Genomic DNA, 114,095 nt, shown 5'->3' with positions numbered 1-114,095 from the left:
TCGACGGCGGGCAGGGGCAGGAGGCCCAGGCCGACGGCGAGCGCCCAGTGTTCCGGGTGCATGGCGGAGACCCGGAACACCTCCCGCGTCCAGGGCACCGTCAGGATCAGCACCTGCAGCAGCAGGGAGCCGCTCACCGCCCACAGGAGGGCGGGGTTCGTCCCGACCCCGATCGCGAAGAGCGAGCGGCGGCCGCTCCGGCAGTTGAAGGCGTGGACGAGCTGGGCCAGCACCAGCACGGTGAAGGCCATGGACCGGGCCTGGGCGAGGTCCTGCTCCAGGCCGTACAGGCAGGAGGCGAAGGCGGCGAGCGCCAGGGCGGCCAGGAACAGGCCCTGGCCGAACATGACGAGGATGCGCGCGCGGCTCAGAATCCGCGCGCCGGGCTTGCGCGGCGGCCGGCGCATCAGGTCCGAGGCCGGTGGGTCCGCGGCCAGCGCGAGGGCCGGAAACCCGTCGGTCACGAGGTTGATCCAGAGGATCTGCACCGGCAGCAGCGGGAGCGGCAGGCCGAGCAGCGCCGCCAACAGCATCAGCAGCACCTCGCTGATGTTGCACGACAGGAGATAGTGCACGGCCTTGAGGATGTTGTCGTAGAGCCCCCGCCCCGTCTCCACGGCCGCGGCGATGGAGGCGAAGTTGTCGTCCGTGACGACCATGGCCGAGGCCTCCTTCGTCACGTCCGTGCCGGTGAGCCCCATCGCGATCCCGATGTCGGCCTCCCGGACCGCCGGCGCGTCGTTCACCCCGTCGCCCGTCATGGCCACGACGGCCCCTCGCGCCTTCCAGGCGCGGACGATCCGCAGCTTGTGCTCGGCGGAGACGCGCGCGTAGACGGCCGTCCGCTCCACCCGCTCGGCCAGCGCCGCGGCGTCGAGCCTGTCCAGCTCCGGGCCGGACAGCGCGCCCCGCCCCTCCTCCAGCAGCCCCAGCTCCCGCGCGATCGCCGCCGCCGTCTCCTTGTGGTCCCCCGTGATCATCACGGTGCGGATGCCGGCCTCCCGGCAGGCCCGGACGGCGGCCAGGGCCTCCGGCCGCAGGGGGTCCTTCATCGCGGCCAGGCCGAGGAACAGGAGGTCCCGCTCCAGCTCCTCCGCCCGCGCCACCGCCGGCGCCCGGTCGAGGACGCGCGACGCGAGCCCGAGCACGCGCAGCCCCTCCCGCGCGAGCGCCGCGTTCGCCGCGAGCGCCCGCGCGCGCCCCTCCGCGTCCAGCGGCTCGACCCGCCCGTCGTCCGCGAGCCGGTGCGTGCAGCGCGCCAGCAGCAGGTCCGGCGCGCCCTTGACGTAGGCCAGGACGCAGTCGCCGGCGCGCCGCACCACCGTCATCATCTTGCGCTCGGGGTCGAAGGGGACCTCGTCCAGGAAGGGCTGCTCCGCCTCCAGGGCGTCCTTCCACAGGCCGGCCTTGGCCGCGGCCACGAGCAGGGCGCCCTCGGTCGGGTCGCCCAGGACCAGCCAGGTCCCACCGTCCCGCCGCAGGTGCGCCCCGTTGCAGAGCACCGCCGCCGTGAGCAGCTCGCGCAGCGCAAGCTCCGCGCGTGAGGCGCCGGGGGCGAGGGATACGGGGTGTCGCGCGGGAGCATCCGCCTCGCCCCTCACGTCAAAGGCGGCACGAATCGCCCCCTCCGGCCCGTAGCCCTCCCCCGTCACCTCGTAGAGCCGGTCCCCGCAGAACAGCCGCGTCACGGTCATCTCGTTCTTCGTCAGCGTGCCGGTCTTGTCCGTGCAGATCACCGTCGTCGAGCCCAGCGTCTCGACGGCCGGGAGGCGCCGGACCAGGGCGTGCCGCCGGACCATGCGGTGGACGCCCAGCGCGAGCGTGATCGTCACGATCGCGGGCAGCCCCTCCGGGATCGCCGCGACGGCCAGGCTCACGGCCGTGAGAAACATCGAGACGAGCGGCTCGCCGCGCAGGAGCCCCAGCAGGAACACCACCGCCACGATGCCCAGCGAGAGGAGCAGCAGGACGTGGCCGAGCTGCTCCAGCCGCCGCTGCAGCGGCGTGGTCTCCGGCTTGGCCCGCTGCATCAGGGTCGCGATGCGGCCCAGCTCCGTCCGGAGGCCGGTCGCCGTCACCAGCGCCCGCCCGCGGCCCGCCGTCGCGACCGTCCCGAAGTAGAGCAGGTTCACGCGGTCGCCGATCGGCAGGTCGCCCGGCGGCAGCGCCGCGGCCTGCTTGTCCACCGGCGTGGACTCGCCGGTCAGGGCCGCCTCCTGCGTGCGGAGCGCCGTGGCATAGACCAGCCGCGCGTCCGCCGGCACCTGGTCGCCCGCCTCCACCTGGATCAGGTCGCCCGGCACCAGCTCGCGGGCCGGGATCGTGCGCCAGGTCCCGTCGCGGCACACTCGGGCCGTCGCGACCGACAGCGTCTTGAGCGCCGCCAGCGACCGTTCCGCCTTGTATTCCTGGACGAACCCCAGCAGCGCGTTCAGCAGGACGATGGCGAGGATGGCCCCGACGTCCACCCAGTCGCCGAGCAGGCCGGACAGGGCGGCGGCCCCGATCAGCACCCAGACGATGAGGCTCCGAAACTGGGCGAGCCACAACAGGAGGGGGGAGGCCGGCGGCGCCTCCGGCAATTCGTTGGGTCCCAGCGCGGCGAGCCGCCGCGCGGCCTCGGCCTCGGAGAGGCCCGCCTCCAGGCTCGCGCCCAGCTCGCCGGCCAGCGCCTCCGGCGCGAGGGCGTGCCACTGCGCCCTGTCGGTCGCCTGCGTCATGCGCCGGCCAGCCTGAACAGCACCCACACCGCCACGCCGTAGCCCGCGATCATCAGCAGGCTGTCCGGCTCGATGAAGCGGTAGCGTTGCTCCGCCCGATAGATGATCCCCATCAGCCCCACGCTCATCAGGAGCATCCCGAAGAGGGCCGTGACCGCGTGCGTGCCGCTCACGGAGCCGAGCAGCGGGCCCGGGCGGTAGGCCAGGTCCGCGAAGAAGAACGCGCCCATGTTGAAGGCGTTGCTGCCGAAGAGGTTGCCCACGGCCAAGTCGAAGGCGCCCAGGCGGACGGCGGCCAGCGAGGTCACCAGCTCCGGGAGCGACGTGGTCACGGCCACCAGCGTCGTGCCGACGAACGTCGTGCCGATGCCGGTCAGCTCCGCGATCTCTCTGGCGGAGGCGGCGAGCAAGGGCGAGGCGGCCAGCAGGACCAGGGCGCAGGCGGCGAAGCCGGCCGAGGCCCGTCGCAACTCGGCCCGGCGCCGCTCGCCCCTCCGGCCCTCGGCCCGCGCGTCCGCCTCCTCCGATGCCTCGACGACCCGCTCCTGCTCGCGGCGCCGGCGCTCCACGTCCTCCTGCCGGAACACGACCCGCATCCCGAGCGCATAGACGAGGAACAGGAGCGCGCTGTCGAGCCCCACGCCCCAGAACGCCAGATCGAGCTTCAGCAGGACGAACAGGGCGGCGAGGCCGACCAGGGCCATGGCGAGGGCGGCGACCAGCGTGTGGCCGAAGGCCGCCTGCCGCCAGACGCGCTTCTTCCGGTGGACCAGGTCGAGGATCCCCAGCGTCAGCATGTTGGTCATGCCCGCGCCGAAGAGGTCGCCGGCGGCGAGGTCCGGCGCCTCGAGCCAGCCGGCGCTCATCGTCGTGAGCACCTCCGGCAGGGAGGTGGCCGCGGCCATCAGGACGACGCCGATCCACAGCCCGCCGAGCCCGGTGTGCTCCGCGATCTCGTCGCCGTACGCCGACAGCTTCGTGCCGGCCAGGACGATGGCGAAGGCGCTCAGGACGAAGATCAGCCAGGGCATGGCGGCATTATCCAGGAGGAACGGTCGGGATGGAAGCGAAACCGCAGCCGGACGATGGGTCCGGTCCGGATTCGCAGGCCGCCGGGCCGCCGCGAATCCGCCTGCCTGTCTCGCCGCCTGCCGGGTCGGCAGACAGGCCTGCCCGGGTCGCCGGCGTCGCGTGCAGATACTCCTCAAGGCCCGTCACCGGAAGCACCGCGCCGATCGGCTGTCCCTCCGCGCCGCCTTGAACCGCCCATCGATCCGCCTCCAAGACACGCTCCAGAGGCCGAAGGACCCGCCGCCCGAGAAACACCCACAGCGGCCCCAGCAGCAATCCCACCAGCAGGACGAGCGACGCCCCATCGGTCAGCCACGACCGTCCCCACACCGGTTCGATCACCCACACCCGTGCGGCTGCCACCACCGCCAGCGCCGTCAGAAGGGCCACCGCTCCCCACAGGACGAATGTCACGCGGAGTTGCGCCATACCGAGCCAGCGCGCCATCCTCACCGTAGCCTCCGCGTAGAGTGAGTGCACGCCGTGCCACTTGGGCCGGCTTTCAGGGGTTCGTCATCGCGGCCGCCCGCTTCATCCGTCGGCGCCCGCCGTCGTCATTCCGAACGCGCCGCCACCTGCGCCGGAGGTCCGTCGGCCCGGCATCGGCGGCGACAGTCTCGGACGACGGCTTCCGGGACGAGCGCGAGGGCCAAGAGCGCGAGCCCCGGAACGATGAGGAGGTCGTCCAGGTGCCCGAGGACGGGGAGGAAATCGGGAATGAGATCGAACGGCAGGAGCGCGTACCCGACCGCCAGCCCCAGGAGCGCCTTCGCCACGATGGGAGTCCTGGGGTCGCGCAGCAGCAGGCGATAGACCGACAGCTCGTCCTTGAACGTCCGGCCCATCGCGCGCAGCGAGCTTCGCACCGACTCCGCCCCGGATGCCGCCTCCCGCTGCTGCCGGCGCCGGCGCCAGATCACGTACACCGGCGGGATGACGATCAGGGTCAAGAGCATGGCCGTGAGCACGCCGCCGACCTGCGGGGCGGCCACGCGCTTCATCACGTCGGCGCCCGTGCCGGTGGCCCACATCACCGGGAGGAGCCCGATCACGTCCACCAGCCCGATCATGGCCATCGGCCGGATGCGCTCCACCGCGCCCGCGTGCACGGTCGCCAGCAGGTCCTCCAGCGTCGTGAGCCCGCCCGCCGCCTTGCGGCGCGCGCAGGCCTCGTCCAGGTAGGCCAGCATGACCGCGCTGGTCTCGGCGGCCGTGCCGACGACCGTGATGATTCCGACCCAGACCGCGATGCTCATGTGGTACTCCAGCTCGGCCAGGTACCAGACGGCCCCCACCAGCGCCAGCGGCACGCCCAGCATGACCATCAGCGTCTCGGCCACGGACCCGAACGTGAGGTAGAACAGGACGAAGATGAGCACGAGCGTGAGCGGGACCACGAGCCGGAGCCGCTCCCAGGCGCGCTCCATGTACTCGTACTGACCGGACCAGGCGATGGTGTAGCCGGGGGGGAGGTGCACCCGCTCGCGCACGACCCGCTTGAGCTCGTCCACGTAGCCGCCCACGTCCCGCCCCGCCATGTCCACGAAGACGTACCCCGCCAGCATCCCGTTCTCATCCCGGATCATCGGCGGGCCGTTCAGCAGCCGCAGGGCGGCGAGCTGCGCGAGCGGCACCTGCGCGCCCGCGGGCGTGTCCACGAGCACGCGCTGGAGCTTCTCCGGATCGTCGCGCAGCTCGCGCAGGTAGCGGACGTTGACCGGGTACCGCTCCCGGCCCTCGATGGCCGTCGTGATGTTCTCGCCCCCGATGGCGGACTCGATCACCCGCCCGACGTCCATCACGGTCAGGCCGTAGCGGGCGATCTCGTCGCGGTTGATCTCGAAGTCGAGGAAGTAGCCGCCCGTGACCCGCTCCGCGTACACGCTGCGGGTGCCGGGGACCGACCGGGCCGCCCTTTCGATGTGCTTGCCGATCTCCTCGATCCGCGCGAGGTCGGGCCCGAAGACCTTGATCCCGACCGGGGTCCGGATGCCCGTCGTCAGCATGTCGATGCGGTTGCGGATCGGCATGGTCCAGGCGTTGGTCACGCCGGGAAACCGGAGCGCCCGGTCCATCTCGTCCACGAGGCCCTCGTGGGTCAGACCCGGCCGCCACTGCGCCTTCGGCTTGAGCGTGACGATCACCTCCATCATGCTGAAGGGCGCCGGGTCGGTGGAGGTTTCCGCCCGCCCCGCCTTCCCGAAGACCCGCTCCACCTCGGGAAACGACCGCAGCTTCCGGTCCATCATCTGCAAGAGCCGTGAGGCCTCGGTGACCGAGAGGCCCGGCAGCGTCGTCGGCATGTAGAGGATCGTGCCCTCGTAGAGCGGCGGCATGAACTCCGCGCCCAGACGCTGGTACGCGGGCACGGCGCTGGCCATCAGCGCGGCCGCCAGGAGCGCGACGCCCCACCGCCAGCGGAGCGCCAGCCGTAGGACGGGCGAATACAGCGCCGCCAGGAGCCGGCTGACGGGATGCCGCCGCTCGGGCAGGATGCGGCCCCGCATGACTGCGGGCAGCGCGGCGGGCACCAGCGTGATCGCCAGCACCGCGCAGGCGGCGATGCCGAGGAAGTTGGTGAAGGCGAGCGGCTTGAACATCCGGCCCTCCTGCGCCTCCAGGACGAAGACGGGCAGGAAGGACACGGCGATGACCAGCAGCGAGCTGAACATGGCCGGCCCGACCTCCTTGGCCGAGGCGATCAGCGCCTCCGTCCGGTCGCCCGGCCGCCCCTCGCGCTCCCAGTCCTCCAGACGCTTGTGCGCGTTGTCCACCATGACGATGGCGGCGTCCACCATGTCGCCGATGGCGACGATGATGCCGCCGAGCGACATGATGTGGAGGCCGATGTCGAGGTAATAGATCACGATGAACGAGATCAGGATCGCCAGGGGCAGCGTGAGGATGGGCAGCAGGGCCGAGCGGACGTGCAGCAGAAAGGCCACGATCAGCACCCCGGTGACGAGCAGCTCCTCGAGGAGGCTCTCGCTTGCCGTCGCGAGGGATTCCCGGATCAGGTCGCTGCGGTCGTAGGTCGTCACCACCTTGACGCCCTTGGGCAGGGAGGGCTCGATCTCCTTGAGCTTGGCCTTGACCCGCTCGATCACCTTGAGGGCGTTCTCGCCGAAGCGCATCACGACGATGCCGCCCGCGACCTCCCCCTCCCCGTCCAGCTCCACGAGGCCGCGGCGCATGTCGGGTCCCAGGCGGACGGTCGCCACGTCGCGCAGGAGGATCGGCGTGCCGTTCTCGTTCACGCCCACCGCGATCTTCTCGATGTCCTCGACCTTCTTGATGTAGCCCCGCCCCCGCACCATGTACTCGACGCCGGAGAACTCCACGACGCGGCCGCCCACGTCGTCGTTGCTCTGCCGGACCTTCTCGACGACGCCGGCGATCGAGAGGCGGTAGGCCTGCACCTTCGTCGGGTCGAGGTTCACCTGGTACTGGCGGACAAAGCCCCCGACGCTCGCGACTTCGGCCACGCCCTCGACGCTCCGGAGCCAGTACCGGAGGTACCAATCCTGGAAGCTGCGGAGCGCGGCGAGGTCGTACCGGCCCGTCTCGTCCACGAGCGCATACTGGAAGACCCAGCCCACACCCGTGGCGTCGGGGCCGAGCTGCGGTGTCACGCCCTCCGGCAGCCGGCCGGCGAGCTGGTTGAGCCGCTCCAGCACGCGCGTGCGCGCCCAGTAGATGTCCGTCCCGTCCTTGAACAGGACGTAGATGTAGGAGTAGCCGAAGTCGGAGAGGCCGCGGACGACGGTGACCTTCGGCGCGGAGAGCAGGGCCGTGACGATCGGGTAGGTGATCTGGTCCTCGACCAGGTCCGGGGAGCGGCCCGGCCAGGTCGTGTAGACGATCACCTGCGTGTCGGAGATGTCGGGCAGCGCGTCCACGGGCGTCCGCTCGAGCGCCCAGAGCCCCGCCGCGGCGAGGGTGAACACCAGCAGGACGACGAGGAAGCGGTTCCTCGCGCTGTACTCGATGATGGCGTTGATCATGGCTCAGCCGACCTCCCCCTCCTGTCCCCCCTCTCCGTCCCCCCTCTCCGTCCCTCCTCTCCGTCACCCTCTCCGTCACCCCGGCGAAAGCCGGGGCCCAGTCCCGTCACCCCGGCGAAAGCCGGGGCCCAGTCCGAACTCCCTGGATTCCGGCTTGCGCCGGAATGACGGAGGGCGGGCGCGTCCCCCCGGTCCAGTCCGTCACCCCGGCGAAGGGTTCCCCCTCTGCGTCACCCCGGCGAAAGCCGGGGCCCAGTCCCGTCACCCCGGCGAAAGCCGGGGCCCAGTCCGAACTCCCTGGATTCCGGCTTGCGCCGGAATGACGGAGGGCGGGGGGCCAGTCGGAACCCTGGATTCCGGCCCCGGATTCACAATGTCCGGGGTGACGACCTTGCGCCGGAATGACGGATCGCGAGAACACCCGGTCCAGCCGCTGTCCCGCTCACTTCATCCCCATCCCGCCCATGCTGTCCACGGCCGCCTTCAGACGACTCTCGCTGTCGATGAGGAAATTGGCGCTGGTGACGACATGCTCGCCCTCCTTGAGACCCGCGACGACCTCGTAGTAGCGCTCGGCCTTGACCCCGATCGCGATCGGGCGGGGCTCCAGGCGCCCACCCCCGTGGTGGATGAAGACGAGCGGCGTCCGGCCGGACTCGATCACCGCCTCCTGCGGCACGGCCAGCCTCGTGCCGAGGCCCGCGCGCAGCTCCACGTTGGCGTACATGTCCGGCTTGAGCTTCTCGCCCGGGTTGTCCAGCTCGAACCGCACCTTGGCCGTCCGGGTCTTGGGGTCGAGCGTGGGATAGATGAACCCGACGCGCGCGTGCAGCTTCGCGGCCGGGTCGTACGACAGGGTGACGGTCGCACCCTGCCCGACCTTGACGACGGGCAGCTCGTATTCGTAGATGTCCGCGAAGAGCCAGACGTGGGAGAGGTCCGCGATCGTGTACAGCTCCTGGCCCGGCTCGACGTGCTCGCCCTGCAGGATCCCCTTCTTGACCACCGTGCCCGTGATCGGGGAATGGATCGGCAGCGTCCGCACCACGGCGCCGGTGCGCTCGAGATCCCGGATGTGCGCCTCGTCGATGTCCCAGAGATGAAAGCGGTGGCGCGCGGCCTCCAGCAAGTCCTTGGAGCTGCTCGCGACCTCCGGGAACCGGCTCTCGCCGAGCCGCCTGCTGCCCTCCAGCGCCAGCAGGTACTCCTCCTGGGTGGCGACCAAGTCCGGGCTGTAGATCGTGAAGAGGACCTGGCCCTTGACGACATGGTCACCCGTCGCGCTCACGAAGAGCCGCTCGATCCAGCCGTGGAACTTGATCGTCACCTTGGCGAGGCGGCGCTCGTCCATCGCCACCCGGCCGACCGTGCGGATGGTCTTCTCCAGCGGCCGGCGCGCGACCGCCTCGTACTTCACGCCGATCGTCTGCAGCCGCTCCGGCGCGACCGTGATGAGGCCCGCCTCGGGCGCGGGGGCTTCCGTTTCACGTTTCACGTCTGCCGCGTCACGCTTCATATCCATGCCCGGCATGCCCGGCATCGAGCCGGACGGCGAGGACGCCGGCACCCGCGTCATGAGCCAATAGCCGCCGGCCGCGCCCGCCGCGAGCAGCAGCAGGAGCCCGGCCGCCAGGGGCCGTCTGGTCATGGCGCGGGCCTCCCCTCCGCCGGTCGAGGCGACAGCGGCCCGCCCGTGAGCGCCTCCAGGCGCGCCACCGCGCGCTCGTGCGCGACCATTTCGCCGTGCAGCTCCAGCTCGCTTTCCTGGAGCGTGAGCAGGCTGTTCAGGAGGGTGAGAAAGTCCACCTTGCCGACCGCGTACCCCGCCTGCGCCGCGCGGAGCGCGAGGGTGGACTGCGGGATGATGGCGTCCCGCAGGATCGCGATCAGCCGCTCGGCGCGCTGCGTCTGCACGTAGGCGTCCTTCAACTGAAAGAGCGTCTCCTGCCGCGCCGCGGCCCGATCCTCCCGCGCGCCCGCGAGCCCGGCCAGCGCCTCCTTCACGCCCTGACGCTGCTTGGTCTCGTAGAACAGGGGAATCCGGACCCCCAGCATCACCTGGTAGCCGTTCTGGCTGATGAGGTCGTTGCGCAGGCCCAGCGCGTTCACGTCGAAGTCGGGATAGTACTGGCGCCGCGCGAGCGACACGGCTTGCTCGCTCCGCTCGATGCCCTTGGCCGTGGCCAGGAGCACGGGCGAGTACGCCTCGGCCCGCTTGGTCAGCTCGGGCAGGGAGATCGTCAGGATCGGAATCTGGATCTCCTCCGGCGTGCCCAGCGGGTCCATCGGCGGCCGGTTCAGCAGCTTGTTGATCGCCGCGTGGAGGCTCTCCTTCTGCTGCTCCAGCACCGCCAGCCGGTCGAGCACCCGCGAGATTTCGACCTGGGCGCGGAAGACGTCCTGCTGCGCCGCCTGCCCGACGCTGTAGCGCGCCTTGGCCGTCTTCTCGAACTGGACGAGCAGGCCCTTGTTCCGCCCGACGATCTCGATGCTCTTGTGGACGAAGTGGAGCGAGTAGTAGGCCTCCTTGAGCGCGGCGATCAGCCGGAGCCGGACGGCCTGGTATTCCTGCTCCAGCCGCTCCGCCTCCTTCGCCGCCACCTCGCCCTTGAGCGCGAGCTTGCCGGGGAAGGGGATCTCCTGCCCGATCCCGTACAGGGCCCCCTTTAGCGGCTCGACCATCGGCATCCGCTGGTAGCCGAACTGGAGCCTGGGATCGGGCAGCGTCTGCACCTGCGGCACGACGGCCTTGGCCGCCTCCCACCGCTCACGGGCGGCCTTGATCTCGGGGTTGCGGTCGGTCATCTCGTCGACCAGGGCGGACAGCGGGAGCCTCGGCTCCTCCGCGGCCAGGACGGGCTGAACCGGCAGGAGCAGGCCCAGGCCGACGACGGCCTGAAGAACGATGAAACGTCGGTGATGGAATCTCATGGCGCACCTCTTCACGGATCAAGAGAGAAAGCTCTCAGCGATGCCCTCATTCCGGCCTCCGTCATTCCCCCTCCGTCATTGCGGCGCAAGGTCGTCACCCCGGACATTGTGAATCCGGGGCCGGAATCCAGGTCCGACTGGCCCCCCACCCCCCGTCATTCCGGCGCAAGCCGGAATCCAGGGTTCCGGACTGGGCCCCGGCTTTCGCCGGGGTGACGGGACTGGACCCCGGCGTCCGCCGGGGTGACGGACTGGACCGGGGTGACGACCCCACCTTCCGTCATTCCGGCGAACGCCGGAATCCAGGATTGGGACCGGCCCCCTGTCCCGGACGTGTCCAATCCGGGGCCGGGACGACGGCGGGGTGCCATCGGCTGACCGCTGACCGCGACCGACTCTGTCGGCGACTCAGATGCGGAAGGTGGAGAGGCGCGCGTAGAGCGGCGGGCCGCTCTCGCCGGGGTACAGCGAAGGAGAGGAGAAGGCGGCACGGAGGAGCGGCCCCTGGGCCATGACCGTGGCGGCGAGGCTTGCGGCGGCGAAGAAAGCGCCCTCGGCCTTGCCGCCGCCCTTCGGCGAGGCGGGCAGCGAAGCCTGGCAGGCGCCGGTCTCGCCCATCGCCATCGGCCCGTGATCGCCCATGAGCCTGTCGGCCATGGCGACGGGGGGGAGCATCGTGCAGAGGGCGGCCAGGACCTGGCAGAGGAAGATCACGGCGATCAGGAGGATCGCCAGCGCCGGTCGGCCTTGCCGAACTGCGACGAGCATGCCCCTAGTCTACTCCCCCGCCCGGGCCGTGGCAATCGCCGACGTTACCGGACCACGAGCACCGAGCCGGCGCTGTGCTGCACCAGCTTCGTGGACACGCTACCGAGCAGGAAGCGCGCGACCGCGCCGAGCCCCTTCGCGCCGGCGACGATCAGGTCCGGCTTCTTGCGCCCCGCGACCGCGAGGATCTCGTCCGCCGGGTGGCCGAGCTTGAGCTGCGTCTCGACGCGGTAGCCGGCCTTCGCGAGCCGCTCCGCCTGCCGGTCCACCAGCGCCCGCCCCGCCTCCTTGAGCTCCGGATAGCGCAGGAAGGGCAGGACGTGCAGGACGGTCACCGCGACGTCCACGGCCACGTCGTTCGGCAGCACGAGTCGCGGCCTCAGGCGCTTCGCCAGGAACTCGCCGGCCTTGGCCGAGGGCCTGGAGCCGTCCACCGCCAGCAGCACCGAGCGGACCGGCCGCGCCGGCTCCTTGACCACGAGCACCGAGCCGCGCGCATGCTGCGCGACCCGTCCGGAGACGCTCCCGAGCAGGAACCGGTCGAGCGCGTCGAGGCCGCGCTGGCCGATCAGGGTCAGCGAGCCGGGACCCGCATGACGCAGCAGCGACTCGGCGACCGGCCCCCGCTCGAGGACGACGCGGCCGGCCAGCCCGAGGGCCGCGAGCCGCGCCCGCGCGTCCGCCGCCACCCGCTTGCCGCCCGCCTCGGCCTTCCGAATCTCCGCCTGGATGTAGCGCTCGGTCGAGGCCATGACCGGCTGGATCAACGCCGGCGTCCGGAGCGCGGCTAGGTCCAGCACGTGCACCGCCGTCACCAGAGCGCGTTCGGCCAGCGGCAGCCGCGCCGCCCATTCCATCGCCCACCCACCGTACTTCGAGCCGTCCACCGCGACCGTTATCTTCATCAACGCCCCTCCGTCTATCGGCGAGCCATCGGCGTGAGTTGCGAGTCTTGAGTGCTCCGTCGAGCGCCGAATTCGCCGGAGTGACGACGCTCCGCCTCGACTCCACGCTCACGACTCAGCACTCAACACTCCATCTCCGCCACTCGTACCCTGGGCGCGAGCCGCTGCACGTCGGCGAGCCGGCAGAGCTGGTTGCCCGGCGCCAGCGTCGCCGCGGTACCCGCGGCGGTCGCGTACCGCACCGCCTCCTCCAGCGTCTTGCCGCCCGCCAGCTTGATGACGAAGCCGGCCACGGTCGAGTCGCCCGCGCCGACCGTGCTCCGGACCGTGACCGCCGGCGGCACAGCGCGCAGCACGACCGTCGGGCCGCCCCTCCCGTCCTCCCCGACGACGAGGAGCCCCCGCCGGCCGCGCGACACGATGACCACCGCCACGCCGCGGCGGTGCAGGGAAGCGGCCGCCGCCAGGACCTCCGCCGTCGTCCGCAGCGGCCGCCCCACCGCGCGGCGCAGCTCGTTCACGTTCGGCTTGACCGCGAAGGGCCGGGCCCGCAGCCCCGCCCGGAGCGCGGCCCCGTCCGCGTCGAGGACCGCCCGCGCCCCGCGCCCCTGGACCAGGCGGATGAGCCGCTCGTAGGTGTCCGCGGGCAGGCCGCGCGGCAGGCTCCCGCCCATGACGACGTAGGCGTCGCGCAGGTCCAGGAGGCGCAGGTGGGCGAGGAAGGCCCGCCACTCGCCCGCCGTCACCGACGGCCCGGCCGCGTTGAGGATGGTCTGCGTCCCCTCGCCGGTCGCGCTGATGATGACGTTCCGGCGGGTTTCCCGCGCGATCGGCGTGAAGTAGGAGGTGACCCCCTCCCGCTTGAGCAGGTCCGTGATGATCCGCCCGTTGTGCCCGCCGATGAAGCCCAGGGCCATGCTGTCGCCGCCCAGGTGCCGGATCGCGCGCGAGACGTCGATGCCCTTGCCGCCGGCGAAGAGACACTCGGAGCGCAGGCGGTTGGCGTCGTCCAGGCGCAGCCGCTCCACCTCCATGTACTGATCGAGCGCCGGGTTGAGCGTGATGGTGTAGATCATGATGAGCCAAGCACCGTCGCCCCGGCGCCGGTTCCCCCCCAGTCCGTCACCCCGGCGAAAGCCGGGGCCCAGTCCGTCACCCCGGCGAAAGCCGGGGCCCAGTCCGGAACCCTGGATTCCGGCCTTCGCCGCAATGACGGCAACGACGGCCGACAGCTTGCTTCATCAACAAATCCTCGGCAACTGCTCGCCTGAGAGGAGATCGAGCACCCGCCTGGTCCCCAGAACCGTCCGCAGCGTCACGAGCGGTCCCTCCGCGCCGACCGTCCCAATCTCCCGTGCGTCACGCGAGACCTCGCACGCCCGCAGGGCCGCGAGCGCCGCCTCGACCCGATCGGGCTGCACGAAGGCGACGAACCGTCCCTCGTTGGCCACGTACAGGGGATCGAGCCCCAGCACCTCGCAGGCGCCGCGCACCGCGTCGCGCACGGGAATCGCCCGCTCCTCGATCGTCATCCCGACGCCGGCCGCCGCGGCGATCTCGTTCAGCGCGCTCGCCAGCCCGCCGCGCGTCAGGTCGCGCAGGCAGTGGACCTCCGCGCCACAGGCCAGGAGCCCGGCGACGGCCTCGTGCAGCGGCGCCGCGTCGCTCGCGAGGTCGCCCCCGAAGGCCAGGCCCTCGCGGACGCTCATCACGGCCACCCCGTGCGCGCCGACGTCGCCGCTCAGGATGATCCGATCCCCGGCCCTGACTTGCCCGGGGCCGATCGTCATCCCCGGCGGCACCAGGCCGACGCCCGCCGTGTTGACGAAGAGCCCGTCGCCCTTCCCACGATCCACCACCTTCGTGTCGCCCGTCACGATCTGGACGCCGGCCGCCCGCGCGGCCCGCGCCATGGAGGCCGCCACGCGGTCGAGCGTCGCGAGGTCGAGTCCCTCCTCCAGGATGAAGCCGGCGCTCAGGTAGAGCGGCGTCGCCCCGCACATGGCGAGGTCGTTCACCGTTCCGTACACGGCCAGGCTCCCGATGTCCCCGCCGGGGAAGAACAGCGGGCGGACCACGTAGGAGTCGGTCGTGAAGGCCAGCGTCCCGCCCGCGAACGGCACCGCCGCCCCGTCGTGCAGCGGCCGCAGGTGCGGGTTGTCGAAGGCGCAGAGAAAGACCTCGCGGATCAGCTCCTGCATGAGCCGCCCGCCCCCGCCGTGGGCGAGCTTCACCCGGCCGCCGTCCCCCGCCGGCCTCGGGCAATGCAGCGCGAACGACTCGCCCTCTTGCTCGTCGTCTCTCACCTCCTACCCCTCACCTTTCACGCCTCATGTTTTACCCATCCGTTGATACAGATAGTACGCCGCGCAGGCCCCCTCGGACGACACCATCGGCGCGCCGAGCGGCCGCTCCGGCGTGCAGCGGGTCCCGAAGGCGGGACAGTCCGGCGGCTTGAGCCGCCCCTGGAGCACCAGCCCGGACCGGCAGTCCGGGTCCTCGACGCCCGGCGCGCCCGCGCGCGCGAGCGCCTCGGCGAACCGCCTGGCCGCATCGAAGGCCGCGTAGGGCCCGCGCAGCGCGAGCCCGCTCCTCGGGATCTCCCCGATCCCCCGCCAGGCACGGGTATCGGGCTCGAACACCTCGGCCACCGCCGCCTGGGCCTCGCGGTTCCCCTCCCGCCGCACCGAGCGCCGGTATTGGTTCGCCACCTCGGCCCGCCCCTCCTCGAGCCGCTCCACGAGCATCCAGAGGCCCTCCAGGATGTCCAGCGGCTCGAAGCCGGTCACGACGATCGGCACCCGAAAGCGCGCGGCGAGCGGCTCGTACTCCTCGTAGCCGACCACCGTGCAGACGTGGCCGGCGGCCAGGAAGCCCTGGACGCGGTTGCCCGGCGCGGTCAGGATCGCCTCGATCGCCGGCGGCACGAGGACGTGGGCGACCAGGAGGCTGAAGTTCCCGACGCCGAGGCGGGCCGCCTGGAGGACCGCCATGGCCCAGGCCGGTGCGGTCGTCTCGAATCCCACGGCGAAGCCCACGACCTCGCGGTCGGGATTGGCCCGCGCCAGCGCCAGCGCGTCGAGCGGCGAATAGACGATTCGCACGTCGCCGCCGGCGGCCTTCACGCCGGCCAGGTCGCCGCGGGAGCCGGGCACGCGGAGCATGTCCCCGAAGGTGCAGAGGATGACGCCGGGCTGCGCGGCGAGGCCGAGGGCCTGGTCGATCAGCCCGACCGGCGTCACGCAGACCGGGCAGCCGGGCCCGTGCACCAGCTCAAGCGACGGCGGCAGGAGCGCCTCCAACCCGAAACGCACGATCGCGTGGGTCTGCCCGCCGCAGACCTCCATCACGGTCCAGGGGCGGGTGACCCTCTTCCTGATCGCGTCGGCCAGCGCCGCCGCAGCGCGGCCGTCTCGGAATTCGTCGAGGTACTTCATGGGAAATCAGTCGGCCTTCAACATTGCCATTCCGGCCAAGGGGTCGTCACCCCGGCCCAGTCCGTCACCCCGGCGAAGGGTTCCCCCTCTGCGTCACCCCGGCGCACGCCGGGGTCCAGTCCCGTCGCCCCGCCCGTCACCCCGGCGAACGCCGGGGTCCAGTTCCGAGTCTGTGCAAGTCGGACCTGGATTCCGGCCTCCGCCGGAATGACGGAGGGTGGGGTCGTCACCCCGGTCCAGTCCGTCACCCCGGCGCCGGTTCACCCCCAGTCCGTCACCCCGGCGAAAGCCGGGGTCCAGTCCGAACTCCCTGGATTCCGGCTTCCGCCGGAATGACGGAAGGGATGGCCAATGATCCGAGACATGCCACCAGTCCGTCACCCCGGCGAAGGGTTCCCCCTCTGCGTCACCCCGGCGCACGCCGGGGTCCAGGATTCGGACCTGGATCCCGGCCCCGGATGAAAAATGTCCGGGGTGACGACCTTGCGCCGGAATGACGAGCCGTAGGAGCTGACTGCCTATCGCCGAGGGCGGACAGCGTGTCCAACGTCTGTTTCGCCGCAGCCTCGTCGAGCCGGCCGATCGCGAAACCCGCGTGGACGATCACGTAGTCGCCGACCGCGGCCTCCGGCACGAGCGCAAGCGACACAGCCTTCCTCGCCCCGCCGAAGGACACCGTCGCCGTGCGCAGCTCATCCGCGCCGATCTCGACCACCCGTCCCGGAATCGCCAGACACATCCCGTCCCCTCTCCCTTCCTCTTATCCCTTACTCCTGACCTCTTCCCTCTCCCCTCTTCCCTTTCACCCCTCACCCCTTCCCTCTTCCCGCCACCACCGCCTGTCCCAGCGAGAGGCCCCCGTCGTTGGGCGGCACCTCCCGGTGGGTCAGGACCAGGAACCCGGCGGCCTCCAGCTTGCCGCAGACCAACCGCGTCAGCAGCTCGTTCTGGAAACAGCCACCCGTGAGCGCGACGCGGGACAGGCCGGCCTCCTGCGCAAGCCGGACCGCCGCGTCCGCGAGCGCCAGGTGAAATCGCCGGGCGATCCGTTCCGCCGGCACGCCCCGGCGGGCGTCGGCGACGACCTCCGCGATCAGCGGCCGCCAGTCCAGCGCCAGGCTCCCCCTCCCGCCCTCCGGCCACAGGAGCGGCAGGTCGTAGCCCTGCCCACCCTTGCCCTCGGCCTCGCCCCGGCGGGCCGCCGCCTCCAACGCCATCGCCGCCTGGCCCTCGTAGGTCGCAACCTGGCAGAGGCCGGCGAGCGAGGCCACCGCGTCGAACAGCCGGCCCATGCTCGTCGTAACCGGCGAGGCGACGCCGCGCTCCAGCATCGCGACGAGGCTGTCCCGCTGGTCGCCCAGGCTCCGGTCGTGCGGCAGGTCCCGCGCCGGCCGCCCCCCCTCCGGCAGGCCCAGGGTCAGGGCCAGGGCCGCGCGCCGCGGCTCCCGCTCCGCCTGCTCCCCGCCCGGCAGGCGGAAGGGCAGGAGGTGGGCGAACCGGCTGAAGCGGTCGTCGGCGACGACGAGCGCCTCGCCGCCCCAGATCGTGCCGTCCGGCCCGTAGCCGGCGCCGTCCCACGCGAGCCCCAACACCTCGCCCGTCGCGCCCTGCTCGGCCAGGCAGGAGGCGACGTGGGCCCGGTGGTGCTGCACCGGCACGAGCGGCAGCCCCCAGGCCCGCGCCAGCTCCCGCGCACGGCCGGTCGAGGCATAATCCGGGTGCAGGTCGCAGGCGATCGCGGCCGGCCGCCGGTCGAAGAACCGGAGCAGGTCCTCGACGGCCCGCTCGAACGCGGCGCGGGCCTCGACGGTGGATAGGTCGCCGAGGTGCTGGCTCAGGACCGCCTGGTCGCCGAAGGCCAGCGCGACGGTGTTCTTGAGATGGCCCCCGAGCGCGAGGACCGGCGCGGCGACCGGCTCGGGCAGCGGGATCGCACGCGGCGCGTAGCCCCGCGCCCGCCGCAGAACCGAGGGGCCGCGGTCCGTCACGCGCGCGACGGAATCGTCCAGCGGCCGCGCGATCGGCCGGTCGTGGACCAGCCAGAGGTCGGCGATGTCCGCGAGCCGGTCCAGCGCCTCGCGCTCGTCCGTCACGATCGGCTCTTCCGAGCGGTTGCCGCTCGTCGCGACCACCGGCCGGCCGAGCCCCTCCAGCAGGAGCTGCTGCAGCGGCGCGCAGGCGAGCATCGCGCCGACCCGGTCGAGCCCTGGCGCGACCGCTTCCGCGAGCGGCGCGGCCGGCTTCCGGTCGAGCAGGACGATGGGCGCAGCCGGGGAGGCCAGCAGCGCCGCCTCCTGCGGCGACACCTCGGCGCAGGCGTGCACCGATGCCAGCGACGGGAACAGCAGCGCGAAGGGCTTGTCCGGCCGCCGCTTGCGCTCGCGCAGCCGCCGCACCGCCGCCTCGGAGCCCGCGTCCACCCACAACTGGAAGCCCCCTAGCGCCTTGACGGCAAGGATGCGGCCCTCGGCCAGGAGCCCCGCGCTCCACCGGACCGCCCGATCGCCCCGCGCCAGGACCGCGCCGCGCCAGTCCCAGAGCGCCGCCTGCGGCCCGCAGGCCGGACAGGCCGTGGCCTCCGCGTGGAAGCGCCGGTCGGCCGGGTTCTCGTATTCCGCGCGGCAGGCCGGGCAGAGCGGAAAGGCGGCCATCGTCGTCGCCGCCCGCTCGTAGGGAAGCTCCCGGATGACGCTGAACCGCGGCCCGCACCGGGTGCAGGCGATGAAGGGATAGCGGTGCCGCCGGCCGGCCGGGTCCCGCCGCTCCGCCTCGCACTCCGGGCAGGCGGCCAGGTCCGGCGGGACGACGGGCGCCTTCGCCCCCCGCCCGTTCCCGACGCGGATACCGAAGGCCCGCTCGCCGAGCGGGGGCACCGGCTCCGCAGTCACGCGCGCGACCGAGGCGGCCGGCGGCGCCTCCGCGCGCAGCCGCGCGAGAAAGGCCTCCAGCAACTCGGCCGGCCCCTCCACCTCGACCAGCGCGCCGCCCGGGCCGTTGGCGACCCAGCCGCCGAGGCCGAGCGCGCCCGCGAGGCGATGGCAGAAGGGGCGGAAACCTACGCCCTGCACCGTCCCCTCCACGGTCACGCGCAGCCGTTGTCGCGGCCGATTTCTCATTCTTCCACGTCCTCCAGCACCAGCTCGTGCAGCAGGGCCTCCGGCGCCTCCTCCACCGCCAGGGGGCCCGCGCCGCAGGCCCGGCAGTCCAGCGTCAGGCCGTCCCACTCCCCGCGCGCGCCGCAGGCCCGGCAGCTCGCGCCGACCGGGACGGGGATCAGCTCGATCCCGGCCCCGTCGAGCGGCGTGCCGCACGTCGCGCGCGCGAAGGCCGCCCGCGCCGCCTCGCCCCCGTCGGCCAGGAGGTGGGAGCGGGCGCTGACCTTGAGCCGGACGAAGACCAGGCGCGCGCCGGGCCGCACCCGTTCCGCCGCCAGGGCGGCCACGCGGGCCATCAGGTGGGCTTCGTGCACGCCAGCGCCTCCACGTCCCGGCAGACCAGCTCGACCAGCTCGTCCACCGCCTTGAGCACGGCCGCGCCCGGCGGCCGGCCGAGCGTGAGGTCCTCGACCTCGACGCCGTAGACGATCAGGTCCCGCGGCAGGGCGCCGATGGCCCGCGCGAGCGCGAGGCCGTCCTGCAGGCTCCAGCCGTGGCTCGACGCGCGCGACCCGCGCAGGCCCTCCCGGAACAGCGGCGGGGCTTCGTCCCCCTCCTCCAGCCGGCCCTCGCGGAACCGGCAGCGCGTCAGGGAGCCGGGCGGCCGGTCGCTGAAGGTCGCGTCGATCAGGAGCACGGCGTCCGCCCCGGCCATCCAGTCGAGCAGCGCGTGGCCGGCCAGCTCGGCGGCGACGACCTCGGCGCGTCCGCCGAGCCGCGCGCGCAGCCGCTCGGCGGCCAGCGGCCCGGCCGCGTCGTCTCCCGCCAGGGGGTTGCCGAACCCGAGGATACGGACCGTCCGCTTCGCGCGCGCGGCGGTCATGGGTGCCGCTCCACGGTCAGGCGCAGAAAGTGCGTCGCGCAGGAGATGCAGGGGTCGTAGCAGCGGATGACGCGCTCGCAGCCCTGCGCCGCCTCCTTGTCCGGCCGGTCCAGGAGGCGGGGAGCGAAGGCCCGCAGGTCCTCCTCGATCCGCCGCTGGTTCTGGGAGGTCGGCGGGACGATCTTCGCCTCCTTGATGAGCCCGTCCGCGCCCACCTCGTAGCGGTGGTAGAGGAGCCCGCGCGGCGCCTCCGTCGCGGCCGCGCCGACGCCGGCGCAGGGCGCGACGGGGACGGCCGGCTCCGCCGGCGGCTCGTAGTGGTCGATCAATCGGACGGCCTCGTCGAGCGCGTAGAGGATCTCCACGGCGCGGGCCACGATGCCGTGAAAGGGGTTGCGCAGCGGGAGCGCGAGGCCCGTCGCCGTCAGCGCCTGCTTGGCGACCGGCGAGAGCCGCTCCGCGTTCAGGTTGATCCGCGCGAGCGGCCCGGCCAGGTACGGCCCGCCGTCGAGCAGGCAATGGAGCGCGTTCGAGTAGGACACCTGCCGCTCGACGAAGCGCATCTCGAACTCGCCGGCGGGGATCGAGAGCCCCCGGCTGGAAGCCACCGGCCCCTCGTTGAAGGGATACTCGCCCGCGGGCGCGAGCGCGACAAAGGTGTAGTCCTGCACGAAGTCCGGGAAGTCCAGCCCGGCCGTCCAGCGCACCGTCTCGGCCGCCTCGTCGCGCGCGCGGGCCAGCTCGTCGCGCAGCGGCGCGAGCTCGCGGCGGCCCGGCACGCGAGAGAACCCGCCGACCCGCACGGAGACGGGATGGACCGCCCGCCCGCCCAGGAGCGCGATCAGCGCGTTGCCCGCCTTCTTGGTCCGCAGGCCGCGGGCCACCAGCTCGGGATGGTCCTTCGCCATGGCGAGGCCGCTCTCGTAGCCGAGGAAGTCCGGCGCCTGGAGCAGATAGAGGTGGAGGGCGTGGCTTTCGATCCACTCGCCGCAGTAGAGCAGCCGGCGGAGGGCGCGCAGTTGTCCCTCGACGCGGACGCCGAAGGCCTGCTCCAGCGCGTGCACCGCGCTCATCTGGTAGGCGACCGGGCAGATGCCGCAGATGCGGGCGACGAGGTCGGGCACCTCGTCGTAGCGCCGGCCGACGAGGAAGGCCTCGAAGAAGCGCGGCGGCTCGAAGATGCGGAGTTCGACGTCCTCCACCCGACCGCCGCGGACCGTGAGGCGCAACGCCCCCTCGCCCTCGACGCGCGCGATCAGCCCGACCGCGATCGTCCGCGTCGTCCCGCCCTTCTTGCCTTCTCCCCCTTCCCTGCCTCTCACGTCTTACCCCTTACTCCTCACGTTTCACGTCTCACCTTTTACCTTTCACCTTTCATGCCTTCCCACGCTTCGCTCTCCTTCCGGAAGCCCGGCGCATGGCCGTTGATGCCGCGGAACCGCCGCAGGACCTCGACCGGAATCAGCCGCAGCCCCCCCTGGAACTCGCGGGCGAGCGAGGCCGTGTTCGGCGGATGGCCCGGTCCCCTGGGCCCGCCCTCCGCCGGACCGAAACAGCCGTAGCAGTCGCGGCCCATGCCCGGACAGATCGCCCCGCAGCCCGTCCTCGTCACGGGCCCCAGGCAAGGCATCCCCTTCGCGACCATCACGCAGACATGGCCGAGCCGCTTGCACTCCAGGCACACGCTGTGGGAGGGGAGCCGCGGCTGGACGCCGGCGAGCAGGTCGGCGAGCACATGCAGGAGCTGCCGCCGGTCGATCGGGCAGCCCCACAGCTCGAAGTCCACCCGGACGTGCTCGGCGATCGGCGTGGAGGTGGCGAGGCTCGCGACGTGCTCCGGCGTCGGATACACCGCCCGCTTGAATGCCTCCGCGTCCGCCGCGTTGCGCAGGGCCTGGATACCGCCCGCCGTGGCGCAGGCGCCGATCGTGACGAGCGTCTTGGCCCGCTCGCGGACCGCCAGGATCTCCCGGGCCGCGGCCGGCGTAGCGATCGAGCCCTCGACGAGCGCGATGTCGTAGGGGCCCTCCGCCATCCGGCTGGAGGCCTCGGGAAAGTACGCGACGTCCAGCGCCCGGCCCAGCGCGAGCAGCTCGTCCTCCAGGTTGAGGATGCTGAGCTGGCAGCCGTCGCAGGAGGCGAACTTGAACACCGCCAGCTTCGGCCGCTTGCTCACCGCTGGACGTTGCGATCGAGTCGGTGCGCTCATGGCTCCCTGAACCAGTCGTCACCCCGGCGGACGATCGCCCCCCTCCGTCACCCCGGTCCAGTCCGTCGCCCCGCCCGTCACCCCGGTCCAGTCCGTCGCCCCGTCCGTCACCCCGGCGCACGCCGGGGTCCAGTTCCGAGTCTGTGCAAGTCGGACCTGGATTCCGGCTTCCGCCGGAATGACGGAGGGTGGGGTCGTCACCCCGGTCCAGTCCGTCGCCCCGCCCGTCACCCCGGCGCACGCCGGGGTCCAGTTCCGAGTCTGTGCAAGTCGGACCTGGATTCCGGCTTCCGCCGGAATGACGGATGGCGGAATGACGGAGAGGTGCAATGGCGGATGGCCGGAATGAGCCTCCGGCCGATGGTGTCTCCGCTTCTCCCTACACCCCCTCCAGCCCCAGCAGGTGCGCGACGCGGTCGTAGCGCATGACCGGGCCGTCCTTGCAGATGAAGTAGGGCCCGAGCTGGCAATGGCCGCAGAGCCCGATGCCGCATTCCATGTGGCGCTCCAGCGAGACGTGGATGGCCGTGGCCGACACCCCGCGGCGGATCAGGATCGCGCAGCCGAGGCGCATCATGATCTCCGGCCCGCACATGAGCACGATCGTCCGCGCCGGCTCCAGGGCCAGCCCCTCGAACAATTCGGTGACGACGCCGACATGGTCGCGCCAGCGCCGGCCGCCCCGGTCGCTCGACAGGAACACCTCCGTGTCGGGATGGCGCCGCCAGGCCTCGAACCGCCGGCGGTACAGGAGATCCTCCGGCGTCTTGACCCCGTGGAGGATCTTGACCGCCCCGTAGGCGGAGCGGCGCCGGAAAATGTACTCGATCGCACCGGCGACGGGCGCGCAGCCGAGGCCGCCCGTGACGACGACCACGTCCCGGCCCCGCGCCTCCTCCAACGGCCAACCCCGCCCGAAGGGCCCGCGGACGCCGAGGGCGTCGCCACGGCCGAGCCGCCCGATCGCCCCCGTGACCCGGCCGACGAGGCGGATCGTGTGCTCCAGCAGCTCCGGCTCGTCCGGGTCCGAGACGATCGAGATGGCCGCCTCCCCGACGCCGTAACAGGCGAGCATGTTGAACTGGCCCCCGGCGAAACGGTAGGCGCGGCGCCGCTCGGGGTCGTCCAGCCGGAGGCGGTAGGTGTAGACGCCCTCCGCCTCCTTCCGCTTGGCGACGATCGTCGCGGGCATGATGTCGTAGGGGTTCATCGCTCGTCATCCCGGGGATGCGTCCGTCCGGCCATCCGTCAGTCCCCCCTCTCCGTCATTCCGCCATCCGTCATTCCGGCGAACGCCGGAATCCAGGGTTCCGGACTGGGCCCCGGCGTCCGCCGGGGTGACGGACGGGGTGATGGGACTGGGCCCCGGCTTTCGCCGGGGTGACGGAAAGGGTGAACCGGCGCCGGGGTGACGGACTGCGGTCCTCCGTCCGCCGGGGTGACGGACTGCGGTTCCCCGTCCGCCCGGGGGACACGTCCGCCGGTGCGAGGGGCGGGGGTTAACCGCGCCCTCCCGTCAGCGCCCGGACTTCCTCGGTCAGGTCGATCCCCACCGGGCACCAGGTGATGCAGCGGCCGCAGCCGACGCAGCCGGACATGCCGAACTGCTCGATCCACGTGCCGAGCTTGTGCGTGAGCCACATGCGATACCGACTCTTGATCGTCGGCCTCAGGTTCTTCCCGTGGATGTAGCCGTGCTCCTCGGTGAAGCAGGAGTCCCACAGGCGTGCGCGCTCCACCCGCGCCCCGCCGAGGTCCGGCACCTCCTCCACCCGGTGGCAGAAGCAGGTGGGACAGACCATCGTGCAGTTCGTGCAGGCCAGGCAGCGGGCGGCGACCTCGTCCCAGCGCGGATGCTCGTGCGCGCCGGTCAGGGCTCCGGGCAGGCGCGTCCCGTCGATCCCCCGGCTCTGGCTCGCCGCGCAGGCGGCGATCGCCGCGCCGGCCTCCGCCGTCCGCGCCGGACCGGCCGCGGCGACCGGCAGCGCGGCCACGACTGCCCGGCCGGCGTCGCTCCCCGCCTCGATCAGAAACCCGTCGTCCGCCTCGGTCAGGGCCAGGTCGAAGCCGGCCGTCGCCCGCGGCCCCGTTCCCATCGAGGCGCAGAAACAGGTTTCGAGCGCGCGCGTGCAATGCACCGCCACGAGGAAGAGCCGCGCGCGACGGGCGCGGTAATAGGGGTCGGCGACGGCGTCGTGGAGGAAGATGCGGTCCTGGATGCCGAGCCCGGCGAGGTCGCAGGCGCGGACGCCCAGGAGCGCCGTCGGCTCCGGCTCCGGGAGAGAGGCCCGGACCGCGACGGCCTTGCCCGGCCGCTCGATCGTCAGCAGCCGCTCGCGCGGCGCGAAGGCGAACCGCTTGAGCGACTCGGGCCCGTGGACCACGTCGAAGTAGCGGCCGCTCCCGCTCCGCTCCAGCCGGTAGCGGCCCGGCTCCTGCCGGTCGCGCCAGCCGCGCGGCAGCTCGTCGGCGCGGCGCACTTCGTCCCAGAGGACCGAGCCGTCCCGGGGCACAGGTCCCAGAACACGGTAGCCCCGCCCCCGGAGGACTTCGATCAGCGTCTGGAGCGCGTCGGCCGATAGGACTCCGGGCTCGGGCGGCGACGGGGGGGAAGCCATGGCGCATTCTAACCACGTTCGTTCACGACGGCGCAACGGGATTTCCGCCGCGGGCGGGCCGGTGCGTTACAACCCCAGGTGCGCGCGCAGCCGTCCGTAGTCGTACGCGGGCGCGCCGCACCAGCGCGGGGACGGGTCGTCCCGCTCCATCCGAACGAGCAGCTCGGCCGCCCGCGGCCTGGTCTTGGGATCGAGGGCCGCGTGGCGGGGCGTCTGCCCCTTGAGCGCGGGCGAAGGCCGGTCGGCCCAGTCCAGGTAGCAGGCCTCCAGGAAAGCGGCGGCGAGCCGGCGCGATTCTTCCGCCGACACGGTGGCAAGGAGGGGCGGCTCCTCGTCGGTCGAGAGGTCCAGGGGGATCGGCGGCGGCGCGGGCGGCTCGACGGTCTCGCCGCGGAAATGGAGCCGGTAGCCGAAGGCGCCGGCGAGCTGGTGCTTGACCGCGTCGAGCCGCTCCCGCCCGTCGCACTCCACCCAGACCTGCGTCGGCGTGAGCGTCACCCGGCCGGCCACGACCGGCGCCGCGCCCTCGGTCAGGACCCAGGTCGCCGTCGTCGGGTCGCCCCCCGCGGACGACTCGAGCTTCCAGCCCTCCCACCGGGCCATCCCCGCGGCCAGGCCCCCGGGGTCGTCGTGCTCGTACAGCGCCCTGGCGTAGAGAAACGGCTCGCCGCGCTCCGTCCGGTACCGGATACGGCCGATCGCCCGCCGCAACGCCTCCACCCGCGCCTGCGCGAGCTGCCAGAGAAGGATGTAGCCGTACCGCTTCGCGAACTCCTGCCACTCGCCCAGGGCGAAGTCGCCGAGATCGCTCTCCAGCTCGCGCCGCCACTCGTCGGCGCCCCGCTTGATCGTCCTCGCCCGGGCGGCCGACAGGACCACGGCCCCGCCCACCAGGATCGTCCGCGTCGACCCCCGGACCGGACGCCCGAGCAGGACCTGTCCGGGCCGGGCGCGGCCCGCCGCCGCGCCGGCGGCCGCGCGGTCCGTCCGTCCGTCCCCGAGGGAGCGCAGCAGAAACGTCCCCCCGCCGTTCCCCGTCTCGACGACGTCCAACAGGTCCAGGTAGGAGTGGCGCAGCGGGTCGAGCCAGGCCCGCTCCTCGGCCGGCACGTGGACCTCGATCAGGTCCCGGAGCTGCTCGATCAGCGAGAGCTGGCCGTCCTCGGGAAAGTAGTCCGCATAGAGATAGAGCTGCGCCTGGGCCACTTCCTCCTCCGTGGGACCGAGGGGAATGGGCCGGGCGGAGTCGAGGTAGAGGCGGAGCGCGCGACTCAGCGCGACCTGCCGCTGGACGGCGAACCCGGGCGCCTCCGCCAGGGTCTCCAGCCGGGCCAGCAGGGCCGCCAGCGCGGGCTCGACGCCCGCCTCCGCTCCCCGCCCAGCCTCATTCTCGGGCTTCATGCAGCTCCTGCATGACGGTCGCCTCGGCCTCCAGCCAGTCCTCGAGCGCACGCCCCTCCCGGCGGCCGCCCCGCTCGTACAGCTCGTAGGCCTTGCGGGCGATCCGCTCCCACAGGTCGTCCGGCGGGGCGACGGGCCGGACCGGTCCCGTCCGCGAGGCGGGGGCCGACGAGGCCCGGACCTCTCCCCGCCCGCCCGGCGGCGCGCTCTTGCCCGCGGCGTCGGCCGGCCCAACCTGCTTCGTTCGCGCTGTCCGTGCCATGCCCTCCTCCCTGTTTCTCCGGTCGGGAGCCGCCGGCCGCGGCCCTCCGGATGCGCCTCAGTCGCCGCTCCTCGCCGCCTCCGCGGGCGGCCGCCGGAACTTCGGGCTCTTCACCGTGAGCACGGGACAGTCGGCTCGGCGCAGGACGGCTGCCGCCACGCTCCCGCTCACCAGGTGCGAGACGCCGCGCCGCCCGTGCGTGCCCATCACGATCAGGTCGCAACCGCGGTCGCGGGCGGTCGAGACGATCGTCTCGGCGGGCAGGCCGCCCGAGAGGATCGGCTCGGCGGACAACCCGCGGCGCCCGATCGCGTCGGTCAGCTCCGTGAGGCGCGCCTCCCACTTCGCGCGCAGCGCCCGCCCCTGCGCGACGTCACCGAGCGTGAAGTCCAGCCCGTAGACGACCGGCTCCACGACGTGCAGGACCAGGAGCGAGGCCCCGAACCAGCCGGCCGCCGCCGCGGCGTATTCCAGCGCGTCGAGCGAGCAATCCGAGAAATCCACGGCCGCCAGGATGCGGCGGAGGCCCGGGACGGGACGGCCCGCGCTCCGGACGGTCAGCACCGGGCAGGGCGCCGTCGCGGCGACCCGCTCCGCCGTGCTGCCCAGCAGGATGCGCTCGATTCCGCTGCGCCCGTGCGTCCCGAGCACGATCAGGTCGGCCCCGACCTCCCGGGCCTTGGCGACGATCCGCTCGGCCGGCTCGCCGACCAGCTCGTGGCGGGCCGCCTGGCCGGCGCTCTTCGCGCGGGCGAGCAGCTCGTCGAGGCGCGGCGCGGCCTGCTTCTGCAGCTCCTCCAGGTACAGCCGGTTGACCGGAAACTCCGGGTCCATCCCCGGCGCGAATTCCAGCACGTGGAGGATGTCGAGCGGCGCGCCGCAGGCGGAGGCGAGCCGCAGGGCTTCCTCCTCCGCCGGCCGCGCACCAGCGGAGCCGTCCGTCGCGAGCAGGATGCGCGTCACCAGGTCCTTCATGGCCCTCCGCCCATGGTCCTCCGCCGTCAGACCGCGTTGACGCTCAGGATCAGGATCTCGCCCTTCATCTCCGGGTGGATCGAGCACTTGAACTGATACTTGCCCGGCTTCTCGATCGTGAACCGGACGGCCACCTGCCGCTCCGGGTCGAGGTAGACGCCCCCGATGCCCGTCCCGTAGGACGTGGTCCCGTCGCTCTCCACCCGGGTCATGCTCCCCTGGAAGAGCGTGGAGCCGAAATCGTGGCGCACCGCGTCCTCGTTGCGGACGAAGATCACGGTCGGGGTGCTGAGCTGCAGGGGCGCCTGCTTGGTGACGAAGGTGTAATCTTTGATCGTCACCTGGACGATCTGCTCGTGCTGGGCGTCCGCCCGCGGCAGCGCCGTCAACGCCAGCCCCAGCGCGAGGGCCAGGCCCCCGCTCCAGCGGCCCATCCTCCTCAGTCCTGTCCGTGTCATGCGCCCTCCCTTCCCGGCGTGTCCGGCCCGCCCGCCGCTCAACGCGACGAGCGGGGCCTTCCCTTCACTTTTTCCCCGCGCGCCCGGCCGGCTGCGGTCTGGGCCGCAGGGGCACGCAGAGCACCGGACAGCCCGCCGTCCGCACCACCTTCTCGGCGGTGCTGCCGAAAAAGATCTTCTCCACGTTACCCGTCTGACCGCCGTAGCTCCCCATCACGACGAGCTGTGCGCCCTCCGCGCGCGCCGCCCGCACGATCTCGACGAAGGGCGCGCCCTCGGCGAGCAGCCGCCGGACCTTGACCCCGCCCGCCTCGGCATCCAGCAGGAGCCGGCGCGCGTTCAGCCGCGCCTGGTGCCGGAGCCGGCGGCGCTGCTCCGTCTCCTCCGACGGCCGGGCCAGACCCAGCGCGTTGAGCGCATCCAGGGCCTTCGTGTCCACGACGTGCAGGAGCAGGATCTCCGAGCCGAACTGGCGCGCAAGCGCCAGCGCGACCCGGAACGCCTCCTCCGAGCAGGGGGAGAAGTCGATCGGAACCAGAATCCTGCCGAAGCTCACCTCGGTCATCGCGCCTCCTTATCCGACCGCCGTCCGTCGTCCGGCGAGCAGCGCGGCCCGCGTGAATTCCAGGCCGTGCAGGGCGAGCCCGCCGGGCGGGCCGGACTTGCGCCGACCGGTCCCTCGCCGGGCGCAGATGACGCAGAACGTTCGCGCGGCGCTCCTCATCGCTCAGCCTCTCGCGGTGTCGGAAGAGGGGAAAGACTGCTCGGGGAGGGAGCAAGAGGGGTGCCATGGGGGACCGGGGCTCCGAGGGGTTCGCCGGCGCGGAAAAGCACGGACTTCGAGCGGTTCGGCGCGGCGGCGACCGTGAGGCGGGGGAGTCCTGCTACAGTGCCCCGCCGGAAGCCTGTAGCGTTAGGCGACAGCGGCGGGAGCCGACGGATTCGGAACGACCATCAGCGCGCGAGCCGCTTGGCCGTGCGGGCGCGAGGGGGCGGGCGCGGGAGAGGGCCAGGACGGCAGCCACGCGCCGGCCGCGTCGGTCAAAAGCGGTACTCCCCGCCGACGTAGGCGTTGACGTCGATGAACGCGGACGGCTCGAAGCTCGCCTTGCGCTCCGACCGCTGGACGCCAGCCGTGAGGACGAAGCGGTCCGTCATCGCCCGCCGGACATCCACCTCGACCTGGTAGACGTCCTCGTACCCGCCGCGCCGGTCGTCGCCCGCGAGCGAGGTCGTGTAGATGTTCCGCTCGTAGTGCAGGCCCAGCCCCACGGAGGTCCGATCCAGCACCCGGACCGTCGTCTCCATGGAGAGGTAGTGGTTGACGTAGGACACGTCGTCCTGGAGCTGCGGCTGGAACCGTCCGTCGGCCAGCCCCCGCTCGTAGTGATAGCCGACGAGCAGGTCCCAGCGCGGCGTGATCTGCCACTCGACGTGGGGGCCGAGCGTCCAGAAGGTCGTGTCGCGGTGAGCGAAGGCGTCGTTGTATTCCCGAACGCCGTACCGGCCGAGCAGCCGGAGGTTCACGGCCCGCCCGACCTGCTGCTCGAGGTGGACGCTCCCGAACTGGGTGGTCACGCGCTCCGCCGCGGGCGGCAGCCCCGCGCCGCGCCGGTCGCGGTTGGTGCCGAGGAAGAGGTCCGGCGCCAGATAATAGAACAACTGCACCGTCGTCCTGGTCGCGAAGGTATGGGCCAGCCCGAGCCGACCCGTCCCGTGGTTGAAGGCCGGGTTCCGGGCGTAGACGAACCCCTGCATCTCCAGCGAGAGCTCGGTCTGCCCCCAGGAGGAGCGGGCGGTCCGGCGGACGTCCAGCGCCGGCTCGTACACCATGTCGTCCCCCAGGCCTTTGCTCTCGATGACCGGCTGGGTCGGGTCCTCGCGGAGCGCCAGGCGGCGGGCGGCCGAGAACAACGCCACGTCGTCGGTGTAGTAGAGGGCGCCGGAAGCCTCGACGGACACCTGGGCCGCCGGAGCGTCCCCCAGCCAGGGCGCGGCCAGCAGGCTCACCCCGGCCCATCCCAGGCTCCTGGCGAGGCTCCGGAGCCCGCGCCCCTCCCGCCTCGGCCGCGTCACGGCCGCCCGAAGGCACGGACGTAGAGCAGCACTTGCCAGGCCTCCTCTTCTGTCAGGACCAGGGGAATGAAGGAGGCCATGTCGGTGCCGGGGCTGCCGTTCTGCAGGATCCAGAACAGCTCGCCGTCCGTCCTCGCCGCCTGCCAGGCCCGGTCGGTAAAGTTCCTGGGCAGCCGGCCGACGAGACCGGGCACGTCGCCCAGGCCGCGGCCGTCGCGGCCGTGACAGGTGGCGCAGAAGCCCTTGCCGAAAAAGATCGCTTGGCCCCGCGCCAGGTTCTCCGGCGTGGCCGGGAGCGGGTTGACGATCGCCCGCGCCGCGCCAAGCTGGTCGACCGGCACCCGCGGCTTGAGGACTTCCGCGTCCGCCGCGAGCCCCCCGCCCCGCGCGACAAGCCCGAACACGAGGGCGAGGGCCGGCGTGAGACGTTTTCCTCTGCTCCCGTTCATGCCGCTCGATTCATGCCCGCGCGGGGGCGGACCGGTACCGGCCTCCGCCCCACGGCGCAGGCCGGCGCGGCCCCCTGCCTCCGCGCGATCGGCCTACCGGTCCCCGTGGCCGGGAAAGCTGTGTCCGACCGACTGCGGGAAGGTCACCGTCCCGTCCGGAAACTCCTGGCCCTTCTGCCAGAGGTGGTAGATGACGCCGTCGGTGCCGGACGCGGCCTCGGCGATCTCCTTGGCCTGGTCCGCCGGCTCCAGCACCTGGACCCGGCCGGTCGCGATCTCGACCTTATGGTCGTGGAAGTGGCGGTGCCATTTAATGGCGGGCAGCTTCCGGCTGAGGTCCTTCGCGACGAAGTACTCGACCGCGACGAGCGGCGCCTTGGGGTCGGTGGATTCGAAGATCAGACATTGGAGGATCTTGTCCGAGATGCCCTTGCAGTAGTGGTGGTAGGGCCCGCCGAGCGTGCCGTCCTGGTGCACGTGGGGCGCCTGGACGTGGATGTCGTACCCCGTCGCGGGGGAAGGGGACCCGGCCCCGGCCGGCGTCGGCCAGCCCATCGCGGCGACGCTCGCCACGGCGAGCGTCAGCGGAACGGACCACAGGACTCGCATCGCAACCTCCTTGGATGAAATGAAGTGGATGGCGTCCGGCTCCGCCCCCGTCGGGGCGGAGGGTATGGACAGGGCATTAGAGACTGACCCCGAGCGGAGGATTCAACTGTTTCGAGGGCGCGGGAGGCACTCAGGAATTGTCGCCGGCGGGCGCCTTCTTCAGGCTGAGCATGTAGCTGGTCAGGTCCCGGACCTGCGCGTCGGTCAGGGGGAACTTCGGCATGAAGGAGCCGGGCACGACCGCCTGCGGGTCGCGGAAATGCCGCTCGTGCCAGGCGCGGTCGGGGCGGGCGTCCCCGACGTAGGAGAGGTCCGGCGCGATCGCCGCGCCCGTCCCGTGGATGCGGTGGCAGCCGGTGCAGCCGAACTGGGCGACGAGCGCCTTGCCCCGCGCGACGGAGGGGTCTTCGCGCGGCACCGCGTACAGGTCGCGGAGGGATACACCCAGCAGCGCGAAGACGACGGCCAGGAACAGCCCGCCGGCCGTGAGTGCGACGGGCCGAGCCGTCGGATGCCGCGCGGGGTTCCGGTCGATGAAGGGCCAGCCCAGGAGGAGCAGAACGACCAGGGCCGGCAGAACCCAGGTCGCCAGCGGCTCCAGCGGGCCATGCACGTACTTGAGCAATTGGTAGTAGAAGAGAAAATACCATTCCGGCACGGGGACGAAGGTCGTGTCCGAGGGGTTGGCCTTGTCCGCCAGCGGGAAGCGGACGGTCGCGGCCAGCACGGCGACGACGGCGAAGATCGCGAGCATCACGACCGCGTCCATGTAGACCTGGCGCGGGTAGAAGGTCTCGCTGCCGAGCGAAGCCTGGTCGTCCCGCCACGGCCCGGCGGGCCCGACGCGGCGAAGGATGACCAGGTGCAGCAGGATCCCCGAGGCGAGCAGCGCCGGCAGGAACAGCACGTGGACCGCGAAGAACCGGGAGAGCGTGAGCGCCCCCAGCGTCTCCCCCCCGCGGAGCACGCGGGCCAGCAGGTCGCCGACGACGGGCACGGTGCCGACCATGTTGATGCCCACCTGCGTGGCCCAGTAGGCGTTCTGGTCCCAGGGCAGCAGGTAGCCGGTGAAGGCGAAGCCCATCGTGATCAGGAACAGCACGACTCCGACCATCCACATCAGCTCGCGGGGCGGCTTGTAGGCGCCGTAGAGGAAGACCTGGAGCATGTGCAGGCCGATCGCCACGACCATCGCGGAGGCGCCCCAGTGGTGGAGGCCGCGGATGAAGGCCCCGAAGGTGACTTCCTGCTCGATGAACTGGATGCTGTCGTAGGCGTGGTCGGGCGTCGGGGCGTAATAGACCGCCAGGAACATGCCGGTGATCGCCTGGAGCACGAACAGAAAGAGCGTGGCGGAGCCGAAGACGTAGATCCAGCTCGCGCCGCCGGGGATCGGCTCGTCGAGCAGGGTCCGCTCGAGCCGCCGCAGCTTGATCCGGCCGTCGAGCCAGTCGTAGAGACGAGACGCCATGGGCGATTGTCGGATGGGCGGATTGACGATTGCAGGATTGGTGATCGGGGAATCGGCCGGTGCGGGCCCCTGAACAGTCCAATCACTCACTCATCAATCACCCAATCTCCTCACAGCTCGACTTGGGTCGGCAACCCCGACTTGAACTCCTTGTACATGACGAGCAGGCGGCCCTGCTCCACCTTGACGGGCAGCCGGTCGAGCGGCCGCGGGGCGGGTCCGGCCAGGACCTTGCCCGCCACGTCGTACACGCTCCCGTGGCAGGGGCACTTGAATCGGCGGTCGCCGTCGTCCCAGCGGTAGCCGCAGCCCAGGTGCGTGCAGATCGGGGAGAAGACCGTGACGCTGCCATCCTCCTGCTTGACCGCCCAGACCGCCTTGTGCGCCGTGGCCGAGAGCCAGCCGTCCTTGATCTCCAGGACGTGGTCGAGCTGGGTCGGCGTGCCGACCGGGAGCGTGTCCACGTCCCCGACCTCCACCCAGGGCCGCTCCCGGCGGCGCAGGGCTGGGGAGATCACGTAGCCGATCAGCGGGACGGCCAGGCCCAGGCCGATCAGGGCGGCGGCGGCCGCGGTCACCCAGCGAAAGAGCTGGCGCCGCGAGCCCACGGGGGTGTGGAAGCCCGGCGCGCCGGGGTCCGGGGGCGTCGAGGGCGTCATCACGACCCTCCCAGCAGCTTGAAACCGTTGACCAGGATCAGCCAGAGCGCAAGGCTCACCGTCACGCCCGCGGTGACGCGGCCGACCGCGGCGGGCGGGGCGACGCGGCCGAGCCGCGCGGCGGCGAGGAGGCCGACCAGCCCCCCGAGCGCGACCAGGGCCGTGACGCGCGGATCGAGCTGGCCGAGCCGCAGGTGAGCGGCCACGCCGCCCAGGGCGATCACCGCGATCACGCTGAGCGAAGTCCCGATCGCCACCCGCTGGGGGAACTTCAGGATGAGGATCAGCGCCGGGACGATCATGAACCCGCCTCCCACGCCGAAGAAGCCGCTGAGGACGCCCACCACCAGGCCGATGGCCGCGATCGTGAGCCAGCATGTCCGGGGAAAGGCGACCGCGCAACGCCCCTCGTCCCCCGCGACGACCCGCCGGCCCTGCGTCATCATCAGGGCCCGCGCCGCGAGCAAGAGGAACCCGAAGAGGACGAGCAGGACCTCCCCCCGCACCAGGCGGTGCCCATAGGCCCCCACCCAGGAGCCCAGGAGCCCCGTCGGGGCGAAGGCCAGGACCGCCCGTCCCCGGACCTCGCCGGCCCGCCCGTATTCCCAGACCCCCGCCAGCGCGGAGGCGGCCACGATGACGAGCGACATCGCCACGGCCTGCTGCACCGGCACGCCCGCCACGTACACGAGCAGCGGCACGGCGACGATCGCCCCGCCGGCGCCCGTCAACCCGAGCTGCATCCCGACCGGCAGGCCGGCGAGCAGGGCCAGGATCAGGTGTGCCACGGCCACCGCCCGCCCGGTCTGGGCCTCAGCCGCGTCGCAGACGCGCCCCCGTCAGCGCCGGCAGCCTTCGAAGATTTCGTCGCAATGATCCTCGGCATAGACACCCTTGGGCTCGGAGTCGTAGCGGACCTCGACGATACGATCGTCCCGGACTTTCAGGAGGGCCAGGCAGGCATGGGGCGGGCGCGGCAGGCTGGCTTTGGAGACAGCGAAGGAATCCTCCAGGGCGCCGCCCGCGCGGATGTAGACCAGCGCCATGCCTCCCTCGATGGGCGTTTCCCGGTCCGGCCGGCCGGCGCAGAGGAGCAGCTCCTGCTTGGCCATCCCGACGAGCGCCTCGCGGATCGTCGGGCCCTCGGCCGCGGGCGTCGCGCAGCCGGCGAGCCAGAGACAGGCGCAACCGATCACCGCCGGGCCGCCCCGCCACGACCACGGTCCCTGCGGCCGGACCGGCCCCTCCGGCATCGGGGCGGAATATCCGTCGATTCCGTAGTCTATCGGCATATCCCGGCCAAACCCGAGGGGTCGGCAGCCGTTTCCCGACGGCCGCGACGGTCATGCCCGCTGTTGCAGCTTGGCGATGCCCAAGGCCTTGAGGATGGCCTTCTCGTAGTAGGGCTCGCTCACGCCACGCTTCATCTTGTAGAGGAAATACTTCTCCAGGCCCACCTTGGCCAGGTGGACCCACTTGCCCTTCTTGGCCCAGGTCACGTCACGCGGCGCCATCTGCGGCAGAGCCACGAAGGCCACGCCCGTGTCGCCCATGTCCGCCAGGCAGATCGCATTCCAGGTGGCCGTCTCGCGCTTGGGGTCGTTCTCGATGTCCGCCTTGATGTTGTGGACCGCCGCCGACACCATGGACTCGATCATGTACCCGGTCTTGGGCGCGCCGGTCGGCACCGGCGTCTGCTCCACCGGCGGAATCGCCACGCAGACGCCGACCGCGTAGATGTTCTTATACTTGGGATTGGCCTGGTAGGCGTCGATGTTCACGAACCCCTTCGGGTTGCAGAGCCCGGGCGTGCCCGCCACCGCGTCCACGCCGGCGAAGGGCGGGATGATCATCGAGTAGCGGAAGGGAATCTCCTGGCCGTCCTCCAGGACCATATTGCCCGGCTGCACTTCCTTGATCACGGCGTTGACGATCGGCTTGATCGAGTGGTCCGCGAACTCGTCCTCCATCAGGCGCCGCGACTTGCCGACGCCGCCCAAGCCCATGTGGCCGACGTAGGGCTCCGCCGTGACGAAGTGGATCGGCACCTTGCGCCGCAGCTTCTTGGCCCGCAGGTCCGCGTCGAGGATGAAGGCCATCTCGTAGGCCGGGCCGAAGCAGGAGGCGCCCTGCGCGGCGCCCACGACGATCGGGCCGGGATTCTTGAGGAAGGCCTGGTAGAAGCCCCAGGCCTGCTCGGCGTGGTCCACCGTGCAGACGGACTGGGTATGGCCGCTGGGCCCGAGGCCCGGCACGGCGGGGAAGTTGAGCTTGGGCCCCGTGGCGATGATCAGGTAGTCGTAGGGGACCTCGCCCTTCGCGGTGATCACCCGGTTCTGTTGCGGCTCGATCCGCTCCGCCGGCGCGCGGATAAGCTCGATCCCCCGCTTCTCCAACACCGGCCCGAGCGGGAAACTGATGTCCTTGCGCGTTCTCCACCCGACCGCGACCCAGGGGTTGGAGGGGACGAAGTGGAAGGAGTCCACGTTCGAGATCACCGTCACCCTGTGCTTCTTCGGCAACAGGGCCCGCGCTTCGTAGGCCGCCGGCAGCCCGCCGATGGATGCGCCGATGATCACCACCCTCGCCATGGCCGCTCCTTTCCCCGGACAGGATGTTGAAAAGGCCCCTCGCGGCGACGAATCCTTCCCCCGTCCCCGCGTCTCCCCCTCGCCCCTTCCCCGAGTCGGCTCAGGCCTTCCCGGTCGTCTTCGGCGCGCAGGTGTTCAGCCCCAGCAGGGTCCAGAGCGGGCAGTAGCCGATCGCCCCGGTGACCAGCGCGATCCCGCCCACCACGTAGGCCGCGAGGCTCAGCCCCTCCGGCAGCCCGCCGAAGGCGCCCAGGCTCACCAGCAGAATGCCCGCCACGATCCGAATCGGCCGCTCCACTCCGCCCACGTTGCAGGTCATGGCTGTTCCTCCTTGTGAAGACGCCTGTTGCTCTCAGCCGTCTGCCTCGTCATGCCGGCGCTCCGCCATCCCACCCCTCCGTCATTCCGGCGGAAGGTCGTCACCCCGGACATTTTTCATCCGGGGCCTGAATCCAGAATCCCAGAGCCGGCCCCCGGCTCCTGATTCCACACCTGTTCCTTTCGCCTGAGAGCCGGGCCCTCGCCGAAGGATTCAGAACCCGCCGTACGCCGCGAACAGTTTTTTGCTGATCAGGTGCTCCAGGAGGTCCGAGCGCGAAATGAGGCCGACCAGCTTGCCGCCCCGCACGACGGGGAGGCGGAGCACCTTGGCCTTGAGGATATGCCGGATGACGTCCTTGACCGGCGTGTGCTCCTCCACCGTGAGCGCCGGCTTGGACATCACGTCATCCGCCGTGAGCGCCGCCAGGTCCTTATCCTGCTCGATGGCCTTGAGCAGGTCCGACTCGCTCACGACCCCCACCAGCGTCAGGTCGCGCTCGACCACCGGCAGGCCGCTGAAGACGCCCGTGAGGAAGTGCACGGCCAGGTCCCGCGCGCTGGCCTTCCGGCTCGCCACCATCACCCGCGTCTTCATGATGTCCTTGGCCTTGAGGTGAGAATGCTCCACCGTCGTCATCGCTCGCCTCCTCCATCATTCATTCCTCGCTCGCCCGGGCCGCCGCGCTCGCAGTCGGACGCGGCGGAGCCGAACCCTCGCGGGCTTGAGGTTCGAACAGTCCACCCTGCCGGAGTCGCCGCCTCCCTCGCGGGGTCGCGCCCGCTCAGTCGTCCCGGCCCTTGCGCTCCTTCTTCTTGTCTTTCTTTTCCTTCTTGGGCTCCGCCGCCTTGTCCTCGACGTCGATGACCGCGCCGGTCGCCGCGTCCACGTGGACCTCCATCACCTTCCCGTCCGCCGTGACGACCTCGACCTCCCAGACCGTCTTGTCGTGCTTGGTCTCCAGCTCGGCCTCGATGACCTTGCCCGCCACCTTCTCCGAAGCGGTCTTGACGGCCTGGTCGATCGTCACCGTCGCCGCGCCGGCCATCTCGACCTTCTGCTTGAGCTTCTTGCCCTCGTCCGCGCCCCCCGTCCCGCCCCAGACCAGCAGCGCCCCGACCACCAGAGCTGAACCGATTCCCATTTTCCGCATGACCAGACCTCCCGGTTAGCGCCCGACGCCCGGCGTGTCGGGCCGCCAAAGTGCGATTCGCGTGCCATGTCAGGAGAGGGTGACCCCGCGTCTATTTTCGGGCTGTTCGGGGACTTGCGCAAGAAGGGGCCGGGGAGGCTGGGGCCAAAGGCCACAGGATCGCCCCTAGGCAGTGGCGCGAGATGCTACAGCGGGCGTGAGACGTGAACCGTCGAACGCGAAGGGTGCCGCAAGCTGGCGGCGGCGCGCTGAGGGCCGCTCCCTACGAAATCGTCGGCTCCAGCACGACCCGCGACTTCATCGAGTTGGAGATCAGGCAGTGGGCCTCCGCCTTCTCGAGCAGCTCGCGCGCCTTGGCCGCGTCCTCGCCGGGCTTGAGCGCGAGCCGGGGCTTGAGCGTGATGGTCGTGACCTGGAACTTGCCGTCCACCAGCTCCAGGACGCCCTCCGCCTCGCTCTCGTAGGCGGTGAAGCCCAGCCCTGCCCGCTCGGCGAAGGCGAGGAACGTGGTCATGAGGCAGACGTTGGCGGCGGCGACGAAGAGGTCCTCCGGCGACCAGATCCCCGGATGGCCCTTGAACTCCGGCGGCGTGGCCACCTCGATCTCGGGCTTCCCTTCGCCGGCCGCGATCCGGCCCTTCCGCTGCTCCGTCCAGCGGACGGCGGTGTGGTAGGTGTAGCGTTTCGGACGGACGTCCATCATGACCTCCTGAAGAGCTGTCTGCCGTCAGCCAAGAGCACAGTTGCCACGCCGTCCTGTCACCCTATTCCCGTCACCCCGGCGAAGGAGTACCCCTCTCCCGTCACCCCGGCGAACGCCGGGGTGACGGGCGGGGTGACGGGACTGGGCCCCGGCTTTCGCCGGGGTGACGGGCGAATGGTCGATCGTTCGCCGGGGTGACGGACGGGGTGACGACCTTCCGCCGGAATGACGGAGGGCGGGGCCGATGGGTGAACAGTGATAGCTCCCCGCCTTCACTTCGGCAGCTTCGGCATCTCCACCTTGACGATCTCGCCGGTCAGGGCGTTGAGGAAGGCGATCAGGTCCGCCTTCTCCTGGTCGGTGAGGCCCAGCGGCTTGACGAGCGGGCTCAGATTCGGGTTGGGCCCGCCGCCCTTGTTCAGGAAGTCCACGACCTCCTCCAGCGTCTTGAAGGCGCCGTCGTGCATGTAGGGCGCGGTGAGCGCGATGCTCCGGAGCGTGGGCGTCTTGAACGCCCCCTTGTCCGCCTCCCGCCTCGTGACGGTGTAGCGGCCGAGGTCCTCCGCGAGCGGCCCGACCTGCGGCACGCCCAGGTTGTGGAACTGGTTGTCGGTGAAGTTCGGCCCGTTGTGGCAGAGGATACAGCGCGCCTTGCCCCGGAACAACGCCAGCCCGCGCGCCGCCGCCTCGTCCATCGCCCGCCGGTCGCCCATCGCATACTTGTCGAAGGCCGAGTTGGTCGAGAGCACGGTCCGCTCGTAGGCGGCGATCGCCTCCGCGATCCCCTGGAGGTTCACGTCCGCCCCGAAGACCGCGCGGAACTGGTCGCGGTAGCCCTTGATCTTGCCCAGCTTCTTCACGACGTTCTCGTGGGTCTCGGCCATCTCGACGGGGTTCTGGATCGGCCCGATCGCCTGCTCCTCCAGCGAGCCCGCGCGTCCGTCCCAGAACTGGATGGGGTTGAAGGCGGTGTTCAGCACGGTGGGGGCCTGGCGCCCGCCGACCTTGCCGTCCACGCCGATGGACGTCTGGCGCGGGTCGGCGAAGCCGGCGCCGGGGATGTGGCAGAAGGCGCAGGACACCTGGTTGTTCTTCGAGAGCCGCCCGTCGAAGTAGAGCTGCTTGCCCAGCTCCACCTTGGCCTTGTAGTTCAGGTTCGTCTCGGGCACCGGCACCGCGGTCGGCAGGGGCCCGACGTCCGGCACCGCGATCCCGTCCACGATCACCAGGTTGACGCCCTCGGCCGCCATGGTCCCGCCGCGGGCCGCCGGCCCGCCCGCCCCCACGGCCAGGGCCACGAACGCCGCCGCCAGGAGTCCCCTCAGCCCCGCCTTTCGAGTGCGCATACCTCCCCCTTTCTCGTGTGCACAGCCCGTTGACTCTCCCCGTCACCCCGGCGGACGCCGGGGTCCAGCATCGTCCTGGATTCCGGCTTCCGCCGGAATGACCTGCCGGGGTGACGACCTGCCGCCCGCGCCGGCAGCCTGCTCAGGTGACCATCGTCCCGATCCAATCGCCCACCAGGTGGGTCAGCCCGATCACCGCGACCGCGATGACCAAGTGCTCCAGGATGACCCGCCAGGGCTCGACCCCCCGGGCTCGGGCGATCCGGTAGCTCAACAGCGCCAGCAGGAGCAGCCCCCACAGGATGCTCAGGCCGACCGCGGGGCCGAGGGGCAGGGCCAGCATCGGCGCCGCGAACGTGAGCGCGAAGAGAAACTTTGACAGCAGCGTCGCGACGGTGGCCTCCCAGACCTCCCGACCCGTATGCCGGCCCCCGGATTCCTGCGCGACGTGCATGCCGAGCGCGTCGGACAGGGCGTCGGCCACGGCGATGGTCAGGATGCCGCCGATCACCGCCGCGCGGGAATGGGTGCCGGCGTGGAGTCCGACGATCAACCCGAGCGTCGTGATGATACCAGAGGTGAGGCCGAAGGTGAACCCCGTCCGCCATGCGTCCCGCACTCAGCAGCCCTTTGCCGCGTCCTTCATGCAGCCGCTCGCCCACTCCGCCGCCTGCTCCAGCAGCTTCGGCAGGGCCCGATTCGCCGCCAGGGCCGCGCCGTAGGCGTCGTCGCCCGGCGCCGCCTCGACGACCTCGAAGGCCCGCGTGCCGAGAACCCGCCGCTCGCGGGTCTCGACGAGCTGCAGCCGCAGCGCCAGCCGCACCCGGCTCGGCTTCTCGAACAGCTCATGGGCCACGGTCAGGCTGTCCGCGTCCACCCGGTAGTCCGCGCGGACCGCGCCCGCGCCCTGGACCACCGCGCGCCAGGCCCCCGTGCGCTCCAGGGCTCGGGCCAGCAGGGGCGCCACCATGCGGCCAGGGACGTCGGCCCACTGGCTCGCCGCATAGTAGCTCACCTCGTGCGGCCGCGCGACGTAGGCCATCCGCGGCGTGTCGAAGCCGGCCAGGGCCTGCGGCTGGCCGACGAGCAGGGTCGCCGCGGCGCGCGGGTCCGCGGGCGGCGCGGCCGCCCGCGCCGGCCCGTCGCCGCCCAACAGATAGGTGTGCTGGACCGGGTCTCCCGCGCCGCCGAACGTACAGGCGGCCAGCGCCGCCGCCCCGAGCCAGGCCGCCAGCGCCCGCGCCGCGCGCCCCGCCCGACCGCGACCGTCCTTCATGGCTCCGTGCCTCCGGTCCCTCATTCGCCGGGCCCCCTCGGTCCCCCGCGGCGGCCGAAGACCAGCGAATCGGGCTCCCGCTCCAATTGCCGCGCCACCCGCTGCAAGGTCCCCGTCAGCTCCCGCAGCTCGGCGACCAGCGCGTCCACCTCGGCCAGCGTCTGCCCCGTGAACCGCTCCAGGTCGGGCTTCGTGCTCGCGACGACCCCGCCCACCGTCTTGCCCGTCCGCGTCAGCTCCTCCGTCATGGCCTGGATCGCCGCGGCCGACTTGTCCACGCGCGCGAGGATGATCGGCACCTGCTCGTTGAGCTGGCGGGTCAGGCGCGCCAGGTTCTCCGACGCCTGCGCGGCCCCGGCGAGGCTCTGGTCCACCTGCCCGCTCCGGGCCGCCAGCGTGCGCGCGACCGTCGCCAGGTCGGCCAGGGCCTGCCGGATCGCCGCGCGGTTGTCCTGGTCCATCACCGCGCGGGCGTCCTGGAACGCGCCGTCCGCGTCGGACAGCAATCGGGTCACCGCCTGGTCGGCGAGCAGTCGCGAGAGCGCCGTGTCGATCCGGTAGAGCAGCGACGGACCCGTCTGGATCACGGGGTACTCCTCCCCCTCCTTCGCCTGCAGCGGCGGGGACTCCTTGCTGCCGCCCGTCAGGTTCACGATGGCCAGACCGGTCAGTCCCTGCGTGTCCAGGATCGCGACCGTGTCCTCCTTGATCGGCGTGCCGCGCCGGATGTCCATCGTCAAGCGCACTTCCTCCGGGTTCTCGGGGTTGAGAAGGACCTCCTTCACCCGCCCGACCTCGACGCCTCGGTACTTCACGGGGGCGTTCACGCTCAGCCCGCTGACGGATTCCTGCATGTAGGCGTAGTAGCGGTCGTAGGCGCCTCGGTAATCGCCCTTGCTCAGCCACAGCCCGCCGACCACGAGGAGGGCCCCGAGGAGGACGACGAACAGCCCCACCAGCGTATAGTTGACCTTAGTGTCCATGGGCGTCCCCCGCCGCGGCCGCCGCCCGCCCGCGTGCGCCGTGGAAGTATTCGCGGATGAAGGCCTCCGTCGAGCGCGCCACCTCTTGCATCGTGCCCAACGCCAGCACCCGCCCCTCCCCGAGCACGGCCACGCGGTCCGCCACGCGCCAGAGCGTGTCCAGGTCGTGCGTGACCATCACGATCGTGAGCCCGAGCAGCGTCTTCAAGTCCCAGACGAGCTGGTCGAAGGCGCCCGCGCTGACCGGGTCCAGCCCGGCCGTCGGCTCGTCGAGGAAAAGCAGCTCCGGGTCCAGCGCGATGGCCCGCGCGAGCGCCGCCCGCTTGCGCATCCCGCCGCTGAGCTCGCTCGGATACTTCGCCCCCGCCTCCGCCGGCAGGCGCGCCTGGCCGATCTTGATCGCCGCGACCTCGCGGATGAGGCCGGGACTCAGGCGCGTGTGCTCGCGCAGGGGCACCGCGACGTTCTCCGCGACCGTCAGCGAGCTGAACAGCGCGCCCTGCTGGAACAGCATGCCCGTCCGCCGCCGGAACGCCAGCACGTCCGCCTCCGTCATCGTCGCGCTGTCGCGCCCGAAGAGCCGGATCTCGCCCGCGGTCGGCCGCTGGAGCAGCAGGATCTCCCGCAGCAGCACCGACTTCCCGCAGCCGCTCCCGCCCGCGATCGCGAAGACCTCCCCGCGCCGCACGGCCAGGCTCACGTCCTCGTGCACCACGGCGCTCCCGAAGCGCGTAGCGACGGACCGCACCTCGATCACCGTCTCGCCGGCGGCCGGCCCCGCGGTCGCCACGGTCAGAGCCCCAGCCAGCTCAGGAGGATCGAGAACGCCGCGTCGATCACGATCACGAGGAAGATCCCCTGCACCACGCTGATCGTCGTGTGCCGGCCCACGCTGTCCACGCCCCCGCTGATCTGGAAGCCCTGGTAGCAGCCGACCAGCGCGATGACGACCGCGAAGATCGGGGCCTTGCCGATCCCGATCAGGAAGTGCCGCAGCGCGACGGCCTCGTCGAACCGCGTGACGAACTCCGTGAAGCTCACGCTCAGCTCGGCGGAGGCGATCAGCATGCCGCCGAACACCCCGACCACGTCGGCGTAGACGGTCAGCAGCGGCATCGCGATCACGAGCGCGAGCACGCGGGGGAGCACGAGCAGCTCCATCGGCGACAGCCCCAGCGTCCGGAGCGCGTCCACCTCCTCGGTCACGGACATGGCGCCGAGCTGCGCCGTGTAGGCCGAGCCGGACCGGCCGGCGACCAGGATGGCCGTGACCATCGGGGCGATCTCGCGCAGCAGCGAGATGCCGACCAGGTCCACGACGAAGATGTTGGCCCCGAAGGTCTTGAGCTGCTCCGCGCCCTGGTAGGCGATGACGATGCCCATCAGGAAGGACAGCAGCCCGACGATCGGCATGGCCTTGACGCCGTCCCGCTCCAGGCTTCCGAAGAGAGCGGACCAGCGGATCGTCCGCGGCCGCAGCAGGAGCCGCACCAGCACGACCCCGCTCTCGCCGAGGAACGACAGGGCCCGCGGCCCCTGGGCCGCCCACTCCCAGACGGCGCGGCCGAGCCGCTCCAGCCTCGGGGGCGGGGGAGCGCCCGCGGCGGCCCCGTTGCCGGCCGGACCGTGCCGGCCGACGATCTCCAGCAATTCCGCGAACCGCGGATCGAGCCCCCGCAGCTCGACCGTGCGTCCCGCCGTCCGCCAGGCTTCCAGCGTCCGCCGGAGCAGCCAGGCGCCGCCCGTGTCCATCGCCGTGATGCCGGCGGCGTCGCAGGTCAGGGGGCCGGCGCCCGCCGCCAGCGCGGCCAGCCCTTCCTCGACCTCCGCGAGGCGCGGGATCGTCCAGGCCCCCGCCAGGCGCAGGAGGCCCGCCCCGTCGAGGGCCGCCGTCGGCCGCCCGCCGCCCGCGCCCGCCGTCTCCGCCGCCTCGGTCAACGCTCCGCCTCCGGCCCCATCCCGCTCGATCTCCGACGGCCCGGCCGCCAACCGGATCGTCGGTCGGTCCGCATAATGCCTTAGCCGGGGAAATCCCGCAAGCCGCCGGGGGCACGCGGCGAGCCGGCCGGCTCCGGCTCCGGGGCCTCGCCGTGCGGACCGGGCGCCGGGCGGCCGGCGCCGTCCCCGCTCTCCGGGGCGGCCGGCGGCGGCTCGGCGGGCGTCCGCCGGCCCGTCGTGAGGCGGTAATAGAGGACCGGGATCACGACCAGGGTCAACAACGTCGCCGCGCCGACGCCGAACAGCAGCGAGACGGCCAGGCCCTGGAAGATCGGGTCGAGGATGATCACGAAGGCGCCGACCATCAGCGCGGCGGCGGTGAGCAGGATCGGCCGCGTCCGGATCGCCCCCGCGCGGATCACCGCCTCGTCCGCCGGCACGCCCGCGCGCCGCTCGGCCTCGATGAAGTCCACGAGCAGGATCGAGTTACGGACGATGATGCCCGCGAGCGCGATGAACCCGATCATCGAGGTGGCCGTGAAGTACGAGCCCGTCAGCCAGTGGCCGGGCACGATGCCGATCAGCGTGAGCGGGATCGGCGCCATGATGACGACCGGCGCCAGGAACGACTGGAACTCCGCCACGATCAGCAGATAGATCAGCAGCATCGCCACGGCGAAGGCGATCCCCATGTCGCGGAAGGTCTCGTAGGTGATGTGCCACTCCCCGTCCCACTTCATCGCCAGCCGCTCCTCCGACCAGGGCTGCGCCGTGTAGAACTGCTCGACCGCGTAGCCCTCCGGGGGCCGGTAGGCCTCCAGCCGCCGGCCGACGTCGAGCACGCCGTAGACCGGGCTCTCCGTCCCGCCCCCCACGTCCGCGACGACGTAGACGACCGGCTTCTGGTTCTTGTGGTGGATCGCCCGGTCCTGGATCGTCCGCTCGACGCGCAGCAGCTCCGACAGCGGCACCAGCGCGCCCCCGCTCCCCCTGAGCGCGATCTCGCCAAAGTGCTCCAGCCCCGTTCGCTCGGCCGGCGGCAGCCGGAGCAGGACCTGGACCGGGCTCTTCTCCCGCGGCATGTGCATCAGCCCGATCCGCTCCCCCTCCAGCGCCATGCGGAGCGTCCGGACGATCTCCTCCGAGGGCACGCCGGCGAGCGCCGCCTTGGCGCGGTCCACCGTGAAGACGTACTTCACCTGGTCGGCCTCGACGAAATCGTCCACGTCCACGACGCCGGGCGTCTGCTCGAACAGGGCCCGGATGTCCTTCGCGACGGCGACCTGGCGCTCGTAGTCCGGCCCGTAGACCTCCGCGACGAGGACCGCCAGCACGGGCGGCCCCGGCGGCACCTCCACGACCTTCACGTTCGCCCCGTGCTCGCGGGCGACGGCCTGGACGCGCGGGCGGAGGCGCTGCGCGATCTCGTGACTCTGGGCCCGGCGCGCCTCCTTGGGCGCGAGCACGACCTGGACGTCGGCCTCGTTCGAGCCCCGGCGCAGGAAGTAGTGCCGCACCAGCCCGTTGAAGTTGAAGGGCGAGGCGGTCCCGACGTAGGCCTGGTAGTGGCGGACCTCCGGCACGGTCGCCAGGACCCGCGTCAACGCCTGGGTGACGCGCGCCGTCTCCTCCAGCGTCGTCCCCTCCGGCATGTCCACGACGAGCTGCAGCTCGCTCTTGTTGTCGAAGGGCAGCATCTTGACCGGCACCGTCCTCGTGTAGAACAGCGAGACCGACGCGACGAGCAGCAGGACCACGCCGGCGAAGAAGGCGACGGCGACGAGGGGGTGCGCCAGCAGCGGCCCGAGCAGCCGGCGGTAGAAGCGGTACAACCCGGAAGAGTCGTGAGGAGGACGGGGGGGAGCGTGAGGGGCCTCGGATCGGGACGGAACGGGGTCGCCTCTCTCCTGGCTCTCTTCACCCCTCACCCCCGACCCCTCACCCCTCACGCCTTCCCGGTAGCACGTCTGGCAGAACCAGGGGATCACGATGAAGGCGACGAGCAGGGAGAAGAACATCGCGATCGAGGCGTTGATCGGGATCGGCCGCATGTAGGGGCCCATGAGGCCGGAGACGAAGGCCATGGGCAGCAGCGCCGCGATGACCGTGAAGGTCGCCAGGATCGTGGGGTTGCCCACCTCGTCCACGGCGTAGATGGCGGCCTCGCGGTGGGGACGCCCGCCCGCCAGCAGGTGTCGGTACATGTTCTCGACGACGACGATCGCGTCGTCCACGAGGATGCCGATGGAGAAAATCAGCGCGAACAGCGTCACGCGGTTGATCGTGTAGCCGATCAGCATGGAGGTGAAGAGGGTGAGCGCGAGCGTCAAGGGGATCGCGAGCGAGACGACCATCGCCGGGCGCGGGCCCAGCGCGAGCCCGAGGAAGACAACGACCGAAACGACCGCGATCCCCAGGTGCCGGAGCAGTTCGTTCGCCTTCTCGTCCGCCGTCGCCCCGTAGTCCCGCGTGACGGTCAGGCGCACGTCGGAGGGGATCACCGTCCCCTTGAGCTCCTCGGCCTTGCGGATCACCGCCTCCGCCACCGTCACCGCGTTGGTCCGCGCCTGCTTCGCGACGGCGATCGTCACGGCCGGAGACTCGTGCACCGTGAGCGGTGCGACGTGAGAGGACGCCCCGGCCGGGTCCTCCCTCGTTTCACGTTTCACGCCCACCGCCTCACCGGCGCCGGCGGGGCCGAGCCCGAACCAGACGTAGCTCGTCGCCTCGCCGGGACCGTCGGTCACGTCCGCGACCTGGCGCAGGTAGATCGGCCGCGCCGCGCCCACCTCGTCCGCCGCGGCGGGACCGCGCGCGGCCCGCGTCGCCGGCGCCTGCACGCCGACGACGAGCGCCTCCAGGTCCTCGCGCGAGCCGAGGAACCGTCCCGTCTCGACGAGGAACTCCCGGTTCAGGCTCTCGAAGCGGCCGGCCGGCCGCGCGACGTTCTCGCCCTGGATCACCGCCGCCACCTTTAGCGGCGTGAGCCCGTAGGCCCGCAGCCGGGCCGGATCGATCCGCACCTGCAGCTCGCGCGGGCGCCCGCCGACCAAGAACCCGCCGGCCGTGCCCGGCACCTTCTTCGCCTCCTCCAGGACCTGCTCGGCGATCCGCCGGAGCTGGAAGTCCGTCTGCCCCTCGCCCCAGAGGGTCAGGGTGACGATCGGGACGTCGTTCACGTCGCGGGGCTTGACCAGGAAGGGCCCGGCGCCGGGCGGCAGCAGGTCCTGGTTGGACATGAGCTTGTCGTAGAGGTCCACCAGGCTCTGCTCCATCGGCTCGCCGACGTAGAAGCGGACGACGACGAGCGCGCCGCCGGGCCGCGAGATCGAATAGACGTACTCGACCCCGCGGATCTCCGAGATCGCGCGCTCGATCGGCTTGGTGAGCTGCTCCTCGACGACCTTCGCGGCGGCGCCGGGGAAGGGCAAGAAGACGTCCGCCATCGGGACGACGATCTGCGGCTCCTCCTCGCGCGGCGTGAGCAGGACCGCGAAGGCGCCGAGCAGCAGGACGCCGATCATGATCAGCGGCGTGAGCTTGCTGGCGATGAAGAGGTCGGCGAGCCGCCCGGCCAATCCGTGGGAGGTGAGGGGTGAGGGGCGAGGGGTCATGCGATGAGAGTCTTGAGTGATGTCGTCAGCCCGGTTCTTGCTCCGTCACCCCGGCGAAAGCCTGCCCCGGACATTCGCAATCCGGGGCCGGAGTCCAGTCCGGCCCTGGGTTCCGGCTTTCGCCGGAATGACGGACCGGGGACTTCGCAGGAATACCCGGTAGTGCGGTGACTCGTCACGGTCACCCCTCACCTCATCGCGGCGATTCCGCCGCGATGGCTTCCACGCGGGCACCGTTGGCGCCCTGGGCGGCATCGGCGAGGACCCGCTCCCCGACGTTCAAGCCGGACAGGACCTCGACCCCGCCGGTCAGCGTCCGCCCGACCTTGACCCAGCGGAGCCGCGCGATCAGGTCGGCGCCCACGACGAACACGCCGGAGAGCTGCCCCCGCTCGACCATGGCCGCCTTCGGGAGCACCAGGCTCTCGCTCGCCCCCTTCTCGAGCTGGAGCCGGCCGAACATGCCGGTCTTGAGGCCGGGCGTCGGCGGCAGGTCCACCTTGACCAGGAAGGTGTGGGTGTTCGGGTCGCCGGTCGGCAGGATCTGCGCGATGGTACCCGCGAGCCGCCGGTCCCCGAGTGCGTCCACGACGACGGCGATCCGATCGCCGCGCGTCACCGCCTTCAAGTCCCCCTCGGCCACCGTGGCCTCCAGCCGCAGGCGCCGGGGGTCCTCCATCCGGAGCAGGGGCTGGCCGGGCGAGGCCAGCTCCCCGACCTCGACGCGCTTTTCCGTGACGACCCCGTCGAAGGGCGCCTTGACGACCGTATAGCTGAGCTGGGCGAGGGCGGCCGCCCGGGAGGCCTCGGCGACCTTGAACGCGCGGGTGGCGTTGTCCAACTCCTGCTTGGTGACGGATTCCAGGTCGAAGAGGCGCTGCATGCGGTCGAGCTGCGCCCGCGCGTTCTCGACCTCGGCCTCCGCCCGGGCGAGGTTGGCCCTCAGGTCCCGGCTGTCGAGCACGAGCAGCGTGTCGCCCTTCGCGACGGCCGAGCCCTCGTGGACCCGGAGCTCCTGGACGATGCCCTGGACCTTGCTGGCCAACGTCGCCTGGGTGGCGGCCGCGACCTGGCCGGTCACCTCGACCATGATCGGCACCCGCACCGGCCTCACCTCCAGCACGGCGGCGCGCACGACGGCGGGCGCCGGCGCGGACACCGCGGCCGGCGGCTGCGCGTCCTGCGGGCCGCAGGCCGCCAGCGCCGCGACGAGCGGCAGGGCCCAGGCCTTCCTCACACCGTCACCTCCGGCCGCATTATAGACCGCTCACCGGCGCCGTGCCATTCGCCCGGCTCCGTATTATTCCCGGACTCCCAGCCGGCGGAGCAGCGCCATCATCGGGCACCAGCCGGTGAAGGCCGACTGAATCAGGTTCGCCGCGACGAAGGCGGCCAGGAGATTCCAGTAGGGATGGACCGTCGCGCCGAGCGTCAGGGCCGCCAGGACGAAGAGCCCGGCGATCAGGCGCAGCCACTCGTTGAGTCGCATCGTGAACACTCCTCCTCAAAAGCCTGGGCCGCTCCGGCCCGCTGCCCGTAAGAGCCAAAGCCGCGCTCGGAGGATTCGGCCGGGTCCCGACGTCGCTGTGGCAACGGACGCAACTCCAGTGCCCGCACAATCGCAGAGTTTTACGCCAAGCACGGCGGCCCCGGGGGACATCCCGCCACAGTCCCCGGAGCGGGCCCTGTAGCGGAAGGCCACAAAAGACGCGAGGCGGGCGGGGTGAGGTTTGCGGGGTTGGGAGAAGAGCGGTGCCGCATCACGGGCGCGCGAAGGCCCTTGTCGGGTGTCTTCTCAACCTTTTACGCTTCGCGCCGCACCACTCGCGGCTGCCTAATGGCACTGCTCTTGCTCGACCGAGAGGCGACCGACGAAGGAGGCAAGGCGTGCAATCAACGACCTGGTGGCTGCTCGGCGCCGTGGCGCTCGGTCTCGCGATCGTGCTCTACCTCGTCTTCTTCTGCCCGACGGAATGCCATTGAAGAACGCGACCGGGCATCGGATGCGGTGGACTCCGGCCGTCACCCCGGCGCACGCCGGGGCCCAGTGCCGTCGCCCCGGCAGACGGGGAACCGCAGTCCGTCGCCCCGGCGCACGCCGGGGTCCAGGAGTCGGCCCTGGATTCCGGCCTCCGCCGGAATGACGGGGGGATGACGGAGGGAAGGAATGTCGCCCTGCCGGACGAATTGCCGGAATGACGGGTCGCCGGAATGCAGGGCTGAAGGTCCTGCATAGGGAGGTGGGATCATGGATTGCGAGCGCTGTCATGGATTGATGGCGGTGGATCACTTCCTGGACCTGGCCGACCAGGACGGGGGCCTCTGGCTCAGGGTCTGGCGGTGCCTGAACTGCGGCTGGGTCACGGAGCCGGGCATCCTGCGGAACCGGACGGCGCGGCGGCCCCGCTTTGCGCGCCTGCTGGACCGCCTGGCCGGAAAGCCGCGGAGGGCCCCGTCGCATCGCGGCGAGGTCGTCGCGCTCGGCACGTGAGGGGCGGGCCGCCGTGCCGGGCGGCGGGGCGTCCGACGACGGAGCGCCGGCGGTAACGCGGAGGCGCTTCACCCCGCCGCGGGCGGGGAAGCCAGCAGCGCGCGCACCGAGGCGACGAGACCGCTCGGGGAGAAGGGCTTCGCGAGGAAGGCGGCATCGTCCCGGGCCAGCTCCTCCGGGGACGGCTGCTGGTCCAGGTACCCGGAGATGTACAGCACCCGCACGGAGGGGTTGAGCGCCCGCAGCCGCCCGGCCAGCTCCCGTCCCCCCATCCCCGGCAGGACGAGGTCGGCGACCAAGAGCCGGATGCCGCCCCGCCGTTCCTCGCACGAGCGGAGGGCCTCGAACCCGTCGGCCGCCTCGAACACGAGGAATCCCTCGATCTCGAGGGTCCGGCGGACGAGGGTCCGCACCAGCTCGTCGTCCTCGACGACCAGGACCGTTCCTCCCGAGACTGGGGGGGCCGGCTGCTCGACCGGTTCCCGGGACGCCGCCTCGACCCCCTCCGCCCTCGGCAGGTAGGCCCGAAAGACGCTCCCCTCCCCGACCCGGCTCTCGACGGCCAACCCGCCCCCGTATTGACGCAGGATTTCGTACACGGTCGAGAGGCCGAGACCCGTGCCCTTGCCGGCCTCCTTGGTGGTGAAGAACGGCTCGAAGATGCGGGGCAGGACCTCCGGCGGGATGCCGCAGCCCGTGTCGCGCACGGCGAGCATGACGGCCGGGCCGGGCGCCGGGACGAGGACCGCCCGCGGATCGAGGGCCTCCTCCGGGACCGCTTCGGCGGTCCGGATCGTCAGCGTGCCGCCGGCCGGCATCGCGTCCCGCGCGTTGACGGCCAGGTTCATGATCACCTGGTCCACCTGCATTTCGTCCGCCAACACCGGCCCGAGCCCGGGCGTCAGGTCGATCTCCAGCCGCACGTCCTCGCCCAGGATGCGGCGCAGCATCTTCTCCAGGCGCAGGACCGCCCGGTTGAGGTCCAGCGGCCGGGGTGCCGCCCGCTCCCGCCGGCTGAAGACGAGGAGCTGGCGGGTGAGCGAAGCCCCGCGCTCGCTGGCCTGCCGAATCTGCTCGATCCCCTCCGCCAGCGGGGCGGGGAGGGCCGGATCGGCGAGCGCGAGCTGGGCGTAGCCGGAGATGACCGTGAGCAGGTTGTTGAAATCGTGCGCGACGCCGCCGGCCAGGCGGCCGATCGCCTCCATCTTCTGGGCCTGGCAGAGCTGGGCGTTCGTCCGCCGAAGCGCCTCCTCCGCCTCCTTCCGTTCCGTGATGTCGAGCACCGTCCCGACCATCCGGACCGGCTGGCCCGCCGCGTCGCGCAGGACCTCCGCCCGTTCGTGCACCCAGCGCGCGCTCCCGTCCGGCCGGACGAGGCGATGCTCGATGCCGTAGGGCCGCCCGTCGGCCAGCGCCGCCCGGACCGCCGCCTCGACCGCCGGCCGATCGTCCGGGTGCACGCGGGCGAGAAAAGCCTCGTAGCTCGCGCCGAACTCCCGCGGCGCCAGCCCGAAGATCCGGTACACCTCGTCCGACCAGGTCAGTCGGTTCGTCGTCACCTCCCAGTCCCAACTCCCGAGGTGGGCGATCCGCTGGGCCTCGACGAGCTGCGCGCAGGTGCGGCTCAGCGCCCGCTCGGCCCGCTGTCGCTCGATGAATTGGCCGAGCTGCGCGCCCCACACCAGGCCCCTCTGGCGCCACGCGCCGTCGGGGGGCGGCGCCTCCCGGCCGAAGAACTCGACGACGCCGATCGTCCCGCCGCCGGCCTGGACCGGGAACCCCCAGACCGCCCGCAGTCCCGACCGCAGGGCCGCGTCCGTCCGCGGATCCATCACGTCCGCCAAGAGCGTGGTGGCCCATTGCAGCCCGCCCGCGCGACGGACGCGGCCGGGCGGGCCTTCGACGAAGGGGCCGCGCCCCGGCACGGCCAGCGCGTCGGCGAGCGTCCCGTCGAGCGTGGGACGGGCCCAGCGGCCGGCGCACCGCCACCGGTCGCCTTCCCCCTCGCCGTCGAGCCAGAGCAACCCGAGGTCGGCGCCCAGGCCCTCCCCGACCGCCTTGAGGAACGACCCGGCCGCCTGCGTCAGGCTCCCGCTCTCGCTCAGGACATGCGCCACGGCGAGGTCCGTCGCCAGGGTGCGCTGCTGCCGCTGCAGGTCGGTGGCGTCGCGCAGGACCCCGCAGTAGAGCATCCGGCCGCCGGCCGTCCAGGCCGACAGCGAGCAGAGGATCGGGACTTCCCTGCCGTCCCGCCGCAGCGCGGTGAGCCAGCCGTCCCGCCGGATGACTCTGGTTTCCCCCGCGGCCAGGCCACGCGCCATCCCGCGCCGATGCACCTCCCGAAACGGCTCGGGCACGATCCGTTCGACGGATTGTCCGACCAGTTCGTCCTCGCGCCAGCCGAAGGTCTGCTCCGCCGAGCGGTTCCACGCCAGGATCGTCCCGTCCTGTTCGGTGACGACGATGGGGTCCGGTGCGGCGGCGAGGACGCCCTGGAGCCGGCCCTCGGAGGACCGGTGGGCCTCCGCCGTCCTGCGGTAGAGGAGGATGAGCAACACGGCCACCCACAGGACCGCCACGCCCATGAGACGGTTGAAGACGACGACTTCCTGGGACGCGCCGCCCCGGGCGGCGAGGGCGCCGAGCAGGATCAGGACGCTAAAGCCGGCCCCCGCCAGCAGGGGAGCCCATCGCTGCGGAAGCCGGAGGGTGAGGAGGAGCGGCAGGAGGTAGGCGGCCCACACCGCCCTGCCGAGCGGCGTGGCGAGGTCAACGAGGAAGATCCCGAGCGAAAGCGAGGGCAGGACGAAGGCCGCGAGCCTGGCGACCATCAGCAGTTTCCCCCGGTCCGACGCGACGGCGTGTCACGCTATCAGAATTTCCACCGATAGTCAAGATCACGTAGTCCTCGCCTTGCCGGACCGTCGGGGTCGAGCCGAGACCCGGCGCTCGCACCTGGCCCGCGCCCGCCGCTCCCCATACCCGCGCCCGCCGTCTCACCGCACCCACTTCGCCCGCATGAACTGCTGGTCCCTGTTGTAGGAGAGGGTCAGCTCGCCCTGGTAGGCGCGGCGGAGCGCCTCGCCGATCCGCCGGGGTAGGTGGACGTCCGTCGTCTCGATGACCACGCCCTCCTTCTCGTCCCGGACCCCCATGATCCGCGCGAGCGGATGCTCGGCCTTCTCGCCGGCCTCCTCGTTGCGGGCCAGCGAGAGGACCTCCGCCCGGTGCGCGGCGTAGAAGGGGCCGGCGACCGTCAGCTCGCCCGCCGGGTAGTGATCCTTGATCCGCCGGCAGGCGGGGCACGTGGCCGCCCGGGCCTTCGGCGGCTTCGCGGTCCAGGTCCAGCGGCCCTTCTGGAAGACCGCCCCGCACGACGGGCAGACCGTCGTCCCCCGCGGCTTGCGCCTGGCCTTGTACGTGTCGTGCCGTTTCGCCTGGACCCTGCGGTCCCCCCGACCGCGGTTGTCGGCTGCGCTCCCCGTCCTCCCTTTCATGCCGCCTCCTCCTTGAGCTCGCGTGGCTCGACCGGATTAGAGCCGGGCACCCGACCAGTCCCGCACGTTCCGGCGCCGGCGTGCGCCGGGGACGAGCGGGCCGCCGCCCCCGTCGGCCGTCAGCCGCGTGCCCGCCCGGCCCTCCAACGCCTCCAGCGCGCGCTCCGGCGAAGTGATGAGCACCTCCCGCCCTCCGCGCTCCAGGAAATGGATCGCCCCCTCGATCTTCGGCCCCATGCTGCCGGGGGCGAAGTGGCCCTCCGCCAGGTAGCGGCGGGCCTCGGCCACGGTCAGCGAGGCCAGCGGCCGCTCCTGCGGGGTGCCGAACCGGAGCTTGACGCCGTCCACGGCGGTGAGGTCCAGGATGCGCGCCACGCCCAGCTCCACCGCGAGCACGCTGGACGCCAGGTCCTTGTCCACGACGGCCTCGACGCCGGCGAGCGAGCCGTCGTCCGCGACGCGCACGGGAATCCCGCCGCCGCCCGCCGCGATCACGACGTGCCCGGCCTCCAGCAGCCGCGCCACCGCCTCGGCCTCCAGCACCCGCAGCGCCCGCGGCGACGGCACGACGCGGCGCCAGCCGCGCCCGGCGTCCTCCCTCACCGCCGCGCCGGCGGCCCGCAGCGCCCGCGCCTCCGCCTCGTCGTAAAAGGGCCCGACGGGCTTGCTCGGCGCGTCCATGGCCGGGTCGTGCCGGTCCACGAGGGTCCGCGTCAGCAGGGCGACGACCGGCGGCCGGTCCCGACCGCGCGTCAGCAGCCGCGATTCCAGCGCCGCCTGGATCAGGTAGCCCGTCTCCCCCTGGGACTGGGCCACACAGGCGTCCAGCGGCAGGTCGTAGGCCAGGCCGCGCGCCGCCCGGACGCGGAGCAGGATGTGGCCGACCTGCGGACCGTTCCCGTGCGTCAGCAGGACCCGGAAGCCCCGCTCGATCAGCTCCACGACGACCCGCAGCGCCTCGCGCAGCGTCGCCGCCTGCTCCTCCAGCGTGCCGCGCGCGCCGGGCCGGACCAGCGCGTTGCCGCCGAGCGCCACCAGCACGAGCTCAGGCATGCGTCCTCGCCCGCTCGATCAGCCCGGCCAGCGCCTCGCGCAGCGTGGGCCGGCCCAGCTCCCGGAATTCATAGGTCACGCGGCAGACGGGCTGCGGGATCGTGATGAGCCGCCGCAGGTCCACCGGCGTGGCGATCACGACCACGTCGCAGTCGGTCCGGTGGATCGTCTGCTCCAGCTCGAGGAGCTGCGCCGCGCCGTAGCCCATGGCCGGCAGCACCGCCCCGAGGTGCGGATGGTCGAGGTACAACCGCGCGAGGCTCCCGACCGCGAAGGGCCGGGGGTCCACGAACTCCCGCGCGCCCTCGCGGAGCGCCGCGAGCACGCCGGCGCCGTAAGTCATCCCGCCGTGGGTGAGCGTCGGGCCGTCCTCGATGACGAGCACCCGCGCGCCGCGCAGGCGGGCCGGCGCATCCACCGTCACCGGCATGGCCGACTCGATCACGAGCGCGCGCGGGTTCGCCGCGCGGGCCGCCGCCCGCACCGCCTCCACGCGACCCGGCTCCGCCGTGTCCAGCTTGGTCAGCACCAGCACGTCGGCGCGCAGCAGGTTGGCCTCGCCGGGAAAGTAGGCGCGTTCGTGGCCCGCCCGGTGCGGGTCCAGCAGCACGATCTCCAGGTCCGGCTCGACGAACGGCAGGTCGTTGTTCCCGCCGTCCCAGAGGATCACGTCCGCCTCGGACTCGGCCAGGCGCAGGACCCGCCCGTAGTCCACGCCGGCGTAGACGACGTCCCCGCGCGCGAGGTGCGGCTCGTACTCCTCCCGCTCCTCGATCGTGCAGTCGGCCGCCCGCAGGTCGTCGAGGGTCGCGAAGCGCTGGACCGCCTGCGTCGCCAGGTCCCCGTAGGGCATGGGATGGCGCACGATCGCGGGCCGGAGGCCCGCTTCCCGGAGCAGCGCCGCCACGCGCCGCGCGACCGGGCTCTTGCCGCAGCCGGTCCGCACCGCGCAGACCGAGACGACCGGCTTGCTCGACCGGAGCATCGTCGCGCGCGGGCCCAGCAGCCGGAAGTCGGCGCCCGCCGCGAGCGCCGCCGAGGCCCGGTGCATGACCTCCTCGTGCGCGACGTCGCTGTAGGCAAAGATCACCTGGCCGATGGCCTCCCGCTCCAGCAGGGCTGCGCCCTCCCGCTCCGCCAGGATGGGGATGCCCTCGGGGTAGAGGGGCCCGGCCAGCTCCGCCGGATAGCGCCGGCCCTCGATGTTGGGAATCTGCGCCGAGGTGAAGGCCACGACCTCCCAGCGGGGATCGTCCCGGAACACGACGTTGAAGTTGTGGAAGTCGCGTCCCGCGGCGCCGAGGATCAGAATTTTGGTGCGTTCCATGGAAGAGCAAAGAAGCGATCAGCCGTCAGCAAGACCGTCGCCCCGGCGGACGCCGGGGCCCAGTCTGCGATTCTGGATTCCGGCTTTCGCCGGAATGACGGATGCTCTCGTCACCCCGGCGGACGGTTGACCCCAGTCCCGTCGCCCCGGCGGACGCCGGGGCCCAGTCTGCGATTCTGGATTCCGGCTTTCGCCGGAATGACGGATGCTCTCGTCACCCCGGCGGACGGTTGACCCCAGTCCCGTCGCCCCGGCGCACGCCGGGGCCCAGTCCGTCACCCCGGCGGACGCCGGGGTCCAGTCCGGAACCTGGATTCCGGCCCCGGATGAAAAATGTCCGGGGTGACGACCTTCCGCCGGAACGACGAGTCTGATCGCCTCCTCCCCCTGTGTCCATTCTCCCCACCGCCAGCCCGCGGACTGTGGCATTCGTGGACCGTCGCTCCACGCCATACCGTGCAGTTCCCTGCGTAAACCGGCGTTTCTGTCGGCACGATTGCTGCTAGTTCCGGCAACCGGAGCGCCATGGCCTCTGAGTCATGCAAGAAGCGGAGCAGCCCATGACCGCCGTCCTGAACGCCGAGATCGCCCAGCGCCATCGGGAAGCGGTGTCCGTGGATTGAAGACCTGGATTCCGGCTTTCGCCGGAATGACGGATGCTCTCGTCACCCCGGCGGACGGTTGACCCCAGTCCCGTCGCCCCGGCGCACGCCGGGGCCCAGTCCGTCACCCCGGCGGACGCCGGGGTCCAGTCCGGAACCTGGATTCCGGCCCCGGATGAAAAATGTCCGGGGTGACGACCTTCCGCCGGAATGACGGAGGGGCAGGAATGACGGACGCGGGGATGATCGTCAGGGTCCGGATCGCCGGCAGGGCGGTCTATCGCAAAGGGAGTCTGCCATGAAACTGCTGCTCGCCGTGGACGGATCGGACACCGCTTACGAGGCCGCACGGGCGGTCGGTCACTTCGCCGCGCCCGCGCCGCTGGTGCTGCTGCACGTCATCGACGTGCCGAAGCCGGCCTACCCGATGATGATGCCGGAGGTCGCTGCGGAGATCTACGCGACGGTCGAGCGCAGCATGCGGGAGGACGGCGAGCGTCTGCTCAACCGCATCGTGTCGGTCCTGCCCTTCCAGGCCGGCGCGGTGACCCGCCGCATCGAAGTCGGCAAGCCCGCGGAGACGATCCTCGCCGCGGCCGAGCGGGACGGCATCGAGCTGATCGTCGTCGGCGCGCGCGGGGTCGGGCCCGTCAAGGAACTGGTCTTCGGCAGCGTGTCCCACCGCGTGATCACCCAGGCGCCCTGCCCCGTGCTCGTGGTGAACCGCCCGGCGCGGACGATGGGCCACGTGCTGCTGGCACTTCAGGGCCCGGAGGACGCGGAGCGGGCCCTCGCGTTCCTGGCGAAGCAGCCGTTCAAACACCCGCCCCGGGTCACGGTCCTGACCGTCATGCCGCTGGCTCAGCCCCTCTGGCCCGCGGGCATCACGGACAGCGCGCTGCTGGTCGAGAAGGCCGTCGAATGCGCGCGGCATTTCGTCGAGGACGTGGCCGGCCGGCTGGCGACGCTCGGCTACGAGGCGACGGGCGAGATCAACATGGGCGCGCCCGGTCTGACGATCGCCAAGCGGGCGGCGGACGCCGAGCCGGACCTCATCATGGTCGGCTCCCACGGCCGCAGCGGGGCCGGCCGGTTCTTCCTGGGCAGCGTCTCGCATACTGTCCTGCACCGGGCGCCCTGCCCGGTGCTGGTGGTGCGGTGACGAGGAAGCGACTGCGTGATTCCCCGCAGCCGCAGGGCGCCCCCGGAATTCTCCGCTGGACTGCCCGAGAGCCCGGAGCGTAAACTGAAAGCCGGTACCAAGGAACAGGCTCTCATGCGACAGACCGCCATCCATCCGCTCGGCGCGGTGCCCTGGGGCACCCACCTCTGCCACTTCTACCAGACGGACGCCGAGCTCGCCGCCCTGCTCGTACCCTACTTCGCCCAGGGGCTGCGGGACAACGAGTACTGCCTCTGGATCACCTCCGACCCGCTCGACGAGAAGACCGCGGCGGACCTCCTGCGCCGCGCCGTCCCCGACCTCGACCGCCATCTGGAACGGGGCCAGGTCGAGATCCTGCCCTACGGCGACTGGTACCTGCGCGGCGGAGACTTTTCCGCGGAGCGGGTGATCGAGGGCTGGACCGAGCGGGCCCGGCGCGCGGGCGAGCGGGGCTTCGAGGGGCTGCGCGTGACCGGCAACACGACCTGGCTGTCGAAGGCCCGGTGGGCGGACTTCCTGGCCTATGAGGAAGCCCTCCACGGGGCGATCGGCGACCGGCCCGCCCTCGTCCTCTGCACCTACGACCTCCGGAGCCGCGGCGGGCGCGACGTGCTGGACCTCGCCCGGACCCACGACATGAGCCTGGTCGAGCGGGGGGGCCGGCGGACGGTGCTGTGCCGGGCCGGCACGCACGGCGACCTGCGCACCGGCGGCCTCACCCGGACGATGGAGGCCGTCGGGCGGCTGGCGGGGCGGCTCGCCCACGATTTCAACAACCTGCTGACCGTCGTCGGCGGCTACAGCGACCTCCTGCTCGCCCGGGCCGGCGCGGATGCGTTCCAACGGTCGGCGCTCGAGGCGATCCGCGAGGCCGGCCGGCGGGGCACGGCCCTGACCGCCCAGTTGCTGGCCCTCGGCCAGCCACGGAGCGCGCAGCCCACCCCCCTCGACCTCAGGGTGATGCTGGGCGGGCTGCGGGAGCGCCTCGTCCGGCTAGCCGGCGAGCGCATCGTTCTGGACCTCCGCCCCTCCCCCGAGCCGACGATCGTCCGGGCCGAGGCCGGACAGCTCGAGCAGGCCCTCCTCAACCTGGCGACCAACGCCCGCGAGGCGATGCCCTGCGGCGGCCGGCTGACGATCGAGACGGGACGGTGCCGGCTGCGGGAAGCGCTGGCGGCGGACCCCGCCCCCGTCCCCCCGGGCGACTACGTGACCCTGACCGTCGCCGACAGCGGCGTGGGCATCACGGCTAACCTGACGGAGGTCGTGTTCGAGCCCTTCTTCACCACCAAGGCCGACCGCGGTTCCGCGGGCCTCGGCCTCTCCGTCGTACACGGGATCGTGCGGCGGCACGGCGGCCATCTGACGATCAGCAGCGCGGTCGGCGAGGGCACGCGGGTGACGCTCTACCTGCCGGAGGCGGCCGGCGAGGCCCTTCCGCGCGAGCCGGACGCCGACGCAGCGGCCGGGTCAGGGGCGGTGGACGCCCCGAGCGGCGTCGCGCCCTGACGAGCGGCGGCCACCGTCTCGCCGCGGAGGCTCCCCGATGGACGATTCGACGCCGCGTTCCTCCCCCGCGCCCGCCCTCGCCGCCCTGAAGACCGGGGCGCACCTCTGCTTCCTCTACCAGACCGAGGAGGAGCACCGGGCGCTCGTGACGCCCTTCCTCCGCCGGGGCCTCGAGCAGGGCGAGCGGGTGCTCTACCTTGCGGACGCCGACACGGCCGAGGCGATCCTGGCCTCCCTCCGACGGGACGGGCTGGACGCGACGCCCTTCCTCGCGGGGGGCCGGTTGCGCTTCCTGGCCGGGCCGGAGGTCTCCTTTCGCGCAGGCGCCTTCGACCCGGAGCGGCTGCTCGCGTTCCTGCGGGCCGAGACCGACCAGGCCGTCGCGGACGGCTGCCCGGCGCTCCGCGTGACCGGCGAGATGACCTGGGCCCTGCGGGGCCTCCCCGGCCCCGAGCGGCTGAGCGAGTACGAGGCGAAGCTGAACGAGCTCCTCCCGGGCGGCCGCTGCCTGGTCCTCTGCCAGTACGACCGCCGGCGGTTCACCGCCGAGATCCAGCTCGACGTCCTGGAGACCCACCCGATCGTCGCGGTGGGCGTCGAGGTCCGCGACAACCCCTGCTACCTGCCGCCCAAGGCCGTCCTCGCCGAGGACCGGTCCGCCGCCAAGCTGGAGCAGCGGCTGAAGATCCTGACCGAGCGCGGGCGGGACGAGGCGCGGATCGGGCTCGTCGCCCGCGCCCTGGAGGCGTCGGCCAGCGGCATCGTCATCACCGACCGCGAGGGCACGATCCAATGGGTCAACCCCGCCTTCACGACGATGACGGGCTACGCGGCGGAGGAGGCCATCGGCCGGAACCCGCGCCTGCTCAAGTCCGGCCGCCAGGACCTGGAATTCTACCGACGCCTGTGGGGCACGATCACCGCGGGGCGGGTGTGGCGCGGCGAGCTCGTCAACAAGCGGAAGGACGGAGCCCTGTACCACGAGGAGATGGCGATCGCGCCGGTGCGGGACGACGGCGGCGAGATCCGCCATTTCGTCGCGATCAAGCAGGACATCACCGCCCGCAAGCAGATGGAGAGCCACGCCCAGCGGATCGAGCGGCTCGCGGCGATGGGGCAGTTGCTCGGCGGCATCGCCCACGACATCAAGAACGCGCTGTTCGTCGTGAACGGCCGCATCCGGTTGCTGCAGGAGAAGGTGGCGAACCGGGAGTACGAGGGGCTGGAGACCGACATCGAGAAGGTCGCCGAGGCCGTCCGGCACATGGACGGGACCGCGCGGCGGTTCCTGTCCTTCGCCCGGCCGGCCCGCCCGTCGTTACAGGTCTGCTCGATCACCCCGCTCGTCGAGGGCGTGCTGGACTTCCTCTCGGCCGAGCTTACGAAGCGGCGCATCGCGGTCGTGACGGACTTCGCGCCGGACCTGCCGCCCTGTTCGGCGGACCCGGCGCACCTGCACCAGGCCCTGCTGAACCTCGTGCTGAACGCCGTGCAGGCCATGGCGGCGGCGCACGGCGGGGGCACGCTGACGGTGACGGCGAGGCTCGCGACCGACGCGGAGCAGGACCGGCGCGGGGACGCCGCCGCGGAGAACGCGGGAGGGCGGGGCTGGATCGAAGTCCGCGTCCAGGACGACGGGCCCGGCATCGCGCCCGAGCATCGGGACCGGCTCTTCGAGCCCTTCTTCACGACCAAGCCGGCCGACGAGGGCACGGGCCTCGGGCTGTGGACCACGCGGACGATCGTCCAGGACCTGGGCGGCACCGTGACCTTCGAGACCGAGGTCGGCCGCGGCACGACGTTCATCGTCCGGCTGCCCGTTGCTGAAGGAAGCGAGCGATGAGCCCCTCCGACGCCCCTGAACAGAGACCGCAGCCCGGACCGTCGTGGCAGGCGCAGCCGTACGGCCGCCTGAACGCACTCAACTCGTCGCGGCTGGTGCTCGACGCGGTGGGCGAGGACCTGTTGACCGACATCGTGGCCGAGTACCTGGCGCTGCTCGAAACGTCGGCCGCCGTCTACGAAAGGACCGGCGACTACGCGCTGGGCCTCTTTTCCTCCGGCTGGTGCCGGTTGCTCGACGCCAAGTCCCGCGAGGGGTGCGGCACGACGGACAACCGGGAGGCGCTGGCCTGCGGCAAGTGGCACTGTCACGAGTCCTGCTGGGCCATTTCCAAGGAGTCGATCGACAAGGACGAGCCGGTGGATTTGCCCTGCCTCGGCGGCATCCGCATCTATGCGGTCCCCATCCACGCCGGGGGCGAGGTCGTCGGGGCCATCAATTTCGGCTACGGCACCCCGCCCGACGCCCCGGAGCGGCTGCGCGAGGTCGCGGAGCGCTACGGCTTGCCCGTCGAGACGCTCCGGCGCGAGGCGGCGGCGTACGCGCCGCGGCCGGAGTCGCTGATCGCGCTCGCCAAGCACCGGGTGGCGACGGCCGCCAAGCTGATCGGCGCCCTGGTCGAGCGCCGGCGGGCCGAAGCGGAAATCCGCCGCCTCAACGCCGAGCTGGAGCAGCGGGTGAGCGAGCGCACGGCGCAGCTCCGGGCGACCAATCAAGCACTGGCCGCGGAGGTCGCCCAGCGCGAGCGGGCGGAGGAGGCGCTGGCGCGGTCGCGCGCGATGCTCCGCCAGGCCCTCGACGCCATCCCCCAGTACATCTTCTGGAAGGACCGCGAGAGCCGCTACCTGGGCTGCAACAGCCTCTTCGCCGAGGCCGCGGGGGTGGAGGAGCCCGACGCCATCGTCGGCAAGACCGATTTCGACCTGCCGTGGAAAGAAACGGCCGAGGTCTACCGGGCCGACGACCGCGCGGTGATGGATAGCGGCCGGGCCAAGCTCAACTACGAGGAGCCGCAGCACCGGCCGGACGGGAGCGTGCTGTGGCTGAGGACGAGCAAGGTCCCGCTGACAGACCGGGAGGGACGGGTCTTCGGGGTCTTGGGCATCTACGAGGACATCACGGAGCGCAAGGCGCTGGAGGCGCGCAACCAGCGCCTCGAACGGCTGGCGATGCTGGGCCAGTTGGTCGGCGGGATCGCGCACGAGCTGAGAAACCCCCTCTTCATCCTGACCGGCGAGCTGCAACTGTGCGAAGAGAAGCTGCAGCGCCGGGAGTATGCCGACCTGCCCGAAGACCTGAAGAAGGTGCGGGCGGCCGCCGACCGCATCATCCGCATCACGGATCGCTTCCTGGCGCTGGCGCGGCCCGCCGTGGGCCGGCCGGAGCGCTGCCTCGTGCAGATGGTCCTGCGACGGACTCTGGAGCTCTTGGCCAACGAGCTGATGAGGAACCAGATCACCGTCCTGACCGACATCGCGCCCCACCTGCCGCCCGTCTGGGCCGATCCCCACCAGCTCCAAGCGGTGTTCCTGAACCTGATCCTGAACGCGATCCAGACCATGAGCACGGCGCACGGGAAGGGGACGCTGGCGGTGAGCGCCACGCTGTCAGCCGACTTGGCGATGCTCCCACCCTCCCCTCCCCCCGCCGCGGGGGAGGGCACGGGAGGGGGGGCCTCGTGGATCGAGGTACGGATCCAGGACGACGGGCCCGGCATCGCGCCCGAGCATCGGGGACGGCTCTTCGAGCCCTTCTTCTCCACCAAACCGCCGGAGGAGGGCATGGGCCTGGGACTCTGGACCGTCCGCATGCTCCTGATACAGTTCGGCGGCACCGTGACCTTCGAGACCGAGGTCGGCCGCGGCACGACGTTCATCGTCCGGCTGCCGGCGACGGCGGAGGATCGAGCGGCATCGGGGCCGTGACGCCTTGATTCCGAGGGACCGGGTCATGGAACCGTTTTTTCGATTGCACCGGCCGCCGTCGGTCGCTATCCTACCGCCGTCGGAGGCGGCAAGGGTCCCGTTTTTCCGTCGTTGCGAACCGTGTCGGGGACCGGAGCGTGGCGTCTTCTCCGCACATCCTCCTGGTGGACGACGATCCTCAGATTCGCCATCTGGCCTGCGCCCTCCTCGCGCGGGAGTTTCCCGACTCCCGCGTCGAAACGGTCACGGACCAGCGGGCGCTGGACAAGGCCCTGACCGACGAGCGGCCCCGGGTGGTCGTCACGGACTATCAGCTCGGCTGGTCCGACGGGCTCACGGTGCTGCGCACGGTACGCACCCGCTGTCCCGACTGCCCGGTGATCATGTTCACCGGCAGCGGCAGCGAGGAAATCGCCGTGCAGGCCATGAAGGCCGGCCTGGACGATTACATCCTCAAGTCCCCCGAGCACCTGGTCCGGCTCCCCGCCGCCATCCGGTCCGCGCTCGACGCGCGGGCCGCCCGCACCCAACTCCAGGAGGCGGAGGCCCGCTATCGCGAGCTGTTCGAGCGCGTGCCGGTCGGCCTGTTCTGCTGCTCGCCCTCGGGCCAGGTCCTGGACGGCAACCGGGCGCTCCTCGACCTGCTGGGCTGTCCAGACCTGGACACCCTGCGGCGCACGCCCTCCGACGCCTTCTACGTGAATCCCGAGGACCGACGGGTCTGGGAAGGGCCCGCCCGAGAGGGGCGGGGCCAGGTCGAGCTGGCGTTTTGGCTCCGGCGGCTGGACGGGCGGACGATCTGGGTCAAGGGCAAGGTGCAGGCCGTGCGGGACGCGGAGGGACGGGTCCGGTCCTACGAGGGCTTCATCGAGGACCACACCGACCGCAAGCAGATGGAGGCCCAGGCGAGGCACACGGCGCGGGTGGCCGCGATGGGCGAACTGGTCGGCGCGATCGCGCACCAGCTCCGCAACCCGCTGTTCATCCTCAGCGGCTACCTGCAGCTCATCGGCGAGCGGCTCGCTGACGACCCTCCCCGCCCCGACCTCGCCGCCGACCTGGAGAAGGCGGAGACGGCGGTGCAGCGGCTCACCGAGATCATCGACCGGTTCGTGACGCTCGCCCATCCGCGGACGTTCCGTCGCGAGACCTGCTCGCTGCCCGCGGCGATCCGGGAAACGCTCGACCTGCTCGCTTCGGAGCTGATGATGCACCAGATCAGGGTGACCACGGACCTCGCACCGGACCTGCCGCCCGTCGTCGCGGACCCGCAGGATCTGCACGAGGTCCTCCTGAACCTGATCCTGAACGCCTCGCAGGCGATGGCGGAGGCGAAGGGGGGCGGGACGCTGGACGTCGCCGCCTCGGTCGCCGAAGACGGCCGGGTGGAGATCCGCATCCGGGACGACGGCCCGGGGATCGCGCCGGAGCATCGGGATCGGCTGTTCGAGCCCTTCTTCAGCACGAAGGCGGCGGGAGGCGGCACGGGCTTGGGCCTATGGACGGTCAAGCGGATCCTGATGGGCCTGGGCGGCACCATCGCCTACGACAGCGAGCCGGGCAATGGGACGACGTTCGTCGTCCGTCTGCCGGCGCGGGCCGGCCTTCGCTCTTGAGCCGTCGGCCGCGCGCCGCGTCCCGGCCGGCGCCGCGATGGCGGATCGCCGGAACGGCGAGGCGGAGAGCCGAACGCCGCCGGCTACTTTAGGTAACCGGCGTCCGCGAGGGCGGCGAGGATCACGTCCGCCGCCGCCTCCGCGCCGAGGCGCGTCGTGTCCAGGCGCACCTCCGGCCGCTCCGGCGGCTCGTAGGGAGCCTGGAGCCCCGGCACCGTCGCCGATTCGCCGGTCCGCCCCTTCCGGTAGGTCCCCTTCCGGTCGCGCGCCAGGCAGACCTCCAGCGGGCATTCCACCGCCACCTCCAGAAAGCGCGGGATCAGCGAGCGAGCCAAGTCGCGCCAGGCGCGGCGGGTGGCGGTCGCGTCGAAGAGGACGACCGTCCCGCGGGCGACGAGGCGGCTGCCGAAGAACGCAAGCGCCCGGTAGAACTGCTCGCGCTCCTCGAGCGAGTAGGTCGGCGCGGGCGTGACGACGCGCCGGACCGCGTCGGATTCCAGCACCTCGACCGGCAGGCCGCGCGCCTCCAGCCGCGCCCGCAGCGCCGCCGCGACGGTGCTCTTCCCCGACGCCGGCAAGCCCGTCAACCAAACGGCGAAACTCATCTTGCGTGCTGCGTGCCCGCTTCCTGACTCGGCACTTGTGCGCTCGCGCACGTGCTCACTTGCCGCCGACCCCGCAATACCTGTTCGCCTCCGCCGGGTCGAACCGCTCGTCGGCGAGCACATGCTCGACGAAGTTGAAGATCGCGCGACGGGTCGGGAGCGCCAGGTCCGGGTACCAGAGCGGGCTCGCGACGACGAGGCCGCGGAAGGCGAAGAACGGCGCAGCCGCCTCGAGCACGCCCGCGTCCCCGCTCCGCTCCAGGTAGCGGTCCCAGAAGCCGCGGAACAGCCCCGCGAAGGGCTCGCGCAGCCGCCCCCAGCGCCGCAGCGAGAAGAACAGGTAATTGATCGTCATGCTCGTCACGTCGTCGGCCGGCTCGCCCCACTCCCCGCGGGAGCGGTCGAGCACGCTGAAATCCGTCCCCCGCCGGAACAGCACGTTCCACGGATGGAAGTCGCCGTGCACCTGCGAGAGGCGATTCGTCCGGTGCCGGAGCGCCCACCGGCGGCGGTTGGCCGCCTCCTCGATCCCCCGCAGCAGGTCCGGCGTGATGAAGCCGACGCGGTCGGGGTAGCTGTCGGTCAGCCCCATGATGCACTCGCCGTGGCCGACCAGCTCCCGCAGCCGGCGCCGGTAGAGGTGCGGATCCCGCTTCTTGACCCCGTGGACGGCGACGAGATAGTCGGCGAGCGCGCGCATCCGCCTCCGGTCGAGTGCCCCGAGCTGGCCGGTCCTTGCGATCCGCTCCAGGTCCAGGTTGTAGCCGCGGCCCTCGACCCAGCCGGTCAGCACGAAGTATTCCTTCGCGCGGGCGACGGAGAACAGCGAGCCGTCCTCCGCGAAGGCCCCCACGTCGAGCGCGGCCACGTGGCGCGGGAGCCGGCCGAACGAGTCGTAGTCCCACAACATCGCCTGCGCGCGGTCGGCCATGTGCTCGTGGCCGAAGGGGCCGGGGCTCATCGTCCCCAGCACGGCCTTGTGCACCGCCCGGCCGACCCGGAACGTGAGGAGGACGGGCCGGCCGTAGCCGTAGCGCTTGGCCCTGCGGCCGGAGGAGGCCTCGCCGATGCGGCCGAAGGCGAGCAGGCGCGCCGTGGGCCCGAACCGAGCGCGCAGGTAGGCGTCGATCTGGTCGGCCGTCAAAGTGGGCATCGCGATGGAGCCATCGAGGTCCCCCAAGCAGCCTTCAGCCTATAGAGGAAAGTCCGAGGAGAAGCAAGCCCGATTCCTCGACCGGCTCCCAGCCGCGAGCGGCCTGCGTCATTCCGGCCCTCCGTCCTTTCTCCCCTCCGTCGTTCCGGCGCAAGGTCGTCGCCCCGGACATTTTTCATCCGGGGCTGGAATCCAGGGAGTTCGGACTGGGCCCCGGCGTGCGCCGGGGCGACGGAGGAGGGGCGGTGTGCGCCGGGGTGACGGAGGGGGACGACCCTCCGCCGCGGCAACGACGCCACGGCCGGCGATTGACACTGCTGCGTTCGGCTCCAGTCGTCCAGGCCGGACTGAGGAAAAACGCGCCACCGCCGCCGGCCGCCCGGAGGCCCGCGGGCCGGCGCGCAACGCGACCCGATCAATCAAGGACTTGGGCGCGGCGGAGGCATCGGGCCATGGCACAGGCCTTGCGAGGCCGTGGGGCGAGCACGGCGCGCCCACTTCAGCGAGGAGGCAACCAGGATGGACCTACGCATCGAGAGTCGGAACGTCGGCATGACACCCCGTTGGAAGGCCGAGATCGAAAGCCGGATGGCCGACCTCCGGCGCGTCCAGAACGACCTTACCCACGGCCGGGTCACCCTGACCAAGAATCCCCACCACAAGAAGGCGGACTTCGTCGCGGAGGCCGTGGTCGTGGTCACCCTGCCCAGCCGGCACACGGTCGCCGCGCGCAAGGAGGACAAGACCTTCGAGGAAGCGATCCGCGCGGCCTTCGCCTCGGTGGAAATCGAGCTGCGCAAGCTGCGCGAGAAGCGGGCGTCCACGGAGGTCCGGGGGCCGGCGATCCCGCTGCGCGGCGTCATCTGCAAGCTCTTCCCGCGGGAGCGCTACGGGTTCATCCTCGAGGAGGGCGGCGGCGAGGTCTATTTCCACGAGCACGCGCTAAAGGGCCTGAGCTTCGCGGAGCTGGAGGACGGCCTGGAGGTCGCCTACAACGTCGAGCCCGGCGCCAAGGGCCCGCAGGCGACCGCGGTCCGGCGCCCGCCGGTTGAGCCGTGAGCGGGCGGTACGCGCTGCCTCCCTCGGCGCTCGCGCCGCGCGTGGACCCGGCGGCCCTCGGCTTCGCCGACACGAGCGAATTGACGCCGCTGGAGGAGCCCATCGGGCAGGAGCGGGCCGTGGAGGCCCTGACCTTCGGCCTGCGGATGCCGAGCCCGGGGTTCAACCTCTACGTGGCGGGCCCGGTGGGCGCCGGCAAGTGGACGATCGCCAAGACCATGGTCCGGCGCCTCGCCCGCGAGCTGCCGGCGCCGCCCGACTGGTGCTACGTCAACAACTTCCGCGACCCCTCGCGCCCCACCTGCCTGGCGTTCCCCGCCTCCCGGGGCCGCGCCTTCAAGCAGGCGATGGTCGGGCTGATCGAGGGCCTGCGCCGCGACCTGCCCAAGGTCTTCGAGAGCACGCCCTACCTGGAGGCACGGGCGAAGATCATCGAGGAGACGGAGTCCCGGAAACGGGCCCTCTTCGCCGAGCTGGCCGACCTGGGCAAGGCCCGCGGCTTCGAGTTCGAAGAGACCCCGACGGGCTTCCGCCTCGTACCCCTGCGCCAGGGCACCCCCCTGAGCGAGGAGGAGCTGGCCACGCTGCCCGAGGCCGAGCGGCAGGAGATGGTCGAGCGGCGGCGGGCCATGGAGGCGGAGATCCGGGAGTTCCAGGTGCGGCTCCACGGCCTGGATCACGAGGTGGAGCAGCGCGTCCGCGCCATGGACCGTCTCGTCGTCAAGAACATGCTGGAGAGCCGGTTCGCGGTCCTGCGCCAGCCGGTCCAGGACTTGCCGCCCGTGCTCGACTACCTCGATCGCGTCCACGAGGACATCCTGGCCAACTACCGGGACTTCCTCCCACAGGAGGCGCCGGCCCTGCCCTTCCTGCCGTCTTTGCCCGGGCGCGGGCCCGACCTCACGCGCTACCAGGTCAACCTCGTCGTCGAGCACGAGGCGGACGCGGGCGCGCCGGTCGTGGACGAGTCGCACCCGACCTACAGCAACCTGATCGGCAAGATCGAGCGCAAGGCCCACCTGGGCATCGTGTTCACGGACTTCACGGAGATCAAGGCCGGCGCGCTCATCCAGGCGAGCGGGGGCTTCCTGATCCTGAGCGCCCTGGACGTGCTGCGCCAGCCCTTCGCCTGGGAGGCGCTCAAGCGCGCGATCAAGACGCGCGAGGTGAAGATCGAGGACCCGGGCGAGCTGTTCGGCTTCTCCACGACGGCGCTGCGGCCGCAGCCGCTGCCCGTGAACGTGAAGGTCATCCTCGTCGGCCCGCCGTTCCTCTACCACCTGCTCCAGGCCTACGAGGAGGACTTCCAGAAGATCTTCAAGGTGAAGGCCGACTTCGACCTCGACGTCGCGCGCGACGCCGACCAGGACCTGCGCATCGCGCGCTTCGTGGCCCACCTCTGCCGCGAGGAGCACCTGCCGCCCTTCGGCGCGGACGCGGTCGCGGAGCTGATCCGCCACGGCCTCCGCCTCGCGGAGCGCCGCGACCGCCTCTCGCTGCGGCTGAGCCTCCTGAGCGACGTGGTGCGCGAGGCGGCCTTCTGGGCCGGGCAGGCGGGCCGCGCCGTCGTCGGGCGGGACGACGTCGTCCAGGCCCTGGCCAAGAAGCGCCGGCGCGCCGACCTCCTCGAGCAGTGGGTGCAGCGGGAGATCCGCGAGGGCATCCTGATGGTGGACGTGACGGGCGAGGTGGTCGGCCAGGTCAACGGCCTGTCCGTGCACCTGCTCGGCGACCACGCGTTCGGCCGGCCCTCGCGCATCACCGCCCGCACCTTCCCCGGCACGAAGGGCGTCATCGACATCCAGCGGGAGGCGGAGCTGGCCGGCCACGTGCACAGCAAGGGTGTGCTGACGCTCGCCGGGTACCTGGCCGGCACCTTCGCCGCCGGCCATCCCTTCGCCTTGAGCGCGACGCTCACGTTCGAGCAGACCTACTCGGAGGTCGAGGGCGACAGCGCCGCGCTGGCCGAGCTGATCGCCGTGCTGTCGAGCCTCGCCGACGCGCCCGTGCGCCAGGCCCTGGCCGTGACCGGCTCCGTGAACCAGCTCGGCGAGGTGCAGCCGATCGGCGGGGTGAACGAGAAGATCGAGGGCTTCTTCGAGTCCTGCCGCCGGCGGGGGCTCACCGGCGACCAGGGCGTCGTGATCCCGGCCCGGAACGTCGCGCATCTCGCGCTGCGGCCCGAGGTGGTCGAGGCGGTGGAGGCCGGCCGGTTCACCGTCTACGCCGTGGACCGCGTCGAGCAGGCCGTCGAGCTGCTGACCGGCCTCCCGGCCGGCGAGCGCGGCGCGGACGGCGCCTACCCCGCGGACAGCGTCTTCGGCCGTGCGGCGAAGCGGCTGGAGGAGATGGCCTCGTTGGTGGAGGACTGGGGGAATCAGGGCGAGTCGCCATGAAGGCGCTGGCCGCCATGCTCGCGCGCGCCGCCGACGGCGCGTTCCTCCTGGACGAGACGGGGCGGATCGTCCTGTGGAACCGCGCCGCGGAGCGGATGACGGGCTGGCGCGCGGCGGACGTCGTGGGACGGCCCTGCCATGAGGTCCTGCGCGGCGAGACGACGGACGGCCGGCCGCTGTGCGGCCCGGCCTGCGCGGTCGCGGCGCAGGTGCGGGCGGGAACGGGCGCGCGCAGTTTCGACATGCGGGTGCGGACCAAGGCGGGCCGCCCGCTCTGCCTCAACGTGAGCTCGCTCCCGCTGCCCTTGGGCAAGGGCGGACGGTTCGGGTCCGTCCACCTGTTCCGCGACGTGACCGGCCAGGCGCGGGCCCGCCGGCTGGTCGAGGAGCTGCGCACCGCCCTCTGCTGCGGCACGCCCGCCTGCCCCGCGCCGGCGACGGCCCCCCCGCCGGACCTGTCGCCCGACCTGCCCCTGAGCCGCCGCGAGCGCGAGGTCCTGCGCCAGCTCGCCCTCGGCAAGTCCACCAAGGCCGTCGCCGACGCCCTCTGCGTGAGCCCCGCCACCGTCCGCAACCACGTCCAGCACATCCTCGACAAGCTCGGCGCCCACAGCCGCCTGGAAGCCCTCGCCCTGGCGTACCACCCGGGACGAAGCTAGGAGGCCATCGGCCGACGGTCACCCAGCCCCTCACTCGTCACCCCGGTCCCTCACTCGTCCTCCCGGCGCACGCCGCTCCTCCTCCGTCACCCCGGCGCACACCGCTCCTCCTCCGTCACCCCGGCGAAAGCCGCTCCTCCTCCGTCACCCCGGCGCACGCCGCTCCTCCTCCGTCACCCCGGCGAAAGCCGGGGTCCAGTCTGGGTCCGTGGGAGTCGGACCTGGATTCCGGCCCCGGATGAAAAATGTCCGGGGTGACGACCTTGCGCCGGAATGACGGAAGCGGCCCGAAGTAACTCCCTCCGCGGTTGCGCCCTATTCCGTCGCCCCGGCGCCGGTTCACCCCCAATCCGTCACCCCGGCGCACGCCGCTCCTCCTCCGTCACCCCGGCGAAAGCCGGGGTCCAGTCTGGGATTCTGGATTCCGGCCCCGGATGAAAAATGTCCGGGGTGACGACCTTCCGCCGCAATGACGGAATACCGGGATGACGGCCAAGAGGTGGCTTTGCCTGATGCATTCTCGCTTCCTTCAAAATGAGGCGCCCGGCCCATTGGCAGGGCGCGGGGCCGGACGTATGCTGCAACCATGACGACCCACGCCCGACATCAGCAGACGGTGCTCCTGGCGCTTCTCGCCACGCTGCTGCTCGCGCTGTTGCTGCTCACGCCGCGCGCGGCGGGCGCCGAATCGGCGGACACCGGGTGGCTCGACCGCCTGACCACCTTCGTGACCTTCGAGCAGATGCACGACGGGAACGGCGACTTCGCCCCCTACTACGAGCAACTGTCCCGCGTCCGGGCCGCCCTGCGGGCCGGCGACCATCCGCGGGTCTTTGCCGCGATGAACCGCCTGATGGACATGCTGGAGGCCCGGGAGGGCGGCATCGCACCGCAGGCCGCGGAAGCGATCTGGAACTATTGCGAGCAGGTCACGCCCGCGGCCTACCACGACATCAGCCGGCACCTCCGGGGCCGCCACCGGGCGGCCGCGGACCCGCCGCTCACGGCAGGATGAGGACCGAGTCACCCGGTTTCGCCCGGGGCGAAACCCAAGAGAGGAGGGAACGGCCATGACGGAACACATTCAGAGAAGCGGGACGCTCCCGCTCGCCGCGCCCGTCGGCCTGCTGGTCCTGGCCTTGGTGCCCGCGCCGAGCTGGGCCTTCGGCGGCGACTACGAGGGCTACCACGGCTGGATCGACCGGCTCACGAACGAGGTGAAGATCGCGCAGGCCAACGCCGCCGGCACCGACGCCGCCTTCGAGCCCTACGTCGGGCAGCTCATCGTGGTCAAGGCCGCCTTGGAGCGCGGCGACCAGCCGGGAGTGTACAGGGGCGTGAACACGTTCATGGACATGCTGGCAAAGCGGGAACACGGCATCTCCGCCGCGGAGGCGGACCGGTTGTTCGACTACTGCTACGAGGCGACGCCGGCCAAGTTCCACGACATCAGCCGCCACATCGCGCGCTACGACCCGATGCGGTGGTGGGACGAGATGATCTACCTCAGCGAATAGGACCACCGAGCGGACGCAACAGGAGGGTAGGCCCATGAGGTGCCTGGATCACAACGACATGGCGGTCATGGCGGGGGCGGTGACGACCCTGGCCGGCGCCGCCTTCTTCTTCGCCTGGCTGGGCGTGGAGCGACCTCCCTTCGCGCCCGCCGGCGAGACCGACGCCGCGACGTTCCTCGCGGAGCAGATGGATCGGTCGATTGCCGAGGCGCTCGCCGCCCCGGCCGCGGCCGAGGAGGCCCGCGCCTCGACGCAGGCGGCCCTGGGCAGGGCCATCGTCACCCTGCAACAGGCCAAGATCCGCGAGGCGGCCTGGATTCCCGAGCTGGCCGCCGCGGCGAGGACGGCCGCGGAGGGCCGCCGGCTGTTCCTGGAAACGCGCTTCAAGCTGCCCGCCGACTGGAACGGACCGGAGTTCGCGGCGATGGCGCGGGAGGCCGAGACCCGGGCCCAGCCCGTCCTGGGCCGGCGGATCGTGACGGAGGGCCTGGCGGTCGCGTCCCGCCTGGGCGCGGCCGAGGAAGCCTACGGGCGGAGCCTGGTGGCGGCGGTCGGCGCACTCGACCGGGCCGCGCGCGAGCCGGCCGCTTCGCAGGAGACCCTGATGGCCGCCGCGCGCGTCGCGATGAGGGAGGCCGAGCGGACGGCGGGCCGGCCCTCGGTCGAGCCGAGGCGGACGGCCGGCGACGGCGCGGAGCCGATGCTCCTGCTGGGCATTCTCGGCGGCGTCGCGCTCCTGATCGGCGCCGGAGCGGCGTTCCTGGAACATCGAGGGCCCGGCGCCAGGCGGATCGAGGCCCGTTGCGAGGAGGCCGACCGGGACGTGGCCGTGACGATGCTCACCAGCGGGGAGACGCCCTACGAGGTGGCGGCCTGCACCGCCTTCCACGACGGGCCGGTCACCTGCGGCAAGCGCTGCCTCGCCTGGCCCACGGCCCGCGCGGCCTGACCGGACGGACCATGCAGGAGGACTGCCGGCCGGATCGGAGCGTGACGATCGCAGATCGAGTCAGGTCGGCGCCGCAGCGGGCCGGGAGCTGCGGCGCCGATCGTTTGTCGTGGCCGATGGTCGAGCGAGAGCAGGGTTGGGAGGGCGGAGAACTCGATCATCCGCCGGCCGAGAGCCGGCGCGTCGGACCCTGGCCTTCCGCTCGGCGCTCAGGCCGCGCGGCCGAACCCGCTCACCCCGGCGCACGCCGCTCCTCCTCCGTCACCCCGGCGAAAGCCTGCCCCGGACATTCTCAATCCGGGGCCGGGGCCCAGTCCGTCACCCCGGCGCACGCCGGGGTCCAGTCCGAACTCCCTGGATTCCGGCCCCGGATGAAAAATGTCCGGGGTGACGACCTTCCGCCACAATGACGAAGGTAAGGATGACGGAATCCCCCTCTCGCCGCAATGACGGACGCCCTGACTGACGAGCGGAACGAGCTGAGCGGAGGCCGCCTCGATGCTGCTTTCCACGGTGGGAATCTCGGAGGGGCTTCAGGCTTCCCGGCCGACCGGGCCTGCGCACCACCCCTGCGCTCGACCCCCTGCGCTCGGTTGTTCCTCGTGGCGGTTCCTCCGCTCGTCTTCACCTTACGGCCTCGCAGCGGCCGATGGAATGAGCCGCTTGCATCATTTTGACGGAGAGCCGATGATCGCAGGGCGCCGGCCGGTTCCACGGACCGGCGGCCGCCCGAGGAGGAGCCATGCTGCCCCATCGTATGCTGATCGACGAGCGCGCCATCGCAGCGCGGGTGGACGAGCTGGCCAAGGCGGTCGCGGCCGACCTGAACGGTCGGCCGGTCCTGCTCCTCGGCCTCCTGACCGGGAGCTTCGTGTTCATGGCCGACCTCGCCCGCGCGCTCGCGCGCCGCAGCGTGGACCCGCAGGTGGCCTTCCTCCGCGTCTCCCACTATGGATCCGCGACCGATCCCTCCCGCCCGGTCGAGGTGGAGCAGCGCCTCCCCGCCGACCTCGCGGGCCGCGCCGTGCTGGTGGTGGATGAGATGGTGGACTCGGGGGATTCGATCACCGCGGTGCTCGACCGGCTCCGCGCCGCGCGCCCGGCCTGGCTCCGCGTCTGCGCGTTCCTGGCGCGACGGACCGGCGGCGCCGGCTCACGGGCCGACTACGTGGGATTTCCCGCACCGGACGGCTGGCTCATCGGCTACGGGCTGGACCTGCGGGGCGAGGGCCGCGCCCTGCCCTACGTGGGCCTGGTGGAGCAAGACTCGAGTGATTGAAGGATGGCGTCATGACCTCGCTCGACTCGGCCAGGGCGCGCTCGCTCATCGCTCCCCCTCGTCAAGTCTTCCCCGCCGGGCCGCAGTTCAGGTAGCCGAACAGGATGTCCCGCCGGGCCACGATGCCGACGAGCTTGCCGTCCTTGTCCACGACCGGCACCCGGATGAGCTGGCTGTCCCGCAGCACGCGGACGAGGGTGCCCACGTTCGTCTCCGGCCGGATCGCGTAGGGGTTGGGCGACATGATCTCCTCGGCCGCGACCTCGCTCCAGCGATGGCCCCGCTCTAGCGCCCCGAGGAGGTCGTACTCGCTCACGATCCCCACCAGGCGCCGCGCCTCGTCCACGATGGGCACCGCGCCGAACCCCTCGATCATCTGCGAGGCCAGCACGTCGGCCTTCGTCTGCCGGTGGCCGACCTGCACGTCCCGCTCCATGAACCGCTCCACGGTCAGCCGGCAGAACTCCGCCAGTTGCCGGTCCCCGATCTCCGTCTTCTGATTCGCCATCCTGCCCTCCTCGCCCTCCCCGGGCCCGGCCCGACTGCGACTCCCCAACCTGCCATCCCCCAATCCCTCGATCTCCCCGATCGTCAATCTCCCAATCTTCACTGCCTACTCCCAGACTCCCGCCACCGGCCGGCGGCAGACCGGACAGGCGCCGCCCCGGAGGCGGTTTTCGATCAGGGTGAGCCCGGCCCGCCGGATCACGAGCGTGCCGCAGCCCGCGCAGCGCGTCTCCTCGCCGCTCGCCTCCGGCGCGTTGCCCAGGTAGACGTGCTCCAGGCCCGCCTCGTGGCCGATCAGGGCGGCGCGCAGGAGCGTCTCCAGCGGCGTATTCTCCCCCGTGCTCATCTTGAAGGCGGGATAGAAGCGGCTGACGTGCCAGGGCACGCCCGGCCCCAGCTCGCGGACGATGAAGGCGGCCAGGTCGCGCAGCTCGGCCTCTGAGTCGTTCAGGCCCGGGATGACCAGCGTCGTCAGCTCGATCCAGACGCCCAGCTCCCGGTAGAGCCGGATCGCGTCCAGCACCGGGGCGAGCCGCCCGCCGCAGACGCGCGCGTAGAAGGCGTCGCGGAAGCTCTTGAGGTCCACGTTCGCGGCGTCCAGGTACGGCGCGACCATGCGGATCGCGGCCGGCGCGGTGAAGCCGTTCGTCACGAAGACGTTCCGGAGCCCCGCCGCCTTCGCCGCCGCCGCCGTGTCCAGCGCGAGTTCGAAGAAGACCGTCGGTTCCGTGTAGGTGTAGGCGACGGAGGCGCAGCGGCGGGCGACGGCCCGGTGCACCAGCGCCGCCGGCGTCGTCGGCAGCCCCGGGATCGTATCCTCCGGCGCCCGCCCGACCGGCAGGCAGACGAAGGCCGGCGCCTCCCGCTCGGACAGCTTGGGCCCCTGGGACATCTCCCAGTTCTGGCAGAAGGTGCAGCGCAGGTTGCAGCCGACGGTGGCGATCGAGTAGGCGGTCGAGCCGGGCAGGAAGTGGAAGAGGGGCTTCTTTTCGATCGGGTCCACCTCCTGCGCGATGACCCGGTCGCCGACGAGCGTGACGAGCGCGCCCCCGCGGTTGATCCGCACGCCGCAGGCGCCGCGGTGCCCCGGGGCGATCCGGCACTCGTGCGGGCAGAGGGTGCAGCGGACGCGCCCGTCCGCCTCCTCCTCGTAGAACAGGGCCCTGCGCAACAACCCGCGCTCCATCGGGTCACCAGACCGGATAGCGGCCCACGGCCAGCGCCTCGCAGAAGGCCTCGGCGTCCGCGAGGCCCTCCTGCACGACCCGGCGGACGGCCGGGGCCGCCCGCTTGAGCGACTGGCCGGGGGCGAAGCTCGCCTGCACCGTCGCCAGGGCCGGGCGGTCGATCCGCTCGCCGATCCGGCTCGCGAGCCAGACCGTGACCTCCCGGAGGCCCGGCACCTGCGCGTGCGCGCGCACGGCCAGCTCGTGGGCGAGGAGGTTGTAGATCTTGCCGACGTGGCTGACGGGATTCTTGCCGGCGGCCGCCTCGGCGCTCATCGGCCGGTTGAGCGCGATCACGCCGCAGACCCGGTTGCCGCGCCCCGTCTGCCCGGAATCGCCCTGCTCGGCGGAGGTGCCGAGCAGCGAGAGGTACATGCCCTCCAGCCCACGCCCCCGCCGATCGAGCGCGTTCAGCGCGACGCGCACGCGCGGGCAGGCGAGCGGATGACGCCGCACGTAGGTCTCGATCGCCGCCAGCGCCCGGGCCTTGGCCTTGAAGTACCCGGCCTCCGACCGGATCGCCGCGGCCAGGAACGGCATCGCCACCGTCAGATCCAGCTCGCGCCCGCGCCGGATGGCCAGCACCTTCACGTCCTCGCCGGTTTCCGGGAAGGCCTGCTTGAACAGGGGCCCGTTGAGGTGGCGCTCCAGGTCGATCACCAGCCGCTCGGTCGGCGTGAGCGGCGCGTAGCCGACCGCGGCCGAGGTGTCGTTGGCGGGGAGCGGGCCGCGCGGCGCGCGAAAGATCGCGTCCAGCTCCGTCGAGCCCGGCTTCAGCTCCACCTGGTAGCGCAGGTGGCGGCGCGGGTCCACGCGCGGCAGGTTCTCCGCGATCCACTCGCGCGCGGCGGTCACGGCAATGGCCTCCACGGGCAGCGTCCGGCGGCCGACGCCGCGCGCCGCCCGGTCGCCGATCACCAGCCGCATGGGCTCGATCACCCGTCCGCCGCCGAGGCGGCATTCGACCTCCCCCGCGACCAAGAGCCCCTTGTCCACGTTGTGGTGCAGGATGCGGCCGAAGGCCTTGCGGTAGGCCGCGGTCAGCGCGAGCGACACGCGCTCGGAGACCGCGTCGCAGATCGTGTCCGGATGGCCCTTGCCCTTCCGCTCCACGACCTCGATCGGTTGCTCCGCCACGGGGACGGCCGGGGCTTCCAGCACTGAAATGTCGGCTGTCATGCGGGACCCTTGGGTGATGGTGGACCGCGCTCTCCTCCGCCGAGCGCGCCGTCCCGGCGACCCGTCATCTCCACCTTCCGCCACGCTCCGCCATTGCAGCGATCCGTCATTCCGGCGGAAGGTCGTCACCCCGGACATTTTTCATCCGGGGCCGCAATCCAGGTGATGGACTGGACCCCGGCGTGCGCCGGGGTGACGGAACTGGGCCCCGGCTTTCGCCGGGACGACGGAGGAGGGGCGGCGTGCGCCGGGGTGACGGAACTGGGCCTCCCCTCCGTCCGTCCTCCTCATCCGTCCGTCCTCTTCATCCGTCCGTCCTCTCTCTTCCGTCATTCCTCCTCATCCGTCATTCCTCCTCATCCGTCATTCCGGCGGAAGCCGGAATCCAGAATCCCAGGCTAGGCCCCGGCTTTCGCCGCGGCGACGGACTGGCCCCCGGCGTGCGCCGGGGTGACGGAGGAGGGGCGGCGTGCGCCGGGGCGACGAATGGCGGATGACGGCCGATCGCTTCTCTAAGCAAGGGCGCGGCCAGAGCGGCGAGACGGCAAAACCTGCGACGATCCGGCCAGTTGCGCCGGCGCCGGCGTCGGTCCGTCGGACAGGCCGAAAAACTTGGGGAGGATCGCCACAGGCGTACGTCCGCCCTCGCGTCAGGATGCTACAGCCGGAGGTGACATCCCCGCTGTTTTCTCCGTCCTGAACGACGATCGGGGCATGGCATGCTCCTTGTAGCCTTGCGCCCACATGGACGAGCCCTCCGGAAACCGGCGAAAGCCTGCCCCGGACATTCTCCATCCGGGGCCGGGGCCCAGTCCGTCACCCCGGCGCACGCCGGGGTCCAGTCCATCACCTGGATTCTGGCCCCGGATGAAAAATGTCCAGGGTGACAACCTTCCGCCGGAATGGCGGAGGGTGGGGATGATGCGCCGGGGTGACAGAGTCCCTCGATGGACTTAGCCCATGCCGGCGTCGCCGAGACCTTCGCCGCGCTCGCGAGCGGTCCGGACGGCCTTGCGGAGGAGGAGGCCCGCCGCCGCCTCGCGCGCGAGGGCCCCAACAACCTGCCGCGGGCGCCGGGCCCGTCCCCCGTCCGGCGCTTCCTCCGGCAGTTCACCCACTTCCTCGCGATTCTCCTCTGGGTCGCCGCCGGTCTCGCCTTCGCGGCCGACCGCCTGCGGCCGGGCGAGGGGATGGCGACGCTCGGCTGGGCCATCCTCGTGGTCATCCTCGTCAACGCGCTCTTCACCTTCGTCCAGGAATACAAGGCGGAGCGGGCCGTCGAGGCGCTGCACCGCCTCCTGCCGGCCACGGCCTGGGTGCTCCGCGGCGGCCAGCCCGCCGAGGTGCCGCGCGCGGCGCTGGTGCCCGGCGACCTCCTGCTGCTGGAGGAGGGCGAGCAGGTGCCCGCCGACGCCCGCGTCGTCGAGGCGCTCCGGCTGAGCCTGGACACCTCGGCCCTGACGGGCGAGTCGCTGCCGCGGACGGTCGGGGCCGCCGCGGTCCCGCCGGGGTCGCTGGCCGACCCGCTCCACGCGCCCAACCTCGTGTACGCGGGCACGACCGTCCTGAGCGGACGCGGGAAGGCCGTCGTCTTCGCCACGGGCGCCCGCACGGAGTTCGGCCGGATCGCGAGCCTCGCCGGCGCGACCGAGCCGGGCCTCACGCCCCTGCAGCGGGAGATCGTCCGCCTCACCCACGTCGTCGCCCTCCTCGCGACGGGCCTCGGCGCCGCCTGCTTCCTCCTGGGGTTCCTGCTCGGCTGGGGCTTCTGGGTCAGCTTCGTGTTCGGGATCGGCATCCTCGTCGCCAACGTGCCGGAGGGGCTGCTGCCGACCGTGACGCTCGCCCTGGCGATGGGCGCGCAGCGGATGGCGCGCCGGCGCGCGCTCATCAAGCACCTGACCTCCGTCGAGACGCTCGGCTGCACGACCGTGATCTGCACGGACAAGACCGGCACGCTGACGGAGAACCGGCTGCGGCTGGACCGGCTCTACGCGCCGGGGGCCGTGTACGAGGTGCGGGACGGCCGGATCGAGCGCGACGGGCGGCCGCCCGACGCGGCGGAGGCCGGGCGCCTGGCGCCCCTCCTCCACGCCCTCGCCCGCTGCCACGACGCGCGGCGCGTGCGCGGGGCGGACGGCCGGCTCACGCTCGTCGGCGACCCGATGGACCGGGCACTCGCCGCCTTCGCGGACGGCCAGGCGCTCGACGGGCTGGACCACGACCGCCGCATGGGCGAGCTGCCCTTCGACGCGGACCGCAAGCGCATGACCACCCTGCACTGGACGGAGGGCCGCCTGCTCGCCTCGGTGAAGGGCGCCCCGGAGCTGCTGCTGCCGCTCTGCGCGAGCCTGTTGGACGACGGCACGGCCCGCCCGATGACCGACGCGGACCGGGACGCGATCCTGTCCCGGGGCCGTCGGTTCGCGGAGGAGGCCTATCGGGTGCTGGCCTTCGCCTCCCGCGAGCTCGACCGGGGCGTCGCCCGGCACCTGACGCCGGAGACCGTCGAGCGCGACCTGACCTTTCTCGGCCTCGTCGCCCTGATGGACCCGCCCCACCGCGAGGTCCCCGACGCCGTGGCCCGCTGCGCGCAGGCCGGCATCCGCGTCGTCATGGTCACCGGCGACCACGCGGCGACCGCGCTCGCGGTCGCGCGCCGGATCGGCCTCGTCGCCGCGACGCCCGGGCCGGGGGCGCCGGCCGCCCGCGTCGTCGAGGGCGCGGCGCTCGACGCGATGGACGAGGCGGGTCTGCGGCGGCTGCTCGCGCCGGCGCCCGGCCCGCCACCGGTCTTCGCCCGCATGGCGCCCCGCCACAAGATGCGGGTGGTCGCGGCGCTCAAGGCGATGGGCGAGGTCGTCGCCGTCACCGGCGACGGCGTCAACGACGCGCCGGCGCTCAAGAAGGCCGACATCGGGATCGCCATGGGCCGCGCCGGCACCGACGTGGCGAAGGAGACGGCGGACATGATCCTGTTGGACGACAACTTCGCGACGATCGTCAACGCGATCGAGGAGGGCCGGACCGTCTACGCCAACATCCGCAAGTTCGTCACCTACGTCCTGGCGAGCAACGTGCCGGAAATCGTGCCCTACCTCGGCTACGGGCTCTTGGCGATCCCGCTCCCGCTGACGGTGCCGCAGATCCTCGCCGTGGACCTGGGCACCGACATCGTCCCGGCCCTGGCGCTGGGCGCGGAGGCGCCGCAGCCGGGCCTGATGCGGATGCCGCCGCGGCCGCGGACCGAGCGGCTGCTCGGCCGGGCGCTCCTCCTCCGTGCCTACGGCTTTCTCGGGCTGATCGAGGCGGCCGCCGCCATGGCCGCATTCTTCTGGTTCCTGGACGCGAGCGGCTGGCGGTGGGGCGCGCCGCTCGACTGGTCCGACCCGCTCTACCGGCGGGCGACGACGATGACGCTGGCGGCGATCGTCATCGGGCAGGTGGCGAACCTCTTCGCCTGCCGGTCCGAAACGCTCTCGGTGTTCCGGCTCGGCCTCCGCGGCAACGCCCTGTTGCTCTGGGGCCTCCTGGTCGAGCTTGCGCTGCTCGCCGCCATCGTGTACACGGACATCGGACAGGCGATCTTCGGCACGGGCCCGCTGCCGCTGTGGGCCTGGGGACCGCCGGTCGCCGGGGCGGCATGCTTGTTGCTCGCGGAGGAGGCGCGGAAGGCGTGGGTGAGACGGGCAATGAGGGGAGGCTGATGGCGTGAGGGCGATGGTCCTCTCAGCGAGCGCCGACGTCTCGACGAGCCCGCTGGCGCTGGCCGAGCGGCCGGCCCCTGAGCCGGGCCCCGGCGAGGTGCGGGTGCGGGTGCGCGCCTGCGGCGTCTGCCGGACGGACCTGCACATCGTCGAGGGCGAGCTGCCGCCGGCGAGGCGGCCGATCGTGCCGGGCCACGAGGTGGTCGGCGTCGTGGACCGGGTGGGCCGGGACGTGCGCGGGATCACGGAGGGCGACCGGGTCGGCATCGCCTGGCTGCGGGCCACCTGCGGGCGCTGCGAATTCTGCGCGAGCGGGCGGGAGAACCTCTGCCCGCGGGCGGCCTTCACCGGCTACCACGCCGACGGGGGCTACGCGGACTACGCCGTCGTCCCCGCGGCCTTCGCCTACCCCCTCCCCGCGCAACTCGGCGACGAGGAGGTCGCGCCGCTGCTCTGCGCGGGCATCATCGGCTACCGCGCGCTCCGGCTGAGCGGCGTGCCGCCGGGCGGGCGGCTCGGCCTCTACGGCTTCGGCGCCTCCGCCCACATCACGATCCAGGTCGCGCGCCACCGGGGCTGCGCGGTGTACGTCTGCTCGCTCCGCGAGGAGCACCGGGCGCTCGCCCGCGAGCTGGGCGCGGCCTGGGTCGGCGGCGCGGCCGAGCCGCCGCCGGAACGGCTCCACGGCGCCATCCTCTTCGCCCCGGCCGGCGAGCTGGTCCTCCCCGCCCTGCGCGCGCTGGAGCGGGGCGGCACGCTCGCCTGCGCGGGCATCCACATGACGCCGATCCCCTCGATCGATTACGACCGCGAGCTGTTCGGCGAGCGCGTCCTCCGCAGCGTCACCGCCAACACGAAGCAGGACGGCCTCGACCTGCTCCGGGAGGCCGCCGCCATCCCCATCCGTTCCCGCACCCAGCGCTTCCGGCTGGAGGAGGCGAACCAGGCCCTGCAGCGCCTGAAGGCGGGGACGATCCGGGGGGCGGGGGTGCTGGTGCCGCAGTAGCGTGCCGGACCTGCCGCCGGCGCCGGAGCGCCGGGCCGTCCCGCCGTCACACGGCCCTGACGCCCGCACCGCCCACCCCGCCGCCCGGCGGCTCAAGGCCCGGCGGCGGCCAGCTCCTCCGGATGCTCCAGGATGCGCGCGAGCTCCTTGAGGAACTCCGCGGCCATCACCCCATCGATCGCCCGGTGGTCGCAGGACAGGGTCACCTTCATCCGCCGCCCCGTCGTGACGGCCCCCTCGCCGACGACCGGCACCGTCCGAATGGCGCCGACCGCGAGCGTGGCGGCCTGGGGGGGAACGAGGACGGCGATGAAGTTCTCCACGTCGAACATGCCGAGGTTGGAGATGGAAAACGTGGCGCCCGTGTACTCGGCCGGCTGCAGCCGTTTCTGCCTGGCCCGCTCGATGAGCGCGTGCGCTTCGGCCGAGATGGCCTCCAACGACTTCGCGCCGCAGTCGCGGATGACGGGGGTGATCAGGCCGTCCGCCATGCCGACGGCGACGCCGATATCGATGCGCGCATAGCGCCGGATCGCGTCGCCGACGTACGCCACATTGATCTCCGGATGCCGGGCGAGCGCCAGCGCCGCCGCCTTGATCAGCAGGTCGGTGATCGAGGGGCGGGGGCGTCCGCCCAGCCCGAGCCGCTCGCGGAACCGCTCGGCCCGCTCCATGTCAATCTCGGCCGTCACGTAGAAATGGGGCACCGGCGCCTTGCTCTGGACCGTGGCCCGGGCAACGGCCTTCCGCATTTGACTCAGCGGCTGATCGATGCCGGCGGGCATCGCCGCGGCCGCGGCCTGCGCCCTCAGGACGTCCTCCTCGATGATCCGCCCGCCCGGCCCGGTGCCGACCAAGGTCGAGAGGGCGATCCCGCGCTCGGCGGCCAGGGTCCTCGCCCGAGGGGAGGCGATCGGCCGGACCGCCTCCGCGGGAGCCGGTCCGGCGGCGGGCGCCGCGGCCGGGGCGGCTGGCCGGGCCGCCCCGCCGACCGGCGGGGCGGCGGCCACCGGCTCGGTCAGGACCGGCGCGATGTCTTCGTCGGCCTCGGCGATGACGGCCAGCAGCGCGCCGGAGGGCACCGTTTCCCCCTCGCGCACGAGGATCTTGCGCAGCACCCCGGACGCGAAGGCTTCCAGGTCCATGACCGCCTTGTCGGTCTCGATCTCGGCGATCACCTCCCCCGCCTCCACCCGGTCCCCCTCGCGCTTCTTCCACCCGAGCAGCACGCCCTCTTCCATCGTATCCGTCAGTTTCGGCATGACGACGCGACTCGCCACGGCTCTCTCCTCGTCAGCGAAGCGACTGCACGGCCGCGACCACGCGCGCGACGTCCGGGATCGCGGCATCCTCCAGCGGCCGGCTGTAGGGCATCGGCACATCCTCGCCGGTGACCCGCACGATCGGGGCGTCGAGGGAGTCGAACGCGGCGCCGTACACGCTCTCGGCGATCTGCGCCCCAAGGCCGCAGAAGCGCCAGCCCTCCTCGACGATCACGAGCCGGCCGGTCTTTTTCACCGACGCGACGATCGCCGCCAGGTCCAGCGGCTTGAGGGTCCGCGGGTCCACCACCTCGGCCTCGACGCCGTCGCGGCTCAGCGCCTCGGCCGCCTCCAGGGCGACCGGCAGCATCTTGGAATAGGCGACGATCGTCACGTCGCGTCCGGCCCGCTTGACGTCGGCTGCGCCGATCGGGATGGTGTATTCGCCCTCCATGACCTCGCCCTTCGCGGCGTAGAGCAATTGCGCCTCGATGAAGACGACCGGGTTCCCGTCGCGGATCGCGCTCTTGAGCAGGCCCTTCGCGTCGTGCGGCGTCGCCGGCGCGATGACCTTCAAGCCCGGCACGTGGCAGAACCAGGCTTCCAGGCTCTGCGAATGCTGGGCCCCGAGCTGGTGGGCGGCGCTGCCGGGGCCGCGGATGACCAGCGGCACCGACAGTTGTCCGCCGGACATGTACCGGACCTTGGCGGCGTTGTTGACGATCTGGTCGAGGGCGAGGATGCCGAAGTTCATCGTCATGAGCTCGACGATCGGCCGCAGCCCCGCCATCGCGGCGCCGATGGCCAGGCCGGTGAAGCCGGCCTCCGTGATCGGCGTGTCGATGACCCGCCGGGGGCCGAACTCCTCGACGAACCCCTTGCTGACCTTGAAGGCGCCCTGGTAGTAGCCGACTTCCTCCCCGATCAGGAAGACCCGCGGGTCCCGGCGCATCTCCTCCCGCATGGCCTGGTTGAGGGCTTCCCGGTAGGACACCATCATGTCGCGCCCGCCTCGTCCAGCACGTCCTCGCCCAACGCCGACGGAGGGGGGAACGGGCTCCCGTCCGCGAAGGCGACGGCGTCGGCCACGACCTCGCCCACGTCCCGCTCGAGCCGCTTGAAATCGTCCTCGTCCCCCAGGTGATGCTCCAGGATCGTCTGCCTGAGCAGGACGAGGGGGTCGCGCTTCCGATACTCGTCCACCTCCTCCTTGGTGCGGTAGTGCCCGTGCGCCGGATCGGCCATCGAGTGGCCCATGAAGCGGTAGGTCATCGCCTCGATGAACGACGGCCCGTCCCCCGCGCGCACCCGCGCCACCACCCGCTCCATCGCGGCGCGCACCGCCAGCACGTCCATGCCGTCCACCCGCTCGGCCGCGATCCCGTAGGAGCGGCCCGTCTCCGCCACGTCCGCGTAGAGGGCGATGGCCCGCTCGACCGGCGTGCCCATGCCGTACCGGTTGTTCTCGCAGACGAAGATCACCGGGAGCTTCCACAAGGCGGCTAGGTTGAACGCCTCGTGCGCCTGGCCGCTGGGCACCGCGCCCTCGCCGAAGAAGCAGACGGTCACCAGGTCGAGGGCCCGGTACTTGGCCGCGAAGGCCAGCCCGGTCGCGAGCGGGAGGTGGCCGCCGACGATCGCGTAGCCGCCCATGAACCGGCGCGCCAGGTCCACCAGGTGCATCGAGCCGCCCTTGCCCTTGCACAGGCCGGTCGCCTTCCCGAACAGCTCCGCCATCACCGCCCGGGGGTCGGAGCCGCGCGCGAGGCAGTGCCCGTGGTCGCGGTAGGCGCTGATGACGTAATCGTCCGGGCGCAGCGCGGCCATCGCGCCGACCGCGACGGCCTCCTCACCGATGTAAAGATGGAGGAAGCCGGCGATCTTCGCGAGGGCGTACATCTCCGCGGACTTCTCCTCGAAGCGGCGGATGAGCAGCATCTGCCGGTACAGCGAAAGGAGGTCCGCCCTGTCCATGGCCGGCATTATGTCCCATGCGGAAGCCCGACTCAACTCTTCGCGGCGCCCCGCGGTCCGGCGATCCCGTCAGCGGAGGGCCGCCAGGCGTTCCGACAGGCGCAGGTTCTCGCCATAGTCCACGGGGCAGTCGATGACCGCGAGCCTGCCGCAGCCAAGCGCCTCCTCCAGGACCGGGCGCAGCTCCGACGGCTCGGTGACCCGGAAGCCACGGGCGCCGAAGCTGCCCGCGTAGGCCACGAGGTCCGGGTTGCCGAACTCCACCGACGACGTCCGGCCGAACCGCAGCAGTTGCTTCCACCAGATCACCCCATAGCCCCCATCCCGCCAGACCAGGACGACGAACGGCAGGTCCAGCCGCACGGCCGTCTCCAGCTCCTGCGCGTTCATCAGGAAGCCGCCGTCGCCCGCGACCGCGATCACCCGCCGTTCGGGGAACAACAGCTTCGCCGCGATCGCGCCCGGCACCGCGATCCCCATCGCGGCGAAGCCGTTCGAGATGATGCAGGAATTCGGCGCCTCGCACGGGAACATCCGCGCCATCCAGAGCTTGTGCGCGCCCACGTCGCACAGCACCAGATCGTCCGGCGCGAGGGCCGCGCGCAACGCCCGCAGCAGGGGCTGCGGCCGCATCGGCCAGGCGGGCGGACCGGCCAGTTCGGCCTCGAACCCGTCGAGGACGCGTCGGCGGGCCTCTTCGGCCCAGCGCGGATCGCAGGGCTCAAGCCCCGCGCCGATCGACTCCAGCGACAAGCGGAGGTCCCCCAGCACGCCCACCTCGACGATATAGTGCTCGTCCACCTCGGCCGGCGAGACGTCGACGTGCACGATGCGCTTGTCGCGGTGCGGGTTCCAGAAGCAGGGGGCGTACTCGACGAAGTCGTAGCCGAGGGCGAGGACCACGTCCGCCTGCTCCACGACGGCCGACGCGTAGTCCCGCATCGGCAGGCCGATGGTGTAGAGGGACAGCGGGTCGCTGTCGGGCAGGACGCCCTTGGCCATGAAGGTGTGCACGACGGGGATGCGGAGCCGCCGGGCGAACTCCCGGACCGCCTCGTGCGCGCGGCCGCGGACCACGCCGTTGCCCGCCAGGATCAGGGGCCGCCGCGCCCCGCCGACCGCGCGCACGGCGCGCGCGATCTGGGCGGGGGCCGGCTCGGGCATGACCGGCGCCTGCACGAAGAGCGGCCGCAGCGCCGACTCGTCGGGGACCCGCTCCTCCGCCACGTCCTCCGGCAGCTCGAGGTGGGTCGAGCCGGGCTTCTCCGCTTGGGCGATCTTGAAGGCCTTCCGGACGGCTTCGGGAATGACCTCCGCTCTCGGGAGCGAGGCGTTCCATTTGGTGACCGGCCTGAACAACGAGAGGACGTCGATGGACTGGTGCGACTCCTTGTGGCGGCGGGTCAGCGAGGCCTGGCCGGTGATCGCGACGAGCGGCGCCCGGTCCAGGTAGGCGTCCACGACGCCGGTCAGCAGGTTCGTGGCGCCGGGGCCGAGCGTGGAGAGGCACACGCCCGCCTTCCCGCTCAGCCGCCCGTGGACGTCGGCCATGAACGCCGCCCCCTGCTCATGCCGGGTCTCGATGAAGCGGAGGGGGGAATCCAGGAGCGCGTCCATCACCTCCAGGTTCTCCTCGCCGGGCAACCCGAAGACGAACCGGACGCCCTCGTTCTCCAGGCAGCGCACGAGCATCTCGGCCGCCTTCATAGGAAACCGCCCTCCGGCGCAAGGCTGCCGGACGAGGAGGACCGAGTGGGATGCCTAGAGCAGCCCCGCCTGTGCGACGCCGCCCAGGAGCAGGCGGGGGTCGGCCTTGTCCGAGACGGCCGGCCGCGTCGGGTCGGAGGGATCCGGCGAGCCGGGGAAGAAGCCCCGGAAGATCTACGGGTCCGGCTCCAGGCCCGAACGGATCGCCTGCCGGGCCGGCGCGTACGACTCCCACGGGCCCGCAGGCGGCCCCTCAGGTGGCCGAGCATTATCCGCATAGCGCGCCACCCATAGCACCACGGCGGGGGGCCGTCAAGGATGAAGGTCAGGAACTGGGAGGGGGCAGGTGCCGTCCATCACCTCGGTTCCGGCGATTGTCTCCGCGCCGAGAGCAGCGTACAGGAGAACGGACTGGACCCCGGATGGAGAATGTCCGGGGCAGGCTTTCGCCGGGGCGACGGAACTGGCCCCGGCTTTCGCCGGGGCGACGCCCCCTTCGTCATTCCGGCGGAAGCCGGAATCCAGAATCCCGGACTGGGCCCCGGCTTTCGCCGGGGCGACGGCACTGGCCCCGGCGTGCGCCGGGGTGACGCCCCCCTTCGTCATTCCGGCGCAAGGTCGTCACCCCGGACATTTTTAATCCGGGGCCGGAATCCAGAATCCCGGACTGGGCCCCGGCTTTCGCCGGGGCGACGGAACTGGCCCCGGCGTGCGCCGGGGCGACGGAGAGTAAGGAAACCGCGCTCCGCATGAAACAGCCCTGCGTCTACATCCTCGCCAGCCGCCGGAACGGCACACTGTACATCGGCGTCACATCTGACCTTCTTCGACGTGTGTGGGAGCACAAGCATGACCTCGTGGAAGGCTTCACGAAGCGGTATCAGGTCCACCGGCTCGTCTGGTACGAACAGCACGAGACGATGGAATCGGCCATCCGACGGGAAAAAGCGATAAAGGAGTGGCAGCGGAAATGGAAACTTGAGCTGATCGAGCAGACGAACCCCGAATGGCGGGACCTGTATGAGAGCCTGCTGTAGGATCAGGCCCCACGGCGTCCGGATCGCACCTTGAGCGTCATTCCGGTGCGTCATTCCGGCGCAAGGTCGTCACCCCGGACATTTTTAATCCGGGGCCGGAATCCAGGTCCGACTCCCACGGACCCGGACTGGGCCCCGGCTTTCGCCGGGGCGACGGCACTGGCCCCGGCGTGCGCCGGGGTGACGGATCAGCAGGCCGCAGGGACAACCCTTTCGTCCCCCCCTGTCCCGAATTTCCCTTCGGCCTCGGGAGCGCCTGGCGACTATTGCTACAGCGCCGCCCCGACCGGAGGTGCCGCCCGCGCGAACGGGCCAATTTCACCGGCCTTTTCCGCCTCCGGGCGCGCGGCCCCATCCTTGCACCGAAGCCGGCGAGGAGCGGGGTCCGATGCCCTGGGAACGAATCGTCAAATCGCGGCGGGACTGGGCGGTCGTGCCGAACCTCTACGACTACGAAGCGGTGCGCGCCGGCTTCTCTTGGGAGCGGGCCCGCATGGATCTCGACGGCCTGCCGGGCGGCCGCGGCCTCAACATCGCGCACGAGGCCGTGGACCGCCACGCGGCCGGGCCCCTCCACGACCACGTCGCGCTCCGGTGGATCGGCAAGACCGGCGTCCACCGGGACTATACCTACGGCCAGCTCCGGCTCCAGACCAACCGGTTCGCCAACGTCCTGGAGGGGCTGGGGGTACGGAAGGGCGACCGGGTCTCCGTCCTGGCCGGCCGTATTCCCGAGCTGTACATCGCCGCGCTGGGCACGCTCAAGCACCGGGGCGTCTTCTGCCCGCTGTTCTCCGCCTTCGGCCCCGTCCCGCTCTGTGCGCGCCTCTCGATCGGCGAAGCGAGGGTCCTGGTCACGACCGAGGCGCTCTACAAACGGAAGGTAGCGCCGGCCCGCCATCTCCTCCCGCACTTGGAGCACGTCCTCGTCATCGGCGAGGGCCCCCTGTTCAGCGGGGTGGACGGGACGCGCGACTTCTACCAGCTCATGGCCCAGGCCGGCGACCGCTACACGATCGAGCCGACCGCGCCGGAGGACCCGGCGCTCCTGCACTTCACCAGCGGGACGACCGGCACGCCCAAGGGCGCGCTCCACGTCCACGAGGCGGTGGTGGCGCACCACGTCACGGGCCGCTTCGCGCTGGACCTCCAGAAAGACGACGTCTTCTGGTGCACGGCCGACCCCGGCTGGGTGACCGGCACCTCCTACGGGATCATCGCGCCCCTGACCAACGGCGTGACCAGCATCGTGGACGAGGCGGAGTTCGACGCGGAGCGCTGGTACCGGACCCTAGAGGAGCAGCGGGTGACGGTCTGGTACACGGCGCCGACGGCGATCCGGATGTTGATGAAGGCGGGCGAGGAGCTGCCGCGCCGTTTCGACCTGCGGGCGCTCCGGTTCCTGGCCAGCGTGGGCGAGCCGCTCAACCCGGAGGCCGTCGTCTGGGGCCAGCGGACCCTCGGGCTGCCCTTCCACGACAACTGGTGGCAGACCGAGACCGGCGGGATCATGATCGCCAACTACGCGGCGATGGACATCCGCCCCGGCTCCATGGGCCGCCCGCTGCCCGGCATCGAGGCGGCCGTCGTCCGGCGCACGGAGGACGGCCGGGTCGAGGTCATCGAGGAGCCGGATGTCCAGGGCGAGCTCGCGCTGCGGTCCGGCTGGCCCTCGATGTTCCGCGCCTATTGGAACGAGCCCGAGCGCTACCAGAAGTGTTTCGCCGGCGGCTTTTACCTGACCGGCGACCTCGCGAAGCGGGACAAGGACGGCTACTTCTGGTTCGTGGGCCGCGCCGACGACGTCATCAAGACCTCCGGCCACCTGATCGGCCCCTTCGAGGTCGAGAGCATCCTGATCGAGCATCCGGCCGTGGCCGAGGCGGCCGTGATCGGCAAGCCCGACCCCGTCGCGATGGAAGTGGTCAAGGCTTTCGTCTCGCTCAAGAACGGCCGCGAGCCGTCGGAGGAGCTGAAGCGCGAGCTGCTGGGCTTCGCGCGGGCGCGGCTCGGCGCGGTCGTCGCGCCGAAGGAAATCACGTTTCTCCCCAGCCTGCCCAAGACCCGCAGCGGCAAGATCATGCGCCGGCTGCTGAAGGCGCGCGAGTTGGGACTGCCGGAAGGCGACACGAGCACCTTGGAAGCGTAGGCGCGCCCCGTGGGGCGGGAGACCAGGCGGCGATGACCGGCGAACCCGATCGCGACCACGCGCTGACGCTCCTGCAGCAGATGCTCCGGATCCGCCGCTTCGAGGAGAAGGCGGCGGAGCTGTACAGCCTCGGGAAGATCCGGGGGTTCCTCCACCTCTACATCGGCGAGGAGGCCGTGGCCGTCGGCACGATGCAGGCGCTCACGCCGGAGGACGCGGTCGTCGCGACCTACCGGGAGCACGGCCAGGCCCTCGTGCGCGGCACGCCCGCCGGATCGCTGATGGCCGAACTCTTCGGCAAGGCGACGGGCTGCAGCCGAGGGCGCGGCGGGTCCATGCACTTCTTCGACGCCTCCCGGCGCTTCTACGGCGGGCTGGCGATCGTGGGCGGCGGGCTCCCCGTCGCCGTCGGCCTGGCGCTCGCGGACGCGATGCGGGGGGCGCCCCGCGTGACCGCCTGCTACTTCGGCGACGGGGCGGCGGCCGAGGGCGAGTTCGCCGAGTCGCTGAACCTGGCGGCGCTCTGGACGCTGCCGGTGCTGTTCATCTGCGAGAACAACCTCTATGCAATGGGCACGGCGCTGGCCCGCCACCAGGCCCAGACGGACATCGTCCTCAAGGCGAGCGGCCAGGGCGTGCCGGGCGAGGCCGTGGACGGGATGGACGTGCTCGCCTGCGAGGCCGCCGCGCGCCGCGCCGCCGAGACGATCCGGCGGGGCGAGGGACCCCGCCTGCTGGAGTGCCGCACCTACCGCTTCCGCGCCCACTCCATGTACGACCCGGAGCTCTACCGGTCGAAGGACGAGGTCGCGGAATGGAAGCAACGGGACCCGATCGCGACCTACGCGGCGTCGCTGAGGGCGGCCGGCATCCTGAACGACGTGGTCGCCGCCGCGCTGGAGGCGGAGGTCGAGCGGGAGATCGCCGAGGCCGTGGCCTACGCGGAAGCCTCCCCCTGGGAGCCGGTCGAGGATCTGGTGAAGGACGTCTATACGAAATGAAGGGGCTGCCGGAACCCGTCATCCCGGCGACAGGTTGTCACCCCTGGCCCTCTCGGTCCGGGACCCCCTTCGTCATTCCGGCGGAAGGTCGTCACCCCGGACATTTTTCATCCGGGGCCGGAATCCAGACTCGGAACTGGGCCCCGGCTTTCGCCGGGGTGACGCCCCCTTCGTCATTCCGGCGGAAGCCGGAATCCAGGTCCGACTCCCACGGACCCAGACTGGGCCCCGGCTTTCGCCGGGGTGACGGACTGGGCCCCGGCCTCCGCCGGGGCGACGGAACTGGGCCCCGGCTTTCGCCGGGGTGACGCAGAGGGATACCCCTCCGCCGGGGCGACGCCCCTGCAGCAGGGTGGCGGCTGAACACACCATGAAGAAGACCACCTACCGAGAAGCAGTCCGCATGGGGCTCCACGAGGCCCTGGCGCGCGACCCGCGCGTGTTCCTCATGGGCGAGGACGTGGGACGCTACGGCGGCACCTACGCCTGCAGCCACGGCCTGCTGGCGGAGTTCGGGCCGGAGCGGGTGCGTGACACACCGCTCTCGGAGTCCGCCTTCGTCGGCGCGGGCATCGGCGCGGCGCTGGGCGGCATGCGCCCGATCGTCGAGGTGATGACGGTCAACTTCAGCCTGCTCGCGCTCGACCAGATCGTGAACAACGCGGCCACGATCCGCCACATGTCGGGCGGGCAGTTCAGCGTGCCGCTCGTGATCCGCATGGCGACGGGCGCGGGCCGCCAGGTCGCCGCACAGCATTCCCACAGCCTCGAGGGCTGGTACGCCCACATCCCCGGCATCACGGTCCTCGCGCCAGCGACGGTGTCGGACGCGAGGGGCATGCTGCCCGCTGCGCTGCGCGAGCCGGACCCGGTCGTCATCTTCGAGCACGCCGCCCTCTACCCGACGGAGGGCGCGCTGGAGGACGAGCCGGCGCCCGTGGACCTCTGCAAGGCCGCCGTCCGACGCCCGGGACGGGACCTGTCCCTGGTCACCTACGGCGGCTCGCTGTGGAAGGCGCTCCAGGCGGCGGACCGGCTCGCCGCGGACGGGATCGAGGCCGAGGTGCTCGACCTGCGCGTCCTCCGGCCATTGGACATGGACACGGTGCTCGCGTCGGTCGCCAAGACGCACCGGGCGCTGATCGTGGACGAGGGCTGGCGGACCGGCAGCCTCGCGGCGGAGGTGAGCGCACAGATCATGGAGCGCGGCTTCTACGACCTCGACGCCCCGGTGGCGCGGCTCTGCACGGCGGAGGCGCCGATCCCCTACCCCAAGCACCTGGAGGACGCGGCGCTGCCCGGCGTGGAGGGGATCGTCGAGGCCGCGCGCGGGCTGCTGGGCGGGAAGGGACCCGATGCCTGACTTCGTGATGCCCGCGCTGGGCGCCGACATGGAGGCCGGGACGCTGGTGGCCTGGAAGAAGCAGCCGGGCGACCGCGTCGCGCGCGGCGACATCATCGCGGAGGTCGAGACCGACAAGGCGGTGGTCGAGGTGGAGGTCTTCACGAGCGGCGTGATCGAGGCGCTGCTCGTCCGGCCCGGCGAGAAGGTGCCGGTCGGCACCCCGCTGGCGCGCATCCGGGCGGAGGGGGAGCCGGCGACGCCCGGCGAGGCCGACGCGGGGGCGCGGGGAGGCGGAGGCGCGGCGACCGCCCCGTCCCCGCGTCCCCCGGTCCCTCCTTCGGCTCCCAGGCCGAAAATCTCGCCCGCGGCGCGGAAGCTCGCCGCGGCGCTGGGCGTAGACCCGGCTTCCGTGACGGGCACGGGCCCGGACAGCTCCGTGACGTCGGAGGACGTGCAGCGCGCCGCCGCCCCGCCCGCGCCCGCCCCCGCAGCGGGCGAGGCCCGCGCCGAGCCCGCCGACCCCCAGGCGCGGATGCGCCAGGCCATCGCCGCGGCCATGGCCCGCTCCAAGCGGGAGATCCCGCACTACTACCTCGCGACCACGGTCGAGCTCGGCCGCCTGACCGCCTGGCTCGCGGAGGAGAACCGCCGGCGGCCGATGCCGGCGCGGCTCCTGCCCGCGGTCCTGTTCCTCAAGGCGACGGCGCTCGCGCTGCGCGAGGTGCCGGAGCTGAACGGCTTCTGGAAGGACGGTCGCGCGGTGCCGAGCGAGGCGATCCACCTCGGCGCGGCCGTCTCGCTGCGGCAGGGCGGCCTCGTCGCCCCGGCCCTGCACGACGCCGACCGACTGAGCCTCGACGAGCTGATGCGGGGCCTGCGCGACCTCGTCACGCGGGCGCGCGCCGGCTCGCTGCGCAGCTCCGAGCTGGCCGACCCGACGATCACCGTCACGAACCTGGGCGATCTCGGCGTGGAGACCGCCTTCGGCGTCATCTACCCGCCCCAGGTCGCGCTCGTGGGGATCGGGAAGGTCGTCGAACGGCCCTGGGTCGCCGACGGCGTCGTGGTCCCCCGGCCCGTCGTGACCATCACGCTCTCCGCCGACCATCGCGCCACCGACGGCCGGCGCGGCGGCGTCTTCCTCGCCGCCCTCGATCGCCTGTTGCAGGAGCCCGAGCGCCTATGAGCACGCCGACCGCCCCCGACGACCTCCGGCAGACCGTCCTGCGGACCCTCGGCGAGATCGCGCCGGAGGCCGACCTGGCCTCGCTCGACCCGGCCAAGCCCTTCCGCGACCAGCTCGACCTGGACTCGATGGACTTCTTGAATTTCGTGATCGCGCTGCACGAACGCCTCCGGGTGGAGATCCCGGAGGAGGACTATCCGAAGCTCGCCACGCTGAACGGCTGCGTCGCGTACCTGGAAGCCGCCGATGCCGGAACCCGTTGACTCGCCCCGGCGGCGGCGAACTCGGCCCCCGCACATATCGAGGCCCGCGGCGACTCTCCTCGCCGCGGGCCGTCGAACCACCCGCCCCCGTGTCGGACACCGGGCCTGACGACTGGCCGGAACCGGTCCGGCAACCCGGCATGTCCCCGCCTGGCCGGTTGCCTCGCGCCCCCGCTCATCGGGCCCTGACTGCCGGCCGTGCCTCTCCCGGCACCGAGGGGGTGGCGCGTCTGTCGGACTGGGGTCCCGCGACTGGCTCAGGGGCGGTGCCCTTCGCTCGCTGGCTGCACGGAGGCGGGCCACCGAGCTGGGCTGCGAACCCCTTCTTGGCTCCGGCTTCACCTCCTTCGATCTATAGGTAGATCTCCGGGGCAGCGAATCAAGGCGTGCGCCGGCCGCCCGCGACACACCGCCCGGCCGTCCCCGCCCCCTCGGGCCAGGCGGACGCCTCCGCTTCGCCGCCTGGGGCAGAAGGCGACAGGGCCTCCTCTCACCGCTGACCTGTTATTCCCCAGCCGACGGACCGGTCGCCGCGGGCCCCGCCGGCGCCGCCCGCACTGTCAGGGACTTGCGATCTTCTTGCCCGCGTCCATGCTGGCATTCTCTGTGCATTTCGTCCGGCATGCCGCAGGAGGCGACCATCGGCTCGAGACATCCACGGAGGGAGCCATGAACGACTCATCGGTCATCAGGGAGCGGATCATCCGGGCGGTGGCGGAGCATCCCGGTTGTCTGATCGAGGAGTTGGTGTTGGTCTGTCCGGAGCTGACCTGGAACCAGGTCTTCCTCCACGTGGACCACCTGAGCCGCACGGGCGCGCTCCGCCTGTCGCGGCGCGGACCGGCCACCTACACGGTCCACCCCGCCGAGGTCCGCCCAACGCAGCCAGCGGCGTGATGGACGCACGGGACGCAAAGCCGGCGCGCGGCGGGGCGCCGGCCAGGACCATTCACCCTACACAGGAGGTGTCGAGATGAACGCCTTGGTACGCTGGGATCCCTTCAAGGAGCTGGAGGAGATGGAGAAGCGGTTCGCCACGCTGTTCGGCCGCGCGCCGATCCGCAAGGACGGCGACAAGCAGGAGTCCTTGACCGTTGCGGAATGGGCGCCGCTCGTGGACATCGTCGAGGACGAGAAAGAATACCTCATCAAGGCGGAGCTGCCCGAGGTCAAGAAGGAGGACGTGAAGGTCTCGGTGCAGGACGACGTCCTCACGATTTCCGGCGAGCGGAAGTCCGAGAAGGAGGAGAAGGGCAAGAAGTACCACCGCCTCGAGCGCGCCTACGGGAGCTTCCTGCGGAGCTTCACGCTCCCCGAGGACGCCGACGGCGCCAAGGTGTCCGCCGAGTTCAAGGACGGCGTGCTCAAGGTGCACCTGCCCAAATCCGAGAAGGCCAAGCCGAAGAGCATCGAGGTCAAGGTCGGCTGAGACGAGCAGCGAGACGCGACGGGTGACGGGTGACAGGCCCCCGCTCCCCTCGCGTCTCGCGCTTCGCGTTCACCATGTACCGCCGCCTGCTGGCCTTCGACTTCGACGGCACCCTGGCCCGTGAGGGCCGGGTGCCGTCCGAGCTGGCGCACGCGCTGGAGGATTGCCGCGCGACGGGCCACGCCCTGTTCCTGGTGACCGGCCGGCGGTTCGAGACGGTGTCCTTGGGCACACTGGGGAACCTCTTCACGGGCGTGGTCTGGGAGAACGGGGCCGTGCTGACGCACAGCGCGAGCGGGGAGATCTACCTGCCGTTCGGCGAGCTCGACGGGCGCCTGCTCAAGGACCTGGAGAATGCCGGGGTGCCGCTTTTGCGCGGGCTGGCGATCGCCGCCACGTGGACGCCCCACGACGCGAGGGCCTGGGAAGTGCTCGCGAGCCACGGGGGCGGAGCCACGATCGAGTACAACAAGGGGCAGGTGATGCTCACGCCGCCCGGCTGCGCCAAGGGGGCGGGGCTGGAGCGCCTCCTGGCGCTCTGCGGCTTCTCGGCCCGCAACCTGTCCGCCTTCGGCGACGCGGAGAACGACCTCTCCATGCTGCGGCTGGCGGAGGTGTCGGTGGCCGTCGGCGACGCGGTCCCCGCGGTGCTCGACATCGTCGACGTGGTGGCCGAGCGTCCCGGGCCGGACGGCGTCCTGGAGGTCCTGCGGCAGTACCCGCTGGCGGGGCAGTTCCTCGACCGCCCGCTGCGCCGGGAGCGGCGCATCGTGCTGGGCCGGACCGAAGCCGGCGACGAGGTGGCGCTGCCCGCCTCGCGGCTCGCCGGCCGGAACCTCGGCGTGTTCGGCGACTCCGCGACGGGCAAGTCCTGGATGGCCGGCCTGCTCGCCGAGGGCCTGCACCATGCCGATTATCAGGTCCTGCTGATCGACCCGGAGGGGGACTTCCGCGGCTTGCGGGCCCTGCCGCGCTTCGTCGCGCTGGGCGGTGAGCGGGACACGATGCCGCCGCCCTCCACGGTGGCGGCGCTGCTGGATACGGGGAGCGTCTCGGCCGTCGTGGACCTGAGCGCCTATCCCTGCCCCCAGCGGACCGAGTACGTCGCCGAGCTGCTCCGCGCCATCCGGCCGCTCCGCGAGCGCAAGTACCGCCCGCACTGGATCGTGATCGAGGAGGCGCAGCAGTTCCTGCCGCGGTCGGGCGGAGAGCTGGCGGAGATCGTCGTGCCGATGCTCGACGGCGGCGGCTGGGCCGTCGTGTCCTACCGGCCGGACCGGGTCTCGCCCGCGGTATTGCGGACGCTCCGGCACTGCCTGGTCACGCGCCTGGCCGAGCCGGAGGCCCTGGCCGGCCTCCGGGAGCACTGCGGCGCCCTGCTGGACGGTGCGACGGATCTTGCGCGGATCCCGCCGGGATGCGCCTGGCTGACGGGCGGCACCGTGGTTCGCCTCCGCTCGGCCATCCGGCGGGTGCCCCACATCCGGCACCTGTACAAGTACCTCGACGTGCCCCTGCCGCCGGGCAAGCGGTTCCGGTTCCGCGACGCGCGGGGCGAGATCGGGCGGGAGGCGGCGAGCCTGTCGGAGTTCCTCCACCTGCTGCCGCTGCTGCCGGTCGAGAGCCTGGAGTATCACGACGCGCGCCAGGACTTTGCCCAGTGGACGGACGGGACCCTCGGCGATGCGGAGCTGGCGGGCGCGCTCCGCAAGCTGTCGAACCGGCGGCTCAAGGGGAAGGACCTCCAGGAGGCGCTCCGGCAGACCGTGGCCGCCCACTACGCGGAGCTGGAGGCGCGGCGCTGAACCGTTCGGACGAAAGGAGCCGATCATGCGAAGGGGAACCGCGACGCTCGGCGTGCTGGCGATCATCCTCGGCGCCTCGCTCGGCGCGTCATTCCAGGCGTCGCGGGCCGCGGCGCAGAACGGTCCTTCCGCGGCGCACGCGCCGGACGAGAGGGCCGGGCGCGCGCTCTACGAGCGGCACTGCCTCCGCTGCCACGGACCGCGGCTCGACGGGAACGGGCCCGACGGCCTCGCGCTGATCGTGCCGCCCGCGGACCTGCAGTCCGTCCGCTCCCGCGCCAAGACGGACGTCGAACTGCTCACCCTGATCGCGCAGGGGATCGTCTTCAGCCCGATGCACGGCTGGCGCGACCGCCTGACGGAGGCCCAGATGCTCGACATCCTGGGCTACATCCGGGCCCGAGCGCCCTTCATCCCCCTGTCCTGAGCGGAGGCCCATGGCGGACCGGCCCGACACCCCGCTGCCCCCCACCGTCTACACGGTGACGCCGGACACGACGGTCGTGGAGGCGGCCTTCCTGATGGCCTCGCGCCGCGTGGGCGACCTCGTGGTGGTGGAGAACATGGTGCCGGTCGGGATGGTGACCGACCGGGACCTGGTGGTCCGCGTCCTGGCCGCCGGGCTCGACGGCCGGGCCACGACCGTCCGCGCGATCATGTCTCATCCCCTTGTGACGATCACGCTGGAGCAGGACCTTGGGGCCGCGGTCGCGCTCATGGCCGAGCAGGGGATCCGCCGCCTGCCGATCGTGGACGAGGCCGGGCGGCTCGCCTCGATCCTGACGCTCGACGACCTGTTGCTCATGGACCTCAGCCACGCCCCGGCGCTCGCGCAGGTCCTCCGCCGACAGCTCCGCGACGGGAGACCGGACACCGAGCCCGCCGCCTCCGCCGCGCTCGGGCCTCCGGACGAGCCGGCGGGGGCCGCGGCGCTCACGATGGCCGCCGAGCCCGCCCCCCTGGGCCACCCCGCCGCCTCCCTCACGCCCGTGCCGGCGTACGGCGGCCGTCCGGTCAGGGCGGTCGCGCGGGCGACGGTCACGCCGCCGGCGCCCCCCCGTCACCGCGGGCGGCGGTTCGGCGGAGGCGGGGCGCGGTGGACCGATAACCTGAAGTGGTTCCTCGCCATCGTCGCGCTCTCGGCGTTCGCGGCGTTCCTGGTCTGGCTTCTGAGCCAGGTCCCCGGCGTGCCGCGCCGCCTCCATCTGCAAGATGAACCCAAGGCCGTCGGGAGACCGTAGCGGCCCGCGAGGATGCCGCCTGTCGGACACCGCCTCGACCTTGATCGGGTCTCGGGGGATGTGCTATGCCCTGCTCGTCTCCGACGTGGGCCTGCTCGTGGACCTCGGGGGCGGGCCGCCGGCATAGCGAGCTCCGCCCTGGCGGCGGCGTGACCGCACGGCTCCGATGACGACCATTCGGTTCCTCGGCGCGGCCCGCATGGTCACCGGCTCTTGCTTCCTGGTAGAGGGGGAGTCCGAGCGGGTGCTGGTGGACTGCGGGCTCATCCAGGGGCCCGACGAGCAGACGGCGCGCAACGGGGCGCCCTTCGCCTTCGACCCCGCGTCGCTCGACGCGGCGATCCTGACCCACGCGCACCTCGACCACACGGGGCTCGCGCCGCGGCTCGTCGCCGAGGGCTTCCGCGGCCGTCTCCTGACGACGGCCATCACGAAGGACCTGCTGCCGGTGCTCTGGGAGGACTTCGTCCGGCTCAGGCGGCCCGCGGGCCCGCGGGGGAAGCGGGAGCGCGGCGACGGGGAGCCGTCGCTCTACACGCTCGCCGACGTGGACCGGACGCTCGCCCGCTGCGAGGGCCACCCCTACGGCCGGGAGCTCGCGCTGTCCCGCGGCTGCCGCGTGAGGTTCAGCGACGCCGGCCACATCCTCGGCTCGGCGATCGTCGAGCTGCGGCTGGACGGCCGCACGCTCGTCTTCTCCGGCGACCTCGGCCACCGGAACAAGCCGATCGTCCGCGATCCCACGCCGATCGCGCGGGCGGACGCGCTGGTCCTGGAATCCACCTACGGCGACCGCGACCACAAGAGCCTCCCCGAGACGGTCGCGGAGCTGGGCCGCGTGCTCCGCGAGACGATCGAGGCCGGCGGCACGGTGCTCATGCCCGTCTACGCGATCGGCCGCAGCCAGGACGTGCTGTACATGATCCACCGGCTCACGCTGGAGGGCGCGCTCGACCGCCCGCAGGTCTTCCTCGACAGCCCCATGGCCATCCGCGCGGCGGAGGTGTACGGCCGGCACCGGGAAGCCTTCGACGAGGAGGCCAGCGGGCTGATCCGGCATCCCCCCGCGAACCCGCGCGCCCCGCGCGTCACCTTCACCGAGTCGGCGGCGGCCTCGCGCGCGCTGGCGCGGCGGCGCGGCGCGATCATCCTCGCCGGCGGCGGCATGTGCGAGGGCGGCCGCATCCAGGAGCACCTGGCGCGGCACCTGGGCGATCCCCGCTCCTGCGTGGTGTTCACCGGCTTCCAGGTCGCCGGGACGCTGGGCCGCCGCCTGGTGGACGGCGCGACCCGCGTCTCGGTGCTGGGCCGCGTCACGGAAGTCCGGGCGCGCATCGCGACGATCAACGGCCTCTCGGCCCACGCCGACCAGAGCGGCCTGCTCGACTGGGTCGGCGGCTTCCGGGACCCGAAGCCGCGCACGTTCCTCGTCCACGGCGAGCCGGAGAAGATGGCGGCCCTGGCCCGGGCGCTGGAGCGCCGGTTCGGGCTCAAGGCCGAGATGCCCTCGTTGGGAGATGCGGCAAGGCTATGACCGGCACCCACGTGAAGCCGCTCTACATCCCGCTCCTCTCGGAGGCCGAGGCCGAGGGGGGCCACCTGGTCATGCGCGACGGGACGACGGCGCTGATCCGGCTCGCCCGGCCGGACGACCGGCCGGCGCTCCAGGCCTTCGTGGACCGCCTCTCGCCGGAGTCCCGCCGGCTGCGGTTCTTCTCCGAGTCCGCGCCGCCGCCGGCGCTGCTCGCCGCGCTCTGCCGGAACGACGACCCGCGCCGGCTGCAGACCCTCCTCGTCTTCCGCCTGCGCGAGGGCGCGCCGGTCGTGATCGCGGTCGGCTCCTACACGGCGCGCGGGCCGACGACGGCCGAGGTGGCGATGGCCGTGGACGACGACTTCCACGGCAAGGGATTGGGCACGCTGCTCCTGGAGCGGCTCGCAGTGCTCGCCGCGCGGCACGGGTTCGAGCGGCTCTGGGCGGTCACGCACGCGGAGAACCTGGCCATGCGCGAGGTGTTCCGCGAGTCCGGCTTCCAGCTCCGGGAGCGGGTGGAGGGCGCGGAGATGGAGATCGAGCTGACGGCCGTCCCCAACGAGACGACCGTGGCCCGCTCGGAGCTGCGGGACCGCGTGGCGACGACCGCCTCGCTGCGCCCCTTCTTCAAGCCGCGGGCGGTGGCGGTGGTCGGCGCCTCGCGCGAGCCCGCGAGCATCGGCGGCCGACTCCTCCGCGCGCTGCTGGCCGAGCCCTTCCGGGGCCCGATCTACCCCGTGAACCCGAAGGCGGCCGAGCTCCAGGGCCTGCGCGCCTACCGCTCGGTCCGCGAGATCCCCGAGCCGGTGGACCTGGCCGTCATCGCGGTCCCGCGCGAGGCGGTGGCGGCCGTGGTCGACGACTGCGCCGCGCGCGGCGTGAAGGCGCTCGTCGTCATCACCGCCGGCTTCGCCGAGGTCGGACCGGAGGGCCGCGCGCTCCAGGACCGGCTGGTGGAACTGGTGCGCGGCGCGGGGATGCGCCTGATCGGCCCCAACTGCATGGGCATCCTCAACACCGACCCGGCCGTGACGCTCAACGCGACCTTCTCCCCCGTCTTTCCGCCGGCCGGCCGCGTCGCCATGCTCACGCAGAGCGGCGCGCTGGGGCTGGCGATCCTCGCGGCGGCGCGCCGCCTGCGCCTCGGGCTCTCGACCTTCGTCAGCATCGGCAACAAGGCCGACGTCTCCGGCAACGACCTGCTGCAGTACTGGGAGGAGGACCCGGGCACGGCGGTGATCCTGCTCTACCTGGAGTCCTTCGGGAACCCGCGGCGGTTCGCCCGGATCGCGCGCCGCGTGAGCCGCCGCAAGCCGATCGTCGCCGTGAAGGGCGGCCGCTCGACGGCCGGCAACCGCGCGGCCGGCTCGCACACGGCCGCGCTCGCCGCGAGCGACGTCGCGGTGGACGCGCTGTTTCACCAGACGGGCATCATTCGCGCCGACACGCTGGAGGACCTCTTCGCGCTCGCGACCGCGCTGGAGAGCCAGCCCCTGCCATCCGGGCGGCGCGTGGCCGTGGTCACCAACGCGGGCGGCCCGGCCATCCTCTGCGCCGACATGTGCGAGGCGGGCGGGCTGACCCTGCCGCGGCTCTCCGACGCGACGCGGGCGACGCTGGCCTCGTTCCTCCCGCCGACGGCGGGCCTCACCAACCCGGTGGATCTCATCGCCTCGGCGGGGCCGGACGACTACCGCCGCGCGGTCGAACTGCTGCTCGCCTCCGGCGAGGTGGACGCGCTGATCGTCATCTACATCCCGCTGGACTGGAGCAACCTGGAGGCCGTGGCCGGGGCGATCGGCGAAGGGGTCGCGAGGGGACGGGCGGCGCGGCCGGCCGGGGCGGCCACGACGCCGGTGCTGCTCTGCTGGATGGGCGAGGAGGGGACCGAAGCGCCCGCGTCCTTGGCCGAGGCGCGCCTGCCCTGCTACGCCTATCCCGAGACGCCGGCGCGGGTGCTGGCCCACCTGGCCGCCTACGCGGAGCGCCGCGCGCAGCCGCCGGGCATGATCCCGGACTTCGACGACGCGGACTGGCCGGCCGCGCGCGAGGCCTGCCGGAGGGCGCTGGCCGAGCGCGGCGCGGGGTGGCTCTCGGCGGAGGAGACGCGGGCGGTGCTCGGAGCCGCGCGGGCGCCGCTCCCGCCGGGCGGCGTCGCGCGGACGGCGGACGAGGCGGCGGCGCTGGCCTGCCGCATCGGCTTCCCCGTCGCGCTCAAGCTGGCCTCGCGGCAGCTCGTCCACAAGACGGAGCTCGGCGGCGTGCGGCTCAACCTCGCCGACGAGGCGGCGGTCCGCCGCGCCTTCGAGGAGGTCCGCGAGCGGCTCGCGCGGGAGGGCCGGCTCGACGCGATGGACGGCGCGCTCGTCCAGCCGATGGTCGCGGGCGGCGTGGAGGTGATGGCGGGCGTCGTGCAGGACCCGCTGTTCGGCCCGCTGATCGCCTTCGGCCTGGGCGGCGTCCACGTGGAGATCCTGGGGGACGTGCGCTTCCGCGTCACGCCGCTCACCGACCGCGACGCGGCGGAGATGGTGCGGGGGATCAAGGGGATCAGGCTGCTGGAGGGCTATCGCGGCCATCCGCCGGCCGACCTGGACGCGCTCGAAGAGCTGCTGCTGCGCCTCTCGCGGCTCGTCGAGGAGGCGCCGGAGATCGCGGAGCTGGACCTGAACCCCGTCTTCGCCCTCCCGCCCGGCCGCGGCTGCTGCATCGCCGACGCGCGGATCAGGGTCTCGCCGCTTGGCGCCTAGCCCGCTTCAATCCGGGGCCGGCATCCAGGATCTTGCAACGTCGCTGGATTCCGGCTCGCGGCCGCCCGGCGGCCTTGGCCGGAATGACGCACGGAAGTGACAGGACGGAACCCTCGTGTGGTGCCCCGCCAATCCGCTCGTGGTGAGTCTGTCGAACCATGAACGGAACCCGTTGCAAGCGCGTGCCCTTGGACAGGCTCAGGGCGAACGGCCCTGAATCTGGGGCTAGGGCCGTGCAGCTTGCGCCGCCTAGGCGCCTGTGTTAGGTTTTCCCCCTCTCACGGCCGCCGTACGAGGTTACTGATGTCGCGCATCGCCGCCGCGGAGATCGCCGATCGGGAGGCTCGCCTGCGAGACGAGCTCGTTCGCATCCGGCAGGTCCTGGCCGGCGATCCGAGCGTGCTCCAGCTCCGGGTGTTCGGCTCCGTCGCCGCCGGCCGGGTCCACGCTTGGAGCGACCTCGATCTGGTCGTGATCATGCGCTCGACCGACTCCTTCGTGTCCCGATCGGCTCGCCTGGCCGAGCTCGTTCGCCCCCGGGTCGGCGTCCAATTCCTGGCCTACACCCCGGAAGAGGCGGCAGCCTGCCTGGACCGGCCGTTTTTCCGGGAAGAAATCATCAACAAGGGAGCGGTTATGCCCCTACATCCGCGGGAGGATGCCGCGCGGTGGCTCGGCTTTGCCTCGGAGGACCTCCGCATGGCCGAGCTCGCCCTTCAAGCGGGCCTCTTTAATCAGGTCTGCTTCCATGCGCAGCAATGCGCTGAGAAATCCCTCAAGGCCGTCTTTGCTTCGATCGGCGAGTTGACACCCCGGACCCACGCGCTCGTGGACCTGTTGGAGGGACTGCCGGACTCAGCCCGCCCCGCCTTCTCCCCTCTGTCGGAGGGACTCCGGCAACTCGACCAGTTCTACGTGCCCACCCGCTATCCCGATGCCCTGCCCGGCACGCTGCCCTCGGGGATGCCTCAGCGAAGCCACGCGGCGGCGGCCCTTGAGACGGCGAGGACTGTCCTGGCGATCGTCGAGGGACTGCCGAAGGGCTGAGCGCACCATCCGCCCGCAGCCCCGCCTCGCACCCTCGGACAGCCGGACCAGCGCGCATTCTTCATGGCGGGTCGTGACGAAATCGCGCAGTCACGCGCGAGACGGGCGCGTGGAGCAGTGTCCCGCGGGGTCGCGTCATCGCCATGCCGGCGGAAGTTTACCCCGGACCTGTTCAATCCGGGGCCGGCATGACGCGACCGAGAACCTGTGGCACACCACATGAGTCGTTGGCTGCATGGAGGATAAAGATGGGCACCCCCACCTGGGCCTTCCGCCGCCTCTTAGGCGCGCTGTTCCTGGTCGGCCTCTTGGTGCCTCCCGCATCGGGACGGGAGGCGCTCAAGGAGGCGAAGGAGTTAGGCGAGCGAGTCATGACACTCTACCAGGCCGGGAAGTACGCCGAGGCCATCCCGCTTGCACAAAGAATGCTGGCGATCCTCGAGCAGGCCCTGGGCCCCACCCATCCCGACGTGGCCACCAGCCTCAACAACCTGGCGGAACTGTATGCCTCGATGGGGCAGTATGCCAAGGCCGAGCCCCTCTACCAGCGCAGCCTGGCGATCCGGGAACGAGCCCTGGGCCCGACCCATCCCGACGTGGCCACCAGCCTCAACAACCTGGCGGCACTGTATCGCGCGACCGGCCAGTATGCCAAGGCCGAGCCCCTCTTCCAGCGCAGCCTGGCGATCCTCGAGCAGGCCCTGGGCCCCACCCATCCCGACGTGGCGGCCAGCCTCAACAACCTGGCGGCGCTGGAAGCCGCTCAGCACCGTGACAGGCAGGCCCTGGAGCACTTCAAGAAGGGGCTCCGCATCGAGGACCGCCACATCCAGGAGGTCTTCAGCTTTACGGCCGAAGATCAGCAATTGGCCTTCATCGAATCCATCAAGGGGAGCAGTCTTGCCTTCCTGTCCTTCATCCACCGGCGATTTTCCACTGACCGGCAGGCGCTGCGGGAGGGTCTGGACCTGGTGCTCCGGCGCAAGGGCCTCGTCTTCGATGCCCAGGCGAGGACGCAGCAGGTCCTACGAGGCCGGATGTCGCCCGAGACTCGGCAGGAGTTCGACCGCCTCTTGGACGCGCGCAGCCGGCTTGCGCAGTTGGTGCTCAACAGACCCCAGGCGATGACCGCCGAAGAGTATCAAGAGCGGCAGGCGGCGCTGAGGGAACAGATCGGGCAGAGCGAATCGCGCCTGGCGAAGGCGAGCGCGGCAATCGCGAAGGAGCTGAAGCGGCGGACGGTCACCGTGGAGGCCGTCGCGGCGCGGCTTCCGACACAGGGCGCCCTGGTGGAATTCGTCAAGATTCGCGACTACGAGTTCGCGACGGGCGAGTGGCGCTCCTGGCGCTACCTGGCGTTCGTGCTGCCCGCCTCCGGCGAGGTCCGGCTCGTGGACCTGGGCGACGCGGACGCGCTGGAGCGCCGGATCACGGACACGCTCAGGCAGATCACGGGAGCCCCGGAGGCGCGGGGCGCGGCCGTGACGGAGCGGGCCGCCCGGAGCACGCGGGCGCTCCAGGACCTCTACGCGCGGGTCTGGGCGCCGCTGGAGGGGGCCTTGGGGACCACCGACCGGGTGGTGCTGAGCCCGGACGGCGCGCTGAACTTCGTGCCCTTCGCGGCGCTGACCGACCGGGACGGCCGGCTCCTGATCGAGCGCTACCGGCCGGTCTATGTCACCGGCGGCCGGGACCTGATCGGCGTGGAGGATGCCGCGATGCCGCCGGAGAGCGATCTGCTCCTGGCGGCCAACCCGGCCTTCGGCGGCGCCCCGGCGGCGTCGAGCGGCGGGGACGGCGCCCTGCGCTCGCGGGACTTCGGCGGGCAATTCCAGCCGCTGCCCGGGACGGAACGCGAGGCCGCCGAGATTCCCCCCCTGGTCGCGGATCGCACGGGCCGCAAACTGGTGCTGGAAGGCGAGCGCGCCACCGAGACCGCGGTCAAGCGGACGCGCAGCCCGCGCATCCTGCATTTGGCGACGCACGGCTTCTTCCTCGCCGACGAGGCACAGGACTTCCCCGCGGACACCCGCGGCGGGTTCTTCGCGCGGGACCTCACCGTGGAGGGGCGCGCGCCCGCCCGACGGCGGGAAAACCCGCTGGTCCGCTCGGGCCTCGCCCTGGCCGGCGCGAACCATGCCGCGGAGATCACCGAGGGCGACGACGGAATTCTCACCGCCCTGGAGATCACGGGGATGGACCTCTACGGGACGGAGCTCGTGGTCCTCTCCGCCTGCAACACCGGCGTGGGCGAGGTCAAGAACGGGGAAGGGGTCTTCGGCCTGCGCCGCGCCTTCGCGCTGGCCGGCGCGCAGACGCTCCTGATGAGCCTCTGGCCGGTCGCGGACGAGGTCACCGCCGATCAGATGAAGGCGTTCTACCAGAACCTGCACAAGCTGCCGCCCGCGGACGCGTTGCGCCAGGCGCAGTTGGAGACGATCGCGGCCCTGCGCGCGCGCTACCAGGGCGAGGCCCCCGTCGAGCTGTGGGCGCCCTTCATCCTCCAGGGCGGCCGGGCCCTGGGCCGGTAAGCCGCCGGCCTCCCGGCCTCAGCCGGCCGGTTCCGCGCCACCCGCCGACGAGCCGTCCTCGGCCAGCCGATACCGGCCGAGCCCGAAGCTCGTGCCCTTGCCGGCATGGATCACCTGGCCGAGGCGGAGGAGGGGAAGAAAGGGGGCCAGATGCCCCGCATAGGTCACCGTTCCGACGAGTCCGCCCAACGTCATGGTCGTCTGCTGGCGTGAGGAGTACCGTTCCCAATCCCGCCATGCGAGCGCGTGCTCGGCCACCCGCACCCCCCGGGCCGACGCGATCCAGTCGCGAAAGGCCACGGTCCGAGGGTCGCCCCCGCAGTGGAAATAGGACAGGTGGGCCAGCCGTCTCAGCAGGCTGCGGATGAGGACATGGAAGGGGAGGTCGCCGGACAACCGCTCCTCGTACACGATCCGGAGCGGGGTCAGCAACGTCAGGCTCACCCGACTCGGCGCGCCGGGCTCGCCGTCGCGCTCGGGCGCGGAGAGCTCCAGCCGCAGGTGCTCCTCGAAGGGGTCGGCGGCACGGAACACACGGTCCTCCGCCGAGTACAGCGTCCAACGCCGTCCGTCCCGCCCGGCCTCCACCGCCCGAACCCCGCAACGGACGCGGCGCGAGCCGAGGCCGACCTGCCCGGCCTGCTCGAAGGCGGAGACGAAGTGGGGAAGGTACCGCAGGGCCTTGCCGACGAGCGTCAGCCCCACCGGGAAGGGACGGCCGGCCGGCAGCACGGTTCCGCCCGGTTCCGGCGGCTCCAGGACGAAGGGGTGCGGCGCGGCCGGATACTTCCGCATGACCCGGGTGGAGGAGGGCGGAGGGGTCTCGAAGACGTAGGGATAGATGCAGCGGTCCCTGAGCGCGCAGGGCGCACACTCAAAGGTCCTCGTCACGCAGACGACGCGCTGCAGCGCGAGGCCGAACGCGCCGCGGAACATGCCGCCCGCGTAGGGCGGCAGGCGCAACGGCTGCTCGGGCGCGAGCGTGACCGTGAACCGGCCGAACGAGAAGGGCAGGCCCGCGACCGACGGCAACGGCTCCATCAGGCGGCTCCGACCGGCTCGGCGCCCGCCCCGTCCGGCGCCGCACGGGCCTCGCGCGGCAGGTGGAGCGAGACGCCCTCCGGGACACGGTCCTCGAGCCCCAAGGCCTCGATCGCCGGACCGGAGGGCAACGGATAGATCCGCACATCGTCGCTGGCGGCCTCGATGAGGCCCGCCAGCCTCTCCTTGAGCGCCTGCAACTCCGGCCAAGACAGGGAGCAGAGAAAGACCGAATACTCCAAGTGCACGCCCTCCCCCTTCATCAGCCGCAACACGCGGGCCAGCCGCGACGGGTCGGTGATGTCATAACACACCAGGTAGGCGGAGCGCATGCCGCTAGCCCTCCCAGACCAGGCGCGCGTATTGGCTCAACAACCGCCGCGCCAACGATTCGATCCGCCGGCGCCCCGCCTCGAAGAGGGCGGCCGCCGCCGCGCCGGAGGCGCCCCCGGCGGCCGATTCCAGCCAGAGGCGATCGGCATCGGGATGCAGGACGGTCGCGCAGTCCTTCACGAAGCCCAGCGGTTGATCGCGGTGCCGCACGCCCGTATGCGCGTCCCATCCCTGGGCCGACACCTCGGCGGCCACAAGCTCCAAGACCGCCCCGCGGAAGAACCCGCGCAGCGCCGGAGCCGCGCCGCGGACCCGCGCCGCCGCACAGACGACCGCCTCGTAATCCCGCGTACGGCACCCCTCCCGCCGCCAGACGCCGGTCACCGCCGGGTCCAGCCAGGTGGCGAGCACGAGCCGGCGCCCCCGCTCCCAGGCCGCCAGCCACGCGGCGACCCGCTCGCGCCGCCGGGGATCCTCCGCCAGGCTTGCCTGCCTGGCTCGACGCTGCCGGTCCCCGTCCTCCACGCCCAAGACGACGGCCACGGCGCGCCCCTCGCGATCGAGCAGGGTCACGGGCACTCCGCGCTCGGCGAAGAGCGCCAGCATGCCGCTGTCCAGGGCGACGTTGCCCGCGACGAGCACGCGTCGGATCAGGCGGGCGGGCACGCGCTGCGGCGCCCGCCCCCGGTGCTCGACGAGCACCGACGGCCCGTCACGCATCACCCGCAGCTTCCGGCTCTCCGACAGATACAGCGTCCTCTCCATCCCCCACCCTCCGCGCCAGGGCCTCGACCTCCGCCCGCATCTGCGCACGGCGCGGCCGCATCCAGTCCTCGTAGGCCTCGTAGTAGCGGCCGCGGGCGTCCTTCTTGAGATAACAGCCCGGCCGCTCGGCCTCCGACGAGAAGTCCCGCTCCTGAAAGTCCCTCGTCCGGAACCGCTCCCACACCCACCGGTCCACCGCCGGTCTGGTCGGTTCCATGAGGTCGCAGGCCAGCGACTCCCGCCCGTAGTCGAGGTCATGGTAGAAGCCGACGAGGGGATCCAGGCCGATCAGCTCGCACTCCCGCACCCACTCCCAGTGCACCAACGTATAGGTCAGGGACAGGAGCGCGTTCACCGGGTCCCGCGGAGGCCGGCGTTCGCGCCCTTCGAACCCCAGGCTCCCAGGAAACAGCGTCGTCAGCGCCTCGAAGTAGGCGGCCGCCGCCGCGCCTTCCAGGCCGCGCAGGCTCTCGACCGACACCGCGTCGGCCACTTTGGCCGACGCGCCCGCGACGACGTCCGCGCCCTTGAGCAGCGGAGTCCGCAGGCCGGGGCGCTCGTCGGCGGCCGCCCGAAGGAACCGGTCCTGCTCGCGGAGCTTCCGGCCCACCCATTCGCGCGCCAGGGCGAGGGCCAGCGGGCCCGTCCGTGCCGCGTACTGCCGGACGCGCAGGCGGGCATGGCGGTGCAGCCGGCCCACCAGCCGCCCGCGATAGCTCTGTCGCTTGCCGGACAGGAAGACCACCGACACGCCGTCCTCGCAGCACCGGTGCAGCACGTTCGCGTGCACGGTCACGTTGCCCACCAGCACCAGCCGGTCCAGAGGAACCAGCGGCAGGGTCCCCTCGCGCACCCCGTCCACGTAGAGGGCCAGGGCCCGGCCGTCGAGCCTCAATTCCGCCTCCTTGCGGTCGATGTAGGCCGTGCCGCCCATGTCGCTACCCGAAGTAGAAGAAGGCCGGATCGGCCGGCGGGACCGCGACGCCCAGGACGTGGGGCCGGCTCCGGCCGTCCACCGTCACCACATGCACCCGATCCTCCTCCGGCACGATCAGGCGCCGCAGGGTTTCCGTCACCTCGGTCAGCTCGGCCGGGCTGAACCAGCACTCATAGACGGACTTCTGCCCGCCGGTGCTGTAGCCCTTGAGCAGCTCGCGCACGCGGTTCAACCGCTTCATCTCGCAGATGTCGTAGGCGACGAGGTACAAACGGCGCATGGCTCCCGCCTCAGCTCTCGTCCAGCTCGACGAAGGCAACCGATTCCCGCACCTCGAGCAGGGTGCAGACCAGCTCCCGCAGGCTCCTGAACGCCCCCTCCGTGCCGGGCGTCATCCCGTGCGCCAGCCAGGAATGGTTCCGGGCGGACTGCACTTTCCTGAATGCTTCCTCATGGGCCTCAAAACGCCTGCCCTCCGGCTCGCCCAGCGCCCCCAGCAGGCGGTAGGCGGCCTCCATGGGGATCTCCACGCAGCCTCGTTGCGATTCCCGGTACCGCCGGCGGAACTCGTCGCGGAGAGGGTCGGGCACCGCGCTCAACGGCACCCGATCCGTGCCGCAGCGCAATCGCCGCTGGATCGCCACCTGCGCCCCCAGCTCCAGCGCCCGGTACAGCCGCACGATCCCGTCGTCGTAGCTGCCCTCCAGGGCACGGCGCTCCGCGTTGGCCACGAAGTCCGCGATCAAAAGCGCGTCGTAGCGGGCGCCGCCACCCGTCGCCTCGTCAATCCGCTTGAGCCAGGCGACGTTGGCCTGGAGACCCGGCAACACCGAGGCGTACCGGATGCCGGGATTGGCGCGGACGGCGGTCGCCCATTTTCCGGCGCAGCGGCCCAGCGTCTCATGCGCCGCCCGGTACTCGAACCGTTCCCAACATTCATAACCCTTCGCGACCTCACCCACCATGTCGAAGGCCGAGGCATCGGGCCCGCTCAGCGAGCGCGCTCGGAGAGCGGCGACCACCTCTCGCGCGGCCTTGAATTGGAAGGTCCGAAAGAATCCCGCCAGCCGCTTGCGCTCCTCGACGGCGAACAGCACGAAGGGGTCCCCCCGCTGGACGATCGCCTCGGCTCCCGTGACCACGACGCCCTGGCCCCGCTTCGTCCTTTCCGTTCCCCCGACATAGGAAAACTTGAACCCCCGGCCGACCGTCGCGAGCACCAGCGCCGCCGTCATGGCCTTGGTGCCCCCGGTGAAATCCACGACCACATCAGCCGGGGCCCTCCCGCCGGCAAGCACCAACTCGGCGCATCGCAGCGCGCGCTCGTAGCAGAGCGTGAGGTCCTGCGGGTCCTCCACGAGGACCTTTGCATCGTCCAGGGCGATTCCCATCTCCCGCAGCCGCTCCTTGATGGGCCCGACCGATTCCACGCTGTGGGCCGAGCAAAAGAACACGACCGCGGCCGGGCTGTGCTCCCGAACGCTGGAGATGATCGGCTCGGGCGTTCCGCCGACCGAGATGATGAGCGCGCCGCCAGCCGTCATGCGTGCCTCCCCTTTCGGATCATGAGCAGGGTCGTACCGGGCGAATCCAGCACGGCTTGAGCCCGTAATAGCGCAGCTCCGGGAGCGACTCAAGTGGAGAAACGTTGCCGCAACGTTGTCGCAGGAACCGACGGGGAAGGACAGGGGTGGGCGGAGAAGAGAATCCGGCGCGATTCAGCGGCTGGGGCTCGAGGTGACGGCCTTCAAACCGGCCCCCGTTACGGACGGCGAGCCTCCGAGCGCCGCAAGAAGCCGACGGCAGACTTTTGAGACGTGCTGTTAACCCCGCCTGATTCCTGAACGCTTCTCCTGGCATCGCGGATTCGCGGCTGCGACAAGCCGGCCTGCGGCCTTCGGCGCATGCCGGCGGGCGGGCTCGCCGCTCGGGCGGTCAACGTGCGGCGCGTTGCACGCCTCCTGCTTCGCGGCTCCGCGCGCCCGTCGCGCGCGCGACGGCGCGATTTCGTCACGAACCGCCATGACTAATGCGGGTTAAGTGGCGACGATTTGTTGGAGTCCACCTGCTTCACGTACCGTGCTTTCCAGGCGGAGCATCCCTGCGCATCCAGCCCATACCGCCGCTCTCCCCTTGGAGAGCTTCCCGGTTGGGGAAGTTTCGCTCATTCTGCTCCCTTGTGCTCACAGCATCACGGACCAACGGTCCAATGTGCAGCGCCAACTCCGTGCATGGGTGCATCCTGCCGCCCTTCGCGGCCGCAGTCCTACCGCACGGCAACAGACCAGCCCAACGGGCCTGCGCTTTCCCGGCCCGAGTGCCGCGGTCGGCGGCGCTCACTTCCAACGCCATGTGCGACCGCTGCCGCCACGATGAGGAGTCTTAATCCTGATCCGAAAATATTTGATAACGCATCCACGGACTCCGGCGGGTCCTGTTGCGGCGATCACCCCCGTCGTCCTCGCTTCACCCCTCCCCCCGTGGGGGGGCCGTTCGGGAGTTGTCGCGGCAAGGGCCTGTGATGAACGTGCTCGTTGACGGCCGTGTGGCTCTTCGCCCCGTCCGCTGCGGGCGCCGGGGGGCCCGCTCGCCACGCCACCCGCTGGAGCCCAGCTCGAAGACCGCACCGTTATTTTCGGACCAGGGTTAATCCCTTCTGGTTCAGGTCGAGGTTCCATCTCTCTGTATTCTCAACTTGGTCCATGCGTTAGGGTCTTAATCCCTTCTGGTTCAGGTCGAGGTTCCATCGACCAGCAAGGTGGTCGGTGCGCCCTCGGTGTGCTGGTCTTAATCCCTTCTGGTTCAGGTCGAGGTTCCATCTGGCTTCTTGAAAAAGAGCTGTCTATCCGATGCAGGTCTTAATCCCTTCTGGTTCAGGTCGAGGTTCCATCTGTGCAGGAGGGGAGAACAGATGAACCCCATCATGAAGGTCTTAATCCCTTCTGGTTCAGGTCGAGGTTCCATCAGCGCCGAATGCGTGCGATTGCAGGCATGCGCGGCGGTCTTAATCCCTTCTGGTTCAGGTCGAGGTTCCATCGGGACACCGGCTATCACGGTGACGACCCGTCCAGTGTCTTAATCCCTTCTGGTTCAGGTCGAGGTTCCATCATGTAACCCTCACTACAAGGACCACACAATGGGTCTTAATCCCTTCTGGTTCAGGTCGAGGTTCCATCGTAGAGTACCGTGAGCTCCTCGCCAAGGGACACCTGTCTTAATCCCTTCTGGTTCAGGTCGAGGTTCCATCGGGGGCGCGATGGCGAAGGATGGGCTGCTCTACGAGGTCTTAATCCCTTCTGGTTCAGGTCGAGGTTCCATCTATAGATATGGATAACATCTTGATCACTGGGGGAGGTCTTAATCCCTTCTGGTTCAGGTCGAGGTTCCATCGGAGCGAAGGAGGATATAGATATGGATAACATCTTGATGTCTTAATCCCTTCTGGTTCAGGTCGAGGTTCCATCGCTCAACAAAGTGTCCGTGACTCTGCTTGGCGCGGGCCAGGTCTTAATCCCTTCTGGTTCAGGTCGAGGTTCCATCGCTTGCCGGGGTCGGGCTATGGGCCATTCTCAAAATGTCTTAATCCCTTCTGGTTCAGGTCGAGGTTCCATCCGTGAAGCCCGGAGGTTAGACCTCCAGGCCGCAGTCTTAATCCCTTCTGGTTCAGGTCGAGGTTCCATCCAGTAATCGGCTCACGGCATGTTCCTCAGCATGGTCTTAATCCCTTCTGGTTCAGGTCGAGGTTCCATCCTCTGCTTGGCGCGGGCCAGGCGGAGCCCACCTTGTCTTAATCCCTTCTGGTTCAGGTCGAGGTTCCATCCATGGACATGACCCGGGCCTATGCGCCCTGGCTTCTGTCTTAATCCCTTCTGGTTCAGGTCGAGGTTCCATCTACGGCGCAGTCGCGGCGGATGCGTGGCGCACTGGGGCGTCTTAATCCCTTCTGGTTCAGGTCGAGGTTCCATCCAAGGATTGGCAGAACATGACCGCAGATGAGCGAGTGTCTTAATCCCTTCTGGTTCAGGTCGAGGTTCCATCAATTTTGAATGACTACAACGTCTGGGGCCCGTATTTAGTCTTAATCCCTTCTGGTTCAGGTCGAGGTTCCATCCGTGGCGTCTCACTGGACGTCACGGTCGGGGCTCACGTCTTAATCCCTTCTGGTTCAGGTCGAGGTTCCATCCGGGCAGAAAAGTGCATATGTAATGCTGCGGGAAGTCTTAATCCCTTCTGGTTCAGGTCGAGGTTCCATCCAGGAATGATGGATAACATCCTGATCACCGGCGGAGGTCTTAATCCCTTCTGGTTCAGGTCGAGGTTCCATCCCGCAAAGGGGACGGGCCCTTCGAGACTAGGACCGTCTTAATCCCTTCTGGTTCAGGTCGAGGTTCCATCGGAACTGGTCCTCGACCAGTTCCTCGATATCCCACCGTCTTAATCCCTTCTGGTTCAGGTCGAGGTTCCATCCAAAGAAGTGGAGGCCAAGGCTGCATTCCGCCAGGGTCTTAATCCCTTCTGGTTCAGGTCGAGGTTCCATCCGCGCCAGGTAGATGCCGCAGGAACAGGAAGAATCCTGTCTTAATCCCTTCTGGTTCAGGTCGAGGTTCCATCGTCATGGATAACATTGTAATTGTCAGCGGAGCCTGGGTCTTAATCCCTTCTGGTTCAGGTCGAGGTTCCATCAATGGACTTAACCCGGGCCTATGCGCCCGGGCTTTTGTCTTAATCCCTTCTGGTTCAGGTCGAGGTTCCATCGACCGGATGCACCACGACGGTGCGCTGGTCGGCTTTTGTCTTAATCCCTTCTGGTTCAGGTCGAGGTTCCATCATGGGCCATTTGGAGAATGGCCCTGGCCCTGAGCCGTCTTAATCCCTTCTGGTTCAGGTCGAGGTTCCATCGACCAAGGACTGGCAAAATATGACCGCTGAGGAGAGTCTTAATCCCTTCTGGTTCAGGTCGAGGTTCCATCCCGGTTCCTAGACCGCCCTCCGTTGAAGGCCTTAAAGTCTTAATCCCTTCTGGTTCAGGTCGAGGTTCCATCGACGGTCCCTTCCAGGTATGGACAACCTGGAAGGTCTTAATCCCTTCTGGTTCAGGTCGAGGTTCCATCCGAGCTCCTCGCCAAGGGACACCTACCTTGGCAGTCTTAATCCCTTCTGGTTCAGGTCGAGGTTCCATCAGGAAATAGAGGAAATAACCGGACGGGGATAGCCATGTCTTAATCCCTTCTGGTTCAGGTCGAGGTTCCATCCGTCACCAACGGTTCCTGGATTTCTCCAGGAACCGTCGTCTTAATCCCTTCTGGTTCAGGTCGAGGTTCCATCCTATGGGCCATTTGGAGAATGGCCCTGGCCCTGAGCGGTCTTAATCCCTTCTGGTTCAGGTCGAGGTTCCATCGGGGGCAATCGAGCTTAAGTTCGATCAGATTGCCGACTGGGTCTTAATCCCTTCTGGTTCAGGTCGAGGTTCCATCGAAGAGGGTTGTCTTAGTATTAGGAGGTATGCAATGTCTTAATCCCTTCTGGTTCAGGTCGAGGTTCCATCACAATGCGACTCCGGAAAC

General features: G+C 71.6%; 95 protein-coding genes and 1 CRISPR repeat array (1 of these 96 running past the window's edge). Of the genes, 30 read left to right on the top strand and 65 right to left on the bottom strand.

Going from position 1 to position 114,095, the window contains the following annotated elements; translation table 11 throughout:
• The 46 genes from AC1U7O_RS01110 to AC1U7O_RS00885 all read right to left on the bottom strand — a co-directional run.
• Positions 1–2,720: the 5' portion of a cation-translocating P-type ATPase gene (locus AC1U7O_RS01110; protein ID WP_479892706.1), read on the bottom strand. Its footprint begins 52 nt before the window's first position; only the first 2,720 of its 2,772 coding nucleotides appear in the window; it begins with the start codon at positions 2,718–2,720; the stop codon falls past the left edge of the window.
• The gene (locus AC1U7O_RS01105; RefSeq protein WP_479892705.1) at positions 2,717–3,751 is read right to left on the bottom strand and encodes a sodium:calcium antiporter; all 1,035 of its coding nucleotides are present in this window, start codon (positions 3,749–3,751) and stop codon (positions 2,717–2,719) included. The genes AC1U7O_RS01110 and AC1U7O_RS01105 overlap by 4 nt, the downstream gene beginning before the upstream one ends.
• Before the next feature lie 7 nt (positions 3,752–3,758).
• Positions 3,759–4,238, bottom strand: a complete 480-nt coding sequence (locus AC1U7O_RS01100; RefSeq protein WP_479892704.1) for a hypothetical protein — start codon at positions 4,236–4,238, stop codon at positions 3,759–3,761.
• A gap of 107 nt (positions 4,239–4,345) precedes the next feature.
• Positions 4,346–7,795, bottom strand: coding sequence for a CusA/CzcA family heavy metal efflux RND transporter (locus AC1U7O_RS01095; protein ID WP_479892703.1), 3,450 nt, complete (start codon positions 7,793–7,795; stop codon positions 4,346–4,348).
• A 442-nt stretch (positions 7,796–8,237) separates the two neighbouring features.
• A complete protein-coding gene (locus tag AC1U7O_RS01090) occupies positions 8,238–9,443 on the bottom strand; it encodes an efflux RND transporter periplasmic adaptor subunit (protein ID WP_479892702.1) in 1,206 nt (401 codons plus the stop codon).
• A complete protein-coding gene (locus tag AC1U7O_RS01085; RefSeq protein WP_479892701.1) occupies positions 9,440–10,726 on the bottom strand; it encodes a TolC family protein in 1,287 nt (428 codons plus the stop codon). Before AC1U7O_RS01085 ends, AC1U7O_RS01090 begins: the two co-directional genes overlap by 4 nt.
• A 408-nt stretch (positions 10,727–11,134) precedes the next feature.
• Positions 11,135–11,494: a hypothetical protein gene (locus tag AC1U7O_RS01080; protein WP_479892700.1), complete on the bottom strand. Its 360-nt coding sequence runs from the start codon at positions 11,492–11,494 to the stop codon at positions 11,135–11,137.
• A gap of 44 nt (positions 11,495–11,538) precedes the next feature.
• Positions 11,539–12,399 carry a universal stress protein gene (locus tag AC1U7O_RS01075; protein WP_479892699.1) on the bottom strand — a complete coding sequence of 287 codons (861 nt, stop codon included), beginning with the start codon at positions 12,397–12,399 and terminating at the stop codon, positions 11,539–11,541.
• A gap of 122 nt (positions 12,400–12,521) precedes the next feature.
• Positions 12,522–13,475: a 1-phosphofructokinase gene (gene pfkB / locus AC1U7O_RS01070; protein ID WP_479892698.1), complete on the bottom strand. Its 954-nt coding sequence runs from the start codon at positions 13,473–13,475 to the stop codon at positions 12,522–12,524.
• 165 nt (positions 13,476–13,640) lie between these two features.
• A complete protein-coding gene (gene hypE, locus AC1U7O_RS01065) occupies positions 13,641–14,705 on the bottom strand; it encodes a hydrogenase expression/formation protein HypE (RefSeq protein ID WP_479892697.1) in 1,065 nt (354 codons plus the stop codon).
• Positions 14,706–14,729: 24 nt separating this feature from the next.
• Positions 14,730–15,836, bottom strand: a complete 1,107-nt coding sequence (gene hypD, locus AC1U7O_RS01060) for a hydrogenase formation protein HypD (protein WP_479892696.1) — start codon at positions 15,834–15,836, stop codon at positions 14,730–14,732.
• Between the two features lie 406 nt (positions 15,837–16,242).
• Entirely contained in the window at positions 16,243–16,575 is a 333-nt protein-coding gene (locus AC1U7O_RS01055) for a HypC/HybG/HupF family hydrogenase formation chaperone (RefSeq protein ID WP_479892695.1), read from the bottom strand.
• Between the two features lie 70 nt (positions 16,576–16,645).
• A complete protein-coding gene (gene hypF / locus AC1U7O_RS01050) occupies positions 16,646–18,952 on the bottom strand; it encodes a carbamoyltransferase HypF (protein WP_479892694.1) in 2,307 nt (768 codons plus the stop codon).
• Positions 18,949–19,305 carry a hydrogenase/urease maturation nickel metallochaperone HypA gene (locus AC1U7O_RS01045; protein ID WP_479892693.1) on the bottom strand — a complete coding sequence of 119 codons (357 nt, stop codon included), beginning with the start codon at positions 19,303–19,305 and terminating at the stop codon, positions 18,949–18,951. Before AC1U7O_RS01045 ends, hypF begins: the two co-directional genes overlap by 4 nt.
• Complete coding sequence (locus AC1U7O_RS01040; RefSeq protein ID WP_479892692.1) at positions 19,287–19,814, bottom strand: hydrogenase maturation protease; 528 nt, start codon at positions 19,812–19,814, stop codon at positions 19,287–19,289. The genes AC1U7O_RS01045 and AC1U7O_RS01040 overlap by 19 nt, the downstream gene beginning before the upstream one ends.
• Entirely contained in the window at positions 19,811–21,136 is a 1,326-nt protein-coding gene (locus tag AC1U7O_RS01035; RefSeq protein WP_479892691.1) for a Ni/Fe hydrogenase subunit alpha, read from the bottom strand. The genes AC1U7O_RS01040 and AC1U7O_RS01035 overlap by 4 nt, the downstream gene beginning before the upstream one ends.
• Positions 21,137–21,174: 38 nt before the next feature.
• A complete protein-coding gene (locus tag AC1U7O_RS01030; RefSeq protein ID WP_479892690.1) occupies positions 21,175–22,023 on the bottom strand; it encodes an NADH-quinone oxidoreductase subunit B family protein in 849 nt (282 codons plus the stop codon).
• A 379-nt stretch (positions 22,024–22,402) separates the two neighbouring features.
• Positions 22,403–23,233: an FAD/NAD(P)-binding protein gene (locus tag AC1U7O_RS01025; RefSeq protein WP_479892689.1), complete on the bottom strand. Its 831-nt coding sequence runs from the start codon at positions 23,231–23,233 to the stop codon at positions 22,403–22,405.
• A gap of 289 nt (positions 23,234–23,522) precedes the next feature.
• Complete coding sequence (locus AC1U7O_RS01020) at positions 23,523–24,641, bottom strand: 4Fe-4S dicluster domain-containing protein (protein WP_479892688.1); 1,119 nt, start codon at positions 24,639–24,641, stop codon at positions 23,523–23,525.
• A gap of 66 nt (positions 24,642–24,707) precedes the next feature.
• Complete coding sequence (locus AC1U7O_RS01015; RefSeq protein ID WP_479892687.1) at positions 24,708–26,042, bottom strand: hypothetical protein; 1,335 nt, start codon at positions 26,040–26,042, stop codon at positions 24,708–24,710.
• Positions 26,026–26,304: a DUF2934 domain-containing protein gene (locus tag AC1U7O_RS01010; RefSeq protein WP_479892686.1), complete on the bottom strand. Its 279-nt coding sequence runs from the start codon at positions 26,302–26,304 to the stop codon at positions 26,026–26,028. Before AC1U7O_RS01010 ends, AC1U7O_RS01015 begins: the two co-directional genes overlap by 17 nt.
• A gap of 57 nt (positions 26,305–26,361) precedes the next feature.
• The gene (locus AC1U7O_RS01005; protein WP_479892685.1) at positions 26,362–27,279 is read right to left on the bottom strand and encodes a universal stress protein; all 918 of its coding nucleotides are present in this window, start codon (positions 27,277–27,279) and stop codon (positions 26,362–26,364) included.
• A gap of 26 nt (positions 27,280–27,305) precedes the next feature.
• Positions 27,306–27,737, bottom strand: a complete 432-nt coding sequence (locus AC1U7O_RS01000; protein WP_479892684.1) for a cupredoxin domain-containing protein — start codon at positions 27,735–27,737, stop codon at positions 27,306–27,308.
• A gap of 64 nt (positions 27,738–27,801) precedes the next feature.
• On the bottom strand, positions 27,802–28,302 hold the full coding sequence (locus tag AC1U7O_RS00995; RefSeq protein WP_479892683.1) for a universal stress protein: 501 nt from the start codon (positions 28,300–28,302) through the stop codon (positions 27,802–27,804).
• Between the two features lie 9 nt (positions 28,303–28,311).
• Complete coding sequence (locus tag AC1U7O_RS00990) at positions 28,312–28,461, bottom strand: hypothetical protein (RefSeq protein ID WP_479892682.1); 150 nt, start codon at positions 28,459–28,461, stop codon at positions 28,312–28,314.
• A gap of 317 nt (positions 28,462–28,778) precedes the next feature.
• A complete protein-coding gene (locus AC1U7O_RS00985; RefSeq protein WP_479892681.1) occupies positions 28,779–29,813 on the bottom strand; it encodes a hypothetical protein in 1,035 nt (344 codons plus the stop codon).
• A complete protein-coding gene (locus tag AC1U7O_RS00980) occupies positions 29,810–30,262 on the bottom strand; it encodes a c-type cytochrome (protein ID WP_479892680.1) in 453 nt (150 codons plus the stop codon). The genes AC1U7O_RS00985 and AC1U7O_RS00980 overlap by 4 nt, the downstream gene beginning before the upstream one ends.
• A 93-nt stretch (positions 30,263–30,355) precedes the next feature.
• Positions 30,356–30,871 (bottom strand): DUF1264 domain-containing protein, encoded by a 516-nt coding sequence (locus AC1U7O_RS00975; protein ID WP_479892679.1) that lies wholly within the window; start codon positions 30,869–30,871, stop codon positions 30,356–30,358.
• A 130-nt stretch (positions 30,872–31,001) separates the two neighbouring features.
• Entirely contained in the window at positions 31,002–32,342 is a 1,341-nt protein-coding gene (locus AC1U7O_RS00970; protein ID WP_479892678.1) for a cytochrome b N-terminal domain-containing protein, read from the bottom strand.
• A gap of 110 nt (positions 32,343–32,452) precedes the next feature.
• Positions 32,453–33,001: a QcrA and Rieske domain-containing protein gene (locus AC1U7O_RS00965; RefSeq protein ID WP_479892676.1), complete on the bottom strand. Its 549-nt coding sequence runs from the start codon at positions 32,999–33,001 to the stop codon at positions 32,453–32,455.
• Positions 33,001–33,789 (bottom strand): sulfite exporter TauE/SafE family protein, encoded by a 789-nt coding sequence (locus AC1U7O_RS00960; protein ID WP_479892675.1) that lies wholly within the window; start codon positions 33,787–33,789, stop codon positions 33,001–33,003. The genes AC1U7O_RS00965 and AC1U7O_RS00960 overlap by 1 nt, the downstream gene beginning before the upstream one ends.
• Positions 33,790–33,840: 51 nt before the next feature.
• Entirely contained in the window at positions 33,841–34,254 is a 414-nt protein-coding gene (locus AC1U7O_RS00955) for a hypothetical protein (RefSeq protein WP_479892674.1), read from the bottom strand.
• Positions 34,255–34,344: 90 nt separating this feature from the next.
• Positions 34,345–35,592: an NAD(P)/FAD-dependent oxidoreductase gene (locus AC1U7O_RS00950; protein WP_479892673.1), complete on the bottom strand. Its 1,248-nt coding sequence runs from the start codon at positions 35,590–35,592 to the stop codon at positions 34,345–34,347.
• A gap of 100 nt (positions 35,593–35,692) precedes the next feature.
• Positions 35,693–35,911, bottom strand: coding sequence for a YgaP family membrane protein (locus AC1U7O_RS00945; protein WP_479892672.1), 219 nt, complete (start codon positions 35,909–35,911; stop codon positions 35,693–35,695).
• A 213-nt stretch (positions 35,912–36,124) separates the two neighbouring features.
• Positions 36,125–36,550 (bottom strand): CBS domain-containing protein, encoded by a 426-nt coding sequence (locus AC1U7O_RS00940; protein ID WP_479892671.1) that lies wholly within the window; start codon positions 36,548–36,550, stop codon positions 36,125–36,127.
• Positions 36,551–36,695: 145 nt separating this feature from the next.
• A complete protein-coding gene (locus tag AC1U7O_RS00935; protein WP_479892670.1) occupies positions 36,696–37,064 on the bottom strand; it encodes a PepSY domain-containing protein in 369 nt (122 codons plus the stop codon).
• 262 nt (positions 37,065–37,326) lie between these two features.
• Positions 37,327–37,764: an OsmC family protein gene (locus AC1U7O_RS00930; RefSeq protein WP_479892669.1), complete on the bottom strand. Its 438-nt coding sequence runs from the start codon at positions 37,762–37,764 to the stop codon at positions 37,327–37,329.
• 275 nt (positions 37,765–38,039) lie between these two features.
• Positions 38,040–39,113: a cytochrome-c peroxidase gene (locus AC1U7O_RS00925; protein ID WP_479892668.1), complete on the bottom strand. Its 1,074-nt coding sequence runs from the start codon at positions 39,111–39,113 to the stop codon at positions 38,040–38,042.
• A 142-nt stretch (positions 39,114–39,255) separates the two neighbouring features.
• Entirely contained in the window at positions 39,256–39,732 is a 477-nt protein-coding gene (locus AC1U7O_RS00920; RefSeq protein ID WP_479892666.1) for a VIT1/CCC1 transporter family protein, read from the bottom strand.
• Complete coding sequence (locus AC1U7O_RS00915) at positions 39,733–40,389, bottom strand: ABC-type transport auxiliary lipoprotein family protein (RefSeq protein ID WP_479892665.1); 657 nt, start codon at positions 40,387–40,389, stop codon at positions 39,733–39,735.
• Positions 40,390–40,409: 20 nt separating this feature from the next.
• Positions 40,410–41,372, bottom strand: coding sequence for an MlaD family protein (locus AC1U7O_RS00910; RefSeq protein ID WP_479892664.1), 963 nt, complete (start codon positions 41,370–41,372; stop codon positions 40,410–40,412).
• Positions 41,362–42,162, bottom strand: a complete 801-nt coding sequence (locus AC1U7O_RS00905) for an ABC transporter ATP-binding protein (RefSeq protein ID WP_479892663.1) — start codon at positions 42,160–42,162, stop codon at positions 41,362–41,364. The genes AC1U7O_RS00910 and AC1U7O_RS00905 overlap by 11 nt, the downstream gene beginning before the upstream one ends.
• A gap of 2 nt (positions 42,163–42,164) precedes the next feature.
• Entirely contained in the window at positions 42,165–43,310 is a 1,146-nt protein-coding gene (locus AC1U7O_RS00900; protein WP_479892661.1) for an ABC transporter permease, read from the bottom strand.
• 80 nt (positions 43,311–43,390) lie between these two features.
• Positions 43,391–46,924, bottom strand: a complete 3,534-nt coding sequence (locus AC1U7O_RS00895) for an efflux RND transporter permease subunit (protein WP_479892660.1) — start codon at positions 46,922–46,924, stop codon at positions 43,391–43,393.
• A gap of 193 nt (positions 46,925–47,117) precedes the next feature.
• Positions 47,118–48,161 carry an efflux RND transporter periplasmic adaptor subunit gene (locus AC1U7O_RS00890; RefSeq protein ID WP_479892659.1) on the bottom strand — a complete coding sequence of 348 codons (1,044 nt, stop codon included), beginning with the start codon at positions 48,159–48,161 and terminating at the stop codon, positions 47,118–47,120.
• A 63-nt stretch (positions 48,162–48,224) separates the two neighbouring features.
• A complete protein-coding gene (locus AC1U7O_RS00885; RefSeq protein WP_479892658.1) occupies positions 48,225–48,413 on the bottom strand; it encodes a YgaP family membrane protein in 189 nt (62 codons plus the stop codon).
• Positions 48,414–49,172: 759 nt separating this feature from the next.
• Here AC1U7O_RS00885 and AC1U7O_RS00880 point away from each other — a divergent pair.
• Positions 49,173–49,415, top strand: a complete 243-nt coding sequence (locus AC1U7O_RS00880; protein WP_479892657.1) for a hypothetical protein — start codon at positions 49,173–49,175, stop codon at positions 49,413–49,415.
• 68 nt (positions 49,416–49,483) lie between these two features.
• Here AC1U7O_RS00880 and AC1U7O_RS00875 read toward each other — a convergent pair whose 3' ends face one another.
• The 4 genes from AC1U7O_RS00875 to AC1U7O_RS00860 form a co-directional block, all read right to left on the bottom strand.
• Complete coding sequence (locus AC1U7O_RS00875) at positions 49,484–52,246, bottom strand: PAS domain S-box protein (protein WP_479892656.1); 2,763 nt, start codon at positions 52,244–52,246, stop codon at positions 49,484–49,486.
• Between the two features lie 165 nt (positions 52,247–52,411).
• The gene (locus AC1U7O_RS00870) at positions 52,412–52,912 is read right to left on the bottom strand and encodes a BCAM0308 family protein (RefSeq protein ID WP_479892655.1); all 501 of its coding nucleotides are present in this window, start codon (positions 52,910–52,912) and stop codon (positions 52,412–52,414) included.
• 36 nt (positions 52,913–52,948) lie between these two features.
• Entirely contained in the window at positions 52,949–53,965 is a 1,017-nt protein-coding gene (locus AC1U7O_RS00865) for a carbamate kinase (RefSeq protein ID WP_479892654.1), read from the bottom strand.
• Positions 53,958–55,292, bottom strand: coding sequence for a cyclic 2,3-diphosphoglycerate synthase (locus AC1U7O_RS00860; RefSeq protein ID WP_479892652.1), 1,335 nt, complete (start codon positions 55,290–55,292; stop codon positions 53,958–53,960). The genes AC1U7O_RS00865 and AC1U7O_RS00860 overlap by 8 nt, the downstream gene beginning before the upstream one ends.
• 900 nt (positions 55,293–56,192) lie before the next feature.
• Here AC1U7O_RS00860 and AC1U7O_RS00855 point away from each other — a divergent pair.
• The 5 genes from AC1U7O_RS00855 to AC1U7O_RS00835 all read left to right on the top strand — a co-directional run bounded on the left by AC1U7O_RS00855 (position 56,193) and on the right by AC1U7O_RS00835 (position 63,952).
• Positions 56,193–57,056: a universal stress protein gene (locus AC1U7O_RS00855; protein WP_479892651.1), complete on the top strand. Its 864-nt coding sequence runs from the start codon at positions 56,193–56,195 to the stop codon at positions 57,054–57,056.
• A 114-nt stretch (positions 57,057–57,170) separates the two neighbouring features.
• Positions 57,171–58,568 carry an MEDS domain-containing protein gene (locus AC1U7O_RS00850; RefSeq protein ID WP_479892650.1) on the top strand — a complete coding sequence of 466 codons (1,398 nt, stop codon included), beginning with the start codon at positions 57,171–57,173 and terminating at the stop codon, positions 58,566–58,568.
• Positions 58,569–58,605: 37 nt separating this feature from the next.
• Entirely contained in the window at positions 58,606–60,411 is a 1,806-nt protein-coding gene (locus tag AC1U7O_RS00845; protein WP_479892649.1) for an MEDS domain-containing protein, read from the top strand.
• On the top strand, positions 60,408–62,336 hold the full coding sequence (locus tag AC1U7O_RS00840; RefSeq protein WP_479892648.1) for an ATP-binding protein: 1,929 nt from the start codon (positions 60,408–60,410) through the stop codon (positions 62,334–62,336). Before AC1U7O_RS00845 ends, AC1U7O_RS00840 begins: the two co-directional genes overlap by 4 nt.
• Before the next feature lie 137 nt (positions 62,337–62,473).
• A complete protein-coding gene (locus tag AC1U7O_RS00835) occupies positions 62,474–63,952 on the top strand; it encodes a two-component system sensor histidine kinase NtrB (RefSeq protein WP_479892647.1) in 1,479 nt (492 codons plus the stop codon).
• Between the two features lie 83 nt (positions 63,953–64,035).
• Here the strand turns inward: AC1U7O_RS00835 and AC1U7O_RS00830 are convergent, their stop codons facing one another.
• Together AC1U7O_RS00830 and AC1U7O_RS00825 are read right to left on the bottom strand one after the other, a co-directional pair.
• Positions 64,036–64,557, bottom strand: coding sequence for an adenylyl-sulfate kinase (locus AC1U7O_RS00830; RefSeq protein WP_479892645.1), 522 nt, complete (start codon positions 64,555–64,557; stop codon positions 64,036–64,038).
• 55 nt (positions 64,558–64,612) lie between these two features.
• Positions 64,613–65,710, bottom strand: coding sequence for a phosphotransferase family protein (locus AC1U7O_RS00825; RefSeq protein ID WP_479892644.1), 1,098 nt, complete (start codon positions 65,708–65,710; stop codon positions 64,613–64,615).
• A 519-nt stretch (positions 65,711–66,229) separates the two neighbouring features.
• On the opposite strand from AC1U7O_RS00825, the gene AC1U7O_RS00820 reads away from it, so the two are divergent.
• The 7 genes from AC1U7O_RS00820 to AC1U7O_RS00790 all read left to right on the top strand — a co-directional run bounded on the left by AC1U7O_RS00820 (position 66,230) and on the right by AC1U7O_RS00790 (position 73,569).
• Positions 66,230–66,769 carry an HPF/RaiA family ribosome-associated protein gene (locus tag AC1U7O_RS00820; RefSeq protein ID WP_479892643.1) on the top strand — a complete coding sequence of 180 codons (540 nt, stop codon included), beginning with the start codon at positions 66,230–66,232 and terminating at the stop codon, positions 66,767–66,769.
• Positions 66,766–69,165: a Lon protease family protein gene (locus AC1U7O_RS00815; protein ID WP_479892642.1), complete on the top strand. Its 2,400-nt coding sequence runs from the start codon at positions 66,766–66,768 to the stop codon at positions 69,163–69,165. The genes AC1U7O_RS00820 and AC1U7O_RS00815 overlap by 4 nt, the downstream gene beginning before the upstream one ends.
• On the top strand, positions 69,162–69,824 hold the full coding sequence (locus tag AC1U7O_RS00810; protein ID WP_479892641.1) for a response regulator transcription factor: 663 nt from the start codon (positions 69,162–69,164) through the stop codon (positions 69,822–69,824). The genes AC1U7O_RS00815 and AC1U7O_RS00810 overlap by 4 nt, the downstream gene beginning before the upstream one ends.
• 586 nt (positions 69,825–70,410) lie before the next feature.
• Entirely contained in the window at positions 70,411–70,839 is a 429-nt protein-coding gene (locus tag AC1U7O_RS00805) for a hypothetical protein (protein WP_479892640.1), read from the top strand.
• A gap of 55 nt (positions 70,840–70,894) precedes the next feature.
• The gene (locus AC1U7O_RS00800; RefSeq protein WP_479892638.1) at positions 70,895–71,341 is read left to right on the top strand and encodes a hypothetical protein; all 447 of its coding nucleotides are present in this window, start codon (positions 70,895–70,897) and stop codon (positions 71,339–71,341) included.
• Positions 71,342–71,375: 34 nt separating this feature from the next.
• Entirely contained in the window at positions 71,376–72,290 is a 915-nt protein-coding gene (locus AC1U7O_RS00795) for a hypothetical protein (RefSeq protein ID WP_479892637.1), read from the top strand.
• A gap of 742 nt (positions 72,291–73,032) precedes the next feature.
• Entirely contained in the window at positions 73,033–73,569 is a 537-nt protein-coding gene (locus AC1U7O_RS00790) for a phosphoribosyltransferase (protein WP_479892636.1), read from the top strand.
• A 61-nt stretch (positions 73,570–73,630) separates the two neighbouring features.
• Here AC1U7O_RS00790 and AC1U7O_RS00785 read toward each other — a convergent pair whose 3' ends face one another.
• The 3 genes from AC1U7O_RS00785 to AC1U7O_RS00775 all read right to left on the bottom strand — a co-directional run bounded on the left by AC1U7O_RS00785 (position 73,631) and on the right by AC1U7O_RS00775 (position 76,481).
• Positions 73,631–74,077, bottom strand: a complete 447-nt coding sequence (locus AC1U7O_RS00785) for a CBS domain-containing protein (RefSeq protein ID WP_479892634.1) — start codon at positions 74,075–74,077, stop codon at positions 73,631–73,633.
• Positions 74,078–74,182: 105 nt separating this feature from the next.
• A complete protein-coding gene (gene amrS / locus AC1U7O_RS00780; protein ID WP_479892633.1) occupies positions 74,183–75,250 on the bottom strand; it encodes an AmmeMemoRadiSam system radical SAM enzyme in 1,068 nt (355 codons plus the stop codon).
• A gap of 16 nt (positions 75,251–75,266) precedes the next feature.
• Complete coding sequence (locus AC1U7O_RS00775) at positions 75,267–76,481, bottom strand: methionine adenosyltransferase (protein WP_479892632.1); 1,215 nt, start codon at positions 76,479–76,481, stop codon at positions 75,267–75,269.
• 947 nt (positions 76,482–77,428) lie between these two features.
• Here AC1U7O_RS00775 and AC1U7O_RS00770 point away from each other — a divergent pair.
• Both AC1U7O_RS00770 and AC1U7O_RS00765 read left to right on the top strand, forming a co-directional pair.
• Positions 77,429–80,188, top strand: coding sequence for a cation-translocating P-type ATPase (locus tag AC1U7O_RS00770; RefSeq protein WP_479892631.1), 2,760 nt, complete (start codon positions 77,429–77,431; stop codon positions 80,186–80,188).
• A 4-nt stretch (positions 80,189–80,192) separates the two neighbouring features.
• Positions 80,193–81,194, top strand: coding sequence for a zinc-dependent alcohol dehydrogenase family protein (locus AC1U7O_RS00765; RefSeq protein ID WP_479892630.1), 1,002 nt, complete (start codon positions 80,193–80,195; stop codon positions 81,192–81,194).
• A gap of 92 nt (positions 81,195–81,286) precedes the next feature.
• On the opposite strand, the gene AC1U7O_RS00760 is transcribed toward AC1U7O_RS00765, so the two are convergent.
• The 4 genes from AC1U7O_RS00760 to AC1U7O_RS00745 are packed head-to-tail and all read right to left on the bottom strand — an operon-like array spanning position 81,287 to position 86,137.
• Positions 81,287–82,474, bottom strand: a complete 1,188-nt coding sequence (locus AC1U7O_RS00760; protein WP_479892629.1) for a dihydrolipoamide acetyltransferase family protein — start codon at positions 82,472–82,474, stop codon at positions 81,287–81,289.
• A gap of 13 nt (positions 82,475–82,487) precedes the next feature.
• Positions 82,488–83,456 (bottom strand): pyruvate dehydrogenase complex E1 component subunit beta, encoded by a 969-nt coding sequence (locus AC1U7O_RS00755; RefSeq protein WP_479892628.1) that lies wholly within the window; start codon positions 83,454–83,456, stop codon positions 82,488–82,490.
• Positions 83,453–84,439, bottom strand: coding sequence for a pyruvate dehydrogenase (acetyl-transferring) E1 component subunit alpha (pdhA, locus tag AC1U7O_RS00750; RefSeq protein WP_479892627.1), 987 nt, complete (start codon positions 84,437–84,439; stop codon positions 83,453–83,455). The genes AC1U7O_RS00755 and pdhA (AC1U7O_RS00750) overlap by 4 nt, the downstream gene beginning before the upstream one ends.
• 60 nt (positions 84,440–84,499) lie before the next feature.
• On the bottom strand, positions 84,500–86,137 hold the full coding sequence (locus AC1U7O_RS00745; protein ID WP_479892626.1) for an acetolactate synthase large subunit: 1,638 nt from the start codon (positions 86,135–86,137) through the stop codon (positions 84,500–84,502).
• A gap of 749 nt (positions 86,138–86,886) precedes the next feature.
• Between AC1U7O_RS00745 and AC1U7O_RS00740 the strand changes: the two genes are divergently transcribed.
• The 15 genes from AC1U7O_RS00740 (at position 86,887) to AC1U7O_RS00670 (ending at position 105,455) form a co-directional block, all read left to right on the top strand.
• On the top strand, positions 86,887–87,174 hold the full coding sequence (locus tag AC1U7O_RS00740; RefSeq protein ID WP_479892625.1) for a GIY-YIG nuclease family protein: 288 nt from the start codon (positions 86,887–86,889) through the stop codon (positions 87,172–87,174).
• Positions 87,175–87,562: 388 nt separating this feature from the next.
• Positions 87,563–89,323, top strand: coding sequence for an acetate--CoA ligase (gene acsA, locus AC1U7O_RS00735; protein WP_479892624.1), 1,761 nt, complete (start codon positions 87,563–87,565; stop codon positions 89,321–89,323).
• Positions 89,324–89,355: 32 nt separating this feature from the next.
• Positions 89,356–90,324, top strand: coding sequence for a pyruvate dehydrogenase (acetyl-transferring) E1 component subunit alpha (gene pdhA, locus AC1U7O_RS00730; protein ID WP_479892623.1), 969 nt, complete (start codon positions 89,356–89,358; stop codon positions 90,322–90,324).
• 370 nt (positions 90,325–90,694) lie between these two features.
• Positions 90,695–91,687 (top strand): alpha-ketoacid dehydrogenase subunit beta, encoded by a 993-nt coding sequence (locus tag AC1U7O_RS00725; protein ID WP_479892622.1) that lies wholly within the window; start codon positions 90,695–90,697, stop codon positions 91,685–91,687.
• Positions 91,680–92,855: a dihydrolipoamide acetyltransferase family protein gene (locus AC1U7O_RS00720; RefSeq protein WP_479892621.1), complete on the top strand. Its 1,176-nt coding sequence runs from the start codon at positions 91,680–91,682 to the stop codon at positions 92,853–92,855. Before AC1U7O_RS00725 ends, AC1U7O_RS00720 begins: the two co-directional genes overlap by 8 nt.
• Complete coding sequence (locus AC1U7O_RS00715; protein ID WP_479892620.1) at positions 92,852–93,118, top strand: acyl carrier protein; 267 nt, start codon at positions 92,852–92,854, stop codon at positions 93,116–93,118. The genes AC1U7O_RS00720 and AC1U7O_RS00715 overlap by 4 nt, the downstream gene beginning before the upstream one ends.
• 669 nt (positions 93,119–93,787) lie before the next feature.
• Positions 93,788–94,015 carry a hypothetical protein gene (locus AC1U7O_RS00710; protein WP_479892619.1) on the top strand — a complete coding sequence of 76 codons (228 nt, stop codon included), beginning with the start codon at positions 93,788–93,790 and terminating at the stop codon, positions 94,013–94,015.
• Between the two features lie 76 nt (positions 94,016–94,091).
• Positions 94,092–94,547, top strand: a complete 456-nt coding sequence (locus AC1U7O_RS00705) for an Hsp20/alpha crystallin family protein (protein ID WP_479892618.1) — start codon at positions 94,092–94,094, stop codon at positions 94,545–94,547.
• A 74-nt stretch (positions 94,548–94,621) separates the two neighbouring features.
• Positions 94,622–96,352, top strand: coding sequence for an HAD family hydrolase (locus AC1U7O_RS00700; RefSeq protein ID WP_479892616.1), 1,731 nt, complete (start codon positions 94,622–94,624; stop codon positions 96,350–96,352).
• A gap of 25 nt (positions 96,353–96,377) precedes the next feature.
• Complete coding sequence (locus tag AC1U7O_RS00695) at positions 96,378–96,779, top strand: c-type cytochrome (protein ID WP_479892615.1); 402 nt, start codon at positions 96,378–96,380, stop codon at positions 96,777–96,779.
• 10 nt (positions 96,780–96,789) lie between these two features.
• The gene (locus AC1U7O_RS00690) at positions 96,790–97,593 is read left to right on the top strand and encodes a CBS domain-containing protein (RefSeq protein ID WP_479892614.1); all 804 of its coding nucleotides are present in this window, start codon (positions 96,790–96,792) and stop codon (positions 97,591–97,593) included.
• A gap of 166 nt (positions 97,594–97,759) precedes the next feature.
• The gene (locus tag AC1U7O_RS00685) at positions 97,760–99,127 is read left to right on the top strand and encodes an MBL fold metallo-hydrolase RNA specificity domain-containing protein (protein ID WP_479892613.1); all 1,368 of its coding nucleotides are present in this window, start codon (positions 97,760–97,762) and stop codon (positions 99,125–99,127) included.
• On the top strand, positions 99,124–101,877 hold the full coding sequence (locus tag AC1U7O_RS00680) for a bifunctional acetate--CoA ligase family protein/GNAT family N-acetyltransferase (RefSeq protein WP_479892612.1): 2,754 nt from the start codon (positions 99,124–99,126) through the stop codon (positions 101,875–101,877). Before AC1U7O_RS00685 ends, AC1U7O_RS00680 begins: the two co-directional genes overlap by 4 nt.
• 303 nt (positions 101,878–102,180) lie before the next feature.
• Positions 102,181–102,924, top strand: a complete 744-nt coding sequence (locus AC1U7O_RS00675) for a HEPN domain-containing protein (protein WP_479892611.1) — start codon at positions 102,181–102,183, stop codon at positions 102,922–102,924.
• A gap of 248 nt (positions 102,925–103,172) precedes the next feature.
• The gene (locus AC1U7O_RS00670) at positions 103,173–105,455 is read left to right on the top strand and encodes a CHAT domain-containing protein (protein ID WP_479892610.1); all 2,283 of its coding nucleotides are present in this window, start codon (positions 103,173–103,175) and stop codon (positions 105,453–105,455) included.
• Between the two features lie 18 nt (positions 105,456–105,473).
• Here the strand turns inward: AC1U7O_RS00670 and cas6 are convergent, their stop codons facing one another.
• The 6 genes from cas6 to AC1U7O_RS00640 are packed head-to-tail and all read right to left on the bottom strand — an operon-like array spanning position 105,474 to position 110,075.
• Positions 105,474–106,496, bottom strand: a complete 1,023-nt coding sequence (gene cas6, locus AC1U7O_RS00665; protein WP_479892609.1) for a CRISPR system precrRNA processing endoribonuclease RAMP protein Cas6 — start codon at positions 106,494–106,496, stop codon at positions 105,474–105,476.
• Positions 106,496–106,828: a CRISPR-associated endonuclease Cas2 gene (cas2, locus tag AC1U7O_RS00660; RefSeq protein ID WP_479892608.1), complete on the bottom strand. Its 333-nt coding sequence runs from the start codon at positions 106,826–106,828 to the stop codon at positions 106,496–106,498. Before cas2 (AC1U7O_RS00660) ends, cas6 begins: the two co-directional genes overlap by 1 nt.
• Positions 106,829–106,832: 4 nt before the next feature.
• On the bottom strand, positions 106,833–107,594 hold the full coding sequence (locus tag AC1U7O_RS00655) for a CRISPR-associated endonuclease Cas1 (protein ID WP_479892607.1): 762 nt from the start codon (positions 107,592–107,594) through the stop codon (positions 106,833–106,835).
• The gene (gene cas1, locus AC1U7O_RS00650; RefSeq protein ID WP_479892605.1) at positions 107,542–108,528 is read right to left on the bottom strand and encodes a CRISPR-associated endonuclease Cas1; all 987 of its coding nucleotides are present in this window, start codon (positions 108,526–108,528) and stop codon (positions 107,542–107,544) included. Before cas1 ends, AC1U7O_RS00655 begins: the two co-directional genes overlap by 53 nt.
• Before the next feature lie 4 nt (positions 108,529–108,532).
• On the bottom strand, positions 108,533–108,811 hold the full coding sequence (gene cas2 / locus AC1U7O_RS00645; protein WP_479892604.1) for a CRISPR-associated endonuclease Cas2: 279 nt from the start codon (positions 108,809–108,811) through the stop codon (positions 108,533–108,535).
• Positions 108,812–108,821: 10 nt separating this feature from the next.
• A complete protein-coding gene (locus AC1U7O_RS00640) occupies positions 108,822–110,075 on the bottom strand; it encodes a TIGR02710 family CRISPR-associated CARF protein (RefSeq protein WP_479892603.1) in 1,254 nt (417 codons plus the stop codon).
• 1,099 nt (positions 110,076–111,174) lie between these two features.
• Positions 111,175–114,076: direct repeats of the CRISPR family, unit length 36 nt; unit sequence GTCTTAATCCCTTCTGGTTCAGGTCGAGGTTCCATC.
• Positions 114,077–114,095 lie beyond the last annotated feature (19 nt).

The sequence above is a fragment of the Candidatus Nitrospira neuquenensis genome (genome assembly GCF_979578155.1).
The sequence above is the reverse complement of the archived record's forward strand: the minus strand, read 5'-3'. Positions and strand labels throughout refer to the sequence as shown.

What these genes read in the sequence shown, in the direction of transcription:
- AC1U7O_RS01025 (WP_479892689.1), bottom strand. Translation starts at nt 23,233, where the DNA reads ATGAACCCCTACGACATCATGCCCGCGACGATCGTCGCCAAGCGGAAG.
- cas2 (WP_479892608.1), bottom strand. Translation starts at nt 106,828, where the DNA reads ATGCGCTCCGCCTACCTGGTGTGTTATGACATCACCGACCCGTCGCGG.
- AC1U7O_RS01005 (WP_479892685.1), bottom strand. Translation starts at nt 27,279, where the DNA reads ATGAAGGACCTGGTGACGCGCATCCTGCTCGCGACGGACGGCTCCGCT.
- AC1U7O_RS00795 (WP_479892637.1), top strand. Translation starts at nt 71,376, where the DNA reads ATGAGGTGCCTGGATCACAACGACATGGCGGTCATGGCGGGGGCGGTG.
- AC1U7O_RS01080 (WP_479892700.1), bottom strand. Translation starts at nt 11,494, where the DNA reads ATGCTCGTCGCAGTTCGGCAAGGCCGACCGGCGCTGGCGATCCTCCTG.
- AC1U7O_RS01010 (WP_479892686.1), bottom strand. Translation starts at nt 26,304, where the DNA reads ATGGCACGGACAGCGCGAACGAAGCAGGTTGGGCCGGCCGACGCCGCG.
- AC1U7O_RS00965 (WP_479892676.1), bottom strand. Translation starts at nt 33,001, where the DNA reads ATGACGCCCTCGACGCCCCCGGACCCCGGCGCGCCGGGCTTCCACACC.
- AC1U7O_RS00930 (WP_479892669.1), bottom strand. Translation starts at nt 37,764, where the DNA reads ATGGACGTCCGTCCGAAACGCTACACCTACCACACCGCCGTCCGCTGG.
- AC1U7O_RS01055 (WP_479892695.1), bottom strand. Translation starts at nt 16,575, where the DNA reads ATGTGTCTGGCGATTCCGGGACGGGTGGTCGAGATCGGCGCGGATGAG.
- AC1U7O_RS00880 (WP_479892657.1), top strand. Translation starts at nt 49,173, where the DNA reads ATGGATTGCGAGCGCTGTCATGGATTGATGGCGGTGGATCACTTCCTG.
- AC1U7O_RS00950 (WP_479892673.1), bottom strand. Translation starts at nt 35,592, where the DNA reads ATGGCGAGGGTGGTGATCATCGGCGCATCCATCGGCGGGCTGCCGGCG.
- AC1U7O_RS00670 (WP_479892610.1), top strand. Translation starts at nt 103,173, where the DNA reads ATGGGCACCCCCACCTGGGCCTTCCGCCGCCTCTTAGGCGCGCTGTTC.
- AC1U7O_RS00655 (WP_479892607.1), bottom strand. Translation starts at nt 107,594, where the DNA reads ATGGAGAGGACGCTGTATCTGTCGGAGAGCCGGAAGCTGCGGGTGATG.
- AC1U7O_RS00885 (WP_479892658.1), bottom strand. Translation starts at nt 48,413, where the DNA reads ATGCGACTCAACGAGTGGCTGCGCCTGATCGCCGGGCTCTTCGTCCTG.
- AC1U7O_RS00870 (WP_479892655.1), bottom strand. Translation starts at nt 52,912, where the DNA reads ATGAAAGGGAGGACGGGGAGCGCAGCCGACAACCGCGGTCGGGGGGAC.
- AC1U7O_RS00695 (WP_479892615.1), top strand. Translation starts at nt 96,378, where the DNA reads ATGCGAAGGGGAACCGCGACGCTCGGCGTGCTGGCGATCATCCTCGGC.
- AC1U7O_RS00915 (WP_479892665.1), bottom strand. Translation starts at nt 40,389, where the DNA reads ATGAAGGACGGTCGCGGTCGGGCGGGGCGCGCGGCGCGGGCGCTGGCG.
- AC1U7O_RS00700 (WP_479892616.1), top strand. Translation starts at nt 94,622, where the DNA reads ATGTACCGCCGCCTGCTGGCCTTCGACTTCGACGGCACCCTGGCCCGT.
- AC1U7O_RS01015 (WP_479892687.1), bottom strand. Translation starts at nt 26,042, where the DNA reads ATGAAGCCCGAGAATGAGGCTGGGCGGGGAGCGGAGGCGGGCGTCGAG.
- hypD (WP_479892696.1), bottom strand. Translation starts at nt 15,836, where the DNA reads ATGAAGTACCTCGACGAATTCCGAGACGGCCGCGCTGCGGCGGCGCTG.
- AC1U7O_RS00775 (WP_479892632.1), bottom strand. Translation starts at nt 76,481, where the DNA reads ATGACAGCCGACATTTCAGTGCTGGAAGCCCCGGCCGTCCCCGTGGCG.
- AC1U7O_RS00785 (WP_479892634.1), bottom strand. Translation starts at nt 74,077, where the DNA reads ATGGCGAATCAGAAGACGGAGATCGGGGACCGGCAACTGGCGGAGTTC.
- AC1U7O_RS00790 (WP_479892636.1), top strand. Translation starts at nt 73,033, where the DNA reads ATGCTGCCCCATCGTATGCTGATCGACGAGCGCGCCATCGCAGCGCGG.
- AC1U7O_RS01085 (WP_479892701.1), bottom strand. Translation starts at nt 10,726, where the DNA reads ATGAGATTCCATCACCGACGTTTCATCGTTCTTCAGGCCGTCGTCGGC.
- AC1U7O_RS00740 (WP_479892625.1), top strand. Translation starts at nt 86,887, where the DNA reads ATGAAACAGCCCTGCGTCTACATCCTCGCCAGCCGCCGGAACGGCACA.
- AC1U7O_RS00725 (WP_479892622.1), top strand. Translation starts at nt 90,695, where the DNA reads ATGAAGAAGACCACCTACCGAGAAGCAGTCCGCATGGGGCTCCACGAG.
- AC1U7O_RS00910 (WP_479892664.1), bottom strand. Translation starts at nt 41,372, where the DNA reads ATGGACACTAAGGTCAACTATACGCTGGTGGGGCTGTTCGTCGTCCTC.
- AC1U7O_RS00715 (WP_479892620.1), top strand. Translation starts at nt 92,852, where the DNA reads ATGAGCACGCCGACCGCCCCCGACGACCTCCGGCAGACCGTCCTGCGG.
- AC1U7O_RS00955 (WP_479892674.1), bottom strand. Translation starts at nt 34,254, where the DNA reads ATGCCGGAGGGGCCGGTCCGGCCGCAGGGACCGTGGTCGTGGCGGGGC.
- AC1U7O_RS00990 (WP_479892682.1), bottom strand. Translation starts at nt 28,461, where the DNA reads ATGAGGAGCGCCGCGCGAACGTTCTGCGTCATCTGCGCCCGGCGAGGG.
- AC1U7O_RS00820 (WP_479892643.1), top strand. Translation starts at nt 66,230, where the DNA reads ATGGACCTACGCATCGAGAGTCGGAACGTCGGCATGACACCCCGTTGG.
- hypF (WP_479892694.1), bottom strand. Translation starts at nt 18,952, where the DNA reads ATGAGAAATCGGCCGCGACAACGGCTGCGCGTGACCGTGGAGGGGACG.
- AC1U7O_RS01075 (WP_479892699.1), bottom strand. Translation starts at nt 12,399, where the DNA reads ATGAAGATAACGGTCGCGGTGGACGGCTCGAAGTACGGTGGGTGGGCG.
- AC1U7O_RS00755 (WP_479892628.1), bottom strand. Translation starts at nt 83,456, where the DNA reads ATGATGGTGTCCTACCGGGAAGCCCTCAACCAGGCCATGCGGGAGGAG.
- AC1U7O_RS00875 (WP_479892656.1), bottom strand. Translation starts at nt 52,246, where the DNA reads ATGGTCGCCAGGCTCGCGGCCTTCGTCCTGCCCTCGCTTTCGCTCGGG.
- AC1U7O_RS00975 (WP_479892679.1), bottom strand. Translation starts at nt 30,871, where the DNA reads ATGCGAGTCCTGTGGTCCGTTCCGCTGACGCTCGCCGTGGCGAGCGTC.
- AC1U7O_RS01090 (WP_479892702.1), bottom strand. Translation starts at nt 9,443, where the DNA reads ATGACCAGACGGCCCCTGGCGGCCGGGCTCCTGCTGCTGCTCGCGGCG.
- AC1U7O_RS01105 (WP_479892705.1), bottom strand. Translation starts at nt 3,751, where the DNA reads ATGCCCTGGCTGATCTTCGTCCTGAGCGCCTTCGCCATCGTCCTGGCC.
- cas6 (WP_479892609.1), bottom strand. Translation starts at nt 106,496, where the DNA reads ATGGAGCCGTTGCCGTCGGTCGCGGGCCTGCCCTTCTCGTTCGGCCGG.
- AC1U7O_RS00980 (WP_479892680.1), bottom strand. Translation starts at nt 30,262, where the DNA reads ATGAACGGGAGCAGAGGAAAACGTCTCACGCCGGCCCTCGCCCTCGTG.
- AC1U7O_RS00935 (WP_479892670.1), bottom strand. Translation starts at nt 37,064, where the DNA reads ATGCGGAAAATGGGAATCGGTTCAGCTCTGGTGGTCGGGGCGCTGCTG.
- AC1U7O_RS00940 (WP_479892671.1), bottom strand. Translation starts at nt 36,550, where the DNA reads ATGACGACGGTGGAGCATTCTCACCTCAAGGCCAAGGACATCATGAAG.
- pfkB (WP_479892698.1), bottom strand. Translation starts at nt 13,475, where the DNA reads ATGATCTACACCATCACGCTCAACCCGGCGCTCGATCAGTACATGGAG.
- AC1U7O_RS00675 (WP_479892611.1), top strand. Translation starts at nt 102,181, where the DNA reads ATGTCGCGCATCGCCGCCGCGGAGATCGCCGATCGGGAGGCTCGCCTG.
- AC1U7O_RS00825 (WP_479892644.1), bottom strand. Translation starts at nt 65,710, where the DNA reads ATGCCCACTTTGACGGCCGACCAGATCGACGCCTACCTGCGCGCTCGG.
- AC1U7O_RS00745 (WP_479892626.1), bottom strand. Translation starts at nt 86,137, where the DNA reads ATGAAGGCGGCCGAGATGCTCGTGCGCTGCCTGGAGAACGAGGGCGTC.
- AC1U7O_RS00840 (WP_479892648.1), top strand. Translation starts at nt 60,408, where the DNA reads ATGAGCCCCTCCGACGCCCCTGAACAGAGACCGCAGCCCGGACCGTCG.
- AC1U7O_RS00800 (WP_479892638.1), top strand. Translation starts at nt 70,895, where the DNA reads ATGACGGAACACATTCAGAGAAGCGGGACGCTCCCGCTCGCCGCGCCC.
- AC1U7O_RS01040 (WP_479892692.1), bottom strand. Translation starts at nt 19,814, where the DNA reads ATGACCGCCGCGCGCGCGAAGCGGACGGTCCGTATCCTCGGGTTCGGC.
- AC1U7O_RS00690 (WP_479892614.1), top strand. Translation starts at nt 96,790, where the DNA reads ATGGCGGACCGGCCCGACACCCCGCTGCCCCCCACCGTCTACACGGTG.
- AC1U7O_RS00830 (WP_479892645.1), bottom strand. Translation starts at nt 64,557, where the DNA reads ATGAGTTTCGCCGTTTGGTTGACGGGCTTGCCGGCGTCGGGGAAGAGC.
- AC1U7O_RS00855 (WP_479892651.1), top strand. Translation starts at nt 56,193, where the DNA reads ATGAAACTGCTGCTCGCCGTGGACGGATCGGACACCGCTTACGAGGCC.
- AC1U7O_RS00925 (WP_479892668.1), bottom strand. Translation starts at nt 39,113, where the DNA reads ATGCGCACTCGAAAGGCGGGGCTGAGGGGACTCCTGGCGGCGGCGTTC.
- AC1U7O_RS00710 (WP_479892619.1), top strand. Translation starts at nt 93,788, where the DNA reads ATGAACGACTCATCGGTCATCAGGGAGCGGATCATCCGGGCGGTGGCG.
- AC1U7O_RS00680 (WP_479892612.1), top strand. Translation starts at nt 99,124, where the DNA reads ATGACCGGCACCCACGTGAAGCCGCTCTACATCCCGCTCCTCTCGGAG.
- pdhA (WP_479892623.1), top strand. Translation starts at nt 89,356, where the DNA reads ATGACCGGCGAACCCGATCGCGACCACGCGCTGACGCTCCTGCAGCAG.
- AC1U7O_RS01000 (WP_479892684.1), bottom strand. Translation starts at nt 27,737, where the DNA reads ATGACACGGACAGGACTGAGGAGGATGGGCCGCTGGAGCGGGGGCCTG.
- AC1U7O_RS00865 (WP_479892654.1), bottom strand. Translation starts at nt 53,965, where the DNA reads ATGCCTGAGCTCGTGCTGGTGGCGCTCGGCGGCAACGCGCTGGTCCGG.
- AC1U7O_RS00810 (WP_479892641.1), top strand. Translation starts at nt 69,162, where the DNA reads ATGAAGGCGCTGGCCGCCATGCTCGCGCGCGCCGCCGACGGCGCGTTC.
- AC1U7O_RS00770 (WP_479892631.1), top strand. Translation starts at nt 77,429, where the DNA reads ATGGACTTAGCCCATGCCGGCGTCGCCGAGACCTTCGCCGCGCTCGCG.
- AC1U7O_RS01095 (WP_479892703.1), bottom strand. Translation starts at nt 7,795, where the DNA reads ATGATCAACGCCATCATCGAGTACAGCGCGAGGAACCGCTTCCTCGTC.
- AC1U7O_RS00995 (WP_479892683.1), bottom strand. Translation starts at nt 28,302, where the DNA reads ATGACCGAGGTGAGCTTCGGCAGGATTCTGGTTCCGATCGACTTCTCC.
- AC1U7O_RS00705 (WP_479892618.1), top strand. Translation starts at nt 94,092, where the DNA reads ATGAACGCCTTGGTACGCTGGGATCCCTTCAAGGAGCTGGAGGAGATG.
- AC1U7O_RS00850 (WP_479892650.1), top strand. Translation starts at nt 57,171, where the DNA reads ATGCGACAGACCGCCATCCATCCGCTCGGCGCGGTGCCCTGGGGCACC.
- cas1 (WP_479892605.1), bottom strand. Translation starts at nt 108,528, where the DNA reads ATGGGCGGCACGGCCTACATCGACCGCAAGGAGGCGGAATTGAGGCTC.
- AC1U7O_RS00895 (WP_479892660.1), bottom strand. Translation starts at nt 46,924, where the DNA reads ATGACCCCTCGCCCCTCACCCCTCACCTCCCACGGATTGGCCGGGCGG.
- AC1U7O_RS00685 (WP_479892613.1), top strand. Translation starts at nt 97,760, where the DNA reads ATGACGACCATTCGGTTCCTCGGCGCGGCCCGCATGGTCACCGGCTCT.
- pdhA (WP_479892627.1), bottom strand. Translation starts at nt 84,439, where the DNA reads ATGCCGGCCATGGACAGGGCGGACCTCCTTTCGCTGTACCGGCAGATG.
- AC1U7O_RS00970 (WP_479892678.1), bottom strand. Translation starts at nt 32,342, where the DNA reads ATGGCGTCTCGTCTCTACGACTGGCTCGACGGCCGGATCAAGCTGCGG.
- AC1U7O_RS01030 (WP_479892690.1), bottom strand. Translation starts at nt 22,023, where the DNA reads ATGAGCGCACCGACTCGATCGCAACGTCCAGCGGTGAGCAAGCGGCCG.
- cas2 (WP_479892604.1), bottom strand. Translation starts at nt 108,811, where the DNA reads ATGCGCCGTTTGTACCTCGTCGCCTACGACATCTGCGAGATGAAGCGG.
- AC1U7O_RS00845 (WP_479892649.1), top strand. Translation starts at nt 58,606, where the DNA reads ATGGACGATTCGACGCCGCGTTCCTCCCCCGCGCCCGCCCTCGCCGCC.
- AC1U7O_RS00945 (WP_479892672.1), bottom strand. Translation starts at nt 35,911, where the DNA reads ATGACCTGCAACGTGGGCGGAGTGGAGCGGCCGATTCGGATCGTGGCG.
- AC1U7O_RS00640 (WP_479892603.1), bottom strand. Translation starts at nt 110,075, where the DNA reads ATGACGGCTGGCGGCGCGCTCATCATCTCGGTCGGCGGAACGCCCGAG.
- AC1U7O_RS00720 (WP_479892621.1), top strand. Translation starts at nt 91,680, where the DNA reads ATGCCTGACTTCGTGATGCCCGCGCTGGGCGCCGACATGGAGGCCGGG.
- AC1U7O_RS01100 (WP_479892704.1), bottom strand. Translation starts at nt 4,238, where the DNA reads ATGGCGCGCTGGCTCGGTATGGCGCAACTCCGCGTGACATTCGTCCTG.
- AC1U7O_RS01020 (WP_479892688.1), bottom strand. Translation starts at nt 24,641, where the DNA reads ATGGCTTCCCCCCCGTCGCCGCCCGAGCCCGGAGTCCTATCGGCCGAC.
- acsA (WP_479892624.1), top strand. Translation starts at nt 87,563, where the DNA reads ATGCCCTGGGAACGAATCGTCAAATCGCGGCGGGACTGGGCGGTCGTG.
- AC1U7O_RS00805 (WP_479892640.1), top strand. Translation starts at nt 70,411, where the DNA reads ATGACGACCCACGCCCGACATCAGCAGACGGTGCTCCTGGCGCTTCTC.
- AC1U7O_RS00860 (WP_479892652.1), bottom strand. Translation starts at nt 55,292, where the DNA reads ATGGAACGCACCAAAATTCTGATCCTCGGCGCCGCGGGACGCGACTTC.